Origin of the sequence: Brevibacillus laterosporus (assembly GCF_030489605.1) — a bacterium.
GTDB lineage: Bacteria > Bacillota > Bacilli > Brevibacillales > Brevibacillaceae > Brevibacillus_B > Brevibacillus_B laterosporus_E.
Genome location: NZ_JAUKFY010000011.1, coordinates 1 through 115,343 on the forward strand (window position 1 = coordinate 1; position 115,343 = coordinate 115,343).

Here is a 115,343-nt window from a genome sequence, read left to right on the forward strand (position 1 = left end):
GGATAGAGCGTTTGACTACGAATCAAAAGGTCGGGAGTTCGAATCTCTCAGGGCACGCCATATTACATATATCGGGAAGTAGCTCAGCTTGGTAGAGTACTTGGTTTGGGACCAAGGTGTCGCAGGTTCGAATCCTGTCTTCCCGACATTTTTATTTTGCCGGGGTGGCGGAATAGGCAGACGCAACAGACTTAAAATCTGTCGGGAGTAATCCCGTACCGGTTCAAGTCCGGTCCTCGGCACCAATATAATGTGCGGGTGTAGTTCAATGGTAGAACTCCAGCCTTCCAAGCTGGTCGCGTGGGTTCGATTCCCATCACCCGCTCCATTCCATAAGAAAAGAGTGTCCTTAAAGGACACTCTTTTCTTATATAGTGGACAATTAACCTAACTAATGGCAGATGATCATAGTCAATATCACAAATTTATTGAGTGAAAAATACTGATTACTGTCAAGCTCTTGGATATTAGATCATTGAAATAAAAAGCACATCAATTCCAGCTGTAAAAGAAAGAAGCTGAGATGATGTGCTTTTATAGAATGATTATGCATAAAATAAAGCAGATTATTCATTTTATGCATTGATTTGAGATTATCCATTTTATCTAGTGGTAATGCTAAAAGACTTCCTTATTATTGGGATTACAAAGGTAAGCGAATAAAAAAACGTGTAGATATACGATTCGATTCACAATAAATACTGCCATTATGTTTTTCAATAATGTTTTTGCAGATCGATAATCCGATGCCAGTGTTGTCGTCTTTAGTGGAAAAGAAGGGTTGGAAAAGCTTCTCTACAAGATCCTGAGGTATTTCTTCTCCATTGTTTTCGACCATGATAGTAAGACTATCTGTATGTCTGTATGTAGATACCTGTACATGCTTGTATGCGTTTGAACTAACGGCATCAATAGCATTGTTTAATAAGTGAATGAGTACCTGAGTCAAGCCTTCCTTGTAGCAATATAAATCACAAGGTTCTATTCGCATATTTAATGTAACATTCTCAGCATGCAAACGAGGTGTTATCAGTATTTCCACCTCATGAAGTAGATCAGGCAATGAAACCTTTTTATATATTTCATCTAATATAGGTTTCTTGCAGAAGCTTAGAAATCCTGTAATTTGCCGATGAAAGCTATCAAATTCATGCAAAACGACCTGTACATAATTCTCCAAAACACGGTTTCCATCTGTGCTTTCTAAAATTAATTTAAGAAAGCCTTCTATAGCACAAAGTGGGTTTCTTAACTCGTGAGCCATATTAGATGCAATCTTATCAAGCATTTCTAATTTATCATTGTGCAAATAAGAAATGGTTTCTTCCTTTTCACTTAATTCGTTTTGTACCAAATCCTCATAGTTTTGCACAGCTTGGTATAAGGCTTCATCAATCAATATCTTTAATCTTTTTTCCATTAAGGAGAGCTCTTGAGAAGAAATGAAATGGAGTGATATATTTGCTTGGATTTCACCCATATATACATGGTAGAGTATTTGGAATGTTTTTAAGGTTAAGGATAAAGGAAGCTTTTCAGACCAAAACCAGTTGCCTATTTCATAAGAGGATTCCCGGATGTCTTGTTCGTAAGCATCACGCATAAGTAAGAGTGAGATTAAGTAGCAAGGTTTCTCAGCCAATTCTCTAGGCAATGTTACCCGATAGGGATGAAAGAGATCTTCTAACTTATCTAACCATTTATCCGTAATTGTAGGTACTAGCGTTACTAAAAATTTAGAAATTTGCTCATATGTGAGCAATGTAACATGGACCATTACACCTTCACCCTCCTCCATCCTAATCAAGAATACAATTATTTTCAAGCAAAAAATACCCAATTCGTCATAAAATCGTAAGTCAAATTCCGACAAAAGGGAAAGACTTGCGTAAAATGAAGTCAGGTGGTATAACGTTGGCATGTGAGAGAAATGGAAGGAGAAACTAGAATAAAGAATGGGCAAATGACGTAATGATAGTAATAATAGTAAAAAAAGAAAAGTGCGAGTCAGATTCGACATTGATCTGCGTCACATTGCGTAATGGAGATAACCTCGAATGAAATTGACACTGCTGCTCACACTAGATGGGGAGAAACCATGGAAACAAATACTCTAGTCGCTTTATTTCATATTTTTATTATCGATGTGGTTCTAAGTGGAGACAATGCTGTTGTTATCGGGATGGCCTGTCGTGGGCTTTCGCCGATTGATCGAAAGAAGGCAATTCTGTATGGTACGTTAGGTGCTATCATCTTGCGTGTGTTACTTGCGGTTGTGGCTACTTGGATGCTTGCTATTCCTCTGGTAAAAGCAGTGGGAGGAATTATGCTGCTCTACATCTCTCTTAAATTGTTAGGAGGGGATGAGGACACAAACGAGGTTCAAGTTAGCAAAAACAGTGGACAGGCAATCAAAACGATTATTTTGGCAGATTTTATTATGAGTCTAGATAATGTATTAGCTGTAGGTGGTGCTGCCGGTGGCGATGTTATCTTAGTAGTGATCGGTCTTGCTCTGAGTATTCCCTTATTGATGTTTGGTAGCAATCTAATTGCTAATCTGCTGGATCGTTATCCCATCCTTTTATATGTAGGGACAGGTATTCTGGCTTATACAGCTTCTCATATGTTTTTGGAGGACCCTTTTGTCCACGAGAGAATAGCCTCTCATCTTGTTATTCCCAATCAGGCTATTGCAGGTATTATTGTCATAGTCGTATTATTGCTTGGAAAATGGCGTAGTAACCGAATATAGAAGGTCAGGCTAGGAGTGTTTTTATCCTAGCTTTTTTTTGTGCACAAAGAGTAGTGTATGCTGAGTAACATTAATTTTTCATTTTGAACTACGGGAAATTTTGATCTTTTGTAAGCATAAAAGTAAGGTTTGAAATACCTGAACTAGTAAAAATAGAAAAATAGCCCCAGATCATTGCCTTTAGTCATTTATTCCTGGAAATCGAACATATAAATGGTAGTATCACGGGACAAGTTGAGGCTTACCCAACCTAATAGGGAAACACCTTCGATACTTTTTGAGGGAAATGGTGATACTAACATAGATTTTGCGAAAAAATAGTGGAGAAAGTTGAAAAGGAGGCAGGTTCGTTGAATGTGACTATGCTCACCCTATGGGGAATATGGGATAAGATTTATCACTGTTGCAGAAGACTACATTATATTCAACGAGAGCAGAATATCTTTCGCTATATGATCCTTCCATACAGCGGAGAAAGGCTGGAAACGAAAAACGGCTATGTAATTCAAAAGGGAGACCTGGTTATCCGGCTGCATATCCATAATTATTTGTTAGCTAAACGCAGCAAAGGAATATACAGTGATGTACAAATTGGATTAGCATTAGTTCGTGAAGTCAAAAGGTCTTTGCCTCAATTAGCGAATGTGGTGAAGTCTCATCCTAAGGAGAGAGAGATTAAAGGTATTGTGGGTACAACATTGTTATTTAAAGGCAGCGGACAACTCGGATTTTCTATATCTCCTGTTCCAGACATTTGGTATTTTCGATTTAAACGCTGGTACCTCACTTGGTTAAAAATAGTGATGCATCCAAGTGGAAGAAAGGCACCTACTTCAATGGAGCCACTAACACGTGTATATATGTCAAAGGAAGAATTACTCGACCGATTTTAACCCATAGAGACTTATCAATCATTGTATAGCCATAATTTACTTTTTCTAATTCCTACAAAGATAGCTAAATGTTCATCTAAGAAAACATACCAGGTTGGGGAAAACTGCTAGTTTGAAATGAACGATTTTGTACCATTCTACCTCTTAGAAATGGCTAAATGAAATAACGAAAGCATCTGTTTACCTAAAAGTAAATGACAACATTTTTTAGTAATACTAAAATTTTCATTAAAGAGGAAGTATCGATGGACCAAGAAATTACCAAGCTTTCGGCTAAAAATTGGCAGGAATACAGCTAACGAAATTCACACATAGTAAACTTACAAAGCTGGCGAAACGACGTAACACTCACTTGGAAAAAAGATTATTTATTCCTACAGGTATGGTTAGTAGCATTGAAAATATAAGGGGAGTCTTTGCATTTTGAATGCTGCTAACGAAACGTTGGTAGCCAAAAATTTAGATTGGAGTGACTAGATATGCCAAACAACAACGGATCTAGCAACAACCTTCTGGTACCTCAAGCAAACCTAGCTCTTGACCAATTGAAATTCGAAATCGCTTCTGAATTTGGTGTTCAACTTGGCCCAGACACAACTTCTCGTCAAAACGGTTCTGTTGGTGGAGAGATCACAAAACGTCTTGTAAGCTTTGCTGAGCAACAATTGGCTGGACGTTAATAATTAAATAGCTGGATGAAGAAGGCGCCTAAATGGGCGTCTTTTTTTATAGAAATGTCATGGGATTTTTGATCAGGGGAATGGAAACATTTATGCATTGAAAAAGCTTAGGTATTTAATAGAATGGAAAATGAGGCTTATCAACACGGATTGCCACACTTACTTTTGGAGGTTGATGAATGTTACGGAAAATGGTAATTGCGTGTATGACATGTTTGCTCGGAATGCAAACAGGAGTTATACAGGCAGCAGAAAAAAATGAATCCCAGCAAGAAGCGACTTCTACAAATGAATATGAAACGAATACAGATAGATCTGAAGCATCAAAAGTAAATGATGAGTCTAATAAAATTGGGTCTGAAGATTCTGAACAAGCCTCGCTAAAGGACATTGCTGGTCACTCGGCTGAGAAGGAGATTACTTCTTTATATGATAACAAGGTTATTTCTGCCGCAGATGGACTTTTTCGTCCAGATGAAGAGATTACCATGGCCGAATTGATTGTCCTGATATTGAAGAGTAAACAAATTGAGCCGGCTACTGCTGGAAAAAGTAGCTTTGGTGACGTATCCTTGCAAAATTGGGTGTCTCCCTATGCAGAAACAGCTTTTCGTCTAGGTATCGTTCAGGGAACCGTAGAGAACGAAAGAAGAGTGCTTAATCCCAATGACTTAGTAGAAAGACAGGAATTGATTGCAATTCTAAATAGGGCAAGCGGTAAAAGCGGGGAAGTAAATAATGTAAAATGGTCAACAACCTATCATACATTAAAAAGCTATCCGGACAGCCAAGATGTACCTACATGGAGTCAAAGAGAATATGCATATGCCCTGCAAAATGAAAAAACTCAGGATGCCTTAAATGGAAAGCTGGAGCCTGAAAGAAAGGTAACTCGGGCAGAAGCGGCCAGCCAGGTTTATCACTCCGTATTTTTACCTGATAAACAAGAGGATTCAATAAAAAATACTGCTCCTGTAGAGTTTCCTTATAAACGCGTCCTACAAGTAAAAACTACGGCCTATGACTTCACGAATGGACCCACGAAGGGTTACCTTGGTTGGGACCTACGCGAGGGGATTGTCGCTGTTGATCCTGCTGTAATTCCGCTTGGAACCCACTTATTTATCGAGGGTTACGGATATGCTGTAGCGGCTGACATAGGATCGAAAGTAAAAAAGAATCATATTGATTTGTTCATGACTTCTCCTCAAAAGGCGAGAGATCATGGAATTAAGCAAGCAAAGGTGTATATCTTGAATTAACTGGTCATATTTGCCTCCCAAAACGCTCATACTACAAAAAGCGAAGGGGGGCTTTTTCATGAATTGGTTTTTAGGATTACTAGCTGTACTTTTTCTTCTATTGATCATAATAATGATTACCCCAATAAAAATTTTTCTTCATTATCATCGAAAACAGGAAAATGATGTTTTAATCATACATATCCGAGTTTGGAAATTGATTAAAATCAATTATGAGTTGCCCATGATTAACCTCACCCTCAATAAAAATAACCAGCCTGAAGTAGTAGCTAAAGTAAAGAAGAAGGGCGATGTTGTATCCAATACGGAAAATAAGAAAAGCTTTGATACAGAGGATGTCGATCGATGGGTGCATCGAGTCCATGAATTGATTGAACGTGTTCAGGATCTTTACCCAATCCTATGCCAAGCTCTTCGTCATGTGTATTGTGAAAAATTGCAATGGCAAACCACAATCGGGATAGGCGATGCAGCAGCAACGGGGACTCTGACCGGTGTCATTTTGGGGATTAAAAATATGCTGGCATCAATGCTCTCTTATTACATTTCTTTGCAGGAAATGCCTCGTATTAGCGTAGAGCCTATGTGGAATGCTACTATCATCCGAACCGAACTTTCTTGTGTTCTTTTCTTTCGGGTAGGACACGTTATTGTTGCGTTAGTTCGTATCATAATTAAAATGAAGAAAGGGAGTGCGAGGAAATGGCAGATCACCCCATACAGGGCTTAATGAAGACCACCATGGAAAATTTAAAGCATATGGTGGATGTCAATACCATTATTGGTGATCCGGTTGAAACACCGGATGGCAGCGTTATCTTACCCATTTCTAAAGTAGGCTTTGGTTTTGCTTCTGGGGGTAGTGAATTCAAGATTGCTGGAGACTATCATCCTGATCACAGCCATCCGTTTGGTGGAGGTAGTGGTGGAGGTGTGTCTATTACTCCAGTTGCGTTTTTGGTTGTGGGTAAACAAGGTGTTCGTTCTATCCCACTGGAGAATTCGACCCATTTATACGATCGTATCCTGGATTCGCTTCCGCAAATTGTGGATAAGTTCTCAGGCATGTGTAATAGCAAGAAAAATCAAGGCGAAGAAAGCTGTTCACATACCGGAACATACACACATCCAATGCATGAGGATCTAGGGGATTTGCTTGATAAGCAATAACATGTGGATAGTATCACTGATAAAAAAAGAGCCGTTGAGGAAGTATCCCTCAACAGCTCTTTTTTAACTGCATGATTATTGTTCTAATTCAACTAAAAGATCTCCTACTTCAATACTGTCTCCTTCGTTGACGTGAATAGCTTTAATTGTTCCGTCAGCAGGGGCCTGAAGGGTAGTCTCCATTTTCATTGCTTCACTTACAATTAAATTATGTCCTCGGGAGATGGAATCGCCTGGTTTTACTAATACTTTTAGGATTTTTCCTGGCATAGATGCTCCAATATGGCCTGGATTTTTGCGATCAGCCTTTAAGCGTACGGAGGCTGATACTTGTGCAGATAGATCACGTACTGTAATAATGCGGTTTTGACCGTTTAAATCAAAGTTTACTTTACGTGTTCCATCAGGCAGCACTTCTCCAATATTGTTTAGCTTAATGATCAGGGTTTTTCCTTGTTCAATCGTAACAGAGGTTTCTTCACCTAAACGCAAGCCATAGAAGAAGGTTGATGTTTCTAAATTAGACAGGTCACCATATAGCTTGGAGGTTTGTTCATATTGTAGGAACACTTGTGGATACATGATGTATGATAACACTTCCAGATCATCCACCTTACGTTCCACTTTTTCCTCTACCTCTTGTTTTACTTTGTCAAAATCGATAGGGGAAAGCAATTCACCAGGTCGGCATGTAAATGCTTTTCGTCCCTTTAAAATAATTTTTTGCAGCTTTTCTGGGAACCCATTAGGCGGCTGCCCTAGATAGCCTTGGAAAAATTGAATGACACTGTCTGGGAAATCAATTCTATCTCCTTTTTCATAAATGTTTTCTTCATCCAAATCATTTTGGACCATAAACAGAGCCATATCGCCAACTACTTTGGAAGACGGTGTTACTTTTACAATATCGCCAAACATTTTATTGACAGTGCTGTACATTTTCTTCACTTCGTCCCAGCGACCTTCTAAGCCGACAGCCTTTGCTTGCTGTTCCAAGTTAGAATACTGGCCACCTGGCATTTCATGCTGGTAAACCTCAGCACTGGTGGATTTCATATCGCTGGCAAACCCTTGGTACATCGGACGAACATCTTCCCAGTAGTCGGATAGCTTATTGAAGCCGTCTAGATCAAGCTTTGTATCCCGTTCAGTCCCTTCAAGCAGGGCTACCAGGGCATTGAGGCTTGGCTGAGAGGTAAGACCAGACATTGAGCTTACGGAAGCATCTACAATATCTACCCCTGCTTCAATAGCTTTAACCAGCGTAGCACCGCCGTTACCGGAGCTGTCATGTGTATGCAGATGGATAGGAATGCCGATCTCCTGCTTTAGAGCATGGACAAGCTGATAAGCGGCATATGGTTTTAAGAGTCCTGCCATGTCCTTGATCGCAAGGATGTTAGCTCCTGCTTTTTCAAGCTGTTTGGCCAGCTCTACGTAATAGGATAAAGAGTATTTGGTGCGATTTGGATCAAGAATATCGCCTGTATAGCAAATTGCCGCTTCAGCGACCTTGCCTGATTCGCGTACAGAATCAATGGCCAGCTCCATGCCTGGGAGCCAGTTCAGGCTGTCGAATATACGGAATACATCAATACCATTCTCAGCAGATGCTTTAATAAATGCCTTAACCGCATTGTCTGGGTAATTGGTGTAGCCTACCGCATTTGCTCCGCGCAACAGCATTTGGAATAGGACATTTGGAATTTTTTCGCGTAATAGACGCAAGCGTTCCCATGGTGATTCACTTAAGAAGCGCATGCTGGTATCGAATGTTGCACCGCCCCACATTTCCAAGGAGAATAAATCTCCGCCCAATTTACCCGTTGCTTCGGCAATCGCAAGCATATCGTAGGTACGCACCCTTGTGGCAAATAGGGACTGATGGGCATCACGGAAGGTGGTATCTGTCAGTAAAACCTTATTTTGGGCCTGAATCCATTTAGTTAAGCCTTCAACGCCTTCAAGCTCCAAAATTTGTTTTGTACCGGCTGGATAAGGCTGATCAAACGGTGTTTTTGGCACGCGAGGAGAATGAAACAGCGGCTTCTCCTCCTTTGATAGCCCAGGGTAACCATTAACTGAGATATTTCCAATGTAATTAAGCAATCGTGTACCACGGTCCTGCACACCTGGGAATTTGAATAATTCCGGCTTGGAATCAATAAAGGATGTATTGTAATTACCTGATAAGAAATCAGGATGTGTTACCACGTTTTTCAAGAATGGCAGATTGGTTTTAACACCGCGAATCCGAAACTCTCGCAAGCTACGGAGCATTTTGCGCGAGGCTTGCTCAAATGTATTTGCATAGGTACAAATTTTAACCAGCAGGGAGTCGTAGTATGGTGTAATGACAGCTCCAGGATACCCGTTGTTTCCGTCTAAGCGCACGCCAAATCCTTCGCCAGAACGCCACGCCAGCAATTTTCCGGCATCAGGGATAAAGCCGTTTTCTGGATCTTCTGTTGTAACGCGACATTGGATGGCATAGCCGCTCATTTTAATGTCATTTTGCGAAGTAATGCCTATTTGCGGATCGCTTAAATGTAAGCCCTCTGCTACACGAATTTGGGTTTGCACGATATCAATGCCAGTAATCAGCTCTGTAATCGTATGTTCTACCTGAATCCGTGGGTTTACCTCAATAAAATAGAACTTATTATCCGGTGTAAGTAAGAACTCAACGGTTCCTGCGTTTGAATAACCAGCCGTTTTCATTAAGGTTAGAGCAGCTTGACAGATTTCTTCACGCAGCTCATCAGAGAGTGTTGTACTAGGTGCTACTTCAACGACTTTTTGATGTCTGCGCTGGATAGAACAATCGCGCTCAAATAAGTGGACCAGGTTACCATACTGATCTCCTATGATTTGTACTTCAATATGTTTTGGATTTTCCAGATACCGTTCCAGATAAACCTCTGCATTGCCAAAAGAAGAGTTGGCTTCAGAACGGGCTCTTTCCAAGCCCTCCTGCAATTCCTCAGGTCCTCGAACAATTCGCATGCCTCGACCGCCGCCGCCAGATACCCCTTTAATAATGATAGGGAAACCTGCTTGACGCGAAAACTCCAAGGCTTCATCCAACGATTCAATGGACTCTTCTGTGCCTGGAATGACTGGGATACCAGCTTCAATTGCCAGTTTACGGGCTTCTACTTTATCGCCGAATTTCTTGATTAGATCGGAAGAGGGACCGATGAAAATAATTCCTTCTTCCTTACAACGACGTGCAAACTCTTCATTTTCCGATAAGAAGCCATAACCGGGATGGATAGCATCGATATTGTGTCTTTTCGCAATCTCAATGATTCCCTCGATATCCAGATAAGCTTCAATCGGGCCTTTTCCCTCACCAATTAAGTAAGATTCATCGGCTTTGAATCGGTGAAGTGAAATATTGTCTTGCTCAGAGTAAATGGCAACAGTACGGATTGATAACTCAGTAGCGGCACGGAAAATACGAATGGCAATTTCTCCGCGGTTGGCTACTAGCAGTCTTTTAATTTTTCTCTGCTCCATGATTTTTCTCCCCTATCGTTATGTAAGTGGCAGGTTAACATCTCTATCATGTGCTTTCTTTCCATGATACAGAAAAACACCTGTATTTACATTAATTTTCGTACCATTTTTCTTGCCTTTTCAGCTAATGAGACAAATTCGTGACTTTATCTACAACTATACCCAAAAAAGGGAGTTTTGAACAAAACGGTAAAGAAGTTAATTGTTTGATTTTAACATCATGATCAGAATAACCAAATTAGAGAGGAAACCTACTTTTCTTCTCCTACGAAACATTATAAAATAGGTTAGCGTTGAACGAAAGAATCATAGATTGCACAGTTATGGCAATGTGAATAGGAGAATACATAATATGAAACTAATGATCGTGGTGGTGGTTACCATGTTGATTAGCTGTGTAGAAACAGTCTCTTATGCTGCGAGGCTTTCTGGTGCGCGCACAGGAAAAATTGGCGCTTCTACTTCGCTTTTCAACATATTGGTGTTATTCGCCCGGTTTGCTGTTATGAGTCAGTCCATACTGTTGGCCTCTATGCTTGAAGCTGTTACACGCTTTAAGGATAAAATTCCCCTCATGAACTACGAGCAATTAATCAATGATTTGTTAATAAATTTTCGTATTGTTCTGTTCGGAATGAGTATGGGCATTGTGCTGGGGATGTTTCTGTTGCCTACCGTTACACGCGTGCTGGCCATTGGTACACGTAAATTGGATAAGCATGGCAGTGTCCCTAAAATTTTTCGTAGCGAAGGCATTCTGCGTCTATTTTGGAAAATGCCCTCTCAATTTTGGATTCCATCGTTTCGAAATAATTGGCAGATTATAAAAGAAACCCGCATCGGTGCTAATTTCTTTTGGATGAATGCCGTTATTTTTTCCTTTTATTCCATTGCTATCCTATCATCGCTGTATGCAGGGGTTCTTGTACCTGATCATCGCACGGTGGCAAACCAAATGGCTACGGTCATTAATGGAGTAGGAACCATCTTATTGGTTATTTTTGTTGATCCGATTTGTTCAAAGCTGCTTGATGATGTAGTTAGTGATGCCCGACCTTATAAGGACCTAAAGGTTACGGTTTTTCACCTCGGTGCTGGACGGTTAGTCGGTACGGTAATTGCACAAGTTTTACTATTTCCATTTGCTTACTTAATATCACTGATTGCACCACATATTTAAAAAAGAAGAGAACTGGCATATACATGTAGTCTGTAACGGCGCAATTCCTCTCGAAAAGGTGGGAATGCGCTTTTTTGTTGGTTTTATCTAGGGTGAATTCTGCGGGGGTACAGAGAAAATTCTGATAGACGTGAAAAAAGGCAGTCATCAGGGTAATTTTTAAAGAGTAAATAAATTCCTGCCTATGTTAGATGCTGTAAGACGGATGATAAAATTAAATTGATCTAATCCTGATATGGACGGTGTATTATGCATGAAACGGTTTACCGCTTCTTTTTTTTGTCCAAAATGGGGAGAGGAGGGAATCATATGGACCTGCTAAGAAGAGAGCCAGTGGAGATTTGGAGATTGCTTATTCCACGAAAACAGTGGTTATTTGCTCAAGATACTGATCCCAGTGAATTTATTTTCGGCTATCGAGATAAAGTATACGTGGTTAACGAGGATGGTTCTGTGATTTCACTGCCTAGACCCCTGCATATAGAGCGGATGAGCGTTGTTCAACTACTCGATTTAATGGTAATGGGATCAGGTACATTTGATTACGATGATAATGGTATTTTTGATGTTGGCGGAGTGTTAAAGGATATGGGGTATATGGCGGCCATTGGATCGGAAAAGCACGATTATCAGATAGAGATTGTTAATACTCTTGATCCTGATAAGATGAGTAGCAGCTATGTACTAAAGGGCGTAAGCTTCACTTTTGCCCTCTATCACGCTATTCTGCGATGTCATGAGTTAAATTTGAAAAGTGACGGGTTATTTGAACATGAGGTTAAGGAAATTGTAAAGATTGAACCTGGAAAATATAAAACCAAACGCTATTTACATTAAGAATTACATTTTTAAACGTTTTGATAGTGAAAAGTTTCAAAAAAACATGTATGATAATTGTACTACATAGTTACAAAGTTAGAGGAGGGTTATCTATGTCTGCAATTGAACGTCAAGGTGTCGTTACTTTTAAAGATCAACCAGTTACACTGCTAGGTCCAGAAATTAAAGTGGGAGATGCAGCTCCTGAGTTTTCCGTGCTTGCAAACAACCTAAGCCCAGTAACACTGGCTGATTCCAAAGGGACAATTCGTCTTATTTCTGTAGTGCCATCCTTAGATACAGGTGTTTGTGATCAACAAACTCGCCGTTTTAATGAAGAGGCAGCTAAGCTAGACAATGTGACAATTCTGACCGTTTCTGTTGATTTGCCATTTGCGCAGGCACGTTGGTGCGGAGCGGCTGGTATTGATAAAGTTCAAACAGTATCAGATCATCGTGATCTTTCCTTCGGTTTGGCTTATGGCGTAGTTATTAAGGAACTTCGTTTATTGTCCCGTGCAGTATTCGTTGTAGATTCTAATGATAAGGTTGTTTACGTAGAATATTTGCCGGCAGTAGGCCAGCATCCTAATTACGAAGCAGCAATTGAAGCGGTAAAAGCAGCAAAATAAGGAAAGAGCATGCGCGGTTTCTTTATTCATAAAGGAAATGAAAAGTCCTCTCACATTAGAGAGGGCTTTTTTATGTTTGGAAAAGTTAAGTACAGTAAAAAAATTTAGCATTTAAGAATAAAGCTTTTAAATGGTTTTTTTGCATGAGGAATTGATAACAATTGGTAAAATTATTGACTTTTATAGATGTGCTACCCCATAATATGGATAAAATTGTTTTTATAAAATTTCAATTTATCTCATAATTCATTCAACTACTCGTGCAAAGCAGGTGACGTATGGAGAAAAAGCAGACAGAACCTTTGCTGGAAGTCTCTAACCTAGAAGCTGGCTTCCGCATTAACAATCAATTTTATAATGCGGTGGATGGTGTTTCCTTTTCGGTTGATCCTGGCAAAGTGATTTGTATCGTTGGAGAATCAGGTTGTGGGAAAAGCGTCATGTCGTTATCCATTATGGGATTGCTGCCAAAGGAAACAGGAAGAGTGGCTAATGGAAGCATTCTTTTCCAAAATAAAAATTTGGTGGGACTCACAGCGGATGAATTGAATAAAATACGTGGGAAAGAGCTGGGGATGATCTTTCAGGAGCCTATGACAGCCTTAAATCCCGTGTTTACGATTGGATTCCAAATAGAAGAGGTTTTGTTCAATCATCTGAAAATTTCGAAAGATGAAGCGAGAAATCGTTCCATTGAATTGCTTTCACATGTTGGAATCCCGCGACCGGAAAAACTGGTGGACCAATATCCTCATCAGCTATCGGGAGGAATGAGGCAACGGGTCATGATCGCCATGGCCATTGCATGTCAGCCAAAGCTACTGATTGCCGATGAACCTACTACTGCCTTAGACGTTACGATTCAAGCCCAGATTTTAGAACTATTACGCGACATTCAATCAAAGAGCGGGATGTCTGTCATGCTGATTACGCACGACTTAGGAGTAGTAGCTGAAATGGCAGATGAAGTAATGGTCATGTATGCCGGTAAAATTGTGGAGCAAGGCAGTGTGGACCAAATTTTCTATGAGCCAAAGCACCCATACCTACAGCTCCTGTTGGAATCTATTCCCAAGCTCGATGAAGACAAAGATCGACTGTATTCCATAAAGGGGATAGTGCCGTCACTGGTCAACATGCCAAGGACAGGATGCAGATTTGCTTCCCGATGTCCAATGGTCATGCTAGAGTGTACCGCGGTCTCGCCAGAGCTAGGCGATATTGGTGATTCACATAAAGTACGTTGCCTACTTTACCCTCAAAGCCAACCTAACGAAATTGCGGAGGCGTCGCTATGAACCAAACCACTGCTGATACAAAAAGCAAGATGTTGTTAGAAGTCAAAAACCTTAAAAAATATTATCCCATCACAGGAGGATTATTTAAACGAAAAATTGGGGAAGTGAAGGCAGTAGACGATATTTCCTTTGTCCTAAGAGATGGAGAAACACTTGGACTGGTAGGGGAATCCGGCTGTGGAAAATCGACAGCAGGACGTACCATTTTGCGGTTAACCGAACCGACAGCAGGTAGCATTTACTTTGATAATAAGGACATTACAAGCATGAAAGGCAAACCGCTGTGGGATACCCGCCAACATATGCAGATGGTTTTTCAAGACCCCTATGCTTCCTTAAATCCTAAGATGATGGTGGGACATCTGGTAGCCGAACCAATTCGAAATTACACCAATCAACCGGAAAAAGATATAAAAGCTGAGGTAATGGAACTGCTTGTACGTGTCGGTTTACCAGAAGAGGCTTATTATAAATATCCTCACGAATTCTCTGGTGGTCAAAGGCAACGGGTTGGCATTGCAAGAGCATTAGCACTAAAGCCTAAATTAATATTGGCAGACGAGCCTGTTTCGGCTTTGGATGTATCAGTCCAATCACAGGTCTTGAATCTTTTGCAGGATTTACAAGAGGAATTTAAATTGTCCTATTTGTTTATCGCTCATAACTTAAGCGTTGTTAAGCATATCAGTGATCGGATAGGGGTTATGTATCTCGGTCGGTTGGTTGAAGTAACCGATAAGCACAGCTTGTATAAAGAGCCGTTGCATCCGTACACACAAGCGCTACTATCTACAATTCCTGTACCAGATCCGCGAGCTAGATTCAATCGGGAGCGAATTATTTTACAAGGGGATGTTCCTTCACCGGAGAAGCCGCCTAGTGGCTGTGCGTTTCATCTTCGCTGTCCATACGTGAAGCAGGAGTGCAAAGAGATAAAACCGAGCTTAAAGGAGGTGAGTGAAGGACATCAGGTTGCTTGCCATTTATATTAATCAAGGAACTCTAATCAAAATATAGCAAGGGGGATTATTACATGAAAAAGAAAAATATGATTGTCCTATCAGCTCTTTTAGCTTTATCGATGGGCGTAGTAGGTTGTTCTAAGCCAGCGAATACAACACAAACCAAATCAACTGAGCCAACACAAGCAACTGCTACTGAACAGCAGCCTAAGGATGGCGGAAAAATTGTTTACGCTTATGAAAGTCCGTTTCAAGGCTTATTGGATCGTAGCTTTTATGAAGGAGATGACGACGATCGCATCCTGCGTTTTATGACAGATTCTTTGCTGGATACAGGGGATGATTTAAAGACCTATCCGAAAATCGCTTCTTGGAAAGAAAGCCCCGATCATTTAACCTATACGTTTACCTTTAAAAAGGGTGTAAAATGGCACAATGGTGATGAGTTAACGGTAGAGGACTGGTTATATGCCTTTGAGGTAATCGGGCATAAGGATTATAAAGGCTCACGCTATTCTAATGTAAAAATGATTGCAGGAATGGATGAATACAATAAAGGAACTGCAAAAACCATTTCCGGCGTAAAAATTATTGATCCGTATAATATTGAAATCAAACTGAAAAAGCCGATGGTGAATTTCTTAGATAATATTTGGTCGAATCCAATGCCCAAAAAATATTATGCAGGCATTGCTGTAAAAGACCTCCCAAATTCTCCAAAAGTTCGTCAGCAACCGATCGGACTTGGACCCTTTAAAGTGAAAAAAATTCAACCAGGTGAGTTTGTTGAATTAGAACGCTTTGATGATTACTGGCAAGGCAAACCTCATTTGGATGGGATTATATATAAAATTATTGATGGAAAATTAGCAAATAGCTTGTTGAAAAAAGGCGAAGTTGACATTATGGCAATTCCGCGTTCCCAGGTTAAAGAGATAGAAAAAAATGATAATTTAATATTGAAGGAAGTGGATGAGCTTGCGTATAGCTATATTGGATTTAAGCTAGGTCACTGGGATGAAAAGCAAAGGAAAAATGTAATGGATAATCCGAAATTTGCTGATAAGCGGTTACGTCAAGCAATGGCCTATGCACTGGATCGTAAGGCATTGGCTGAGGCATTTGAAAATGGCAAGGCTGAACCGCTTAACTCACCAATGCCACCTGTAAGCTGGGCGAAGGTTCCGGCTGATCAAATTAATGCGTACGAATATAATCCTGAGAAAGCAAAGCAATTGCTGGACGAGGCAGGATATAAAGATATTAATGGGGACGGATTCCGTGAAGATCCTCAAGGTAAGAAATTCACAATTAATTATGATGCGATGACACGCGATGAGACTGCTGAGCCTCGAGCACAAGCAGTCATGCAATTCTGGAAAGATGTAGGCTTGGATGCAAAACTAAATGGTGGAGCATTAAAAGAATTCAACTTATTTTATCGAACAGTCGAAAAAGATGAGCCAAGTGTTGAGGTGTTCGCCGGAGCTTGGTCTTTAGCGAATGATCCTGATCCAACAGGCTTATGGAAAGCAGATGATCTCTGGAATTTTCCTCGATGGGTAAATCCAGAATCAGATAAATTGATTGAAGAAGGAATCAGTGAAAAAGCTTTTGATGAAAAGTATCGCAAAGAGGTTTATTATAAATGGCAAAAACTGGTTAACGAAGAAGTGCCGATGATTATCATGCACGCCAGAAAGGATATCACTGCAGTCAACAAACGTCTACAAGGTGTTCACATCAACTCCTTTACCAATCAAATAGATACTCATAAATGGTGGGTTACCAACTAAAACAGCTGTAGAACAAGGGGAGTGTACGAATGGTTGCGTTTGCGCTGCGGAGATTTTTAACCATGATTCCAATTCTGATTCTGATCTCCATTGCGGTGTTCACCCTGGCAAAATTAATGCCAGGGGACGCCCTTTCGGGGAAGATTGACCCTAATAATGCCAATCCCGAGTATATAGCCAAAATGCGAGAATCGCTAGGATTTAACGATCCCATTCCTGTTCAATATGGCCGTTGGGTTAGTGGTTTTTTACGGGGAGATTTAGGTGACTCGTTTAATCATAAAATGCCAGTTACTCAACTGATCGGCGAGCGGTTACCGAATACTATTTTTTTAATGAGCATGTCTTTGGTTTTTACTTATATGGGTGCTTTGGTGATGGGGATGATTGCAGCTCGGCGTCGATTTACGTGGATAGATAATATTATTGTGACGATGAATTATATTGGATATGCCATTCCATCGTTCTTTGCAGCTATTGTATGCATATATGTGTTTGCTATTTTATTGGGGTGGGTGCCTGCGAGCGGTTCTATCGGTGTGGATGTCGAGCAGGGAACCTTATCTTACTATTTGAGCAAAGTAGGGCATACGATCCTGCCTGCTGCTGTGCTTGGCCTGTTTAATACAGCCGCCTACACTCAATTTTTGCGCAACGACATTATTGAAGGCAGCGGTAAGGATTATGTACGTACGGCCATGGCAAAGGGTACAGGTGAATCTGCTATTTATAACAAGCATATTTTGCGTAATTCTCTGATCCCGATGGTAACATTTCTAGGACTTGACATCGGTAATCTGCTCGGGGGAGCGGTAATAGTCGAAACCATCTTTACCTATCCTGGACTGGGACAACTCTTTATCAATTCCATTAACAACCGAGATTATTCTGTCGTTATGTCGATCACCATGCTGTTAACCTTTATGGCGTTATTAGGTAATCTGATCGCGGATTGGTTGTACAGTGTTGTTGATCCACGGATACGATTGAAATAGGGAGGAAAGAGATATGGAACCCGTTATTACACCCAACAGTCCAGAAGCTTCTGCTCAGCAGGAGAAACGCCGGGGAACTTCACCATGGGCGATCGGAATGCGCAAATTTGCAAAAAATAAACTAGCAATCGCTAGTATTATTTTCTTAGCAGTGATCTTTTTGATTTGTTTTTCAGCAGATTTTTTAACTCATTACGATCCCATTAAAATTGATATCCGCAATTTGAACCAAGCCCCTAGTTCTGAGCATTGGTTAGGTACAGATAAGGGGGGACGCGATGTTTATACACGGCTTTTATATGGCGGGCAAATTTCGCTGACAATAGGTCTTTCCATTACATTCTTTGTCGTTATCTTCGGTACTCTGATAGGGTCTGTGGCTGGTTATTTTGGCGGATTGGTAGATAATTTACTGATGCGTTTTACGGATTTTATCATTACATTTCCGTTTCTCATATTTGTTATTGTATTGAACTCGGTCTTTACGGCCTCGGGAGTACTAACACTTATTACAGTAGTCAGTGTACTTAGCTGGGGCTCTACTGCGAGGATGGTACGTGGCAAGATTTTAGCGGAAAAAGAGAATGAATATGTGCATAGCGCTATCTCAATTGGATGTACGCCTGCACAGGTTATTATCAAGCATATTTTACCTAATGTTATCTCCACTATCATTGTACAGGGGGTTTATTTGTTGGCTTCCATGATCGTAGTAGAGACAGGACTTAGCTTTTTAGGCTTTGGTGTTCCTTCTAACGTACCGTCTTGGGGGAATATCATGTCAGATGCGGTCTCTCCGGAAGTCATTGAACAACAATGGTGGATTTGGCTGCCAGCAGGAGCTTGTATTACATTGACAATTTTAGCGATTAATTTCGTAGGAGAAGGCCTGAAGGACGCTTTTAATCCAAAATCTCTGCGTTAGCCTAAAATAAAAATTTCTTCGGATGAAGCCTTTCTTACTCTGTTTCTCTCTAGAGGACGCAGAGTGAGAAGGGCTTTTGTGCTATACTAACGGTAATCATTTCTCAGAGCGAGGATACAAATATGAAAGAGCTGTTATTACGTTTTCATGCAAGTGAGCAACAAGCAGGGCGCAGTTTACGGGAGGTCCTACAAAAAGACTATGAGATATCTCGCAAACTGTTGATCCGGGCTAAATTCAGCGGTGAGATACAAATAAATGGAGAACTTGCTTTTGTAACACGAATTGTAGAAGCAGGGGATATTATTACAATCTGGATGGATGAGGAAGAGTCTGAAAACCTTGAGCCTGAGGCAATGGATTTACAGATTCGATATGAGGACGAGGATGTTTTGGTACTAGCAAAGCCTCCTGGAATAGTAGTCCACCCAACCGGCATGCATGTGACAGGAACCTTGGCAAATGGTGTCATCCATTACTGGCAGCAAAAGGGAGAACGCCGTAAATTTCGGCCAGTGAGCCGATTGGATAAGGATACGACTGGGCTAATTATTATTGCTAAAAATCAGTGGGCCCATGACCGGTTCTCACGGATGCAAAAAAATCGAAGCCTAAAAAGACGTTACCAAGCCCTCGTTCATGGATGTGTAACTCCGCAAAGCGGAGTAATCGACGCACCTATTGGGCGCAAAGAGGAATCCATTGTAGAGCGTGAGGTTCGCCCTGATGGACAGCAGGCGGTAACACATTATCAGGTGTTGAAAAGCACAGATGAATTAAGTCATATTCAGCTGCAATTAGAAACAGGACGAACCCATCAGATACGTGTCCATATGAGTTATTTAGGTTATCCATTGCTTGGAGATGATCTATATGGAGGAAGGCGTGAGCTTATTGGCAGACAAGCGTTACATGCCTTTGAGCTACGTTTTCAACATCCGCGTACTGGCGAGGAAATATGTCTAACAGAGCCACTTCCAGAAGATATGCAGAAAATCGTAGAATGTTCAGAATAGTTCTGGTCAAAATGATTCGTTTGCTTTATTATGGAAGAAGGAGTGAAAGGGATCATGACAAATGTGCCCCTGCCTCGTTATACAGACGATGCTTACATTTTAGCCACAGGATTTGCCCAACTGCCTAAGGGAACACCTTTGACGGATACCCAAAAGATGTTTGCCTGTTCTTTAGTGATTGATAGTCGAACAGACCAGGTGGTTGATGCGTCATTTACTTTTTTAATGGGGTTAAATGAAGAATTTATTCGGGGCTTGGTGATCGGTGCATACCTGCCATCAGAATGGGAGAAGCTGCAGGCAACCATTCGTAAGCGTGCTTTGGTACCGACACAAGGAACAGTGCTTCAAGCTCTCCGCTCTGCATTGGATCGATATTTGGAAGGTAAACAGCAGGTTTAAGATACCTTGGTATGGAAAAAGATAGCAGAGTGACACTGGGTGTTTATGGGGAATAATCCTAAGAAGATTTTTCTCGATGAAGTAAACATAAGCCAGTTGTTCATACTGCCATACAATAAGTGACTTGAAAGGAGTATTCCTTTTGGTTTTTTCTTGTGTGGCTTTATGTGCAACTGGTTTTTTTGTTCATGGAAAAAAGGTGGGAGGTGAAGTCATGAAGCTAGTTAGCTATCAACGAAAAAAAGAGATTACAGCGTTAGAAAATCGGGTAGAATGGCGGGCCGGTTTATATGTTGGAAAGGGTGTTATGGATGTAGCCGAGACAGTGGAAGGGGCTCCAGCAACCATGCAGGGCTTATTAAACGAATGGGACAAATGGTACCCCTGTTTACTTGAACAACAGCTAATCGAGCATGAAGATATGATTCCTTTGGAAGAGATACAATTAGGTGCTCCTATTCCTCGCCCGCCCAGCTTTCGAGACTTTTATGCATTTGAACAGCATGTAAAGACGTGCCGAAAGCGCAGAGGCCTTGAAATGGTTCCAGAGTGGTATCAGTTACCTGTCTTTTATTTTTCAAATCCGGCTGCATTTATCGGAACAGAAGCCAATATCACTAAACCAAAGCAAACAAAGTCTCTTGATTACGAGTTAGAGATTGCCTGTGTCATTAGTAAAAAAGGAATAGATATCCCCATAGAAAGGGCAGATGAGTATATCGCCGGCTTTATGATTCTAAATGATTGGAGTGCGCGCGACCTTCAACGCGAGGAAGTGAAAGTGGGACTTGGACCTGCTAAGGCTAAGGATTTTGCAACCTCCACAGGTCCTTGGTTGGTGACCGCTGATGAACTAAGCGATCATATTATTCCCTCCTCAAATGGAAATCGTTATGATCTGCAAATGACAGCAAGAATAAATGGCGAGCAGTACTCGCGCGGGAATTTTGCAGATATCTATTATACATTTGCTCAAATGATTGCGCGTGCTTCCGAAGATTGTTTTTTGTACCCTGGAGATGTTATCGGCTCCGGTACGGTAGGCAGTGGATGCTTATTAGAATTAGGTGGTGGAGAACAGCACAATTGGCTGCAGCCAGGAGATGTTGTTGAATTGGAAATCGATCATCTGGGTATTCTGCGAAATACCATTATAGAAGCATAAGAGGAGGAATGTTTCATGCCATTTTACGTAAAAATGGGCGAAGTGCCACGGAAACGCCATACCAGATTTTTTAAGCCCAATGGTGAGCTGTACCGTGAGCAACTGATGGGCACAAAAGGTTTTTCTGGGATTCAATCCATTTTGTATCATCACAACCCTCCAACACAAGTGACGGAAGTAAAGAAAATTGCTACCATCGATATGCAATATGTGGAGCGCGAGGAGTTACGTCATCAGCACTTTCTGAGCTTCGATGCTCCAAAAGGGGGAGACCCTATAGTAGGACGTCGGTACTTATTGGGAAATGATGATGTGGTAATGGCTGTCTGTTCCCCCACTGAGGAAATGGATTATTATTATCGTAACTCGGAAGGAGACGAGGTCGTCTTCGTTCATAAGGGCGAGGGAGAACTTCAAACCATCTTTGGTACAATTACGTATCGACCGGGCGATTATTTAGTTATCCCGATTGGTACGACTTACCGAATTGTACCATCAACGGAGGATACGCGTTTTCTTGTAATTGAATCTCAAAATGAAATAGTTCCGCCTAAGCGTTATCGAAACGAGCATGGACAATTGTTGGAACATTCTCCGTTTTGTGAGCGGGATATACGTTTGCCGGAACGATTGGATACACATGTGGAGGAAGGGAGCTTTGAAGTTCGAGTCAAACAAAATCATACATTATATAGCTATACATTTGATTTTCATCCGTTTGATGTGGTTGGATGGGATGGCTATTTATTCCCCTATGCGCTGAGTATTCATGATTTTGAACCGATAACGGGCCGCGTGCATCAGCCACCTCCAGTTCATCAGACATTTGCCGGTCAGAATTTTGTGATTTGTTCCTTTGTCCCCCGTTTATACGACTATCATCCTCAGGCTATTCCAGCACCGTATTACCACAGTAACGTAGAGAGCGATGAGGTTCTGTATTATGTGGATGGCAACTTTATGAGTCGAAAAGGTGTGGTAGAAGGTTCCATAACCCTGCATCCCATGGGAATTCCGCATGGACCTCATCCAGGTAAAATCGAGGCAAGCATTGGGAAAAAAGAGACGAAAGAGCTGGCGGTCATGCTGGATACTTTCCGTCCGTTAAAAGCAACAAAGCAGGCGCTCGCAATAGAAGATACGGCTTATATGTATAGCTGGCTACCTGTAAAGAAATAGGGGAAAAAGGAGGCATGGCGTGTGGAGCTACGAATAAGCGAGTTAGAGAGACAGGAAAAATATAAACTATTGATAGGTGGCATCATTCCGCGTCCCATTGCCTGGGTTACGTCGCATAATCCAGAAGGTGTGGTAAATGCAGCACCGTTTAGTTATTTTAATGTTGCTTGCATTGACCCGATGATGATTTCCATAGCGGTTGCGCGAAAACCAGGGCAGGTGATGAAAGATACAGCTCGGAATATCTCGGAAACAAAGGAATTTGTCGTTAACACAGTAGATGTGCATAATGTTGCGTTGGTAAATGAGACCTCAGCCGACTTTCCAGCAGATCAAAGTGAGGTAGAGGCGCTAGGACTTGATCTGACCCCTTCTCAAGCAATCAAAGTACCGAGGTTAGCATTATCTCGAATTCATTTTGAATGCAAGCTACATCAGATTGTTACATTAGGTGAGCCGGCCGCTTCTGATTTAATCATTGGCGAGGTTGTACATGTGCATATAGATGATTCCATGTACTTTAATGGAAAAATTGATGCTGAAAAATTTGCTCCTGTCAGCCGTTTAGCTGGGCATACGTACGCCACGTTAGGTGAATTGTTTGATCATCCTCGACCTGTATACGATCCTAAAAAATATTAATAAACAGGAAAAAGGCACCCTCTATAGTGAGGGTGCCTTTTGTATTATTGCTTGAGTTCAATACCTGCTAGCCATTTTTCTACTATTTCTGGGTGAGCGTCAATCCATTCCTTGGCAGCATCATCAGGCTCCACGCCTTCCTGAATGCGAACCATTACTTGCGCCATATCTTCTGGAGTCCATTTAAACTGGCGCAGGAATTGATAAGCATCTGGTAAATCCTCTTGCAATCCTAATCGGACGATCGTGTGGATTTGTTCGTCTTCTCCAAATGATTTTTTAGGATCGTCAAGATACTTTAATTTCATTTTGGCGAACATCCAATGTGGTGTCCAGCCTGTAACAACAATTGGCTTTTGCTGGCTGTACGCTTTTTGCAGCTCAGTAGCCATTGCCGCGGATGAAGCCTCCATCAGAGTCCAGTCCGTTAGTTGATAATCCTGCAGCATTTTAGTAGCTGCTGACATCAGACCAGCTCCAGGCTCAATCCCGATAATTGTTGTTTTCATAGCATTTTTTATATCAGAACGTCTTAAGTCATCAATAGACGTGATATTCATATATTCTGGAACAACCAAACCAAGTCGTGTACCTTCTAAATTTGCTCCTAGGTCTTCTACATGATCCTTGTTTTTAGCGTAGAAGCTAGCATGCGTTTTAGGCAGCCAAGCAGCAACAAGGGCATCAGCACTCTTGGTCGCAACACCTGTCCACATTGGACCTGCTTCAACCTGTAACATATTAACCTGATAACCTAACTTTTGTTCTAAAACTTGTTTTACTACATGTGTGCTAGCAATTTCAGAATCCCATGCTACATAGGAAAGAGTAATGTTTTTGGCATTGCCGCCACCATTACCAGCAACACCATTTACAATGCTAGAAATAACCAAAATGGCGATTGAGGCTAAAATAAATGGTTTACGATATTTTAGAGCAGGCTTTGCTGATTTCTTCTCTCGTCCTTTAATGAGTGTTTGGGTAAATCGATCCAAAATTATCGCTAGAATAACAACAGCAATCCCTGCTTCAAAGCCTACACCGGTTTTTGTTTGTGTAACGGCACGGTAAACATCCGAACCCAAGCCTTGTGCTCCGATCATGGATGAAATAACAACCATCGATAGCGACAGCATAATAGTTTGGTTAATCCCAGCCATAATGGAAGGGATGGCTAATGGCAATTGCAGCTTGATTAATTTTTGCATAGGTGTAGAACCAAATGCATCTGCTGCCTCTACTAAATCCTCAGGTACTTGTCGAATCCCTAAGTTTGTTAGTCGAATAGTTGGAGGAATCGCAAAGATAACGGAAGCAATTACACCTGGTACCACGCCGAGTGAGAAGAACGTAACCGCTGGCAGCAGATATACGAATGCTGGCATGGTCTGCATGAAATCTAAAATAGGTGTGACGATGCTTTGAGCCGTATTTTTCTTTGCGCACCAAATCCCAATCGGCACCCCAAGAAGAATGGAAATCATGGCCGCTGTTAGGACCTGAGCTAATGTCATCATTGTTTGTGGCCAATAGCCAAGGTTATAGATAAGGAGTAAGCCCAATAAAGAAAAGAGAGCCATTCTCCAGCGTGCTACAAAATAAATGATCAGGGAGAACAACACGATAAAGAGCAGAGCAGGAATATTCATAAATAGCCACTCAAAACCGCTAACCAACCCGCCGATAATAGCACTAATTACTGCAAATAAGGGACCTAAGGAAGCATCAAACCATGCTTCTAATGATTCAATCCATGAACCTAAAGGAATTTTAAACATATTCATTATACTGTTTCACCGCCTTCTGTGTTACCGGAGAGTGCGGCTAGTACGGCTCCGCGGATGATAATTCCCTGCAAGCGATTTCCCTCATCTACGACTGCTACAGGGACTCGGGTAGAGCTTACGATATCAAATAGTTCATTGAGCACTGTATCGGGGGCGACAGTAGGAACCTCTTCCTTTATCAGAATATCCGCTAGCTTTTTCCCCTCTTTAACTGCCTGAACGGCATCATCAGCAGTGATGGCTCCAAGTAAACGTTTATGGGTGTCTACCACATATAAAGTCGATACCCCGCGTTCTTGCATAAATTGCAGGGCAACACGCGGCCCGCGTTCCAAGGTAATAGTTTCAGGGCGTTTCATAACTTGAGTAGCTGTAAGCACCTTGGACAGGTCTACGTCCTCTACAAAGCGTTCTACATATTTATTAGCCGGGTTGGTCAAAATTTCTTCCGGTGTTCCAACCTGGACGACATTTCCATCCTTCATTAAGGCAATACGGTCACCAATCCGTAATGCTTCATCCAAATCATGCGTGATAAAAATAATGGTTTTTTTCATTTTTGTTTGTAATTCTAAGAGCTCATCTTGCATCTCTTTGCGTATCAAAGGATCAAGAGCACTAAACGCTTCGTCCATCAGCAAAACATCGGGATCATTGGCTAAGCCGCGAGCAAGACCGACACGTTGCTGCATACCGCCGCTAAGCTGATCAGGCAAGGAGTATTCCCAGCCTTTTAAACCAACCAATTCAAGAGATTTCATCGCTTTTTTTTGTCTTTCGGCTTTAGGTATTCCCGATACTTCTAAGCCGTACTCTACATTTTCCAAGACTGTACGATGTGGAAAAAGAGCAAATTTTTGGAAAACCATTGTGATATTTTTACGTCGCACTTCCCGAAGATCTTCTTGATTTAAGGATACGATATCCTTTCCATTAATAAACACATGGCCATCTGTCGGCTCAATGAGACGGTTCAATAGTCGCACTAAGGTGGATTTGCCGCTGCCCGACAGCCCCATTATAACGAATATCTCTCCAGCCTCTATTGAAAAAGAAGCTTGATTTACCCCAACAGTCATTTTTGTCTCTTTGAGGATTTTTTCTTTGGTCCAGCCCTCTTTGAGCAGAGGTATTGCTTTTTTTGGATCACGTCCAAATACTTTTGTTAAATTTTTGACTTCAATAATTGGCATGAAGACACTCCCTTCTTCTGGTAATTTCTTCTTTTGCTCCCAGAGAAAACGTTCAATTTCGTAATGAAACGCTCCGGTAAGTGTATGAAAAATGTATGAACATGAGCAAACAGGAAATAACTTGATCAAGTACGTACAGAAAAAACTTTACGCACTTTATGTACAGTATACTCCATTTTTCGTAAAATTTCACCTATACCCAGTCCTTTACTGGGGTATGGTTGCCTTCTACAATAAAATCGATATAATGAATGATGAAGTTTGACCTGTCCTAGGAGGTAAGCAACAATGGATGAATTTGAAGGACTTCCTGAAGAGCTTCAGGTTGCCGTTCAAAAGACGCGCCATCGTATGATTGAAACGGTTGGTAAAAACATGGATTTATTTGGAGTGACCCAATCTGTTGGTCATTTGTATGGCATGATGTACTTTTCGCAAGGTCCAGTTACTCTTGACGAAATGGGCAAGAAAATGGGGATGAGCAAAACCAGTATGAGCACTGGAATGCGCACCCTGATTGATCTGAAAATGGTTAACAAAGTTTGGAGCAAAGGTTCTCGTAAAGATCTTTATGAAACGGAACCAGATTGGCATCAAAATCTGGGTGATTACTTTTCGATACGTTGGCGCAAATCAATGGAAAGCAATGTGCATCATTTGCACAAGTCCCTCAGAGAACTACAAGTTCTGTTAGATAAGTACGGAGACAATCCCCAAGCCTACAATTTAATTAAGGGTGACATGCTTAAAATGCAGCATGCGCTGTCTTACTATAAGTGGTTAGAAAAATTGATCCGTTCCTTTGAAACAGGTGAGATATTTACTTTCATACCTAAAGAAGAATAATACGCCAAAACAAGTGTAGCGCTGAGGGAGTCCTTAGCGTTTTTTGTTTGTGCAAAAAATACTAATTTATTTGTACCCATGTATGGCTTATTAAAACACCCTTACGCACAGTTTTTTCTAAAGCCTGCTGTTATTTTTGATAAGGTGAATTTGAATTATTCGTCAAAATGATTTGTTTTTTCCCAAACAGACCTCCGTAATCGGACACGGATTCAGGTCTAACAACCAGATCATAATCTGTGCCGCTCCCTGAATTAACCGGCATTCCATACGGGGTAAGGTTATTTTGATTTGTTGCTGTTTGTGGATGGCTTTGTAAAAAATAGACGTGCGGATTCGATTTAATGCTAGTTGGTACGCCTTGAATTTGACTTGAATGATTCCTAGTACAACCAGCTATAGACAACAATCCTAACGTACCAATAAGCAATACGGTTATCGTTTTTCTCTTACTCACATTGATCACCTCTTCAATAGCGTGAGCAACCTGATTCTTTTTATGCAAGCCTGTCTCCGCCTGTAGACGGAGGAAAAATCCCACTCCAGCCAGTTTTGAACAAAAGCTGATTTAGATATCCTAGTATTATCAAGAACAGGTATATATATTGAGAGGGGATGCGCCTATTATGAATCGTATCTATCGATCCCAATCTGATAAAAAAATCTTTGGGGTTTGTGGCGGTTTCGCTGCTTATCTAGGAATTGATGCGACATTGCTTCGTTTGGTAACAGCTGTTGTCACCTTTTTTACAGGGGTACCACTCTTGCTGTACTTCTTGCTCGCTTTCATCATGCCGAAGGAGCCCATGTGGGAGCAGGCACGCTATCAGCGTCCACAGCCTGAATTTGCATCAGGATTTTATCAAGAACCTTTCTATGAAAAAGCAACCTATGATAAAGGTTTAGATCAGGAAATGGAACGACTGGAAAAAGCCGCAATGCGTCAAGAAATAAAACGGTTGCGTGCGGAATTAGAAAAATATCAGTCCTGATGACAAAGAAAATGGAAACAATATGCTGTCGTTGCATATGATGTAAGGTGATTCGTTTGATCTTACATAGGGAGGGAAACGATAGTGTATATCGGTGTTTTTGATATGCAAGAGCGCCTGGATCAAACACGAAAAATGCTTCGGGATAAAAAGCATCTGCTTAAAATGCTAGAGGAAGATATTCGTGGTTTAGAAAATGATGTTCAGGTGTTAGAAGAGATGCTGACAACATGTCCATCGGATACAGCCAAATAATGACATGCAAAAGAGGCACAAGAAATTATGTGGCCTCTTTTGGGTTTAAAGAGAAGTATATATTTCATTTAAAGCTGGCAATACATAAGGTTATGGACAGAAGGTTGATTCCTTGGGCAGTTTGGGAGATAATAGTTTCTATACTGTAGGATGAGGTGGAAGGTAATGTCAACGACTGAACTATTGTTAAAGACCCATTTTGAAGGGCGTGTATTGCGAACGTTGCAATCCTATTTCCGTCGCAATAACGACGTTCTTTTAAAAGAAAGTCTAATCGCGACCGGTTTAGAAAAAGAAGACGTTGAACATGTCATGGCGATGATTTATAACAAACATACGGTTAGCGAAATTATGGTAGTTCTCCGTGAACGTAATGCATTTGCTCGTGACCAACAAGCGGAATAAACTCAGAAAAGGAACCAGCGCATCATGGAGCGTGGTTCCTTTCTTTTTTAGTAGAACCCAATAAGAACAAGGCAGGTTGAGCATTTGTATGCAACCAATAGTGGGCAAGGACGTCATATTGGGTAGAAAAGATAACTTGAACTTACTTGCTATGATCTGGCGCGATATATAGAGAAAGGAAAGGGAAGACCTGAATGGATGAATTTATTAATCATTTTGGCGGATATATCTCACAATATGGATACTTTGCTCTATATGGACTATTCTTTTTTGGCTTGATTGGCTTGCCTGTTCCTGAGGAGACGCTTTTGGTGTTTTCGGGGTTTTTGGTATCTAGGGGAGATCTGTATTTTCTACCAACCTTTTTAGTCTGCTATCTCGGCTCCATAAGTGCGATGACAGCAGCTTATTGGATTGGATTTAAATTGGGGCATCCTTTTATAGAAAAATACCTGAAGCGTTTCGAAAAAGGGTATCGAATGTATAAAAAAACGGAGGAATGGTTTCAACGTTTTGGGAAGTGGGCCATTCCCATTGGCTATTTTTTGCCAGGGATTCGTCAATATACCGCTTATTTTGCGGGTATCACAGAGCTGCGCTTTCGTACTTTTGCCATTTTAGCCTATGCAGGAGGAGCATTTTGGACGGCTTTGTTTGTTAGCTTGGGCTTCATCTTAGGTGAGAGCTGGGAGAGAGTCTTTCAATTGGCTATTAAAAAAGTGACCATTTGGATTCTTCTTATCTTTATCGCAGCGGTTCTTGTGGCATATGTGTATCAACGCGTTCGGAAAAAAAGAGCAGGAGGAAAACCAAATGAATGAGGAGCAAATTATACTGATACCGAAAAATCATCAGCGATTTTATGATAAGCTAAGAGAAAAAGTGGAGAAGTTCATTCGTAGCAAAGGTATGCCGGAGGGGGTTACTCCATATATTTTAATGGCTCCTGATCTATTTGTGCTTTTGGCCAGATTGCTGGTGGACAAGCGAGTGGCTACGGGAGCGAAGGCTATAGCAGCGGTTGCCGTTGCTTACTTTATTTCGCCTGTAGATTTAATTCCTGAGGCTTTGACAGGCCCTGTTGGTTATTTAGATGATATAGTGCTGGCTGTATATGCCTTACACAAGATTCTTAGCAGCACGGAGCAGGTCATCGTACAGGAGCATTGGAACGGGAAAGATAACCTGCTACAGGTGATTAGGGATGTTATTTCGAAAGCGGATGAATTAGTAGGGACTCATATCCTGAAGAGGATTGATGCCCTCCTATTCCACAAAACAAAGGGGAATTAGGTATGAAATTTTTGGCTGATTATGTGGAGGGAGAACGCGTAATCGCCTTTTGTCTCGTTAAAAGTAGAGAGATTGGCGTTGCTAGTAACCAGAGCGAATATATGAATCTAGAGATTGGTGACAGATCCGGCAGCTTGCCTGCAAAGATTTGGGATGTTACCGACGAGCTTAAAGAAAATCTTCAAGTAAAATCGATTATTAAAATTGATGCACAGGTACAGATGTATCGCGGTAAAAAGCAATTAGTCATTCAACGTGTACGTCATGCTACTCCTGCGGACGAGGTTTTAATGGAATCGCTAGTCCCCGCTTCCAAATATGCTGTAGATGAATTATGGGGACGGCTGGAGAGTCATATATCAGATATTCAAAGCCCTACGCTGAGAGCGATTATCTCACATCTGATCGGGAAGGAAGACGTGTATGAACGGATGCGCTCTTTTCCGGCGGGTGTTCGAATGCATCATCATTATTATTCAGGCTTATTAGAGCATATAGTCTCTTTATTAGATTTGGGCAAACGCTTGCTGCCGTTATATCCGCAGGTAGACCGTGACGTGCTGCTTGCCACCTGCATCTTGCACGATATTGGCAAGCTGTATGAGTTATCTGATCCGGTAGCTCCAGAATATACCACTCCAGGACAGTTGATTGGGCATTTGGTTATGGGAGTAGAAATGGTGACGAAAGCATGCACAGACTTAGCTATTCCATTGGATGATAGTGAAGTACTGCATCTGAAGCATTGCATTTTAAGTCATCATGGCGATTTGGAAATGGGATGGGGAAGCGCTGTGTCCGGTAAGACGCCTACCGCAGTCATTTTCCACTATCTTGATCAAATTGACAGTAAAATGAACGCGTTAGGCAATACCTTACAGGAGATGACAGAAGAGCAGGAATGGCATTATGCACCTGTGTTAAAGCGGAAGGTGTGGAGAGGCTTTTAAGCAATTCTCCAATTAAGTGCGTCTGTTTATTAAAAAAGCTGAGTGTAGGCTGGTTCCTACCTCAGCTTTTTTGATGACGAACGGATACGGGAGGTTGAAGCAATACCTCCTCTTCTATCCTTCCTGAGCGTAAGCGTAAGATTCTATTTCCTAGCTTGTACGCTTCTGCCTCATCATGTGTGACTAATAAAACGGGAATATTCCAGAGCTGATGCAGGCGAAGCAACTCGTCCTGACACTCTGCTCTTGTTGCAGGATCCAGGGCTGAGAGAGGCTCATCTAAAAGCAATAAAGCTGGTTTGACTGCTAGAGCACGGGCCAATGCTACCCGTTGCTTTTCACCGCCTGAGATATGATTAGGAAAGCTTTTCCACAGATGACGAATCCCGAGCGTTTCGCAGATTTGCTCTAGGAAGGCCTTGTCAACAGCCTGTTTTTTGGAATCAATCCCGTAATAAATATTTTTTTCAACAGTCATGTGAGGAAACAAGGCATAGTCCTGAAAGACATAGCCGATATTTCGTTTTTGAGGAGGAACGCTGCTTACAGGAGTGGATAGTTCCTGTCCGTGTAATGAAATTAGAGCCGCATCCGGTGTAAGCAATCCAGCGATACATTCCAGAATGCTGGTTTTACCTGAACCAGACGGGCCAAATAGAACTACAATTTCGTTATGTACAGTAAATGACACTTCTAATGTGAAATGCGTACGTTGTTTCATGATCTGGACCTGTAGCATGGAAATACCTCATCTACGAAAGTGACTTTTTTAATCTTTAAACTGTGCGTGACGATTTAATGTATGTTTACTCCACCAGTTAAGCCAGAGTATGGTGCTAAAGCCGATGGCAACGATAATAGCTACCCAAAAGGCCGCGATTTCCATGCGTCCACCCTCAACCGCAAAATAGATGGCGATCGGTAGCGTTTCTGTTTTCCCGGGAATATTACCGGCAAGCATGAGTGTTGCTCCGAATTCACCAAGCGCTCTGGCAAAGGAAAGTACAAGTCCAGCCAAAAGCCCGGGCCAGCATAACGGAAACGTGACCGTCCAAAAGACCCTCCAAGCGGAAGCGCCAAGCATAACAGCTGCTTGCTCATAGCGCCGATTCATATTTTGAAAGGCAGCATGGGCGGCTTGATACATCAAGGGAAAGGAGACGACAGCAGAAGCGATCACCGCTCCTACCCAAGTAAATACAATTTGAAATTGAAAAGCCTCCAATAAAAATTTTCCGATTAACCCGTTTTTACCAAACAATAGAAGCAGACCAAAGCCTACTACAGTGGGAGGAAGCACGAGGGGCAATAGAAACAATGCTTCCAGAATGCTTTTGCCAAAAAATTGACGACGCGAAAACCAATAGGCGATAAATAATCCGCTGATAAATACAACAATAGTTGAAATCCCCGCTACCTTTAACGACAGGTAGAGCGGGGAATAAGAGATGTCAGGCATAAACAAGCACCCTCACTTTTAATTTGCTTTGCCCCATATGTAAGCTTGAAAATCGCTTATTTTACAGGATGAAAGCCGTATTTCTCAAAGGCAGCCTTCGAAAAATCAGTGGTTAGGAATGTTAAAAATTCTTGAGCTTCCTTTTGATGCTGTGTAGCTTTTACCAAGGCGGCCGGGTAGACAATAGGGGTATGCCAATCCTGCTTGGCAGTTGCTAGGATTTTGATCTTGTCAGATGTAAGTGCATCGCTTTTATATACGACTCCCAACTCTGCGTTACCGGATTCGACATAGGTCAGAACTTGCCGAACATCTTTTGCATAAACCATGTTCGGCTTCATTTTTTCCCACAGACCTAATTTTGTCAAGGCTTCCTCTGTGTAACGGCCGACTGGGACAGAGCTTGGTTCGCCAATCGCAAATTGCTTACCTGTATCAGGTGTTATTTTCTCAAATGAATCAATGGAGATGGTACTTTCTTTAGGAGCAATTAATACCATTTCATTCGTAACTAATTCGGTTTGGGAATCCTCGATGATCAGGCTTTTCTCCTTTAACGTCTTCATATCCTTGGAACTAGCGGAGATGAAGAGATCGCTTGGAGCTCCCTGTTCAATTTGTTGGGCAAGTTTACCTGATCCACCGAAGTTATAAGTCAATGTAATTTCAGGATGCTTGGTTTCATACTCTTTTTTTACATCTTGTAGCACATCGGTCATGCTTGCTGCAGCAGACACAAAGATTTCTGTTTTGGCTTGCGGAGATTTCGAATCAGCAGCAGGTTGAGTAGCTGATGGAGCGGGAGTAGAACAGCCTACAGTAGCAAGTACTAAGGAGAAGCTGACCAAACTGCTCAGAAAGCTTCTTTTCTTACGTGATGTTAACATGAAAGACTCTCCTTTAATATAAATAGTTATAATTGGTTATATTTAGATATAACTAATTAAGAACATTATAGCTTGGATTACTAGTTATGATAAGATATTTTTACTAGGAAAGATTTAATACTTGAAAAGGAGGCTATCAATGACGCAAAACATCTCCTATACGACTGAAGAGGTTGCTAATATTTTGCGAGTATCCAAGCTGACAGTATATGACCTCATAAAAAAGGGAGAGCTGTCTGCTTATCGTGTTGGTAGACAGATGCGAGTAGATGCAAGCGATCTGGAATCCTACAAGCTAAAAACAAAATCGAAAAAAGCTGCTAACACCACCTCCTTTTCACAAGCGGAAAAACCTATCGCAGCTGATAAACCGTCGTCTGGTGGGATTCAATCCATTATTATTAGTGGACAGGATATGGCACTAGATTTGTTAGCCTCTCAGCTAGAAAACCAAACAGGCAGTATAAGAGCGCTTCGGTCCTACCAAGGAAGCTTGAATAGCTTGGTTTCCCTTTATCGGGGAGAAGCGCAGATTGTGAGTACACATCTATTTGATGGTGACAGCGGGACCTACAATTTGCCTTATGTACAGCGTGTATTAACAGGCCGACCATATCTGATTGTTCATATGATGGCTCGCCAAGCAGGTCTATATGTAGCAAAGGGGAATCCCTTACAGCTACGGACGTGGTCTGATTTACAAAAGTCAGGAGTCAGAATAGTCAATCGAGAGGTTGGTTCGGGAACAAGGGTTTTGTTAGATGAGCAACTGCGTCTTCATCAGATTGATCCAGCTCGACTATCTGGCTATTTTAATCATGTAGAGCATAGTCATCTAGCAGTTGCAACTGCAGTCGCGAGGGGAGCCGCAGATGTAGGGATAGGCATTGAAAAAGCTGCAAGAATCGTAGACGTGGAGTTTATTCCGTTAATTCAAGAGCACTATGATCTAGTTATGCTGGTTACACCACAAAGTCATTATTGGATAAATAGTCTCCTGAAATTGCTGCAAAGTGAGGCTTTTAAACAAGAACTACAGGCTATCGGGGGCTATGATGTAACGCTCACGGGTCAGATCAAGCTGAAGGGGCCTATTCATTCTTGGTGATAAATTACTTTACAAATGATCAAAATCCCGTTATTCTATAGGGTATAAACTTGATAAGAATGTGTTATGGAGGAGCCTGTCATTTGATGGGCTCTTTTTGTCGTTTTTTACATCCAGCTTTTGGATAATATAACAAAATAAACTTCAGGGGAAAGAAAGAGAGGTTATCAAGTGGATAATCAAGCATTACTTGCAATTGCGATTTTTCTCATTACCTACGCTTTTATTATCAGCGAAAAACTGCACCGCACTATTGTTGCGATGGCAGGAGGATTGCTCATGATCCTCACGGGTATCGTTACCCAGGAGGAAGGAATTCATCACATCGACTTTAATACATTAGGTTTATTAATCGGAATGATGATCATCGTGAGCATAACAGCCCAAACGGGTGTGTTCACCTTCGTAGCCATTAAGGCCGCTAAAGCGGTAAAGGGCGATCCGGTTAAAATCCTGATTGCACTAAGCTTAATTACAGCTTTGGCGTCTGCTTTGCTGGATAACGTAACAACCGTTTTACTCATGGTGCCTATCACATTTAGTATTGCACGTCAGTTGAATGTAAACCCGATTCCTTATCTGATTAGTGAGATCATTTGCTCCAATGTAGGAGGGGCCGCAACACTGATTGGTGACCCGCCAAATATCATGATTGGGAGCGCTGTACCGGAATTGACCTTTATGGCTTTCCTTATACACATGGCTCCAGTCATAGCTATTATTTTAGTAGTCGTCATTATTTATTTGTTACTCGTTTATCGAAAAGGATTACAAACAACTCCAGAATTACAGCAAAAACTAATGCTACTAGATGAAAAGCAGGAGCTAACGAATCCTACTTTATTAAAAAAATCATTAACAGTACTTGCCTTAACGATTATTGGCTTCGGCCTGCATGGTGTCTTTCATCTAGAATCAGCCACGATTGCATTAGTAGGCGCGTTCTTGTTACTTCTATTAACAGGAGAGCATTATTTAGAGGAAGCTTTGCTGAAAGTAGAATGGAATACAATTTTCTTCTTTGCAGGATTATTCGTATTGGTATCTGGTCTGGTAAACACAGGTGTTATAGCTTCCCTAGCTGAAAAAGCAATCGAATTTACACAGGGCGATACATTGAAAACATCTATTATCATACTGTGGATGAGTGGAATTGCTTCTGCCTTTGTTGATAACATTCCATTTGTAGCAACAATGATCCCTATGATTAAAGAGATGGGAAGCCTTGGGATTACGAATTTGGAGCCACTATGGTGGAGTCTTGCCCTTGGCGCTTGCTTAGGGGGGAACGGTACGATTATCGGAGCCAGTGCTAACGTAATTGTTGTAGGAATGGCTTCGAAAGAGAAATACCCAATAAGCTTTGGGATGTTTTTCAAGGTTGCTTTCCCGATTACGATTATTACATTGATCATATCTCACTTATATGTCTATCTACGTTATTTCTTCTTTGCTTAATATTATGTAAATATGTTTAAAAAACCATCGAAAGAGGCGAAAGCCTTAGCCGGTGGTTTTTTGCTACTAGTCTTCCTTTATAAGATAATATATGGAACAAAAACATCGATTAGGTAAGGAAGTGGCCGGAGTGTTGCAAGTCACACAAGAGCTCGCGCAGGATATTGTTACTCGGATGATGAAGGTCATTGGTTATAACGTAAATGTAATGGATGAGCGTGGATACATTATTGCCTCTGGAGATAAAAATAGGCTGCATCAGAAACATGAAGGTGCGGTTATTGCCATTGAGCGCCGAGGCCGCTTTGAGGTGTATCCGGAAGATGTAAGGCGACTGGCTGGTGTGCAGGCTGGAACCAATTTAGTTATCCAATTTCAAAGTGAAATAGTGGGCGTGATTGGTATTACCGGTGATCCACGTGAGGTGACGAAGTATGGAGAGCTTGTCAAAATGACAGCAGAGATGTTTCTGGAGCAATCCTACTTACTAGAGCAGGCCAAGCTGGATAAACGATTACGGGAAGATTTTTTGTTGTCCATCATACATGCAGACCATCAGGATAGTTCTTTATGGAAGGAACAGGCAAGGCGGCTGCAAATCGATCTATCCACTAAGAGAGTGGCGGTTATTATTGAATTAGTGGATATCGGGATTTCTGACGATAGTGCCTACACGACCTTACGCCAAATGGTTGGCTTATTGGAGCTGCGTGATACCATTGAAATGATGGCCATTAAGAATTCAAAACAGATTGTTTTAGTAAAGGAATCACGCCATTATCGGGATAAGGAAGCGATTTGTGAAGGTGTTGAGCAAATATTACAATTGCTAAAAAATCAACTCATTGCGCCTATTAAAATATCAGTTGGAAAAGCCTTTTCCGGTGCAGAGGGGCTGCGCTATTGCTATGAGTCTGCTCGGGATACATTACTCGCTGGTAAAGCAATGGCTCCGGAATTAACCGTTTATTATTATGATGATTTTTTAAATGAAACGCTGATGGTCTCCGTACAGGAATCTTGGAAATCAGAAGAGCTGATCAAGGTGTATAAAAATCTCATTACACAGGATAAAAGTGGAGAGCTTCAGCAAACTCTTCACGTTTATATGGAGGAAGAGGGAGAACTGCATCGGATTGCAAAGCGGCTTGTCATTCACCGTAATACGCTTAGATACCGACTGCAACGCATTTATGACATCACAGGTAAGGACCCCAAAAGAATCAGTGACTTCCTATCATTACAATTTGCTATGTGGCTTTATAAGCTTAAAAATAAACAAACATAAAAAAGGAACAAATTCCAATTCTACCAATTGAAAGGAACCTATTGTGCAAATGAACAAAAACTCCCTGTCCGTAAGGCGGGAGTTTTGTTTTCGCGGCTGATGAATCCGCTTACATGAAAGCGCTATGATATAGACGAGAGATAGAAAGCATACAAATAGAGCTGAAGTCAGAAGGAGGAGTCACACATGGATGTTACCGTAAGCGTTTTTGGGGCATTAGCGGCGTTGATTGTAGCCATTGTTCTTATTTTGCGCAAAGTGCCGCCTGCTTATGGAATGATTGCTGGTGCCTTAATTGGTGGTGTCATCGGCGGAGTTACTTTGCCGGATACCGTTACCCTCATGATTGAGGGAACCAAGGGTGTTATACCGGCTGTCTTACGTATCCTTGCAGCAGGTGTTTTGGCTGGGGTACTCATTGAATCGGGAGCAGCATCCACAATCGCTGAGACTATTGTAAAAAAAGTAGGCGAAACAAGAGCGTTGCTAGCTCTTGCCATTGCAACGATGATTTTGACAGCGGTGGGTGTCTTTATTGACGTAGCAGTAATTACCGTAGCTCCGATTGCTTTGGCGATCGCGCAGCGAGCTGATATATCGAAGATGGGTATTTTGCTTGCGATGATTGGAGGGGGGAAAGCTGGTAATATCATGTCGCCTAACCCTAATACTATCGCGGCGGCCGATACATTCCACGTACCATTGACCTCTGTGATGGCAGCAGGAATTATTCCCGCTCTCATTGGAGTGGCTGTGACCTACATGATTGCAAAAAGACTGTCGCAAAAAGGAAGCAAAGTAGCGGCAAACGAAAGCAGTGAAGTTGATAGAAGCCAGCTTCCGAGCTTTGGAACAGCAATTTTAGCACCCCTTACAGCCATTGTTTTACTGGCTTTGCGACCTCTATTTGATATCAATATAGATCCGTTAATTGCTTTGCCTGTGGGGGGACTTGTAGGAGCAATTGCTATGGGACGCCTCAAAAAAGTGAATCAGTACGCAATATATGGGTTGGGTAAGATGTCAGGTGTAGCCATTATGCTGATTGGAACGGGAACACTTGCCGGAATTATCGCCAATTCAGAACTAAAAGGTGTCATTATTTCTGCCTTGACTGCTTCCGGTCTCCCTGCGTACCTGTTGGCACCGATTAGCGGTGCATTAATGTCTTTGGCTACGGCTTCTACAACCGCTGGTACGGTGGTAGCGAGCTCTGTATTTGGTAGTACGATCGTTGAGCTTGGTGTAAGCTCACTAGCGGCGGCAGCAATGATACATGCGGGTGCGACTGTGTTTGATCATATGCCGCACGGAAGCTTTTTCCACGCTACGGGTGGTAGCATTAACATGGCAATGAAAGAACGGCTACGCTTAATTCCTTATGAGACAGTGATTGGTTTTGTACTTGCTATCATTTCTACTCTGTTATTCGGTATTTTTCAAATTATGGTATGAAAATAGCTAGTACAGAACACGAGAGGAGAGACAACGATGAAATTCGTTATTGCACCGGATTCTTTTAAAGAAAGTCTGACGGCTATGCAGGCAGCATTGGCAATTGAAAAAGGAGTAAAAGAAGTCTTCCCTACCGCTGAGTGTGTCCTGATACCGATGGCAGACGGCGGTGAAGGAACGGTTCAATCGCTGGTGGATGCTACGGGTGGAGAGATTGTTACTTGCCAAGTGACGGGCCCAATTGGACAGCCTGTAGAAGCATTCTATGGATTATTAGGCGATAAAAAAACAGCGGTAATTGAAATGGCAGCGGCTTCAGGCCTGCATCTGGTGCCGCGCGAAGAGAGAAATCCGCTTATTACAACTACAAGGGGGACTGGGGAATTAATTCTCCGTGCCTTGGATTCAGGCGTCACACATATCATATTAGGTCTAGGGGGAAGCGCAACGAATGATGGTGGTGCTGGTGTAGCACAGGCGCTAGGTGTAAGGCTGTTAGATCAAAATGGCGAGGAGCTTGGCGACGGCGGCGGAGAGCTTCACAAGCTTGTTGAAATCGACATAAGCTCTCTGGACCCTCGCATCCAGCAGGTAACCTTTGAGGTGGCTTGTGACGTCGATAATCCTTTGACAGGACCAAAGGGAGCTTCTGCCGTATTTGGACCGCAAAAAGGAGCGACGCCTGAACAAGTCGCTCTGCTCGATCAAAATTTAGCCCATTATGCGAAAAAATTAAAAGAATACCTCGGTAAGGATGTTGATAAGATCGAGGGAGCTGGGGCTGCAGGCGGTCTAGGAGCAGGTGTGCTAGCTTTCTTTCAATGTGAATTAAAACGCGGGATTCAAATTGTAATAGAGGCAACGGAGTTAAGTAAACATGTACAGGATGCTGACTTTGTGATCACGGGGGAAGGGCGCGTAGATTTTCAGACCATTCATGGAAAAACTCCGATTGGTGTAGCCAAGACGGCTAAGCTCTACAATGTTCCAGTAATCGGCATTGCGGGTTGTGTGACTGAGGAGAGTAAGATTGTACACGAGCATGGAATTGATCTTTTATTCCCGATTATTCCTCACTTAGCTCCCTTGGAAGAGATTTTGCAAGAAGGAGCCCAAAATATGGAGCGGACGGCGCGCAATGTGGCAATGTCCTTGAAACTAGGTGCAGCGTGGCAGAAGAGTAAATAGAAAAACAAAAAGCCCTTCTTATCAGGAAACTTGCTCAAGTTTCAAGTGATGAAAAGGGCTTTTTATTAGACGATTATTCAATCGTGTGATGTTTTTTGCGCGCAGCTGATTTTTTAGGCGGTATGATGGCACTCTCGATTTTTTCATACAAAAGAATACCTTCATCGATTAAGCCTACTACACGAGGGAATCTTGGAAGGATGCTATGAATAGCATAAGCGCAACTCATTCCAAGCACCATGCCGGACAAAACGTCTGTTGGATAATGCACGCCAATGAACACGCGGGAAAGGGATACACCAACCGCAAGAACCATCCAGAAGCGTTTCCCCTTTGGTTTGATATAGTACCAGTAGGTAGCTGCGATAGCTAGTGCTGCTGTCGCATGGTCGCTTGGAAAAGAAGCATCCGCATCATGCGGTACCAATGGTGTCAGTGGCAGCGTAACGAACGGACGATCACGATAGATGAGATGTCCTAGCACCCAGCTTATTCCCATGGAAATACAACAGACAATGATTGTTTGGATAATCATCCGTTTGTTTTTGCGATTTCCAAAAAACCAATAAACGGGGATGCTCAGATAAAAGAGGTATTCTGCATATTTAGCTAGAAAAATGCTAATCCAGCCGACAACTGAATAGGAACCAGCAAAGGAGCTGAGGGCCTGTACAACAGTAGAATCCAAGGTTATTTCCTCCAGTTCATAAACTCTGACAAAAATTCTTTCCCCATTATATACCGTAAAGGTAGTAAATCCACCACCAATCCTTACTAAAATTAATCTCTATCTAAGATCACAAGCAGAAGAAGCCTTTCCATAGACTATTTACCATTACGTTTAAGGGAGGAAAAAGGTTACGGGGCAAGCAGGTTGTTATGAAAAATGATTGAAACCTAGATAGGATAGGCATGTATGCGATTACAATGATGGCTGGGCTGTTACAAAATCACATTCAGTCATAAAAAAACAATAGTAAATGTAGGATTTTCTGCTTTGATGTAGAATATAGGTTACTATTCCGTCTTGTGGAAAGTCTTTGCAATGCAGAAGGAGAATGTTTCATGAATAGGCCAACATATACCATCGCTAGTTACATCAAGAAGGTTTTTCGGCCAGGGGAGCGTTCACTTCCAAGAACTGATATCATTGCGCGCTTAGAAGAGCAATTACACTTTATGCCAAATGGAAAAAGCGCGGAAGAAACCCTCTCCGAAGCCATGCAGCTTACTGATTCGCCCATAAAGGTTGGCAGAACCGAAGCGATCCTAGAGCTTACATACCAACCACATCAATTATTTGATCAGGCATATCGTTTTGTGAGAAAATCTCATTCTCCCAAAAATTTAGACCAAATGATGCGTGAATTGCGTCAACATACCCATTTTTCCTGGAATCAGATCACCAAATTGCTGATACTGGATAAAGACCCGCGCTTCGTTCAATACGTCGGAGATGAACGCTGGTATCTTGCTGAATGGAAACTGGCTAATGACTCCATTTATGAATTTTTGGTTAGCAAGGAAATCGACAGACTCTCTATCCGCCTTTTGTTCCACATGGTGGAAAATGAGTTGAAGCTGTCTATCAAAGAAAGCATGTTTGTACCGGAATTGGACGGCCGCTTTACAGTTAGTGGCGAAAACATTTACGTAAATGGCCAAGACGATAAAGCAAAAGCTGTACATGAAATGCAAACTGCGCTGGCACAAGTAGCTACGGCAGAGACTGTGATCGAAAACGATCAGCTAGCACTTGACCAAACCGAGCCACAAGCAAAAAATTTAGAGGCCGTACAGGAGGAAAAAATCATGATCACAACGCAAACAAAAAACGTTTTAGCAGAAGTAGAACAGCTATTAAATAAGGCAGTTTCCCTTTTGGATCAGCGTAATGCCGAAATGTCCCAAGAGGTAATTTCTCATTTCCAAGAGAGTAACATGGATGCCATTGAAATTTTGATGAAGGAAAAACATAAAAACGAACAGGTAGTTGCCGACATTAAAAATATTGTGACTACACTTGATCAAGAATAATGAAGGCAGAAGAGTCCATTTGCATGGAAAAGAGATTTTATGTGATCCGTGAGATCATTTTGCAGTATGAGGCTCGCTTAAAGCATATGGAAATGATGGTGGTACAATTTTTTTCCACCAATCAATTAGAAGCCATATCTGAATGTATTGCTGAACGTGAGAGAATTGAGAAGCTGATTAAAAAGCTACAACATTTTGTTGAAAAATGGGAAGCATACACGGATATGAGTATTGATTACTAGGCATTCGGGTAGAATAACTTGCAATCAATTCGGGAAATGCGATATAACTAGAAGGATTGTGGCAATTCCTAGCTGAAGGTTAGCTGGGTCGAAAGGAGAAACAACCCCCCATGTCAGTCGGTAGAAATGAACTGTGTCCATGTGGCAGCGGTAAGAAATATAAAAAGTGCTGTGGTGTTGTGACGGACATTGCTCAGGTACGCATGGCTCGCGAGCAAAAGCTCCGCAAAGAGTTTGCTACTTGGACAGAACGTCTAACGAAATATGTGGTGCAGCATGTCAACGATATAGAAATAAGCAGGGCTAGAGACCGTTTTGCACAAGAAACGGGCCTTACCCTAAAAGAGCTGTTCCAACCACGCTGGATGGACCATTTTATGAATTGGTATGTGTTCGATGTGAAAAACGAGGGTGTTTCTGTCCTTGAAGATTTCATCGCTCAATACGGTAAACGAATGGATCAAGAGATAAAAGAAGGTTTATTACATCTTCAATTAGGTCTTTACGAGATTACATCCGTTACAGAGGATAAGACTGTTGTTACTGATTTGTACACCAATCAGGAGCACAATCTAATCTCTTCCCAATCTGTTGTGCTAAAGCCAGGCCAACTCTTGCTTGCTAGATTAATTCCGCTAGGCTATCGTGATTCTATCTTCTCAGGCAGTCTCATGGTAAGCGCTACGCTTAAAAATGAATTGCTAACGATAGCGAAAAAAATGGAAAGCTCCGGTAGAGAAGCTGTATCACTCGCTCTTTACAAGCGTTTAAATGAACAGGGTGTAAGCTATGAGCAGGAGCCTGAGGAAGAGAGTATGGTTCGCTTTGTTTATGAAGGCGTGCATGCTCCTGAAATCAGACGCTTATTAAAAACACACGGGTCCTTTGAATCCAAAAAGCAAGAGCCTTCTCAAGAGACTTGGGTATATGCTTCGCAAAAGGATGAATTCCTGATTCGCTCTCTAGATAGTGCATTGTTGGAACTTCATGAAATTGCAGCAGAATTGATTTTAGAACAAAAACGACTAACGATTGAAGGCTATAAATCAGGCGTTGAACAGGCAAGCGATGCACTTCAGCTAGGTGCCCCAACTGAAGAAATAGCGATTAATGGATTAAGCTCGACAGGAACAAAGCTGACGAAGGGTACATTATTCATCACAAGTGCGCCTACATTACCGCCTAAAGTATTACAATGGGCAGTTCAGAGTTACTTTACAGAGAAGTGGTTGCAGACGTCTCAGATAGAGCTTCAGGATGTACCACCATTGCTGGTAGCCGCTTCTGATAAACAAGAGTTAAAAAATGTCCTTACTCAAATCTTAGACAAGCTAGAGCATGAGGAAGCGATGGGACAAGGCATTGCGCGCTTTATGAATATTGAAGTGCTAAAGACCAAACTGTCCATGCCGAATCATTTGCATCATATTGCTAATCTGTTGGATCGTCCGTTAATCGAAGGTTTACCGGAGAGTATTTTTACGGTTCGCCCAGAAGTGCTGGCTGACATAGCTTCTTTCGTAGAGGAAATGACAGCAGGAAAATCTGAGCTAACGATGAAAAAATACGATGAGACGATGAACCTGTTCCGCACATTTATTCGTAATGCTTTTGGTCCTACTTTTGATTGGAACGCATTACGTATTCAGCATGTTGCTTATTTCTTAGCGCATGATGTGTTGGAACGTGTTGATACGCCGTCCAAAACTTTAGCGAATAATCTGCTTTCCGTTCTAACAGCGTTCTTCAAATGGCTAGATAAAAAGCATCAGACCTTATTAACTGCTGATATGCTGAACTTAATTAGTCAGCTTAAAGAGGATCTGCCTGAGGCATATCGTATGCGCACGTTGTTATCCAAGGAGGCGAATCATTCTCTACACCAATCCTCTCTGCAACCGCAGGTGGTGCTGGAAGAAATGTTAGCTTATGCCGGGAAGAAACAACCTGAGCATGCCTTGATGCGTCAAAATGGTGAACAACTATCATTTGTAACAGAACAAGAAATAGTGATGAGCGAGGGCTGGAGCATATCTGCTATCGCTGGGCTTGTAGAGGATGGTACACTCCGTCTCTATGGTGCCCCAGAGATTTATCCACCCGCTATTACTGAATTGGTGATAGCTGCTACTAAACAAAAAGCGTAATTCATATTCATCCCGTCTTGCTAGCTGAGTGAGGCGGGATGTTTTGCTTATTGGCCCCTATGAATGGAGAAGCAAGGATACTCACACAATAAAGAGAGCAAGATAAAAGGAGGAGAACAGATGGCAAAGCAAATCAAAGGCAAAAGCGATAAGTATCATATTCGTCATGGCGGAGATGCGCACCATACTGGACAAAATGCAAAGCATGAGAATGAAAGCAAGCCGGTAAAAGGCTTTAGCCAAGCACCCCACGGGATGCAATAGTTCATCTGTTGACTCCAAATCATATCTCGCTGTCTTCACTTTTCCGATCCCCTTTCGTTTCCTATTAGCGAAAGGGGTTTCTGATTTCATAGACATTTTTCTACAAAATCCCACATGCTTGTGATATGATAGAGGATGTAGTTTTTAGCAAAAATAGGTGAAAAGCTCTATTTCACTTCCCGAAATCTCAATTTATAATGATGGGAATTGTGAGACAAGAGGCTTGGGTTGTAAAAGTTAAGTGTAACCTTTCTGAGGTGTTGGCTGTCTTAACAAAGGAACATAGATTGCGAGTGACAAGATTATTTGTCACATAAGGAGACTGATTACATATGCAAGAAACGGTTGCGAACACGAGTAAGCGCACCGCTTCCAAACCGAAGAAACCTAAGAAAAAGAAGACAAAGCTACGCATAATTCTTCTCACCCTGGTAGCCTTATTCATTTTGGGTGGAGGGGCCTATGCCTATTATGTGTACCAGACAATTGATAAAGCTATGGAAAAGGCAACGGAAGACCCTTATCAAGATGTAAACAATGTGTTGCCTGTTGATACGAGCTATAGTTCAAACAAACCTATCTCTGTTGTGCTGTTGGGACGAGATTCGAGGCCGGAGACAGGCTCGGCTAATACCGATGTAATGATTGTAGGGGTTATTGATCCTGATACGAAAAAGGTGACAATGATCTCCATTCCCCGAGATACCCGAGTCAAAATTCCAGGCTACCGCGGATATCATAAGGTGAATGCTGTATTTGCCAACGGAGAGGCTGAGCGCCGTCAGGCGAAAGCAAAGGGGGAAACACCTACTGAAAATGGGATCACCCTAACGAAAAAAACGCTTGAGCAGGTGCTGGGCATTCCGATCAACCACTATGTTGAGGTTGATTTTAATGGATTTAAAGCGGTCGTGGATGCGGTAGGTGGAGTGGAAGTCAACATAGACCGCCGACTTGTATATGACGATCCTACTGATAACACCCATATTAACCTTAATCCGGGGCGGCAGGTGCTGAATGGTAAGAATGCACTTGATTATGTGCGGCATCGTCACGATAATCGCGGTACCAAGTATTATTCCAATGACTTTGAACGAAACCAACGTCAGCAGGAAGTAATTAAGGCGATTATGAATAATATGCTGTCGATTGAAGGCTTTGCTAAATTGCCTAAAGTGATAGAAACAACTGGTGATCATATCCACACTGATTTTAGCAAGGAACAAATACTAGGCATTGCAAATGATTTTAAAAGCTTTAACATGGATAATTTTGTCGTAGTAGACAGTGGGGCCTTTTGGAGCTCAAGTACAAGCTACACATTGCTACCAACGAGCAAAAAAGATGAGATTCGCCAAACCTTACAAGCTGCTATGAGGCTGGACAGCAGCGAGGTGGCTAAAATTGATTACAATGACTCTCCGTTTGATAATCAAGTAGTGGAATTTGTAAATAATTCCAAATCAAAAAAGAAGCAGCAATCAACGAAACCTAAGCAATCCACTAACAAAGTCCAATCGGAAACGAAAGAATCCGATACAATCAAAAATGGGAATGAGCAGCAAGGTAACGAGCAGGACCTGTTAAATGGTCACGGACAAAATGGTGCAAATGATTCTGGAAATAATGGATGGGATAACAATAATGGAAGCTCAGGACAGTCGGAGAGTAATTCACCGCCAGCCGATATTATTGACGCACCTAATTTCCAGCAAAATACCCCAGCTTCTAATCACGAAATGACGCCTCCACCGGTAAATATTACGCCACCATCAGGTGCTAGCTCACCTTCTGTTGGAAGGGGAACACTTCCGGAGAGCCAAGTATCCTAGAAGACTGGCAGCTAGTGAAAAACATTGTTTTTAGGATGCTCATAGCAACAATAATATAGTAGCGTAGCAGGCCAGCTGGAGAACTCCAGCTGGTTTTTTTGCTGATAAGGCAATGTAACTGTGTACAACCTATGCCTGAATCGTATTTATAGGCGAGATACCTTTGAAAAATGTTCACATTCTGGGAAAGTTTAAATAAGATTGTTTCGCTGATGGCTGGCTCTGATGCTTTGAATGAATCAATCATTTCCAAAATAAATTGTTTCAAAGGGATATGAGGTAGTTACCAAAGAGAAAAATCATGATAAAATAAAAGGAACAATCAGAATATTTTTAGGGTTGTATGTTTTGGACGAATGACATTGGCTGTAAGGGAAAGGGGAGATAGGTATGACACTTTTTTTGGTGAATACGGGCCTTGTTCTTTTATTCTTGTATTTTATTAGTCGTCAGAGCGATGATGAAATCCTGTATGATGAAGATTATTTCCTCGAACACCCTTCTGCGTTGGAAGAATATCAACAAATGCCAATTGAATTTCAGAATGCCTTCTTCCGTAAGCATAAGGAGTGGCTAAAAGAAAAGTATATGCTAGGAGATAGCTATCTGCTGGGATACTGTCCAAATAAAGATGTCAGGCGGATATGGCTGTCCGAATTTCTAAATAAAAAGGACTGCCACCCAACACCATGAATAAGTAAAGTAAAGTAAAAGCTATTGCTTTATGAAAGCGGTTTCTTTATGTCTAACTTTACGGCTTCCTCTGATTTCAGTATGATGGATGAAGTGCATCATGAGGAGGAAGAAAACTATGTTAGATATATTGGTGGCAAAAGTAGACGAAGAACTTTCAGCCTACGGTGTAACCACAGAGGTATTACTAAAAACAGAACGCTCGATTTTAGAAGGGGAAGAATACCACGAGGTTGAGATGCGGTTCATGAAGGATGAAGCAAAGGAAGGTGCACCAGTCGCTGTTATTCACTTATTTCCGCTCGAAGAAGCAAAAATGTGCGAAATTGAAGTAGAGGTTACTTATCTTGTAGAGGGACGAGATACCAATGCTTTGTGGCAAGCTGCTAAAGCCATTGTGCCGGAGATCGCCTTTACAAGCAAAAAACGCATGCTATCGCCAGAGCAGGACTCGCAGGTGGAATGGGTTGCCGATTTTCATTTTATGCTTCCGCTCAATCCAATGGATGAGCAGGATGAATGGAAGCCGGTGCTTACAAATATGGCAGCACATGTAGGAAAATTGGTGCGTATTGCTTATTAACCTATAAAGGCAAAAGGCTCTCAATCGAGAGCCTTTTCTTTTACCATAATTCCGGTCTTTTCCTCATAAATTTTAAATAAAGCGGCCATATCCTCCATTGGATATTTTTCGCTAGCTTGCTGATACATTTGTTCAGCCAGCTTATTGATCGGCATGTCCAGCTCGTAAGCTTTTGCTAATTCTCCAGCAATCCGCATGTCTTTGTATAACAATTGATTGCTAAAGCGTGCATCAAAATCACGTTGATGTACCAATGGAACGATCCGATGCAGCATTTTGCTGTCTCCCGTGCTTGCTGACAGCACCTCATACAACTGAGTTGTATCAACCCCTGCTTTGGTAGCCAAAATGAAGGTTTCTGCTAAAGCAGCCGTATGTACGCCAATCAAATAGTTATTCATCAGCTTAGCAATACTGCCATTACCGATTTTTCCCAAGTAAAACAAATTTGTTCCGAGTGCTTCAAATACTGGTTTAGCTCGCTCGTAATCGTTTTCTAATCCGCCACACATGATAGCTAGGGTACCGGCAGTAGCTCCCATCGGACCGCCGCTGATCGGAGCATCCATGTAAGATCCTCCCTTTGCTGTGATAGCGTCGTACACGCGTTGATTTAGTAACGGGCTTATTGTGGAGTGGTCAATCACCAATGTTCCTGTCAGATCAGCGCTTAGAATGCCATTTTCGCCAAAATAAACTTCTTCAATCGTAGAGGGAAGAGGTAAGCAGGTAAGTAAAATATCTACCTTTTCCGCCAGATCCGCAGGGTTTTTAGCTTCAACTGCACCTAGAGAAACAGCCTTATCTATAGGGCCGCGGCTTCTCGAAACAACATGCACAGGAAATCCAGCCTTTAGTAAATTTTGTACCATAGGTAATCCCATCGTACCTAGTCCAATAAATCCAATTGTCTCCAGTGTAATCTCCTCCAATTTTACAGAGCTCATGCTTACTCTTTATTATAACAGGGCAAAACAATCATAGTCAGAAAAAAAGGAATTTTTGAAGTGCGTAGAGAAATGAGTGAACATTCATTCAAAAATAGAAAGTGGGGATATCGGATGCTATCACATATTTTTCAACCAATTCAAATTGCTACACTACAGCTACCTAACCGTGTGATTATGGGGTCTATGCATGTGGGCTTGGAAGCATTAGATCATGGATATGAGCGCCTTACTGCTTTTTATGTAGAACGAGCAAAAGGAGAAGCAGGCTTAATTGTTACGGGAGGGGCCGCAGTGTTGCCAGAAGGAGGTGGCGGAGCAGGCTTTACGAACATTTATGCAGATGAGCATATTCCACCACTGTATAACATGACCCGTGCTGTCCATGAAGCTGGTGGAAGGATTGCGTTACAGCTTTTTCATGCGGGGCGTTATGCTTACAAGGAAATGACGGGACTTGACCCTGTAGCTCCTTCTCCGTTACAAGCACCTATTAATCGGACTGCCCCTATTGAAATGGATGAGGAATTAATTTTACATACCATTCAAGCTTTTGCAGATGCAGCCCGCCGAGCAAAGGAAGCAGGCTTTGATGCAGTTGAAATCATGGGCTCGGAGGGGTACTTAATTAATCAATTTTTGTCGCCTGTGACCAATCAGCGTTCAGATGGATGGGGTGGAGACTTAAAACGGCGTGCGCGATTTGGATTGGAGATAGCCAGGCAGGTTAAGAAAGCGGTTGGTCCAGAGTATCCTGTCCTTTTTCGAATGTCTGGGCTTGATGTTATGCCCAACAGTACGACATTAGAAGAAACTGTTCAATTTGCAGTATGGCTGGAGGAACTAGGCATTGATGCCTTAAATATTGGCATTGGCTGGCACGAGTCCCAAGTGCCCACCATTTCAATGATGGTTCCCCGAGCTTCATATGTTTGGGTAGCAAAGGAAATCAAAGCGGCGGTTGATATTCCAGTTATTGCCAGCAACCGCATAAACGATGTTCGTTTGGCAAATCAAATCATCGCAGAGGGACATAGTGATCTTGTTTCCATGGCTCGGCCTTTTTTGGCAGATCCGTATATTGTAGCCAAGAGCAGAGCAGGTCGTTTTGCTGAGGTTAATACATGCATCGCCTGTAATCAGGCTTGTCTCGACCATATTTTTGAAGGGAAAACAGCTTCTTGTTTAGTTAATCCATTAGCAGGTCGTGAATGGGACATCAGCATTACACCAGCGGAAAAGACCAAAAAGGTGGCAGTTATTGGAGCAGGTCCGGCTGGGCTGGAGGCAGCGCGTGTGCTAGCATTGCGCGGGCATGACGTGTCATTATGGGAGAGAAATAATCGCTTAGGGGGGCAGCTTAATTTTGCCAGTCAGGTTCCTGGGAAGAGTGAATTTAAGGAAACACTCCGCTACTACGAGAATGAGTTACGTAGACTAGGGGTAAAGGTACATCTGGGAGAAGAGGCCACCAGCGATAAGCTTGTCGCTGAAGGGGTAAGTGAAGTCGTCCTTGCTACCGGGGTAATACCACGATCGCCTGAGCTTCCGGGGATGGAGCTGCCGCATGTTGTAAGCTATGCTGATGTCTTTACAGGAAAGGTACCAGTGGGTCAGCAGGTAGTGATCATTGGAGCAGGGGGAATTGCCTGCGATTTATCACATCTACTGGTAACGAACACCACCCTTTCAGCGGAAGCAGGTCAATATTTAGCGGAGTATGGGATCGTGTCAGCGAAATCATATGGTAGCATGCAATATAACAAGCGTTCTATCACGCTTTTGCGTCGAGGTAAACATGTTGGCACGGGATTAGGCAAAACCACTCGCTGGGCCGTTCTAGCGTTGTTAAAGAGACACGGAGTAGTAATGAAAACGGAAATCGAGTACAAAGAAATTTTACCAAGTGGCGTTCGTATTATAGAGAAAGGGCAAGAAGTAATCATTCCGGCGGACACGGTGATAATAGCAGCTGGAAGCACACCGAATCGCATACTTGCGGATTCTTTGCCAGCAGAAATGAAGGTTCATTTGATTGGTGGAGCGAAGGAAGCAGGGGAATTGGATGCGAAACGAGCCATATGGGAGGGCATGAGCGTAGGGAGAGAAGTATAGCGTACCTGCTATACCGTTTCACGTATGACCCAGAACAGGTGTATTTTGCTGTACAAAAAGTAAATTAAGCCATACGTTATTTGATTTTTTGGCGCATACAAATCTGCAATGCTTTGCGTACAACTTAAATAAAGCCTCCCACCCATTTGTATTAATTACTGTGGGTGGAGAGGCTTTTTAGATGATAAGAAGGCCATAAATCCTTCTCCTTTTGGAATGTAAACGCAATAGTCGTCCCCTTCCCAAGTTCACTTGCCACCTGAATTTCTCCTCCATGTGCCAATGCTAATTCTTTGGCAATTGCCATGCCTAATCCCGTTCCCTGAGTCAGACGGTCTGTATTGGTTCCACGATAGTAGCGTTCAAATAATTGTTGGGCAACCTCGGGATTCATTCCTGTACCACCATCGCGAATTGTTAACGTGAAGCCTTCTGGATTTGGATCATCCGTTTTACAAGCTAGTAAACAAATCTCTATAGGTGTACCTGCAGGATTATGCAGGATGGCATTTTCAATCACATTATCAACCATGCGCTGAAAGGCGTACGAGTCTACAGGATAATGAATCGGTTGTAAAGCCGGATGAAAGGTAAGTGCTGCCTCCTGAAATTGAGGATGATTCAAAAAGGAAATAATAGAACGCCGAACAAGCTCATTAATATCTTGAGAGGTAAAAGTAAGCGAATAAGCTCCGTTTTTTAAACGATAGGTCATGCTCAAATCATTTATCAAGGCATCCATGTAAGCAGATTTTTCGCTCATAATTGAGCCGAAATCATGAATTTCCTCCGGTGTCCATTCATAGGTTTTATTCTCCAGCATTTTGGAATAACCCAGTATGGAGGAAAGAGGAGTCTTTAAATCATGCGAGACCCCAGCTATCCATTCCTCGCGAGTTTTTTCTAATTGATTCCGGATTTCGTTGTTACGTTGTAAGCATTCCACGAGATGGTGCATGGAGAGCATAACTTCCTGATAAATGCGGTAGTTGCGTTTATAGTGACCGGACTTGGTGAGACTTTTAGGTAAACCATTTCTGTCTTGGGGCTCCTTATAGGTTCCTTTTGCGATCTGATTCAGCCATTCTAACAAGTGTAGCATAGGCGTGCCAAAACGATGTCCGTACCAAAGAGATAATAATAAAAATACCGTAATAATAGTAATCAGTAGGACAATGATGGTGACCCCAGCAATCTGACCTTCGGAGGAAAGAGAAATCAAGCTTGTAGAAGTATCCGAAGCAGTGACAGGTGCATGGAGAATCCAGGTTTGTTTTGTTTGATCATCATAGGTGGAAAAAAGACGCTCCTGATAGCGTGCTGGATACTGCATCCTCAGAGTTAACTCTTGTACAGAATAGTGGCTCAGGGCATTAGGCGGTTTCAATAAGGAAGCCATTTCTGTTCCGTTTGCGTCAAGGAGTTGAAGCCACATATTGCTTTGAAGCAGGTCCTGCTCCAAGGAGGCGGGAATAGCTACACGGTCTGATTGAAGGGTTGCAGCTTTGCTAATTTGTTTAAGCAGCTCTGCCTCCTTATATTTAACCCCATATAACAGTGTGTAGGTTACGCCATCTTTTGGCTCGATCCAGATGTACAGGGAGTATGGAAACTGCTTTTCCCCGTTCCAAATTGCATGAATTTCTCCAGGCCTATAGTGATTCGGCACATCGGGAGGGGTCAAATAGCTGGAGGTCACCCTTCCATTTTCGTCAATGGTTTGCAGCCAGCCTCCTGACTTTTTCACCTGAGCCAGCATCTCGGGATCAAAAATAATGATTCCGTTCTCTAAGCGTAAGGTGGTTACTAAATTGGATAAACCTGCACGACTAAAATCCCGGCTCATCTCTAGCTCATTGATTTTAGAATGCATAAAGGAAAAAGCCACCGTGACGAAGCCAATCGAGATGAAGGAGGCGACCAATAATAAGGAAATGAATTGAAGAATGAGACGATTTTTCATATTCATACGGGTTTAGCCCCATGCTGAAGTAGCTTGTAACCAAGTCCTCTAATCGTAACTAGATAGATTGGATTACTTGGTGTTGGTTCAATTCGCTCACGAATCCGATGAATATGCACCATTACCGTATTGTCATCAGAAAAGGAGTTGTGCCCCCAGACATGCTCGTAAAGCTGTTGCTTGCTAAAAATCCGATTCGGATTCTGGCATAAAAATAGCAGGAGCTGATAAACCTGAGCGGGGAAATCGACAATCTTATTAGCGACTCTCACTTCCCCAGCTTGTTCATCTAATTGAAAGTGGCCAAAATCATAGACGGTAGTCGGATTTACTGATACGGGTTCTCGTTTCGTTGATGGCAGGTAACGACGTAGATGGGCTTTTATGCGGGCTACCACCTCTAAAGGATGAAAGGGTTTGGTAATGTAATCGTCTGCACCCACTGCAAAGCCGGATAATTTGTCTAAATCGGTATTTTTCGCCGTTAAAAACAGAATGGGAGCATTGGTATACACTCGCAGTAATGGACATATCTCTACGCCGCTTTTTCCAGGTAGCATGACATCCAATAGGATAAGATCGTAGGTTTTATTCTGACAGGCATTCAAGGCATCCTCGGCTGAGGTTGCCACATCTACATGCTCAAATCCTTCTTTCGAAAGAACGGTTCTTAGCATTTTACCGATGGTTAGCTCATCGTCCACCACCAAAAGTTGTGCATGAAGCATGCACCATTCCTCCTTTATGTATATATCTCCTTTCCGGACTGCTTCTATGGTTTATCATACCATGATTTTCTCGGGATTTTAGACACGCGATCTTAACTCAGTCTTAACGAATAAAGAAGAACTGGAAGAAGACAAGTGTACAAAGTAAGTTACTCGTAAGGAAGAGTTTCGAGAGAGATAATGTTCTTCTGATAAGGTTAAAAAAGAAAAATTTCGAGAGGAGTCTATTTATGAAACGATCTATTTACCCGCCTATCCTTTTAGTAGCCGCGCTGGGAGTCAGCCTCACTGCTTGCGGGCAGCAGGTGGTTCATCAGCCTGAGAAAACAGAAGCAGTGCAAAAAAAGGAGACGGGGAGCATCATGCAGCCGATCGAGCCGAAGCAATTAGGTGAGGTATTTTTACACGAGGAGTATGAACGAATCCATGCACAAATGACTAAGGAATTTCAGCAGAAAGTAAGCACAGAGGAATTGAAACAACTCGCCCATCCTTTCCAGGAGGGAATAACAGGCTATACATTACAGGCTGATGTACCAATAGGAAATGGTTATCAGCAATATCTATGGCTGGATCAAAGTGGTACAAAGGGACTAAGTGCTGTATTTGACCAGCAACAAAAAATTATTGGGCTAAAAATTATGCCGCTAAAGGCTTTTCCACAAACGGATCAGGCCTTTACAAAAAACGTCTTCACTCCCCCTGTCAAACAGGATTGGTTTGTCTTTTGGGGAGGGACAAATGAATTATTTAACTATCATTATGAGCAAGAAAATCAGCGCTATGCTTACGATCTGGTTATCATGAAGGATGGCAAGACCTATCAGGGTGACCCGTCTAAGAATGAAAGCTACTATGCTTACGGGCAGGAGGTGAGTGCTGCGGCGGACGGCAAGGTAGTGAAGGCGGAAAATAAAATCCCTGATAACGTACCCGTTGGCACAACGAATAAAAAAGAACTGCTTGGTAACCATGTGATTATAGACCATGGAAATGGCGAGTATAGTGTCACTGCACATTTAAAAACAGGCTCTCTTAAAGTAAAAGTAGGTGATAAGGTAAAACGAGGCGAGGTCATTGGATTGTGCGGAAATTCAGGGAATTCTAGTGAAGCACATATTCATTTTCAAGTTTCTAACTCACCTGATGTTATGAATAATAAGTCCATTCGAATTAAGTGGGAAGGGAATGTGAATCCGATTCGCGGCGAGTACATGAAAAAAGGCTCGTAGATTTTAACAAAGTAAGGGCTGAAGAAAATAACACCGCGTTTTAACGTTGATTGTAAGACAGAAGGAAAACGTAGCAAGAGGCATGAGTAAAAAGCTTCTTGCTACGTTTTTATTTACACAGCTCCTGTATGATTAGCTTCTATTATAAAGGGAGTAAGCGAAGTGATAGACACTGTCTACATTAGAACTTAGCTTCGTTGATCCACTAGCCACTACAAGCGGAATCACATCATAATAGTGAATAAACGAGTAGAGGTAGTGGGTGTTCTGACCGATAGCCGGACCAATTCCGTTCACGGCGATACTAAAGTTTCCGTTGGCATCGGCTGTTCCTGAATAGACCGTATTATTAAGACGTGTCACGACATACACCGTAATGGGAACATTATAGGCAGGGTAGCCATTGGCATCGTATGCTTTTCCATGTACGGTAATATTATTTTTAATTCTCCATTTTTTCCCTTGAGGATAATCGACTAAGCCTTCCACACCTCCATCTGAGTTGATGCTGCTGATTACTACAGAGCTCGCTACTGATTGGTCTTTCACACTTAACGTATAGGGCTGAGAATCACTATAGCCTGATGAAGAGAGAACGCGAATAAAGTAGTCACCTTTAGGGAAAGTAACGAGATACTGTTTGTTTTGATCGAGGTTCAGGAGTACATTTGCTGCTGCATCTAATATATCTGCGCGATAAACGGTACCTGGAATCTGATTTTGCAGGGTGACAGAGAGTGATTTTGGTTCTAGTACGTGGAAGTAGCTCCAATCTTCATCGAATGGATTATCAATCGTTTGGGTATTGGTAAAGGTGGTGGAGTCTTTTTCCTGAGCGAGCCATGCATTGTCATCAGGTTCAGATTTGTCGTAGGTAGTAGAGTGCTTGACTACGAGAGCAAAGGTATTAGCCGTATCAAAGCCTTTAACTGAATTTACGGCTATGTAGTAATATCCTTCAGGGGCGATGCGGGCAACCTGTTCGTTTTTTCCCGCTTGATAGGAGGAGATTGTTTCTTCTTCAAGCTTCATGGTTTGCTCATTTAATTTAAAGAGATGCAGATCATAATTCACGTCAGTGGAGCGAACTGTTTGAAGGAAGACGGTTAATTTTCCAGGCTTAGCATTATAGAAGGCATACCATCTGATCTCGCCTTCCTTATTGATGGTGCCAGAGTGAATGGAGTCGATGGCAATTGGCTTAGCATTACTTGCGTCCGTATTTTCTGCCTCAGCTTCGGCAGCAGCGGGTTTTTTCTTTTTGGGGGTGGAGAGAGAATCATCAATGTCCACTGTTTTTTCTTCAGGATCAAGTAGTTTTTCTGCACCTTCCTCAACAACTAGCTTTTCCCCTAAAGGTTTTCCTAGCTTTTCTGAGCCTAACTCAACTTCTTTAATCTGGGGCTTGTCCGGCTTTTTCTCCTCAATGACTTCCTTGGCAAAGCCTACACTGCTACTAAAAACGGTTGTAAAGAGGATAGCGACAGATAATAACACTTTTTTCACCATTTGAATAATAAACCTCCCTTTGTGATGAAGTTAATAACTTGATTGCTATATTATCAATAAATGTAATAATATTCCATATATTATTTCTTACTTTATTTGAATTTCATATAAAAATGTAATGATGATTTCTTCGAAGAGATTTTATGTTATGTGCGAAAAACGAAAATCTTACGGGTTTCTACTATTACAAACTAGGTAAGATGTGGTAAAACTAGAGGAGAACGGAGGCGAATGAGATGCATTCCATGATTATAAGCAAGATTGAAAGCCAATTAAGCAGCTTTACGCAGGCAGAGAAAAAAGTAGCCAGCTATATTGTGAATCATGCCGAATTAATTCCAACCATGACAACAAAACAAATTTCCAAGCAATCAGGCGCAAGCGAAGCTAGTGTCGTTCGGTTTTGTAAATCAATTGGGATGAGCAGCTTTCAGGCGTTTAAGCTGGCGCTGGTTCGGGACTTAACCCGCTCGGACATGAATATGAGCGACTTCTCCATCATTAAAAAGCAGGACGAGCCCTATGAATTATTTCAAAAAGTCCAGTATCACAATAAGACTGCTATAGAGGAAATATCCACTTCTCTTGACAGACGGGAATTAGAAAAAGCGGTAGATGCTATTTTACAGACGAAGAGTGTCATTTTTTATGGTGTAGGTGGCTCCTCGGTGGTGTCCTTGGATGGTTGTCATAAATTTAGAAAAATTGGCTATTACTCCGAGATGACCACCGATTTTCATATGATGCTTCCTGTAGTGTCCAATATGAAAAAAGGAGGGATACTGATCGCTATTTCGGTAAGCGGCAATACCAAAGAGGTGCTGGAAATCGTACGTTTTGCTAAAAAGAAGCAGGTGACGGTTATCGCTATTACCAATTTAACGAAATCTGCGTTGTATAAAGAAGCTGATATTAAGCTGTGTACGCCAAATATTGAACAGGATTTTCGTGTAGGCAGTTTTGCTTCCAGAATTATGCACTTAACGATTGTGGATGCCTTATATGTCAGTGTGTTTAATCGAATAGGGGAAACGGTTATTGAGAACTTTAATGAAATTCGTGAAGAGGTATTAAGGTCTAGCAGGTAGGAGGGGAGATTAGGTGCGCGGATGCTTGCCTTTATGCTGCATCCTTGCTCTCTTACTACCTATTCTTTTATTTGTATTGAAATGTTGATTCATAAAATAAATAAAATAATTGACGTTTTATTTCAAAGTGGTAAAATGAAAGCGGAAACAAAATAGGAGCAGAAGGTGAGCGCATGCTGGAGAAATTGGTAACAGAGACACGTAATGATAGAACGACGAATTTGGACCAGATGACGATCCTAAACGTGTTGCAAATCATGAATGAGGAAGATCAAAAGGTACCACTTGCCATTGCTGCTGAACTGGAGCAGATTGAAAGAGCCATTCAGCTAGTGATTCGCTCTTTTAAACAAGGCGGGAGACTCATTTATATAGGGGCTGGTACCAGCGGACGATTAGGAATCCTGGATGCAGTGGAATGCCCTCCTACTTTTGGTACAGATTTTGAGATGGTACAAGGATTGATTGCTGGGGGAAAAGAGGCTTTTGTCGTTGCGGTGGAAGGTGCCGAGGATAATGCTGAGCTTGCTAAAAATGATTTGCAAGCTATTGGATTAACAGACAAAGACACCGTTATCGGGATTGCAGCCAGCGGACGTACACCTTATGTTATCGGCGCTCTCCAGTATGCGAGCAGTGCAGGAGCCAGCACAGCCAGTCTTGCTTGTAATAAGGATGCGGAGATTAGTCGTTTTGCTCATGTAGCTATCGAGGTAGTTCCAGGTCCTGAAATTTTGACGGGCTCCACCCGATTAAAGGCGGGAACGGCACAGAAGCTAGTATTAAATATGATTTCCACCTGCTCGATGATAGGCGTTGGCAAAGTGTATAAAAACCTGATGGTGGATGTTCAGCCAACTAATCTAAAGCTAGTGGAACGGTCCAAGCGAATTATTATGCAGGCTACAGAGGTTAGCTACGAGCAGGCTACTGAATTCTATGAAAAGGCCAACAAGAATGTAAAAGCAGCAATCGTGATGATATCAGCTGCATGTGAATATGAAGAGGCGCTGGAACGTTTGCAAAAGTATGAGGGATTTGTTCAGCACGCCCTGCAACAATCATCAGAATAGTATCGCAAGTGAAAATACAACCATTATAAACAAATAGATTCGACAACATGCATAGTGGGGTGTAACACTAAAGACAGATACAAAGCAGGTATCAAAACAGCATTTCGTTAATTGCGCTTGTTTAAAACCTACCTGCTGGTGTCCAAGGGCTTCCCCCGCTCTTGAAAGCTAGTGCTTTATTTTTGTAAAGGTTGCAAAAAAACTTTCATACATGCAAAAGGAGGAATCAATAATGAAGGTATTATTCGTATGTTCCGCAGGGATGTCCAGTGCAATTGTGGTAAACGCTCTCAAAAAAGAGGCAGATAAGCATGGGATAGAAATGGAAGTGAAGGCTGTCAGTACACAAGAATTTGCTGAGGAAGTGAAAAATGGCTGGAATGTAGCCATGGTAGCTCCTCAGGTACGTCATCGTTTTGAACAGTTAAAACAAGAAGCGGATGCAGCAGGAGTGCCGTGCGAACTGATTCCGCCTCAGGGCTACACACCGCTTGGTGGAGCAACATTATTTAAAAAAGTACAGGAAGTAGCAAAGTAAAAAGACACCTAGAACATTTCTTGTAAAGAGGATGTCCGCAGGGAGTAAAGGGGGAAGTCAGACATGGACGCTTTTGTGCAATTTCTAGATAAACACTTGTCAGGTCCTATTGCTCGTATTGCTGAACAACGACATTTACGAGCAATCCGCGACGGGGTTATCTCCGCTTTACCGTTTATTATCGTAGGAAGTTTCTTCTTAATTATCGCTTTCCCGCCGTTGCCGCAGGATTGGGCAATCACAATGTGGGCAAAGGAAAATGCGGGTCAAATTCTTATTCCGTACCGGATGACGATGTTTATCATGTCACTCTACATTTCCTTTGGGATAGGGCATAATCTGGCGAAGAGCTACAATCTTGATCCTTTGGCAGGCTCACAATTAGCAATCATGGCATTTCTCATGACGCTTGCACCTAAAGTGATGGATGGAGTAGGCTTTGTTCTTCCAATGACCAATCTAGGTGGACACGGCTTGTTCGTAGCGATGCTTGCCTCTATTTTTGCTGTAGAGGTGTTGCGCTTCTGTAAACAGCGCAATTTGATGATCAAGCTTCCAGATCAGGTGCCGCCTTCCCTGCTGCGTTCCTTTGAAGCATTGATCCCGGTAGCAGTCGTGCTTCTGATCATGACAATCATTACGGTTGTTTTCAAAATTGATTTACATGGACTTGTTGATAAAATTATTGCACCTTTAGTAAAAGCAGGAGATAGCTTACCTGGTATACTAATTCCAGTTATTTTAATTACTTTCTTCTGGGCGTTTGGTATCCATGGAGTCTCTATTGTAGGTACGATTGCTCGTCCACTATGGGAAGTGTATTTGGCCAAAAATGCGGAGGCAGTAGCCGCTGGTCAAGCGATTCCGCACGTGGCACCTGAAACATTCTTTCAATGGTTTGTTTGGGTTGGGGGATCAGGTGCGACACTTGGTCTTGTCCTATGCATGCTGTTATTCGCCAAATCAAACTATCACAAGACACTGGGAAAAACTGTCATTGTGCCAGGGATCTTCAATATTAATGAACCCGTGATTTTCGGGATGCCGATTGTGTTAAATCCAGTGCTGATTATACCTTTTGTTATCGTTCCTGTTATTACGGCTTCCTTGTCGTACTATGCCACTGTGCTTGGCTTGGTGAATCCGACCTACATCATGGTACCGTGGACACTGCCAGCACCAATTGGAGCTTATCTGGCTACGGGCGGGGATTGGAGAGCCATTATTCTGGTCGTAATGAATATCCTGATTTCCTTTTTGATCTACATTCCATTCTTTAAAATGTATGATAAAAAAGTAGTGGACCAAGAAAGAGAAGCAGAGGAAACAGCGACAATCTAAACATGATGTAAGATAAAGAAAAGGGGGGACGTGGAGCAAAGAGAGCTTATGGCATTCTTTGTCCACGTCTCTTTTGTTGGAGAAGCATACATGGTGAATGAGTAACATTCATTTTGCATATAGGGGAGGAATGGACAATGGAGGAGAGCAACAAGCTTATTAAATTTCGTTGGAAAAGCGCTTTTTTCTTTTTTACATTTCTGGTGGGCTTAAATTTGCTGTTTACCCCGTTTCTGATGTGGTTGGGACTATCCCAGCGAGCTAGTCTATTTCTAGTAAATAGCTTGGCTGGAGGCGCAGGCGTCAGTATCGTTATGCTTTACTTTGAACGTAAATATAAAAGCCGTATGCAGGCTATCACATTTATCATCGGTTCATTAGCAGTTTGTACGGCGGCTAGTTATTATCTCGTGTACTTGTACTAAGCTTGCCATTATTTCCTCAAAAGACTAGAAATCTGCGGACAAGTATAGGAGAAATGGGACAGAGAGGAGAAAGGAAGATGAGTAAAAAAGGGATTAAGATTGTAACAATCGGAGGAGGGTCTAGCTATACTCCGGAGCTGGTGGAAGGCTTTATTAAGAGATACAATGAGATGCCAATCCGTGAATTATGGCTGGTCGATATCCAGGAAGGGCGAGAGAAGCTACACATTGTTGGTGAATTAGCTAAACGCATGGTCCAAAAAGCGGGTGTACCGATGGAGATTCATCTAACATTGGATCGCAGGGAAGCTCTGCGGGACGCCGATTTTGTTACGACACAAATGCGGGTTGGATTACTGGAAGCGCGGATTAAGGATGAACGGATTCCATTAATGCATGGAATGATTGGCCAGGAAACCAATGGAGCAGGTGGATTATTTAAGGGGCTGCGTACGATACCTGTGCTGCTACAAATCGCTGAGGATATGCAAGAGCTATGCCCGAATGCATGGCTGATTAACTTTACCAATCCGGCTGGCATGGTAACAGAAGCTCTATTGCGTTATGGTAAGCATTCTAAGGTCATTGGTATTTGTAACGTACCGATTACCACAAAGATGACGATAGCAAAGATGCTTGATATTGATGTAGGACGACTTCACATTGATTTTGCCGGACTAAACCATCTTGTATATGGACTTCGCGCTACAGCTGATGGGGAGGACGTAACCAAGCAGGTTCTGCATATGTTGGCTGACCCAGAGAAACAATTATCTATGCGCAATATCGCTCCAATGCCTTGGGAGCCAGCCTTCCTGCAAGCATTAGGTGTAATCCCATGCCCATATCATCGGTACTACTATAAGACACAGGATATTTTAGCTGAGGAATTAAAAGCATTTGAATCAGGAACCACGCGAGCAGAGGTGGTAAAACGATTGGAAGACGATCTCTTTGAGCTATACCGGGATGAACAGCTACAAATCAAACCTCCACAGTTGGAAAAACGCGGCGGTGCCTATTATAGTGATGCTGCATGTAGTCTTATCTCCTCTCTGTATAATGGAACAAATGATATTCAGACATTAAATGTTAGAAACAATGGAACCATTCAGGGGATTCCTAATGATTCAGCTATCGAAGTAAATTGCATTGTTACGAAGGAAGGTCCCAAACCAATCACAGTAGGCGAGTTACCTGCAGCTATAAATGGACTGGTTCAACAGATCAAATCGTTTGAGCGGGTAGGTGCAGAGGCGGCGGTGACTGGTTCTTATGAGAAAGCCTTGCTGGCATTGACTATTAATCCTTTAGTGCCAAGTGATGAAAAAGCCAAGGCTGTGCTAGATGATTTGTTAGAGGCACATCGTGATTATCTGCCTCAATTTTATAAAGAGGAGCAAGCTTAATTATGGCTTATGTGATCGGACTTATGTCAGGTACCTCTTTGGACGGCATTGATGTAGCACTGGTCGATATTCAGGGAAAGGGCTATGATTCACAGGTTAAGCTACTTGATTTTATGACGCTTCCATTTACTCAGTCTGTGCGTGACGAAATTATGGACAGCTTGTCACCTGACCGCTCGAACGTTCAGGTCGTTTGCAGCCTTAACTTTAAACTCGGAGAATTATTTGCTGACGCTGTAGAAGCCATTTGTAAACAAAATCAGCTTGATTTTTCCCGTATCGCTGTCATTGGTTCTCATGGTCAAACGATTTATCATCAGCCTCAGTCAGAGGGACCATATGTAGCGTCTACTTTGCAGATCGGTGAGCCTGCCGTAATTGCCTATCGTACCAATACAACCGTCATCTCCAATTTTCGCACCATGGACATGGCTGCAGGAGGACAGGGAGCTCCTCTGGTCCCCTACACCGAGCTGATCATGTACCGGGATCAGGAGAAGTCGCGGCTGTTGCAAAACATTGGTGGGATCGGCAATGTAACCGTCATTCCTAAAGCCGCTCAGTTACAGGATGTGTATGCCTTTGATACAGGCCCTGGTAACATGATTATCGACGAGCTGTGTAGAGTCCTATTCAATACAGCTTATGATCAGGGTGGAAAATGGGCGGCTCAAGGAGTAGTAAATGGGGATTTGCTTACACAATGCATGAGCATCGATTATATGAAACTGCAACCACCTAAATCCACGGGTAGAGAGCTATTTGGTAAGCAGTTTGTTGAGAAAATCATACGTGAAAATACTCATCTATCCCCATACGATTTACTTGCTACCATGACGATGTTTACAGCTAGCTCGATTGCTTATCATTACAAAAATTATATTTTTCCCACTTTGCAGGTGGATGAAGTGATTATTGGGGGTGGCGGCAGCTATAACAAAACGCTACTCTCCATGCTACAACAACAGTTGGGAAATACATGCAGGGTTATCACACAGGAGGATGTCGGATTGTCGTCCGAGGCTAAGGAAGCAGTTGCTTTTGCTTTATTGGCTCACGAAACATTACACCGCCTGCCAAGTAATGTGCCAACTGCAACAGGAGCTCGGGAGCCTGTTATATTGGGGAATGTAACCTATCCTCCTAGAAGCGTGTAAAGAAGAGGAATCATGATATGAATGGGAGTGGATCAGCATGCAAAACGAAATGAACAACGAGATCAATAACAATGAAACGGTCATTTTTGAAATTATTGTCCATAGTGGAAACGCTCGCGGTCTGGCTTTTGAAGCCTTGTCAGCAGCCGAAGAGTATAACTTTGAAAAAGCTGCTGAGCTGATGAAGCAGGCGCAGGAAGAATTAACACTTGCTCACCACACACAAACGGATTTGATTCAGGCTGAATTAAACGGCACACCGGCGGAAAAAACACTGCTAATGATTCATGCACAAGACCATCTTATGACCTCAATGAGTGAGCAAAAGCTGATTGAGCATATGATTCGTATTTTACAAAAAGTAAAAGCAGAAACCTCAAAATAGACAAAGGAGGGTTTGGTATGCATCAGCTAGGTATCTCTATTTACCCGGAACATAGTACAGTCGAGAACGACAAAGCGTATATTGCATTAGCGCATCAATATGGTTTTACGCGGATTTTTACTTGCCTATTGTCTGTTGAAGGGGATGCTGAGACTATTGTGCAGGAATTTAAAGAAACCATTGATTTCGCCAATAGCCTAGGTATGCAAGTCATCGTGGATATAGCGCCGCGTGTTTTTGGTAAACTGGGCATTTCCTATGATGATCTATCCTTTTTCCACCGTCTAGGGGCTTACGGCATCCGGCTTGATATGGGATTTACCGGTCATGAGGAAGCGATGATGACCTATAATCCGTATGGGTTAAAAATTGAATTAAATATGAGCAGTGGAACGAAGTATATCGACAATATTATGACGTACCAGCCTCAAGTAGATAATATACTTGGCTCACATAATTTTTATCCACATCGCTATTCAGGATTGTCATTGAAGCATTTTGAAGCTTGTAGCCGCCAATTTAAAGAAAAAGGAATTCGAACAGCAGCGTTTGTTACCTCGATGGCAGCTACATTTGGTCCATGGCCAGTCACCGAGGGGCTTTGCTCATTGGAAATGCACCGTACGCTTCCTATCGCTACACAGGTAAAGCACCTGTATTCAATGGGGCTAATTGACGATATCATTATTGCAAATGCTTATGCGTCAGAATCAGAGCTGCGTGAAGTAAGCGAAGTGAATCCTCATAAATTAACATTTACGGTCCAGTTACATGACAGCATTACGCCTCTTGAGAAAAAGATTGTATTAGAAGAGCCGCATTTCTACCGCGGGGACGTGTCCGATTACCTAATTCGCTCCACACAATCTCGCGTGAAATACAAGCAGGAGGATTTTCCACCATCAAATACACCTGATATCCGCCGTGGAGATATAGTAATAGAAAATAATCTATATGGGCAGTACAAGGGAGAATTGCAACTCGCTTTGCAGGATATGGAGAATTCAGGGAAAACAAATGTAGTTGGTCGTATTGCGGAAGAAGAAATTTTCTTATTGGATCAATTACAGCCATGGGGAAAATTTGCGTTTGTTGAAAAAGCGTAAATAAGGTGAGTGAAGAAAAGTGGCCTATATCATTGGAGTTGACGGCGGGGGAACGAAAACAATAGCGGTAGCCTACAATTTTCAAGGAGCAGAGCTGGCTAGGGCAGAAAGCGGATACGGCAATGTTCTGGTGCATAGAGAGACAGCTATCGCACATATCATAAAAGCCATTGAACAATGTCAGAGTGCAATCGTGGACGATTGTGAGTGTGCCTATTTATTTTTAGGGCTAGCCGGTATTCAGAGCGGAACACATCGAGAAGTAGTGGAAAATAGTCTACAGGAGCGTTTTGGAATACCTCTCACGATCACAAATGATGCCCGAATTGCTCATGCGGCTTGCTTGCAAGGGCAAGATGGTATTTTAACCATCGCAGGTACGGGAGCGGTAGCGCTTGGAGTACATCGGGGACAAAGCTTAATGACGGGAGGCTGGGGGCATCTATTGGGTGACGAGGGTAGCGGATATTGGATTGGAATGGAAGCTCTGCGTCAATTAATCCTAGAGGAAGAGTGTGGACTTGAACACAGCTTATTAGGACAGAAGCTGGTCGAATATTTGAAAATCCAAAAGACAGCACAGATCAAAGACTTTGTTTATTCTTCTTCAAAGGATAAAATAGCAGCCCTAACCCCCCTAGTTGTGAGTGAAGCGGAAGCTGGTGAACCAAATGCTCAACGAATTCTACAAAAGACGGGAGAGCATTTGGCCCAAATAACGATCCGTTTGTACCATAAATTCAGGTTTGAATCGCCTGTTTCCATTGCTTTAAAGGGCAGTGTCTTGACCAAAGCTGCGATGGTGCAAGAGGCGTTTTACGATGAGATAAAAAAATCGATACCAGACCCCGTATTTGTCATAGACGAGACTTGTTCTTCCAAAGGGGCTTATTATTTGGCCCTGCAAGCGATGAATGAGCAAAAACGGTAGAGCATGGGGGGCAAGGCTGCCGGGTAAGACCGAATATAGACCAAAATCAAGTAAAAAGCATGATAAGCCGGAGTAGTAGACAGGAATTTGTCCTTCTATCGCTCCGTTTTTATTTTCATTGGCCTATTTCAATTCTTACTTGTGTGTAATAGCTGCTCTCCCCTAAATGTTTCCATATTTTGTCTCTCTATAAATTACTCGATGTATTTCATCTGCTAAAGCCAGTAGAATATAAAAAAAATGAAATATTATTGAAATGTTCAGAATTATCCATCATAATGTTTGTATGATAGTTATCACTCCTATCATATGAATCTGGTTATAAGGAGGGTGAAATGATGAAAAAAGTAGTAAAAGTAGAACTCTCGGATAACAAGAATGTAAAGCAAATGAAAGAGTTAATGTGGCGTGTAGTTGTTGATGTTTGCTTGTAATGTATGGCTTTTTTAAAAGTAAAATGAACTTTCAATGTAAAGGAGGGTTTTGCTGTGAAAAAAGTTGTAAAAATTACGGTTAAAAATGAAAAAGTAGCTGAACTGAAAGGGATGGCACATCCAATTATTACCGGAGTTTGTAAGCTTTAATGTGTAAGGCAAGAGCACGTATGACATGACGCGTGCTCTTGTTTTGTTATCGGATCAAGGCATTTCTATCAATTTGAAGAAGGGATAGGATAAAATGAATTCCCCTCACATGCTAGAGCGTTTTGAGGAACTGCGTAAGCTAGCACATCATACGGATGAATGGTTGGAGTCGAAAATAGGATCGGACCTCTGGGTAGATGGAATTAATGTATTTTTGACGATCGAACACGAGGATTTTGTAGAGGGCCTTGAACAGTTTCAACAACAATATACATATGAAGCAGAAGGTGTCACGAATTGCCTTAGACAGCTACAGCTTTATGCACGGCATTCGGTGGCACAGGGTGAATTTGCGTTGTATCAGGCTTTGGCAGTAGGAATGACGTGGTTATCTTTGCAGGAAGAGACGAATGGTCTTCACTTTAATCTACCTGTACAAATTACCAACCATTCTATAGCCCTCCTGCTAAGTCCGACTTACCTAGCAATATGGGCAAATAGCTATAATGCGGGCATTGAACTCTTTTTAGATGAAGATTCCACCTTGCCTACACTGTTTCGTCCTGAGCACGGGAAAATCTATCAGAATGCGGGCTCCTATCTCCGTGGAGAAAATCTCAAGTTTCCATTTCAAAATTATTTTCATGAAATTGCTCATATCCTTTTATTTCATGATGTCTATCAAAGGGTATTGGGATCAGAGGCGGAATGCAGAAGCTACTGGACTCACATCGAGGGATGTATCTATGCTTTAGAAGAGCAGGTACTAAGTGAGCTAATGGAAGTACAGGCAGATTTGCATATTATTGATGATGGATACGGGAATCTGCAGGGCTTTGAAGAATTTGCCGCCTTCCGTATCCAGCTTTATCAAGAAAATGAGGATTCCTCTTTGACAGGTGATACATTGCGGACTTATGTGAAGAGAGGAATGCAATTGGGGGAAGGACATTCTCAGATTCCAGATAACATCGTCAAACAAACGATTTTGTCTACTCATGAGGTACGCGAGCGAGAATTGGAATTATTAGATCCACATTGTTCTTCTTTTGTGAAAGCTCTGCAAGCTCATAGCGATTGGGGAGTGAAAAGCTATGCGCGAAATACTTTACCTGCCTTCAGAGAAACGGTAGAACTGCTTCCTGCTAATCCGTATTGCATGAGAAAGCTGGAAGAATCACTTCTGAAAAAGCCGTGGCCCGACCTGCAAGCTCTACTATCCAGCGATCCGTTCCCGCTTCTGGATTCCAAGCAACGGAAGCGGCATAAGCAACTATGGAAATTAAGAGAATTACTGTCTCGCTTGGCGGAGATTCGCGGATATTTGGAACAGCGCTCTGAACAGCTTTTCGAACAAAATCATCACCAATTATCAATGAGCTATACGAAAATTCAGAAGGCCCTTTTCCCTGTAGCAAAGAAAGTAGCAGGTTGGATAACGGAGTATGAAGCTAATCCGGAATCAGAGCAGCAACACGAACTTCGGTATGAGTCTGTCCAAAAGGAGATCAGCGAAATTCTTCAAATGGTTCAGGAGGAAGAGGGGCAAAATCGTTTACTTTCCTTTTTACATGTGCCATATTCCTATGTTCTAGAACCGAATTAGAGGAGGGGTAGCTGCATATAGTCTGATTCTCTACACGAGAGTCAGATTTTTTGCTGTTTTTACTATGACACTGATCTGGTTTTAACGGACTACATATAAGGGTATAGAGAAGAGAGGGGGGATGACGATGGAATGGGAGTTACTCTTGCGTTTATTTGTGGGGGGCTTATGTGGGGCACTTATCGGATTTGAGCGTAAAAGCAGACAGAAAGCAGCGGGATTGCGTACGCATTTCCTCGTAGCGGTGGGCAGTTCATTGATCATGATTGTTTCTAAATATGCTTTTTTTGATGTTTTGGGGGATTCTGTCAAGCTAGACCCAAGTCGAATTGCAGCCAATGTGGTGAGCGGAATTGGCTTTCTGGGAGCGGGAACTATTTTAGTGCAAAAACAATCGATTCGTGGTTTAACAACAGCAGCAGGCTTGTGGGCAACAGCAGGCATTGGGCTTGCTATTGGTTCAGGTATGTATGGCATCGGATTTTGTGCCACAATCCTCGTATTGATTGGATTGGAAATTCTAGATCGCAGCTTGCAATTGCTATTTCCAAAAACAATGCGTCTCGTGGTTCATTTGCAAGGGCAAAATCACGTACGGGATGTGATTGATAAATTAGTGAATAATGGAGTTAAAATTACGGCCTATCAGGTCGAAATGCATGATGAAGAAGAGAACTCAAAAACAATGCTTGATTTGCAGATTCAGGCACAACTTTCTACAGAAATCAATCACATGCTACTAGAAATCCAAGATATGAGCGGGGTTACATTTGTACGTATGGATAAATAAACCTAGGAATAAAAAAATGCCCGCCGGTCTGCATGTTTTGGGCGGGCAAATACTTGCGGATATCAGACTATCCATGATTTAGTTTACTTGGTTATTCATATTTTCTCAAACGTAATAATTGGATTTTTTGAGAAAGTTATCAATATCCTTTTGTAGGTATGTCACGAGAGGAAGTAAGAAGAAGTGACGCTGGAAAAATATAATAGCAAAAAATTGATAATGAAAAAATGCTCGAAATTAGAGGAAAATGTCGAACGATAAAGAAAAAAATTGGTTAGAAAAAAGAAAAACAAGAATGAATTTTCAGTAAATGAAAACAAGCTTTCCTACAATACCCCCTTCCAAATGATTATGTATAGGAGATCATAAAAAAAACCCTTGCATAAATTTTGGAAATATATACATAAGATAGGGTTTACACTCCTGCAAGTAACAGATTCGATGAGCCAAGTAAGGAGTGATTGTTCATTTATTTCATAAATTTAGCTGTAAATGTAAAGTATTTACAGTGTTTTGCCTATGCTGTCGCTTTATTGGAGTTTTTGTCGAAGCACTTCCTTTTCTAACGATTTCATTGCACAATAAAAATAACTTTAATAGCCCTTTAGGGCGAAGGTGGCGTGGAAATGGGCGAGCACATGATATTATTAGGGAAGCGTCATTTTCTTCATGCACAACAGCAGAATATTCGGGTAAAAGGTTGGAGATTCTGTTTGCCTGCAGGTTGTCGATTCATAGCAACCAGGGATGGCTATCCAGAAAATGACCATGCTATCAGTTTGTTTAAGAAGTCAGAAAAAATAGCACAAATGATCTTGCGCAGATCAAATGGAGAATTTCAATTTATCATGGAAGCAGTATCTAGCGATTATGCAGTAGAAATAATTGGGTTATCAAAAACGGTTGTTTTTCAAGAAAAGTAGGTACAATAGTCTATATGCAACGTAGGCACCCCTCCATCGGGTGCCTTTCTTTTCGTGGATGTTTAACAGATAGGAATAATTCGATGATTGTGTCATAGGTTTTACTTTATCAGGCTTTCCTTACCTACAAAATTTTTCAGGTTTATCCACAAATCAATCTAATCAAGGAAGTTTTCTTTACCAGAAAGCTGTCTTGGTGTAACGTAGAGATAAGAGTTTTGCGTGAGAAATGGGATAGAGGAGGAGTAGCATGAATACACTGCAAATTGGTGATTGTAAACTAACGTGGATGAGAGGTGGAATGACCCAGTTAGACGGTGGAGCGATGTTTGGAGTTGTCCCGAAGGCTTTATGGAGTAAACGCTACCCTTCAAATGAACAGAATCAAATTCCACTTCGTTCTGATCCGATTCTTGTACAAGTCCACGGAAAAAATATACTGATCGAATCGGGAATGGGGAAAAATCGCTTAAATGAGAAGCAAAAACGTAATTTTGGACTGGTTGAAGAATCCGAATTGTCGGAATCCCTTCAAGAAGTCGGTTTACAATTTGAAGACATTGATTTGGTCCTAATGACCCACATGCACTATGATCATGCGAACGGATTAGTAAGTGTGGCAGAGGACGGCAGTCTCTATTCCACATTTACTAATGCTACTATTTTTATCAACGAAATTGAATGGAATGAAATGCGATCTCCTAATATCCGGTCTAAAAACACGTATTGGGAAGACAATTGGCGGCCCATCGAGAAGCAAGTTTGCACGTATGCCGACCAAAAAGAGATTGTTCCAGGCATAAAAATGGTGCATACGGGCGGTCACAGTGATGGACATGCTATTATTTTGGTCGAAAGTAAAGGCGAGAAGGCTTGCCATATGGCAGATATTATGCCTACGCATGCACATCAGAACCCGCTATGGGTCATGGCCTATGATGATTATCCAATGACCTCTATCTATGCTAAGGAAAAATGGTTGAAGGAAATGATAGCTCAACAAGCATGGTTTACGTTTTACCATGATGCCAAGTATCGAGCAGTGAAATGGAATGACCAAGGTGAGATGCTTCAATCCATACCGATCTAATGATCACTAGTTTTTCCCCCTCTAAAAGAATAGAGGCAGGTTTCTAATAGGAAGAATGGCGGTGAAACAACATGCAATTGCATCGTACGCAAAGAGTGTGGTATTGGCTTGATTTTATGCTGGTGCTGATCACTATGTCTCCAATTATTGCGGCGATCGGTTTTTACACCCAAATGCCCGATAAGCTGTTAGTAGCGATGAGGATAGGGAATGAGACCGGATACTATCAGGATAAGCTGCTGTTTCTCCTTATTTTTAGTCTTGTCCAAATCGTTGCTCCCATTTTGTTACGAGCCTTTATTACGATTTCTCGCCAACGTGAGCGACAGACGAGACAGATGGAGATTTGCTTTGATTTATTACGAATAGCTCAAGCAGTAATATTTAGTACAATGTATTGCTTATTGATATTGCAAAATTTATTTATTCCGATAGGCCTTGAAATGTATAGCATGATTATAGTAGGCATTATTTTGTTAGTTTATGGCTATTTATTGCCGTGGATATCGTATTTGCATCCGTTGGGTATGCGTACGTCCTGGACGAAAACGGAACAGGAGGTTTGGGTTCATACTCATCGTAAGCTGTCCGTATTCTGGATGCTGACAGGCGTAGTCTATCTGCTATGTCCGTATTTGCCAGGATGGTTGGGCTTATTGTTAATCGTTTCTTCCGTGTGCCTAACAATTCTGTCTACCTATATTTATTCCTATTTATATTTCCGGCGAGGTAAAGGAAAACAGAACAAGCCATCCCTAGAAGCTTAGGCTTCGAAGGGGATGGCTTTTTTACATCTCGCAACCATTAGGACTGACGTTTATCTAAAGTCAGACGCACAAGCGAAGCGGCTTGAACTAAACCGCCGCCAAAACCGTAAAGAATAGCCGTGTCGTTTTGTTTAATTTGGTCGTTTGATAAAGCCGCATCTAAAGCGAGCGGGATGGTAGCGCAGGAAGTATTTCCGAAATATTCCAAACTGTGCAACGTTCGCTCTAACGGAAATCCGCTTTTTTCGCATATCGACTCAATCATGCGTAAATTAGCGCTGTGTGGCACGAACCAATCTACATCCAATAATGAGAAATTACTTGCCCCAACCAGTTGGTGCATTCCCTGAGGCAATTGAGAGACTACCCACTTATATAATTCCCGACCATTTTGATAGATATTTCCCTTTCCAAGCAGCTCTACATCTCCCATTTGGTTAGAAAGACCTGAACGATATAAATGAATCCCGCCATTACCATTACTGCTCATAAAAGAATGCAGGAAGCTAGGATTCTGTTCATCACGTTCAACAAGCACTGCACCGGCGCCATCCCCAAACAAAACACAGGTATTACGATCGGAGTAATCAGTCACCTTTGATAATGTCTCTCCGGCTACCACAAGTATTTTTTTATGCAGACCACTGCTTATCAGAGAATTAGCTAGATGTAATCCATAGACAAAACCAGCGCATGTGGCATTTATATCAAGCGCTCCCGCAAAACGAATCGATAGCTTAGCCTGTAATTGGCTAGCTACACTTGGAAAAGGATAGTCTGGGGTAGTTGTACATACAAGAATGAAATCAACATCCTCTATTTCTTTATCATATGCTTGCTGCAAATGCTGGACAGCTCGTAGGCAAAGATCGCTTGTAAATTGGTCGGGTTCAGCTATGCGTCGCTCTCGCATGCCAGTTCTTCTAACAATCCATTCATCGCTAGTCTCTACTAATTTTTCTAAATCAAAGTTAGTAAGTCGCTTGTCTGGAACGTACGACCCTATAGCCGTGATGCGGGCTTTAGACGACAAGGCAAGCGACCCAAAATCATGTGAAGTAGAATTGGAAAAAGGTTTCGAGTAAGTCGACATCAATATGACCCCATTTCTTACTTAAATAAAAATCTTTAGTATCTGATATTAGTATCAGATACTAAATAAAGAAAGTCAATAGTTTATCCCCATTACATATTTAGATAATCCTAATCAAATTTTTCATATAGAAGAATAGGGAGCTGTCATTGACTTTTCATTTGAATATTCCTACAATTTGATTTATCCAAAAAAGATAAATATAGATAAAGGGGAGTAAAAGATGAACAGACTACGAGCATACTGGCAAGAATTTCACCCTATAATACACTCCTTACTTATCGGTACGATTTTTGTGCGAGCCGCTAGTTCTATGAGTATGCCATTTTTGGCTATTCATTTATCCAAGACAACTGATCTGAGTCCGGTCATGATTGGAATTACTATTGGGGCTGGGCCTCTGGCATCTACAGTGGGAGGATTTATTGCAGGAACGCTGTCTGATGTATTTGGGCGAAGGAGAATTATGCTGTGGGCATTATATACCTGGGTACTTGTTTTTTTAGGATTTGCGATTGGAAAAAGCGCAATCTTTTTTATTTTGCTTAACATTTTGGCGGGATTTTGCCGTTCCTTTTACGAGCCTGTATCGCAAGCACTCATGGCAGACTTAACAGAGCCGGAGCGACGCTTTCGGGTATTTTCCATGCGTTATCTGGCTATTAACATCGGTGTTTCCGTTGGTCCTCTGCTTGGGGCTTATTTAGCATTACTAGGCGGGGCCCTCCCGTTTATTGTTACGGCCATGATATATTTGCTTTATGTCATCAGCCTGCAATATTTGTTACATAAATTTGGCATAAAACAAATTGAGGGTCAAAAGAAAGAAAAAATTACATTTGCTTCGGCCTGGAATGTGGTACGTCAGGATGTCGCGTTACGCTACTTTATTGTCGGCGGCATTCTGGTTTCCGTGGGCTATTCTCAAATGACTGTGACCCTATCTCAATTCGTTCAGGGAATGTTCGTTGACGGAGCCATCCTATTTTCATATCTGATGAGCTTAAATGCCATCGTGGTAGTTGCTTTGCAGCTTCCTTTATCCAGATGGGCTGAGAAAAAGACCCCGTTGTTTAGTCTTGTAACGGGAACAATCATGTATGCGATAGGTTTGTTCGGCTTCGGGATTTCATCGAATTGGCTGGCTTTTATGCTTTCCATGTGCATCTTTACCATAGGGGAGATTTTAACCTTCCCTGCTTCCACCGTTTTTATTGACTATTTAGCACCTGAGGGGATGAGAGGAACTTATTTTGGCGCCCAAAGCTTTCATAATTTAGGACAATTTTTAGGCCCGGTGCTAGGAGGATATATACTGGGAATATACAATGGAACGATTATGTTTACGGTTATCTCCTGTATCACGCTTTTCAGTATTTTGTTCTATACTTTAGGACGCAATTGTTATACTGCTCGTACAGGTCAAGCTATGACGATGACTCGGTAGGAAAATGAATACAAATAAAAAAACTGTCGGGGAGCAGGAGGCCTCGACAGTTTTTTATGTAAGTAAAATAGTCATCAATCGAATTATTTTATTGCCTGCATAATCCGATCGGCTATGCGCTCATATCCAGCATGATTCGGATGGAAATGGTCCGTGTATAAATAGGCTTTCTCCTTGTTCCAAAATAAGTCGTAGGAGGGGATCACCAACACGTTAGAATAACGGGCCGAGATAGTGGTAGCTTCATTATTCCACTCCTGAACATGGGTACTTGATTCTTGTTTGAACTCTGTATCGCCAAAGGGATTATAGAGAGAGGTATAAAAAATGGGTGCTTCTGGATTTATCGATCGAATTTGTTTTACAATGGCTTCATAATTGATAGTAAGCTGGGTTGAAGCGTCCAATAGTTTTTCAAGGTCAAATTCAAATATACCGCCGCTTTGACGAAACAAATCATTCCCTCCAATCGTAAACAATATGAGGTTGGCCTCGGAAATCAGGCGTTTAACATTCGTTTGTTTCAATTGATTCACTAAATCTCCTGATTCACTGCCGCTGATAGCCAGATTGCTTAGCTGAATGCTTTGATTACGCTCCTTTTCAGCCTTTTGCTTAAAGATTCCAATATAGCCTAATCCGCTTGAATCTCCTAACCCGCGTGTCAAGGAGTCACCCAACGCTACCACTTTTAATGTGCCTCTAGTGGGCAGGATAGCAGGAGGAGGAGCTTCTGGTGTTTGGTCGTCTTTGGGGGTTTGAAGCTCAGATGTGCTTTTATCAGCTAAATGCACTGGCGTAAACGCAAAGCAGAAGCCGGCTAATAAAGCAAAAAAAGATAAGCAAGCCAGTAGCAGAAGCCATTTCGTTAACGGATGTTTTTTAGTGCTTAGCACAGTGAACCTCCTTATCTTTGATGAGGTATTCTTGTTACGCTGTACTTCTATTGTACCATTCCGATTGGTGATCAAACCAGAGAGGCTTCTGTGGGAGAAAAAGCATGAGGAAGCTTTCCTTGTGAAAGAATAAGAAATCCTCTGCTTATAAATATAAAGAGAAAGGTGGGAGACATGTGGCAGACACTGTTCTTTCTGTTGCTCGTTTACAAAAATCAATAAAGAAAAAACGACTGATCCATGATATTACCTTTGATGTGCGAGCAGGGGAGGTTTTTGGTTTTCTTGGACCTAACGGAGCTGGAAAAACAACCACGATTCGCATGTTGGTCGGGCTTACCAAACCTGATGGGGGAGAGATAAAAATTGGTGGATACTCTTTGCAAAACCATTTTTTGAAGGCAATTGATCAGGTCGGATGTATTGTGGAGAACCCTGAATTATACCCCTTTCTAACAGGACAAGAGAACTTAGAAATGCTTGCCCGAATGAGTAAAAAGGTAAGCTCTGAAAGAATTCGTGAAGTTGTAGAGCAGGTGGAGCTGACGGAAGCGATTCACGAACGGGTAAAAACATATTCGTTAGGTATGCGTCAGCGTTTAGGAATTGCACAAGCATTGCTGCATCGTCCCCGCTTACTTATCTTAGATGAACCTACCAACGGATTGGACCCGGCAGGTATTCGTGAATTGAGGCAGTTTATACGCCGCTTAGCGCTAGAAGAGAGGATCAGCGTCTTTATATCCAGTCATATGCTTAGTGAGATTGAGCTTATGTGTGATAGGGTAGCCATTATTAATAAGGGACGAGTTATTTCAGTTGGCCACGTTAAAGAATTAATGGATCAATTTGCGGATCAGGTGAATTGGAAATTTAGAGATAATAATTTGCCGAAAGCTGTTGAGCTGATGCAGGCAAGCCCCTATGTATATGAACTTATGGCTTTGTCAGACGGCAGAGTGAAGTGTCGAATGGATACGGACAAAATTGCTGAGGTTAACCGTTCCCTTATCCATGCAGGAGTAGATGTTATTGGCATTGAAGAAAAGGCTGTTACATTGGAAGACCTTTTCCTTACGCTAACCCAAGATGAATCAGTAGATGAGGAGGGGAAGCATGGTTGATCTGGTATATAACGAGAGCCTAAAGCTAGTCAGACGCAAACGCTTCTATGTGGTGGTCCTCATATTGCTTATTTTGATTCCGTTGTTTACATATGCGCAATATCAATCAGTAGAGGTGGCTCGAGCACAAATTGGTACAGATGACTGGCGTACCATTCTTCAGCAAAAGATAGTAGATACCCAAAATAGATTGGCTTCCACTCGCATCCCTCCCGAATGGAAGGATTTTCTGAAAACCCAATTACAGTTGCAGCAGTACTATTTAGATCATGATATTGATCCTTCAGCACCAGGGGCAGTCACATTTGCACGTGGATTTATGGACCAATCTGTTGGACTGTTTCTACCGATGATTATTGTGATTTTAGCAGTTGATCTCGTATCTTCAGAATTTAGTGAAGGGACAATTAAACTGTTGCTGACAAGGCCGGTCAAACGTTGGAAAATCCTGACGAGTAAATATCTAACACTCCTCTTGTTCACTTCCTTGACCTTACTGTTATCTCTGGTACTAGCGTATCTTATCTCAGGACTCGTCTTTGGTTATGGAGGGTGGACAATGCCTGTTTTAACAGGCTTTAAAGCGACAGGAGAAGTCTTGCAAACCTCACAGGTATTTGTATTGGATCAATGGAAATATATTTTAATGCAATATGGATTAGGCTGGTTCGTTTGTGTAGTGGTGGGTACCATATCGTTGATGATCTCCGTCTTGGTGAGAAGCACAGCTGCTGGCATGGGGATTATGATGGCTGCTCTTATTAGCGGGGCTATTTTAACTCAAATGGCCTCTACGTGGGAACAAGCGAAGTATTTGTTTAATGTAAATTTACAGCTTACGACATATTTAGCGGGAAGCTTGCCACCGATTAAAGGGATGAGCCTGCCCTTTTCTCTTGGAGTATTATCTGTTTGGGGAGTTGCTTCTTTAGTGATTGCGTATGTAGTGTTTACTAGACAAGATGTTACATAATGAAGATATAATCAAAAACCCTCCAGCCATTTTTTTCCTGTGGCTAGAGGGTTCTTTTATTGGTTTTGGCAGACAGCATCAAGCTATGGCCAATTCATGGTTTTTACAGTATCCATTAAATCCTGCAGGCTCATTCCTTTTGCTGTTGCAATTACATAGAGCTGTTGGGTGGATTTCGTGGTAATAAGGTGCACTGCATGCTGCATTGTATTTTTTTCTTGAGAGTCGAAAGTTACCCCAATTGCTTTATCAGTACCGACATAGAAAATTTGCGGAGACCCAGAAAAGGTTCCTGGAATGGACAAAGTACGTTTTGGCGTGTCATTGCGCAGTACTTCTAGCTTAATCTGAGCGTCACCATGTCGATAGATAGATGTTTGAGAAGTAACATGTTTACTTGTTTCTGATTCGTAATGTATAGCAACAGAAGCGAGCTTAAAATCTGCTTTGACTATACCTGCAAGCGGCATATCCGAGGCTTGCTTTGCCTTTTCCAAGGAGGTGAAGCTGGAGAAGGTTTGCGGTTTCTCTTTTTCCTTCTCTGTCTCTTGGCTGAACATTTCGCTTGTTACTTCACCAATTGACTCTACCTCAGATTCGTATACGGACGGGGTTTCAGTCGCTGTTAAGGAATTATTTAGACTTGCTGCGCCCCCTTGATTTTCAGTGGGTGCTACTGCTATGTCATGTAGTTTTTCGGATTGATCAGAGGATGTAGACTCTGAGCCAGAATTTTGATCAGCTTTGTTCTCTGTTGTCCCAGAAGCTGTTACTGTATTCCCCTTGGATGCTGCTTGCATTGGAGATAGCGAGCGTGAAGCGAGCAGAGAAGACGGAGCTGACTTATTATTTTGTTCTTGTTGAACGGCTTGTTTACCATTATCAAGCATAGCGATTGTTGAGTCTGCGGAAGGGGCTTGGGATTTCTTGACCTGAGCTACCGCAGTATCTTTGGCGCTTCTAGCTGGTTTATTGTCTTTGCTCTCTGATGTTCCTTCGGCTTTTTTCAGGCTAGTTGCAGGAACTGCTTGTAATTTTTCTTGTGAGGCAGCTTTTGACTCAGATGCTTGTGCTGCAGTCTCAGGTGATCCGCTCTCGTTGGAAGGATGCTTAGCTTCCATTTGAGGTGTCTCTGCCATGTAGGAGGTTGACCCCTCAGGAATTGGTGCATAAGCTACCTGTGGAGATGGCAATTGCTCCGTACCAGTATTATCAGCGCTACCTGTAAAACCTCCATTTAAAGCTTGAATGCCTACAAGACCCATGACCAGAAGTACACTAGCGGCTCCCAAGACTGGATACGAAAAGAATCGAAAGCGTTTCGCTTTGAACGGCTTGCTGCTCACCTGAATTTCATCAGCTACTGCAAGCGGAATGATCCCCGGCTCTGTTTTTTCAGATTGACTAGAACCTCCATGATGTTGGGGAGAGGCGTATATTTTATTCATAATGCTATCTTCTAGGTCAATGGAAGGTTGTGTAATCTCTTTTAGGAACAGGTTTTCCTCTCTAGATGACCATTCATTCTCTAGCCAAGCCAAGCATTCATCACAGGTTTCTAAATGGGAAAGAGCGATATCGTCGTCAACAGTGTTAGTCCATTTTGCCTTAAATTCCTGGCAATTCATGTACGAGTCCTCCTTCCATTTTCGTTAACACTTTGGCAAATTCTTGCCTTGCTCGTAAATATCGAACCCGTGCTGTAGACTCTGCTACCCCAAGCAGGGAAGCTATTTTATCAAAGGGATATTCGTGCGTACAACGAAGCACAATAACTTCTTTATAGGAGTCAGATAGCTGTTCGAAAGCTTCGGCGATGGTCTTCTGTTGTTCTTTTCGCAAAAGCGATTCTTGTGGTAATTCATTCTGTACTCCTGAAGGGACGAAAGCCAATTGTTCATCCGTATCATGGAACTTCCGGCGCCGGAGAAAGTCAATGGTACGATTCCTTGCTAAAGTATGGAGCCACGTAGATAGTTGACTTTCACCTCGATAGGTGTTCAGCTTTTCGTAAGCTTTGATAAATACCTCTTGTGTCAGGTCTTCAGCGTCTGTCTTGTTGTTTACCATCTTATATATGAAGATATAGATCATATGCTGGTATTTTTGAATAATGTCACGAAAAGCTTCGACGTCCCCTTGCAAAACCTGTTGTACAATTTCACTGTCGGCTTGCATCGAAGTATTGCCTCCCTTCACTTCATCTGACGATACGTTGTTTTCAAACGTTTCAGTTAGTCTTTTTGAATTTTATCCATAAATATTTCCAGTGTTTTTCCATGATCGAACGGTATGGGTAGCCTTAATAAAAAGCTGATGCATGTACAGATTCCATCCCATTCTAACATTTTTTTAAGGAAAAAAACGTTACAAAAACTAGGAAAGGATTGGGACATGTCTTACGCTTTACTCTCCAATATTTTCAGGCTCTTCATCAGATTCGATGATTTGATAGTGATAACCTTGTTCTAATAGAAACATTTGGCGTTTGCTAGCAAATTCCTGTTCACGGGTATCCCGTGACACCAGTGTATAAAAATAGGCTTGGTTGGTTGCCTTAGGACGCAAGATACGACCCAATCGCTGTGCTTCTTCTTGTCTAGAACCAAATGTACCTGAGATTTGAATCGCAACATTGGCATCAGGTAAATCTACAGCAAAGTTGGCCACTTTAGATATTACTAACTGTTTGATTTCTCCACGCTTAAACATCTCATAATAGCGACCGCGGTCTTCCTCAGGTGTTTTACCTGTTATGAGCGGTAGGCCTAGTGAGTTGGCCACCGATTCTAATTGTTTGATGTACTGACCAATTATTAGGATATGATCGTCTTTATGCAGCCTCAGCAACTTTTGCACCCAGTCCACCTTAATCGGATTCTCCGCTGCCAGTCGATATTTCTCACGTGTGCCGGAAAAGGCGTAGGCCTCGCGATAAATAGAAGGAAGTGGCAGTCTGACTTCCTTACAGAGGGCCGTTGCAATCCAGCCCTGAGCTTCTAACGCTTTCCATGGCATTTCGTATTTTTTGGGACCGATCAGGGAAAAGACTTCATCTTCTTTTCCATCCTCACGTACTAGAGTAGCAGTTAGCCCTAACCGCCGTTTGGCTTGAATGCTTGAGGTCATTTTGAAAATGGGAGCAGGGAGCATGTGAACCTCGTCGTAAATGATTAGTCCCCAGTTATGATCCGTAAATAAATTCATATGGGGAAACTCTTCAGAGCCACGCTGTCTCGAAGTCACCATTTGATAGGTGGTAACGGTAACAGGCCGCACCTCTTTTTGTTCACCAGTATATTCGCCTACCATGTCAGCGGTCAGGGTGGTTTTTGTTATGATTTCGTTGATCCACTGTCGGACAGATGTTGTACTTGTTGTTAAGATGAGAGTCGCCGTCTCAAAGCGTGACATGGTACCGATTCCAATGATGGTTTTTCCAGCTCCGCAGGGCAAGCACAAAACACCACTGCCGCCATAAGCAGTACCATTGGCATAAAAGGCATCCACGGCAGCTAGCTGATAATCTCGCAGGGCAAAAGGAGTTCCTGCGCTATCGCAGGAGACAAGCTGCATCGGGCACGGTTCACCCTCCTGATAGCCGGCTAAATCCTGCACAGGATAGCCAAGTTTAATGAGAGCCTGTTTTACTAGTCCGCGTGAGTACGGCTTCAGGATATACAGACTCTCCGAACGTTTTTCTTCTATATAAGGCTGCATAGATTGGTAGCCCATAACTTCTGCCAGAATAAGTGGGTCAGTACTTGTCAGTCCGATTTGATCCTCGTAGGCATGCATCTGGATCAATCCGTATCTCGCAAAGGCTCTTTTAACCTCATCTGCAACAGAAGGGGGTAGTCCATATTTACTGTAGCGGCTGAGTGTTTCAAGGATTTGCTCTGCTTGTAGCTGACTTGCCGCCGCATTCCACAAAGAAAGTGGAGTTAGACGGTAGGTATGTATATATTCTGGGCTTTTGATAAGCTCAGCAAAGCCACTAATCGCTTGTCTTGCTTCATCAAATAAGGGGTTCTCCACTTCAACTAAAATGCTCCGATCGCTTTGTACAATTAGTGGTAAATGGGGTTGAAAAGACACGTTCGTCACCTCATAGCGGTATCAATATTGCCAATGGTACCATATTTGGGGACGAAAGGGAAAAGCAGGGGAAAACTCTCGTTTTTGATTCAAAATCAAGGGCTCAGGTTACAATAGAAGTACCTTTATAGAGATGGGAGGGAAGAATGTGGCATCAAGTAGCATTCTTGGGACAAGCATTAATTTATTGTTTGTTCTATTTCTTGTTTTCCTAAATGGGTTCTTTGTAGCAACCGAATTCGCTCTGGTAAAAATACGTGAATCTCGAATTACTCAGCTTGTAGCAGAAGGAAATGTAAAGGCCAGATTAGTTGATACATTATTACATCAGCTAGATGCTTATTTATCCGCAACTCAATTAGGAATTACGCTTGCTTCTCTGGGATTAGGGTGGATTGGAGAGCCAGCGATTGCGCACTTATTGCATCCCGTTTTTACATATGCAGGGATAACAGAGCCATGGATGAGCTCGATATCCGTTGTAATTGGATTTTTGATCATTACATTCTTACATATCGTATTAGGAGAGCTGGCGCCTAAATCATTAGCTATACAACGTGCTGAACAAGTTTCTCTAATTGTTGCGCGTCCCATGCAGTTGTTTTATAAGGTAATGTTTCCCTTTATTAAGCTGTTAAATGGAGCAGCCTCCAAAATTTTACGTTTGTTTGGTATTGAACCGGTATCTGAGCATGAAGCGGCACATACAGAAGAAGAAATTCGGATTTTAGTCAATGAAAGCCACAAAAGTGGATTAATTGATAACACCGAATTAATGCTGGTAGACAATATCTTTGAATTCTCGGAAACAACAGCTCGCGAAATCATGGTACCGCGAACAGATATGGTTGTTCTCGATATCAGGGACAGCTTTGAGGATAATTTAGATATTGTGAGTACAGGGAGATTTACCCGTTATCCAGTAGTAAATGGGGATAAGGATCATGTGGTTGGAATTTTGCATATTAAAGACATTTTAACCTATGCCTTAAAGGAAATAGAGAAGGAACGCCATTTGAGTGATTTATTACGACCTGTTTTATCTGTGCCAGAGACCATTTCTATCAGTCAATTGTTAACCATGCTACAAAAACAACGAAGTCAAGTCGCCATTTTAATAGATGAATATGGTGGGACTGCTGGATTACTTACACTTGAAGACATTGTAGAGGAAATTGTTGGGGACATTCAGGATGAATTTGATGATGAGCGACCTGAGATCGAGCAATTTAAACAGAAGGAGGAAAGCATCGTATCTTTTGATGGGCGTATGCTGCTTGAAGAAGTAAACGCATATCTCAACATACAGCTAGATACCGCAGAAGTAGATACGATCGCTGGCTGGATTTACACAAAAATTACCCATCCCCCGACCATAGGTATGAAAGTGGTAGAGGAAGGGCATGAATTTGAAGTTGGAGAAGTGAATCATTTACGTATTACTCGTGTCTTTGTTAAAAAATTGATAAAAGATAACAAGGAAGCATAAGCCATCAAGCAGGTCCCTGCATAGGATATCAAATAGACATGATATTCGTGGAGGGGCTTTTGTGTATAAGATTATTTCATTTCCCAAAACGCTTGGTTATAGTATCTGTGCCAAAAAATTAAAAGAAAATCAGTCCATCATGCCCTCAGTTAGGCATTGTGAATCTGTTGGTTGCTTGTTAGTAGCGCAGGATGAATTTGAAAAATTAACTAAATTAATTGGACGTGAAGGATATACCGTATCAAATGAAGTTCAGGTGCGATTGCACAGTAAGGAAAGTAAGAATAATAAGGGTAATAAGGATAATAAGGACGAAATTCCATGGGGGGTAGAGCATATTGGGGCTCCTGGCCTGTGGCATGTCACAAAAGGCAAGGGAATTAAAGTTGCCGTGATTGATACTGGTATTTCACAGTCTCATCCAGATTTGAAGGGACAGATAAAAGGAAAAGTGTCAGTGATAGCTGGGGCGGGACGATTTAATATGGGAGGACACGGTACGCATGTGGCGGGAACGATAGCGGCTGTAGCTAATAATCGGGGGATTGTTGGCATTGCTCCCGAGGTTGATCTTTATGATGTGCAAGCATTTGGAGCGGATGGAACAGCTAATATTAGTGACATCATAGCTGGGATCAATTGGGCTATTGAGCAGAAGGTGGATATTATTAACATGAGCTTTGGAACGAGTGAGGATCATCCTGCTTTCCATCAAGCCTTACGTGTAGCCTCCAGAAATGGAATCGTACTGGTAGCGTCTGCAGGGAATAATGGTGGAGGCCTGGAATATCCTGCTGCCTACCGTGAAGTGATTGCGGTAGGGGCGATTAACCAACAGGCAAAGCTAGCTGAATTTAGCGCGAGAGGTCGAGGAATGAATACAGTTGCCCCTGGTGTTGGTATTAAATCTACCTGGCTCAATAAAGGATATCGTACGTTGGACGGTACTTCTATGGCGGCTGCTCATATTTCGGGACTATATGCTTTACGTCTAGCACAACAACGTACCAGAGCCATGAATCGCTTCAATAAAAGAATGAATTTTCGCTGGAATAACCAAATAAATAAACAAGGAGAAGGACTTGAAAAAAATCAAGTAAAGAATCACGTAAAGAAACATAAAAAGAACCATGACAAGAATCTTGAAAAGGACCATGAAAAGAACCAAGCACATGCCTCCGAGACTAAATCTGCACCCAACCGTCAAAACAGATTCAATCTTCTTTCTTTATTTAAAAGACGCTGACATGCGAATGAAGGGATGGAAAAAGTGAATGCATTATGCGCTTGATTATTATGTAAAAACGGCTCCTTCTTATCAAACAGCAACTTCTATTTTTAAAAATGAGTGGATTAGTATTTTTCCTGCGGAATATCAGGTTGAGGGGGGCTTTGCTCCTTTATTTGAAGATGATCGTGCTATCTGGGCGATTGATAAATTAGGAGGAGTAGCAGGTAAATCGGTATTGGAGTTAGGACCGATGGAGGGGGCACACAGCTATCTGCTGGAAAAAAAGGGGGATGCCGCTAGCATTCTTGGAATTGAAGCCAATACGAAGTGCTTTTTACGTTGCTTGGTAACAAAAGAAGTAACGAATTTGCAACGTGTACGTTACCTATGCGGAGATTTTGTAGAATTTTTAAAACAGACAGATCAGACTTTTGATGTTTGCTTCGCCTCTGGTGTCTTGTACCATATGGTCAATCCGATTATGGTGCTGGGACTAATAAAGGAACGATGTAAGAAGATGTACTTATGGACGCACTATTTTGATGAAAATATCTTACAGCATTCAGTTGATTATCGTCTGCGATTTAGCGGGAGCCAATCTGCTTCAGAATATGGCTTTGCTCACACATTATATCAACATAATTATTTGCAAGCGCTCGATAGCAATCTGTTTATTGGGGGCACGCTCCCCTTTAGCAACTGGCTGAGTAGACAGGATTTACTGGCAGGCTTAAACCATGTTGGTTTCCAGATAGACGCAATCAGCTTTGACGATCCGACCTATCCTAACGGTCCGGCTCTTGCCGTAGTGGCAAGCGTTCGGGAGTAACGAAATGAATGAGCGATTCAAATTGATAACCGGGGGAAACAGCATAACTCGTATGGTAGTAAGGCATCATACGAGAGAGCTTACTTCCTCGGTTTTTTATATGAATGAAAGCAGGAAGGAGAGGTGAAACTTTCCAGTCATTTTGTTACAATTACTAGATCAGATGGTTAAAGGAGATTGGTATCATGCGTATTCTACTTACAAATGACGATGGCATCGAAGCATTAGGCATACGAACCCTTGCGGAAGCCCTTCTTCCTTTACAGGACCTTGAAATTTATGTGGTTGCCCCAAGCGAAGAGAGAAGCGGAGTGGGTCACGGTGTTACATTTCGTGAAGCATTAGCGCCTGCACCGCATGATTTTTATGGATTACCAGTAAAGGCCTGGAGCGTAAACGGCAATCCTGCCGATTGTGTAAAGGCGGCTTATTACCTCTTATTTAAAGATCAGGAGCGTCCCGATCTTGTGTTATCAGGAATTAATGTAGGGGCAAATTTAGGAAAAGATGTTTACTATTCAGGGACATGTAGTGCAGCTCGCGAGGCAGTAATTTTAGGCATCCCGGCAGTTGCGTTGTCCTATGATAATTACCATAACCCGGCAAGTTTTGGAGAAGTGGGAAAGATTATTGAACCTCTGCTAAAGCAATTTATGGAGCAAACGAAGCACAAACAAATGCCTCCGAAAGTGTTTTGGAATGTAAATGTGCCTGATTTGCCTAAAAGCCAGATAAAAGGCATCACTCCCGCTGTGTTAGCGTTTGATTTTTATCACGACGTGTACAGCCCATCAGATTCAGGTTATTTTCTGGGAAGAGAGTATCCCGAACGCTTGGAAAAACAAAGTACAGAAGAGGATTTTCAACTATTAAAAAAAGGATATACGACTGTTACCCCTATTCATATTGATTCCACGGATCGTAAATTATTGGAGCAAATGAAAGAGTGGCCACTTTTAAAAAAATAACCTAAGGGGAGAGTAAAAAATGGCAGAAATGCAGATGCAATCCTTACTTTCTTTCCCTGGACCGTCTCCTGATGCTCAAACATCAGGGGAGGTTCTCTCTACAGATTTTTATGCTTCCCTATATCAAGTTGTTCATGAGGAAGGCTACCCCTGTTTCGGGAGATTAAATGACCGGGGTGTAGCAGAGCTTTATCTGGTGTTTGAAGATATTGATGCTTTTAGTCAAGCAGTGGAGGGACTTAGTACGGTCGAGTTTCGCACGTATAAGGAGCAATTGCTTCTGATCGTATGGACAAAATATGATGAAAGTGCTCCACTAGGATTCCCGCTTTCGTTTCTACCGCATGTACCTGTTGAACGTACTTGGCTTCATGCATTGCTAGAGCAGCCCGATCTGGAGCTGTTTTTTTTAGCAAGGGAACAAGACCTGCTAATTCACATCTTCACGGAAGTACTGACTCTTTCATCTACTGAAAGATTAGATGTTTATCAAATGCTACAGGAACTAGATGAGCGCATTCACACCCCCCTTGTATTAGAAGGAGCAGATGAACAGGAAGGCAGGAATGAGATTATTTCAAAATCTGCACTAGAGTTGCCAGATGATCTATTAATACAACAGGGAGAAGCATATGATTTTCTTTATCAAATTCATCTGCAAAAGCATCAAGATCAAGCAGAGCATATCTTAATGGAGAGCTTGTATCAGGCCCTGCATATGCTAAGTCGGCATCCTGTCAGTCATATTCGAGAAGCGGACCTTCTTGTTTGGGTCTATGGGAATGAGCAAACGTTCTCCATCTATACAAGCCCTTCCTTGCGTTCCATGTACCAGACGCAGCAGGATGATCCGTTTTTGGAATTATTTCGTCGGTTTCCTGCTTTCCAAAGCATTCGGGAAATATCTCCATTAAAAGAAGGTGCGTTTCCGATTTTTCAACGAGAAGCGGGATGCTTTTACCACCTAGAATTAAATCATGAGATGCAAAATAAGCTGGCTCGACTTTTTTCTCATATAGATAAAACAAGCACGAATCCATTTGTCTAAACATACAGAAAACTAGACAGGTTTCAACAAAGGATTAGACAAGCCCAAATGCGAAAAAGAGAAAGATAAAAAGCGATGGGGGTGCAGGTAGTGAATTCTTCCCAGCAAGCTAGTATCGCACTTATTTCTCAATCCTTTCAAGGTCTACAAAAAGAGGTGGAGCAAATCGCTCAAGCCTTATCTCTTCGCACAGAGGGAGGAATACGACTTTCTATGCCAGGAGAGACGTTTGCAAATACCTTTTGTGCTGACTTTACTCTTTGGGATTTGGCCGGCGTCATTACGCTGAAAAGCAAGCCTGGTAGATATGGATTCAATCGTGACAACAGGCAAGATATTCCGTTAATGATGAGGTTTTCATTCTCTTACAATTCGCCTAGGGATGCAGAAACCATTAAACAAAGGATTAACGAATATTTCTCATACGAAGCAGAGGTTCATTGGAATGTCGCTTCGACCGAGCAAACGAAGCAGATGGATTTGGCAATTCATTTCGAGTATCAACCGCAACATGATATTCTAGATGCATATATTCGTTATGTATTGGGCATGATAACGGGACGAAATACGGCTGCCTAATTGTGGCTGGAAAAAGGGCGCTCTATTGAGAGGGTCCTCTTTTTTACGGATAGGAATAAGAAAGGACTGAATCTATTGGTAAAACGCCTGTTTATTGCCTTGCATGTTCCGACCGATGTCATTTCATATATCGAGGCCGCTCAGCAACAGGTGAAGCAGGAGCTTAGAGCTGAGCGATGGCAGCCTTTACATAATTTACATTTAACCTTGCATTTTCTCGGAGATGTGGATGAACAAAAAATTCCGGAGCTTCAGAAGGATATTCAGATTGTTAGTTCCATAATCCAACCTTTTTCCTTGTCTATTGAGCATTTTGGTTCGTTTCCCAAGGGAGGCAAGCCACGAGTATTGTGGCTAGGACTGCAAGGAAATATAGAGTCTTTGCAACAGATGCATCTCCTGTTGGGGAAACGCCTAGATCGTCATGAAGGCCTTCAATATGACAAACGACCATATGAGCCACATGTAACCATAGCCCGCAAGCCAAAGTTATATGAAGAGCTCTCCCTTCCATTAGCAGATTGGTCACACCGTTTTTTACCGCATCCCAAGCCAAGCTGGAAGGTAGAGGGAATTACCTTATTTCAGTCGGAGTTACGCCCGGAAGGAGCTATTCATACTCCGCTATTCACCAGTTTATTAGGCGAAACAACGAACTTATAGAAAAAAACGGCGTTTTGCCGTTCAAATTTTCTCACCATCTGAATAAACTTAATAAAAACAGAAGGTCGCGAATGTGTGCGATCACGATGAGATGTCAGATGCTGAGAAAGCGGTGGAAATTCAAAATGAGTGAGTTTACTACCGGGGTGTTATATCCAAGACGATATGAAAGCAAACTGATCAAACAACTACCCGCCTCAAAGCAACCGTATTTTCATAAGCGGCTAAACGATGAATGGAATGTGTTTTTTCTGGAAGATGAGTGGGTACAGACGGCGGAAACTCTTCAATACCTATTAGATTTATCTAGGCATGGGGTGGCTCTGCTGTGGTTTCATGATGCGGAGGACAGCGGTTGGGGCTTCCGATTGTTTGAGGGCGGCTACGAGGTATCGTCTGCTACGATTAGCTATGTTTTAGATATAGAATTAGCAGAAATGGAAATGAAGCGGAGATATCCAGATATAATAGATCCAGATGATTATATGAAAGAAGAAAAGCTACGCAAAGAGTACGATGAACTAATTGATACAATCATTACCTCACAGATATATCGCCAGGAAGTGCAGAAGGGATTATCTCGCTGTAAGCCACAGTTGTTCCGTTCCTTCTTGTCTCCCAAGCAAATTCAGCAACTCCATTCTTTGTTTGACACAAACATTCTAGTCGAAATCGATTATGAAACGGGTAGCAGTCTACTGTATGATTCAGTGGATTTGTTTAAGGAAATCTTAGGGATTGAAGAAATGATGTGGGTTAATTATTCTTATTTAGCAAGCGGCGGAAGAGATAGCGGGCTGGCATGATGCTGTATAAGAAAATAGGTATGAAGATGATAAACTACCCAGTAAAAAGCAAGGACAGAGGCTTTGCCGAGCAATACATGCAGGCAAGGTCTTTGTTGCGTTCACGTTTAACAATTTCGGCGACTCATTTTGATATGAACAAATGAGCCGCCGATAATCGTTTACGCCTCTGATGTAACAGGCTGAATCCATTGGGCAAAAATAGTTGGAAGATCAAGCAAGAGGAGCAGACGCTCTCCTTCTTGGGCAATTCCTGCTAAATTGGAACCATCCAATCCTGCAACTACCGGTGGGGCCGTTTTTATGGAGGAAGGTGCAATTTTGGCTACTTCTGATACCCCATCCACAACGATACCTGCTTCAAAGCCGTTTATTTTAAGCACGATAAAACGACTATCTTCAGTAAGCTGAATGGATGGCAGTCCAAACAGTTTACGGATTTGCAAGATAGCAAGGATATTCCCGCGCAAATTAATGACACCTTCTACATACTCTGGTGATTTAGGAACCTTTGTAATAGGCATTGGCTTAACAATCTCCAGGACATTCTCCAATGGAAAACCGAATGTTTCACTACCCATGGTAAATAAGATATAAGAAAGGGCCTCGACTTCGCTCTGAGATTGGTTGAGGCCTAGTTGATCTTGATTTAATTCCATGAGACTTCCCCCTTTCTATTTTTCCTTCTAAAAGTATGTTTATTATATCATCTCAGATGAAAACCGGAATTGTTGCTTTTAGAAAAGCACAGTTTTATGAGCGATGTATGATGTTCGATTTCATTAGGATTAAATACTTGTAGGATTGATTAAATAAACAATAATAAATATATATAAACATATTTCAACGTAATGAAAAAGTTGTTTTTCCGGTTTACAAGAAGATTGTCGTGAAATAGCTGAATCGCACGTTTTTGTCCCATTTCAGAAAAGGAAATTACCGAAAAATACATTATTTTCCTAATCTATTAAAATGGCATGCGGTTTTTTTCCAAGCATCAAATCGTTGCGAGACTCTTGCTGAAAAAGATACAACTACCTGTTTTTCGTTGTTTATTATTGTCGAAATATTTAAATATAAATAAAAGTTAATAAAGAATAAGTAAATACCATTTTTTTCAATTACAATATATGTATAATTAAATTATAAGATGATTGAAAAGTTAAAAGTGTTAGTTTTATTCTAGCGCAAAAAAGGAGGGGAGTAACGAGGGAAAATTGTAGCATTTTGTCTATTTTGCAAACAATGAATTGGAAAGCCCCGAACAAACAATCATGAGTGAAGCGTTCAAAATTGATTTAGGAGGGACTACTAGAATGTTTACAAAGAAGAATCTCGTGCGAGGAGAAAGGGAGCAACATTCGCCTGACCAACAAGCCCTTGAGCTAACGAATGCAGAAAAATCTCTTTGGATCGCACATCAGATGAAGCCAGCGTTATGCAATGAACCGCTTGGTGTTAAACTGAAGGGGGAAGTTTCTCTAATCCTCTTGCAGGAAGCTTTAGATCGAATTGTTCAACGGCATCCGGCTTTGCGTATGATCTTTATTTGCCAGGATGGAGAAAATCCACAAAAACTAATTTTGCCTCAAGTGAATGTTCCAATCACTCCGCACGATTCTACAACGATTTCGCCGATAGAGAAAGAAAATATGATTCAGGACACTTTAGAACTTTTACGCATAGAGCCCTTTTCGTTGGAGGAAGGACCATTATTACGCCCTTATTTACTTAAAATAAGTGATGAAGAATATCTATTTTATGTTGTTTTTCACCATATCATTTATGATGGCTGGAGCTCGGGTATTTTCTTGCGGGAACTATCTGCCTTCTATACAGCCTTAAAAAAGGAGGAAGAAATTGCTCAGGACAAGCAGGGAGATACAAGGATTGCCAAGATTATACAAGCCACTGAAACAGGAGCATTAGCTCATCATGAATCCGATACATACTGGACAAATAAGATGCAAGGCTCTATTCCTTACGTGGGATTTTCCTCAGATTATTCACCTGCTAAAGGCATGACCTATCAAGGAGATTACATAAGCTGTATAATTGACCCTGCATTGATGCGGAAGGTTGAAAAATTTTCAACAGACATGCAGATCAGTGTGTATCGTGTTATGCTAACGGCTTATTTTATCCTTTTGCATCAAATGACTATGGAAGAAGATATCGTAGTTGGTATGCCTGTGAATCTGAGACCTAGAAAAGACTTTGAAGACATTTTTGGCTATTATATTAACACTCTTCCTATACGTCTTTCTTTAACTGATGTGCAAGATTATAATCAATTGCTCAAGCGAGTTGATCAAAATGTTAGAGAGGCCTTGCAGCATCAACATTATCGAGGTGAATCTCTGAGAGAAAACGCCGATTCAACTGAAAAAGGAGAGAAACCGTTCGTCTCAACGGTATTTAATATGGTAGGTCTTCCTATCATTGAATTTGAGGGACTTGAAGCAGAGGTAACTTATCAATTTAAACGTACCACTCTTTTTGATATTGTGTGGCGAGTAGTTAAAAGCGAAGAGAAGCAATACATGATAGAGATAGATTTTAATACGGACTTATATCATTCGAATACTATTGAAAACCTACTTCAACGCTATATTTATGCATTAGAAACCTTGCTTCAAAACCCCGAAGCATCACTACATACATTGCCATTTCTTATTGAACAGGATTATGAAATTTATAAGAAAATAAATCGAAATAATTTGGATTTTCCGACTACAAAAACATTGGATCAGCTTATCGATGATCAAGCGTCTCAATTCCCAGACCGCCTAGCAATTACTATGGGAGAGGAAGCTATTACATATAAACAATTGCAGGATCGGAGTAATCAGCTTGCTCATTATCTTCTTCAACATCATCTGAAGAAAAGTGAGCGGGTTGCGTTAGTAATGGATCGTCATATTGATACCATTGTTGCCATGATAGCGATCTTAAAGGCAGGCGGAGCCTATGTTCCTATTGATCCAGATTTTCCTGCCGAGCGTATACAATATATGGTTGCGGATAGTGAAGCAACCCATCTTATTACTAGAAAGAAATGGGCTCATAAGCTTCGGAATGATTTTGGATGCTGTTTATTGTGGGAAGAGATTCCTGCAGATCTCCCTGTTGATTCAGTTGAAGCGTGCCATACCCCCGAGGATATTGCTTATATGATCTATACCTCAGGCTCAACAGGTAATCCAAAAGGTGTATTATTGTCCCATATTGGAGTTGTAAACTTAATTTATTCCTTAAAGAATAAGTATAAATATACAGAAAAAGATGTTTATTTACAGTTTGCTTCCCTTATTTTTGATGCCTCCGTGTGGGAAATTTACTCAAGTCTGGTATGTGGTGGAAGACTTCACCTGCTTTCAGACCTGGATCGAACATCTCCAGAAAATTTTGTTCTGACCGTAAACAGCATCAAAGCAAATTATTGTGTTCTTCCTGTTATTTACTTTAAACAGCTATCGCAACTGCCTGAGGAGACTTTAGAACAATTAGACTCCCTGAAAGCTATTTTTATTGGCGGTGAAACCTTATCCCCGGAAGCAGTACGCATGTGGCAGCGTAAGGTAGGAACGCGGATTCTGATAGCTAATGCTTATGGACCTACGGAGGCTACTGTTTGTAAAACAATCTATGATATTGCAGCAATGTTGCCAGAGGAGAAACAAAGCATTCCAATCGGTAAGCCTTTGGCAAACAGTGAAATCTTTATTTTGAATAAACAAGGCATGCTCTGCCCGATAAATGTCCCAGGAGAAATCATTCTTGGAGGCGTAGGACTAGCAAAGGGGTATTTAAATCAAGCCGATCAAACAAAGGCGGCTTTTGTTTCACTTGCTCTTCCTAACCAACCTGAGAAAAGGTTTTATCGCACCGGGGATATAGGGCGCATTCTACCAGATGGCAACTTGGAATTTATGGGGCGCATGGATCATCAGGTAAAAATTAGAGGCTATCGGATAGAACTAGACGAAATTGAAACCGTATTATTACAACATCCAAAGGTAAAGGATTCTGCCATTGTTGTCTATAAGGATGATCATGATCGTTCTAGATTAGTAGCCTTTTATATGACTGCTGATTCTGTTGGAGACCTACCAGTGGATGAACTAGTAACCTATCTGAATCAAAGGCTACCTGTATACATGGTACCGGAGCATTTCTATACCCTGTCATCAATGCCGCTCTCACCTAGCGGAAAAGTGGATCGTAAGTCATTAGCTCAACAAGCTAAATCACTCATGACCACGGAGAGTAGAATATATATATCACCCAATACGCCTACAGAAAAAGCTGTAATACAAATATGGGCGAAAGTGCTTCAAATAGAAGAGGCCAAAATCAGTATCAATGATGACTTTTTTGCACTAGGAGGTCACTCGTTAATAGCGATTAAGGTGATCAATCAGGTACAAAAGCAATTAGAAGCCAAAATCGAGCTTAAGGATTTATTCCAGTATCGTACGGCAGAACGCTTGGCAGTATTTATTGACGAGCAGGCTACTACAAATCCTGCTGATCAAGTAAGCAAGGATATAGATAGATTGCCGTACGTTATGGAACAAGAGCATTATACCTTGTCGAATGCTCAGAAAAGACTATGGTTCTTGGAAAAATGGAATAATAGTTCAGGCGTGTACCATGTTCCGATAGAGATGAAAATTAAACCAGGCCTTGATCCAGATTTGTTCAGACAGGCTCTAGAAATATTGATCAATCGACATGAGATCCTGCGTACTACATTTGTCGAGTTCCAGGGTGAACCTAGACAGGTTATACACAATTCTTTTGAGTTAGCATTTTATCAAAAGGACTTGTCTCATTTACGAGAAGAACAACAGAAAGCTTTTATCGAAGAAGAGATAAGAAATGATATGAAAGAGCCATTTGACTTGTCTAATGGACCTTTATTTAGAATCTCGTTATATTCGCTTTCGGATGAGCTAAGCCATCTCTATTTAAATTTTCATCACCTCATCACGGATGAATGGAGTATACAGCTACTCCTGCAAGAGTGCATGGAGGTTTATCAGGCTCAAGAGCAAGGGAAGAAACCAAGCTTACAGCCTATTGAGCATCGATATATTGATTATGCAGAATGGCAGGAACAAAAGCTTAAGGAGGGCTATTGGAAAGCGGAAGAGGAATACTGGCTTGAACAACTGAAAGGACCTTTGCCGGTTCTAGAACTGCCTCTGGATTTCATTCGACCTAAGGAACAGACCTTTGAAGGTGAAACCATTGATTTTCCTCTTACTAAAAAGCTCACTCAGCAGTTAAAAGAAGTGGGGAAAGCTGAAAGCGTTACGATGAATATGCTACTATTGTCTGCTTATTTCAAACTATTAAGCCATTTCTCTGGACAAGAGGATATCATTGTGGGAACCCCTATCGCTGGGCGAATACATGAATCGTTAGAGCATATTCAAGGCTTTTTTGTAAACACATTAGCTATTCGGGTGAATTTCCAAGGTGTGGATACCTTGCACCAGCTTATGCAAAAGGTAAAGGAGACCACCTTAGCAGCTTATCATCATCAGGCGTATCCTTTTGATAGTCTGATAGAGCTAATCAATCCTGATCGAATGGAAAATCAAACACCTATCTTTTCAACGATGTTTACCTATGAAAATAATCTAAATTTACAGCAGGGTGACTATCAATTAGAAGTGCTTCCATGCGATATCAATACGAGTAAATTTGATCTTTCGTTAGCCGTATATGAGAAGAATCAACAATTACATCTAGCGTTTGAATATAACAAAGATTTATTTACACAAGATACGATTTCTCGATTTGCTGGTAGCTTGGAGAAAATCCTGGAAGCATTCATCAACCAGCGTCTGTCTGCACCACATCTGCTAGATTTATTGACAGATGAGGAGAAACATCTGTATCAGGAAGTAAACGGTACAAAAGCCGCATTTCCTTTTGAGCAAACGATTCAGGAACGATTTTATGAACAGGCAAGCAAGTATCCTCATAAAATCGCAATTTCAATGGGAGAGCAGTCTCTTACTTATGAAGAGGTAAACCTAGCTTCCAATCAGGTAGCTCATTATTTACGTTTTACCGGGATGAGACCGCAAGAAAAGATAGCTATATTACTTGATAGAAGCATCGAGAGCATTATTGCTTTGCTAGGTATCTTAAAGGCAGGAGGAGCTTATGTTCCGATTGATACAGGCTATCCAAAGGATCGTATTGAATATATCTTAGAAGACAGTCAAACCTCATACATGATTACAAGAGATGCTCACATGAAGGGTTTATCACGTTATACAGGCGTCATCGTGCGCATGGAAGATGTGTATGAGCTTGGACAAACCAATCATGTGGAAACCTTAAGTACTGCAGAGGATATAGCTTACGTCATTTATACATCTGGCTCGACAGGGAAACCAAAGGGCACATTACTGCGCCATCGTGGGGTTCTTAATCTGATTCAGTGGAGGAAGGATCAGTTTCAGGTAAATTGCGAGGATATCTTTGTTCAGTTTGCTTCCTTTAGCTTTGACACCTCTGTTTCTGAGATCTTTTCAGCCTTGTTGCACGGAGCTAGATTGCACATTTTATCTGAAGATGAGAGATATTCTGTCAGTGCCTATGCTCTTGCAGTTCAAAAGGTTAAGGCTACAATCACGGATGTGCCAATCGTATTTTTCCATAACTTAATTGCTTCCCTGAATGATACAGAAGCACAAATGGTAAAAACGTTACGTATGATGATGGTTGGGGGAGAAGCTCTACCTGCTGAATCTGTACGAGCATGGCATAACAGATTTGGTCAGCAGACGTTGATTATCAACGAATACGGCCCGACAGAGGCTACTGTTTCTGCAACGTTTTATCCAATTCATCGGATCGAGCCTGAGCAAAAAAACGTTCCGATTGGAAAGCCGCTTGCCAATACCAAGATTCACATTCTCCATTCTAAAAAAATGCCGTGCCCAATTGGAGCAATTGGTGAGATTTATATCGAGAGTGTTGGACTTTCACCAGGGTATTGGAATCAGGAGAAGAAAAATGAAGAAGTATTTATCTCAAATCCGTTCACTCATGAGTTTGCAGATAGACTATATCGCACAGGTGATTTAGCTAGATGGTTACCTGACGGCAATATCGAATTCGTGGGCAGAAGGGATGATCAAATTAAAATTAGGGGTTACCGTGTAGAATTAGGTGAAATAGAAGAGACGCTTTTACAGCATCCATTGATTCATCAATCTGTTGTGCTGGCAGTAGATTCTGGAGCAGAGAAAGTTCTTGTTTCCTATTACACTACGAATAGTCAACAAGAAATCCAAGCCGGCGAATTAAATTCCTTTTTATCTGGAACACTTCCAGAATATATGCTTCCAAGGCACTATATTCATCTTGAGGAACTACCGTTAACTCCAAATGGTAAAATTGATCGAAAAAGCTTGATGCAGAACTCTCCACATTTCGTGAAAAAAGAAAGAAGCTTTACTAAGCCTGAGACGGAGTTGCAAATAGAAATTGCACAAATTTGGGAGCAGGTATTGGATGTGAAGCCTGTTGGCCTAGGGGATGATTTTTTTGAGCTAGGTGGACACTCCTTAAAAATCATGCCTGTTCTTGTACAATTAAAGCCTAAATATCCGATGATTCGAATTCAGGATTTTTTCAAATTCCGTACAGTAGCAAAGCTTGCTCAGTATTTAGAAGAAAAGCAAGAACAAAGCACATCAAGCGTAGAACAATCTTCAAAAGCTGCCAAACCTGCAACGAATCAGATGCAAAAGAAGAAACGCGAAAAAGTGTCTAACATCACTGTAAATGTACCAAAAGGAGTCTTTCTTACAGGTGCTACTGGTTTCTTGGGTGCCTATATTCTAAAGGAATTGCTTGAAATACCTTCAATTCCTATCCACTGTCTCGTGCGTAAAACAGGCGATGTCTCGATTGAAAGAAAACTAGAGGAAAAAATGGTGTTCTATTTTGGACAAGACGTTCTTTCGCAAATGAAGGGTAGAGTTTTCGCGGTGGAAGGTGATTTAAGCAGCAAAGGCCTAGGGATGGATTCTTTCGTATGGGATCATTTAGCAGGAAAGATTGATTCGGTTATTCACTGTGGAGGAGAGGTAAGACATTATGGAGATCGTGAGCATTTTCATAAAGTGAATCTTGATTCTACAAATGAACTAATTCAACTATCGAAAAAATTAAAAGCGCGGTTCCATTATATTTCCACATTAAGCGTGGTTGGGCACTCTATCCATGATCCAGCAGAATTTATGTTTTATGAAACCGATTTTGACCGTGGTCAAGAGATAGAAAATGTGTATGTGGAAAGTAAGTTTTTATCAGAGAAAAGTGTAAGACAAGCCATGCAAGAGGGATTGGATGCAACCATTTACCGAGTAGGTAATCTGGTTGGGCATTCTGTGACAGGTAAGTTTCAATATAACATTCATGAAAATGCATTTTATCGCTTGCTGAAAGCCATTTTCTTATTACGAGTTGCGCCTTCAATACCTGGCTACATGGATTTAACACCTATTGATTACGGAAGCAAGGCTATTGTACAGCTTTCGTGCCAGCTAGAGACAATCGGTGAGACGCTGCACATATGTAATCCGGCTCAAATTACCTGGGAGGATTTTATCCGTAATATACAACAAGCAGGATATCCGGTTTCTCTCATTCAGGCGGAGGAGTATATTCAGACTCTTTATCAGGGAGATCTTTCTGACGAGCAACAGCAGGCATTGGAGTTGATCCTGCCTTCCTTGGAAGCTAGTGAAGGAATGTCTATTTCGATGCCTGATTGTGCGCTTGCACAAGAATTTTTACAAAATACCCCCGTTGTTTGTCCAAAACCGACAGAACAACTTATAAGAGGTATGATCGAATATGCTGTAGAAGTAAACTTTTTTCCTGCAATACAGGAGACTATCTTAAAGTAACAGTTGCATAGTAAATTTTTACGGTCAATAAAAAGCGTGTAGACCTTTGTATCCGAGGGTGTCTACACGCTAAAGGCTTATCCATTTGTCAAAAAAAGATAAGCCTTTCTTTTTCTCTATAAATAGAGATTAGGTTCCACGGCAAAATCGAAGTCCTCAATATCATAAAATTGAATTGGAATCACATATTCCAGCAAACGATCCTGCCATTCGGTTTGATCAGTAATCAGAGGAACGTCCCATTTCATTGCTGTTAAGATTAATTCTGTTTCAATGGGGTCAAAAAGCTCTCCCCACATGGCGGTATCCTCCGCTTTCACAATTGTAAAGTGAACAGTATCACTATGTTCAAAGGTAACAGTAGACCATGGTGCTACCAATGATTTTTCCATCATTTTACGTCGAAACGGATTGTTGAAATATTGGATCATGTCGCCAATAATTTCCCTTACCCGTTGCTCTTCTTCCGGGTCATGCATGATGGGACTAGAACTTCCGATAAATTCGTCCAGTTCACGGAGAGTAGAGGAAGGGATGAGGTATTCGACAGGCTCGCTTGGCACTAGTAAATTGCCGTATATAGCTAGCATGATGGCTTCAATCACAAACGGTTTCTTCACTTTTGTCTCCTCCTCCTTACTCATCCATCATACTGAAAAGGATGCTTGACAACAAGTGGAGTTACTCGTATGATGACAATATAAAACTTAAAAGAACGCAACTCTCAGTCAAAGGGGAGTAGCTTTTACAGCAAAGTCGTCATTACAGGATGTATATCCTCGGCTTTGTTGGCAACTGACCGTTGTTAGCAAGACCTTTGCCTATGTACAGGATATGTACGTAGGTAAAGGTCTTTTTTGTTGTCAATCATGATGTTTTCATGAAGAACCAGCAAAGAGATCAAAGTAAGGCGTTCAGTAAGATGAGCCCACGGAGGGCAGGGAGGGAAGAGATTATGTTTGAGACAGAATTTATTATTCAGTTATTAATGATCATTGCTATTGACATTTTGCTTGGTGGAGACAATGCAGTAGTCATTGCCATGGCAAGCCGAAACCTGCCGCTGGAGCAAAAGAAAAAGGCGATTTTCTGGGGAACAGGGCTAGCAGTAGTTGTTCGTGTAATTGCAACGATTGCAGCAGCGTATTTGTTACAAATACCATTCTTATTTGTTATCGGAGGTCTTTTGCTGGTTTGGATTTCTTATAATCTATTGGTGGAAGATGGGCATGAAAAGGACATCAAAGCTGGAGATTCGTTAATGGCAGCGATTCGGACGATTGTAATCGCTGATGTAACAATGGGAATTGATAACGTTGTAGCAATTGCTGGTACTGCTCATGGTAATATGGTGCTCATTATTATTGGCTTGCTAATTAGTGTACCAATCATGGTATGGGGAAGCACATTAATCCTCAAGGCGATGGATCGCTATGCATGGATTCCTTATGTAGGGGCAGGAATTCTAGCCTTAGCAGCAGCTAAAATGATTACGCACGAAGCTCATCTACAACCATTCTTCGATGCTAATCCTTGGATAAGCTATCTATTGAAAGGTGTTATTATTGTGGGGGTAATCGTAGCTGGTTACTGGCAACGTAATCGGATGGCGAAAAAAGCCACGGCTAACCAAATTATGCATGAGGAAAAGAGCTCTCATCATGAAGTAAATATCGGATCGTAAAAAGAATGCCGGATCGTAAAAAGTAGCCACGGGAGCAGTCATGCTCCGTGGCTTTTCTATTTTAGAAAAAAGGAGTGTTGTCTAGGCTTTCCAAGCCTGCCATTCACTGCGTAAAATTCCCATTTTGATAGAATCATAATATGCACCACGGACGATTCTTGCTTGTCGTATTCGCCCTTCCTCTTGCATCCCGCATTTTTGGGCTAGACGCATCATCCGTTCGTTGCCTGACCATGTCGAGATTCCTAAACGAACCACATCCATTTCGGTAAACAAATAATCAATCCACGATTGAAAAGCAACGGTTCCGTACCCACCTGACCAATAAGATGAATCATAAATGACAATGCCTATCTCGCACCAATTAGTTGCTTGGTCTACCCAGTAACGACCTACCGTACCTTTTAGCTCGCCATTGATTTCAATCACAAGATTTCTGCGGGGAATAGTAGTGTTTACGAGGAGTAAATCCTCATGATACCGTTTTTCGTATTCCTCTACAGGTACATAGGCAACAGGCTGATAAGGCCCATTCCAATTTTGAAACTCCCGGTCCGCAGCCTCGTAGTTATAGTGCCAGATAAGGGGGATATCCTCTGGTTGAAGATCACGAAGAATAATATTTTGGAGGGCAGGATGTTTTATTTGTACATACATGGTTGTACCTCCTATCCAGCATTCGGAAAAAATATTTTTGCAAAAGTAATAATCTTTTATCATTATAAGATAGAGAGCTAATAGAGGAAAGTCAAAAAAAATACCGGCTTATGCCGGACCTGAACAAAGACAAAGGTCTTTACTCTGAAATTACTCTATGGTTGTTACTGCGAGTAAACCAGCGAAAAGGATTAAGTGACCATCTGCTTTCATAGCGGTTAGAGCGTTGTTTACGACGTGTCAGGCGCTGATGCATAAGATCCATTTCAAACGTCACACGGCGCATTTCTAAACGAAGAGCCTCTTGTTTATCTTCAATTTCAGCGATTTTTTCTAATATAGAAGCCTGCAGCTGTGGCAAAGTGGATAGTTGACTTATTTCTTTTTGGAATTGAAGGAGTGTATCCTGTACGGTTATTTCAACCTCTCGAAGGGCGTTTGTAAGAGGCTGACTAGGTAATGCTTTCGAGCCGCTAACCTGTGTCTCCCCGTTTGCTGCTACTTCATTATCTAAGATTTCAACAGGAAGGATGCCTTCTTCCAGCATGTCCCGCTGAATCTCTTTCAGGGAGCTGTTCCCGGAATCTTTGCGTTTTTTTGCCTCTTGCAGCAGCGTGAATCCATCTGTGCTTATTAAATAATGTCCTTGTGGATTTTTTTGTCTTTGGCTTGCCGGTACAAATAAGTCTAGCCAATTGCGCAAGGTGCGAACATGCAGGTCTAACTTTTCCGCTACTTCTTTAGAAGCCATCCAAGTATGCAGCATTTGCTTCATGTGATCACTCTCCAATCGTAATTCCTTAAAGCAGATTTTAGACATTTGTGACCAGCTAATACAACAGGACAAAGGCAAAGACGTTCTGAATAGATGTCGATTCCATTTTCTACAGGTATTATAGCACCTATTTTTCCCGGAAAAAGACAATCGACAAAGGTTCTAAAAACTAGTGGTCTTTCGGCGAATTTGGACAAGTGTAGGGATGGATGTCTAGCTTTGACAAGAACAGAGGAGCATAACTATCTATCAGTACGCGTAAAATGAATCAGATCAACAGTTTGTCCGATTGTGGATAAGGAAGGCAGGGCATGAAAAAATGTGGCATCCTCCAATATCAATTCTGTTGTTACTGGTTTGCGCTGCTAGTTTGCTTGGTAGCTTTACCATCTGTTTCCGCAAAAAGTGGTCTGAGCAGGCATTATTTGTGATGATTAGCCTAGGAGGCGGCATTTTACTTAGTTTAACCGTTTTGGATCTTCTGCCACATGCAATGGTAGAAGATGCACATCAATTTTTGCCACTGGTATTGGTAGGCTTTATGCTGCTATTCATACTAGAAAGCATTCGACACGACCAAGGAAGGCCACATATGAATAACCTGATCGGCATAAGCTTTGGATTTTTTATGCATGCCTTTTTTGAAGGTTTTTCGATCGCAGCAGGATTGGATAAGGATGCAGGCCTTGCTTTTCCATTACTCATAGCGCTTATTCTGCACCGATTGCCTGATGGAATTACGGTATCCTCGCTATTACTAGCAGCTACAGGAAAACGTGGAATAGCCTTGCTTGGGGGGCTTGGTTTATGTGGGGCTACCATTCTTGGAGCCATGACCTTGCGCTTAGCCGGACAATGGATTTCCGAAGCATGGACGAGTGCGGGACTAGCTTTGTCAGCGGGGGTATTTTTATATGTAGCAGCGAGTCACTTAGTCCCTCTTATACAAAATCGAAATTATCCTAAATTAAGCCTTTATTTTTGTGTATCTATGCTGCTTTACATGGTTTTTTCACTCTTTTTTCATACACATACTCACTAAATGACTAATCAAACTACTAGCGATAACTCGTAGAACAAGCTAATATAAGTTATAATGTTTGGAGTATGTTGGGAAAGAAAGGGGTTTTTACATATGAATTTATTGCAAGGTAAAAATATTTTGGTTATGGGTGTAGCGAATCATCGCAGTATCGCGTGGGGAATTGCCCAATCCTTGTCGAAAGCGGGAGCGAACCTGATTTTCACATATCAAGGAGAGCGATTGAAAAAGAATGTAGAGGATTTGGCTGCAACGTTGGATCAGCCTGAGCAACTATTGTACAACTGCGATGTGACCAAGGATGAAGAGGTAGCTGCATTATTCCAATCTATTAAAGAAAAAGTAGGAGTATTGCATGGCATCGCTCACTGTATCGCATTTGCTAAAGGGGAAGATCTAAGCGGTGAATTCGTTGATACCTCCCGTGACGGATTTGCGTTGGCACATGACATCAGTGCGTATTCTCTGGTAGCCGTAGCTCGCGAAGCTCGTCCGTTAATGACAGAGGGCGGTAGTATTGTTACGTTGACATATCTTGGCGGTGAGCGTGTAGTCTCCAATTACAACGTGATGGGTGTAGCAAAAGCGGCTCTCGATATGAGTGTACGTTATTTGGCAAGTGACCTTGGCAAAGATAACATTCGCGTAAATGCGATCTCTGCTGGTCCAATCCGTACATTAGCTGCAAAAGGGATTAGCGGCTTTAATGCGATCATCAAAGAAATTGAGGAAAAGGCTCCTTTGCGTCGTACGATTGATCAAACAGAAGTAGGCGACACTGCTTTATTCTTAATGAGCCATATGTCTCGTGGTATTACTGGTGAAGTACTGCATGTTGACGCTGGCTACAATATCATCGGTCGATAAGCCATACTACTAAAAGAACCCCCTATGGAGTGCCGCGAAAGTAAAGTTCAGTTCTGCTCTTAGAACGAAAATATTATGCCGGCAAGCATAGGGGGGATTCTTTATCGTACATGGTTCTATTCTGGTTCTTTTTTTCCTCGCCCCATCTCCGAAACAAAGCGGGACATACGTGTTTTTCGACCGAATCTCTCAGTTGGCACACCAATAAATAAATCATGTCTTGCTCGTGTAACAGCTACGTACATAAGACGACGCTCTTCCTCGATAGCGTCCTTGTTTCCTTGGCGTGCTTGATCCATAGCAAAATCATGAGGGATTGCTCCTTCTACCACATCCACTAAGAAGACAGTATCGAACTCTAAGCCCTTTGCTCGATGAATACTTAACATCTGTACGGCATTGTGATTGTTTTGTGGTTGCTTGCGCCATTCAGCTTCCTTTTTTACCATCTCGTCAATATAAATGAGAAAATCTAGAATGCTAGCATGACGTTTGGCTGACACCAATAATTGACGCAATTCATCTGTGGAGCGTTCCCGATCCCGTTCTGGCCGGTCTTTATCACGCTTTTTTACGTAATCACGTAGCTTAAGATCCTCATAAATTGTTTCAAGTGCATGAGCGGGAGTAGCGTTATATAAGCTATGTAGCGTATCTATTACTTTACGCATTTGCGCCCGTTGAAAGGTTTTTAGATGGGTTAATTCGGGAAGCACGGTTAACTGCGAACAATTATTTAAGATTGACTGACTTCGAATATCGTTCCAAATGGTTGGTGAGAGATAAAGCGTAGGCAGTATTTCTCGGAGTGCTGATTCATTTTCACGATCTACCACCAGTCGCAGGTAACCGAGTGCCCAGCGAACCACTTGCTTGGTATAGAAAGGCTCGTCCTCTCGTGTAAAGGAGAACGGAATATCTGCCTCACTCAGACGTTCTAGTAAAGGGCGTGTAGACTCGTAGGTACGAAACAACAGCGCAAATTGGTGAGGCTCAGCTCCATTTTCTATGCGTAGCTTAATTTCATCCACGATCCGGGATGCTTGTTCCTCTTCATCCGCCGGCTGGAAGAGGTAGCAAGAGCCTTCTTCCCGGTGAAAAGACTTTAGTTCTTTTTTCCAGCGAGTGCGATTGTTCCCGATCAGGGAATAGCCAAGACCTACGATAGAAGAACGAGAACGATAGTTTACTTCTAATGAAATGGTCTTTGCATTAGGATAGTCAGCGGTAAAACCAAGAATATAGCGCGGGTCACTTCCTCGAAAGCCATAAATAGACTGATCATCGTCTCCGATTACGCAGAGATTGTTTTCAGGAGCAGCCAGTAACTTTACTGTTTCATATTGAACACGGTTAATATCTTGGAACTCATCAATCATAATGTATCGGATGCGTCCCTGATACAACGACAAGATATGCGGATCGTCTTTTAGCATTTCATAACAGCCAATGAGCATATCATCAAAGTCAAACCAACCATGCTGTTTTTTTAGTTTTTCATAAAGGGGGTATAGCTCCTGTGCTTGCTTTTCTTCCGGACTGTCCACTGACAATAGCTGGGCATCGGAAGTGGTGATATATTCATTTTTCCAACGGCTTATGATACTCAAGACTGCCTCAAAATCCGACTCCTTGACTATCGGATTCTCCATCTGTGCAATAGCGCCCGTTTCACGTAAAAATTTACGCTTTTGCCATTCTTGCTTTAACAAACGTTGCTGATCCCAGCGATCAGGCTGATGAAATAATAGCATTCGGTAAAATAAGCTATGGAAGGTACCAGCAATCAAGGATGATGCCTGATGGGAAGGCAAAGATTTTATTAAACGATGTTTAATTTCTCCGGCTGCTTTGGTAGTAAAGGTGACCACCATGATCGAGCGCGGGTCAATATTCAGCTTTGTAATTAAATGGGCAGTACGTGCAGTCATAACGCGAGTTTTGCCACTGCCAGCACCTGCGAGAATTAATAAGGGCCCCTCGGTACAAGTAACAGCCTGCTCTTGTGCAGGATGCAGGTCCGAATGGTAGCGCTCTTCCAATACCTGTGTGCGTTGTTTGGGTGCAATCAGGGTACGGAAGCTTTTAACAGGTGCTGCGGGCGCTTGTGTCACAGCCGTTGCTGGGGACGTAATGCTGCGTCCTTTAGGTAACCGAAATCCACCGACTATGACATCGTTGGATTGATCGTGATTAGCAGAGGCTTGTACAGATTCCAGACCTGATGCAGACTGTTTGGCTTTAGCTGCACTATTGCTGCTTGTAGCTGCTAATTCTGTAGTGACTAACGCTTGTTGTAAGTAACTATCCAGTTCGTCTAGTGAACAGGGAGCAGTATGTACATGAGTAAAAAATGGCTTACGGCTTATGCCAGCAACAATTTGAACAGGTTGGCCGCAAACAGGGCATGAGAGTTCCCCTTGCTTCGCATACATGCGCCAAGTGGGAATCTTTGCATAGTTGTCTTTGCGTAACAAAAGCAACTCATTATTGTACTTGGCAATATTCAATATATATTCACTCCTATACAAACGGAAATGTCCCTCAATGATAGAGGGACATTCCAGTTATCAGGCTTGCAATAGGATATCGCCAGACGAATCTTCTTGTGCTGGCTCTACTTCAAGCTGTTCAATGGCAATTCTATTTATACGGTGGTTTTCGAATTCTGTAATGGTAAACTTAAAGTTATTATAGAGAACAGACTTCCCAGCCGCGACTTCTTCACTTAATTGGCTGTATACCCAACCTGCAATTGTATCCACATCATCGGAAACCAGCTCGATCGGCAAGATATCATTCAGGTCGGTAAGCAATGTTTTACCAGATACAGATAAAATATTTTCCGCTTTGGTCTCGATCTCAGGACGCTCGAATGCATCAAATTCATCCTGAATTTCGCCTACGATCTCTTCTAGGATATCTTCCATGGTAATGAATCCGGCAGTACCACCATATTCATCAATGACGATCGCGATCTGTGAACGGCGCTTTTGCATCAGTCGCAGAACGTGGCTCACTTCCATGGACTCCGGCACCGTTAAGATAGGACGCAAAAAGTCGTGCAAATTAGCTTTGCCTTCTGTGAGAGCTGCTAGATAGAAGTCTGAAGTATGCACAAAACCAATGATTCTGTCTTTGTCGTTATGAGCGACAGGAAAACGCGTATGGCGTTGATCACGAATCATTTGCAGGTTTTCTTCAAAGGTATTGTCATCATATAAGCAGATCATGTCAATTCGTGGAATCATGATTTCACGTGCAAGACGTTCGGAGAAATCAAAAACATTATCCACAAGCTCCATTTCTTCGACATCAATGTGACCGCTTTTGTGACTTTCATTTACCAACAAACGAATTTCTTCTTCTGTATGGGCTGTCTCATTTTCGGAGACTGGCTGAATGCCCAAACGGCGCAATAAAAAGGTTGCTGCACCATTCAGTACCCAAATGATTGGATAACTGATTTTGTAGAAGAACATGAGCGGAGCTGCAACCAGCAGTGAGGTTGATTCCGCTTTTTGAATGGCGACCGATTTTGGCGCCAATTCTCCAAGAACGATGTGCAAAAAGGTAATAATACCGAATGCAATCGCAATGGAAATGGAGTGTAAAAGAGCCTCAGACGCAATCCAGTGGCCAAGGAGTGGTTTGACAATCAGATTGCCTATCACTGGTTCCCCGACCCAGCCAAGTGCCAAGGATGCGAGTGTAATCCCCAATTGGCAGGCGGATAAATAAGAGTCTAGTTGTTGTGTTACCTTTTGCGCGTAAACGGCGCTTTTGCTACCTTCGTTCACCAATTGGGTTAAGCGCGTTTGACGCACTTTTACCAAGGAAAACTCGGCTGCAACGAAAAATCCGTTTAAAAGAACCAACAGGATAGCTACAAATACTTGGCCTGCTATTAACAGTAGGTTCGACGGATCTATCGGTATACTGTCCAAATGGTTTCTCCACCTTCTAGCTTGTAGAAAGGGAGAACTCACCTCCATCTTTCGTTGAATTTATATATGATGTTGTAGATTATGAACGTTTGGACAAAAGATGACATATTTATATGCCACGGAAAATAGAAAGTTTATATAGTTTACACATTAGTATACCAGCAGGAGAATTGGATAGTCAAAACCAGATATCTCTAATCTTGGCAGGAAAAAGCTCCAAGCATCGCTGTGGCTCCTTTTTTCTGGAAATCATGCATGTATTCATTCATTCTGCCCCATTTTTATGCATGGAGAGCAGATGCTCCAGCTATGGTGAGCAAAAACGTTAGATGCCCGTAGAGTGTGTTGGCATTAGGATTGTGATAACAAAGAACAGAGCAGGATTGACTGATTTAGTCTTGGATATATAACGGCAAAAAGCAAAGAAAGGGTTGGACGAATTGTCACAGCCCTTGTATGGCATTATACAAACATATTCACATGCAGCTCGATTTTGGGCAAGCATGATTGTCAGCGATGCTCTTATTTAAAATTGCTTACGCCGGTTTATAAAGAAGCTATATTCGAACAATAACGGTTAGAACCTATTTACCTAAATATAGGAGCATATGCATACCTGAACCGTGTAAGAAATGAAAGAGGTTGCCTACAGATTTGTAAACAGGAAGATTACCATACAAAATAAGTCTAGCTGGGTTAACTTCGTATGGTTTTCTGGAGATTGGACTGGTCTTTTATCCACATGGAAGGTTCGTATTTCTTTCGTAGAAAACATTTTGTTATTTTACTTTAAAACGGATACATACTTGCTTGATAAAATAGATGTGAAATGTGCTAAAATTCACCCCGCCTATGTAGAGTGAAATTCGTTTATGTTATGATAAAAGAGCTGGTTTAATGCCTTATTGAGCAGTTTGTTGATGAGGTTTGCTTAAATAATCGGCGATTTCAGCCAGTTTGTGTTCCGCTGCCGCCTTTATTGCCCGGGGAATCAAGAGATCTTCTTGGGATGTTCGTAAGGCCGTCTTCATTTTTAAATAGGGAGAACCAATTTTTATCGTTTCCTCTTTTTCACATTCCTTGGGGACAGTATGACGGGTGGGAATCCGCAGATTATAGGTCATGCCTGTTGATGAATCGTAGATGATTGCGTTATAGGTGGGTGAATCTTGGCTTTTGCTCCGATGAAAACCTTGCTCTAAAAGCGTTTTTTCTACATACCATAATGGCTGGATCATACCTACTAAAGTGTTACATTCAAGTTGCACGAAGACTCCCTCCTTGCTTACTTTCCGGTTTATAACTTCAGTTATATGTAAGCGCTCATTTTTTCAGACTGCTTTTTCTATAGATTAAGAGCCATTTAGGTTTTATCTATAGAAGGAAGTAAAATCAAGTTTAAGTTTTCTAAAATTGGGGTGATTAATGATGGAGATTTCATGTGATTTACATACCCATACGTTGGCATCTGATGGAACAACAACACCAGCAGAAAATGTACAGCTCGCTAAAGAGGCAGGCCTCAACGCAGTTGCTATTACAGACCACGATACAATAGCAGGAATAGCAGAAGCGATTCAAAAAGGGATTGAGCTAGGAGTAGAAGTGGTGCCCGGTGTTGAAATTAGTACTGCTCACGAGGGAAAGGACATTCATATCCTTGGCTATTTTATTCCGTTTGAAGACCCAGCCTTCCATGAAGCATTAACGCAGCTGCGTGATGTGCGTCATCTGCGTAATCTGAAATTGATTGCGCGTCTTCAGGAGATTGGAGTAGATATTACGGTAGAGGATGTCTATCGTCGCAAAACCTCTGATGATAAAAATATAGGTCGTCCACACATTGCAGAGGAATTGGTCGTAAAAGGGCTTGCTACATCGATTGATGATGCGTTTCAGAAGTATTTGGGAGAAGGTGGCGCTGCTTATGTAAATGTAGAGCGGATCGAGCCATTAGAAGCAATCAACATGATTAAGAAAGCTGGTGGTGTGGCTGTTATTGCTCATCCTGGCTTATATAAGAACAACGAATTGGTAGAAGAGCTGATTGTGTATGGGCTGGACGGCATCGAGATCAATCACCCTGACAATTCAGAAGAAGATAAGGCAGTGTATGGGCAATTAGCAGAAGAATATGGATTGATTGTGACGGGCGGATCTGATTTTCATGGATACCGTGGAAATCAGACATTCCATGCACCACTGGGGGCCTATGGCACATCTAGTGATGCTGTTTATAAAATGCGAAGACTAGCAGCGTTACGACAACAAAAATAAATCATATAGATGAAAATAAAAACACGCAGGAGAGCAAAGGATTGTCCCGCGTGTTTTTTTGTGCGGATAGTTCACTATCTACTCAACTGTTTCTTCATCATGATATGATCGATGCCGGCATCATCAAAAATTTCACCGTAACCCACATATCCCAATTTCTCATAAAAGGGCTGAGCGTGTAACTGAGCCGAAAGCTTGAGCTCAGAGTATCCTTGCTGGACAGCGATTTTTTCCAGGTGAATCATTAGTTCGCGGCCAAGGCCTGTCCCGCGGGTTTCTTGTTTAACTGCAACACGTTCCATTTTTCCCATTCCTTTTTCAGGAGAACGAAGGCGCCCAGTAGCTACTGGTTCGGTATCTCGATAGGCTATAACGTGTATGGTTGGATCAGAGAGCTGATCGTGCTTATCAATTTCCAGCTCCTCTGGTACCTGCTGTTCTTCTATAAAAACAACACGGCGCACATGCAATGCATCTTGCAATTCTTTGTCTGTGGTTACTTGACGAATTGTATACATCTGACTTTCCTCCAAAATGTAGTAAGAGTAATCTATGGTCTATAGATGATTAGTTGCTGGTAATACACCCGAATCAGTTTATAAAAGCAAACAAGGCCATAACGAGCATGGCCCTGTTTATCCAATCTCGTTTGAAAATAACAAGTTAGGCTAATGGAAAGCTTCTTACAATTGACCATTTACCATCAACTTCTTCTTTTAATAAATGTAGTTCTGTTATTTCAGAAGGAAGATCGAATTTCATCATGCCCAATTGATCGACAACATCCTTTAATTCAGACTCACTTAAATCACGTCCTATGGTCAGATGAGGGATGAAGGCAAACTCTTCCTGATGATCACCGAAGTATCTCATAATGCTGGCATGTAAGCTTTCAACAGCTTCTTTGTTCTGAAAGGATAGAAAAATAACGTTTGTAGTAGGATGGAACGTAGAAGCCCTGTGGAAATTAATAGAAAAAGATGAGGTTGATTTCGCGATGTCTTCCAATTGAGCAGACAAGGTAGCAATCTGCGTATCATCCGCTTCAAATGCCTCTTTTAACCGGATATATGGCTGAACCAAGGCATAGGCAGGGTCGTACCGTTTGCGGTATGAGTTAGCGACTTCTTGCACTTCTTTTGATGGGAAAAGTACGATACTATATTTCATGTGAAACCCTCCTCCTCATATAAAATACCCATTAAACGCTTTTCTCTATTTTAACAGAAAATTCTTTCGGTGTATAATGTTGCAGTTGCCTTGTATATACTTACCTTTTTCAGGAAACCCTACTGGAAAAGGGGGTGATACATATGAAAAGTGCTGTTTTGATGACGTATGCTTTTTTAGGAATTGCGATGCTACTTGTACTGCTCTTTACGATGCTTTGGGCTATTCTTAAAAGCGACAAAACCGTTATTACCAATGGAGCTACCCGCTCTCAATTACGTGACCCGACAGATCCTGCCACTAGAGAATAGAGCTATCATTTGGGCTTATCTATCTTTTTTGCTACGAGTAAAAATAACGAATAATCTGGGGCAGATGGGCTTGCCAATGTTCCCAAGTATGGTCGCCTTCGCTTATTTCTAAGTGAAAGGTGGCCTTTTTTTGTTGCAATAATTCTACAAAGCGTTGGTGTGGAGTAAATAGATCAATCGTTCCGGAGCTTGTAGAGACAGCCGTTTCTTTGATGCCAATCTCCAGATAAAGAGATAATTGCCCAAAGGACTGACTATTTGCCGCTAAGCTATAAAAGGATTCATACAGGGCTCCTGACTGGGAGGCTACATTACCAAATGTATGAGGATAACGGAAAGCGGCCGCTAAGGAAACCGTACCACCTAGTGAATCACCGATCAGTGTCCGTCCACCACTTAATGGCTCTGTAGCAAAATGCTGATCCATATACGGTACTACTTCTTCTGCCATGAAGCGTATATAGGCATCAAATTCCTCGCCATCAGGATGACAGCGTGAGCGTCTTTTTTCCTTTTCAACGGGAATAAACACCACGATGAGATTCTGAATCTCCCTTTTATCCAGCATACGGTCAAGCAAACCCGGCAGGCGTCCCAAGCTCAAGTAATCCCGTCCGTCCTGAGCGTATAAGACTGGATAAGAATACAGCGGTGAATAAAAGGGGGGTGTATAAATAAGCAGCGTTTCCGTGGTGCCCAGATACTGACTAGCGAGAGTCACTTCTGACAAGCTACCTTTTGGAGTCTGAGAAGTAGACATGGGATAACCTCCTTTGCTAGATAATCGTATTTTACTGCATAGAGGAGGGGAACGGCAAAAGGGAAATGGGCTTTAACTTTTAGAAGAGCATGCTGTATGAAGCCTAAAAAGCAGCGATTTGCTTGAAACGGGTAACCAATGGGGGCAAGACGGCCTGATCGAACAGTGCAGAGAGTCGCAACCCACACAGAATGTGATACTATATAAGATGTATTCATTATTTTGCCACTCATGTGTGTAAGGAGGTTGGCTTTATGAAAATCAACAGGGTACACAGTAAACAAGTTAGAGATGCAGCTTTAGCCAGCTTGACAGAACGAGGAGTATCCATTGAGGCTATTGCAGAAATTGTACACGCGATGCAATCGCCCTATTATCCTACTCTGGCCATGGAGGCTTGCATAGAAAGCGTTCAGGCTGTTTTGGAAAAACGTGAAATCCAACACGCCATTTTAGTGGGCATCGAACTGGATAAATTGGCTGAAAAAGGTTTGCTTTCAGAACCTTTGCAATCCATAATCGCAGGTGACGAGGGTCTTTTTGGTTGTGATGAAACATTGGCACTTGGTTCCGTTTTTGGCTATGGCAGTATTGCTGTAACAACGTTTGGGCATCTAGATAAACAAAAAATTGGCATTATTAAACAACTGGATAATAAAACAGAAGGGAAAGTAAATACCTTTCTGGACGACATGGTGTGTAGCATAGCCGCTAACGCATCAAGCCGAATGGCGCACCGCCTGCGTGATGAAGAAGAGACAGAGGCGGCGAGAAACAAAGAAGAATCCGATCAATTGCGAATCAACATTGGAATGGCAGGCCAGCAAGCAGCTTCCGATCAGGCTGGATAAGCTATTACGTATTACTTTTGAAGAGAGTAGAGAGTATAAAATTTCTCCCATGAAGGATAAAAGTAGAAGCACCTGGGCCAGTTTTGGCAGGGTGCTTTTTGTTGTGAGGAGAGTCAGTGCTTCACGCGAATTTGTCAAAAGCAGTGATAGAAGCTGACTTTTCAAAATGTAAATCAAAATAAATATTCAGTTTTCCTCCTTATTATCTAGGGCTAGCTGCTAGTTATAAGTGGGGGCATCTAGCTTAATAGCAGCTACCAATTTTGTCCTTCCACCTTGTTCATGAACGTATACCAATAAAAAAAGTGTCACAATACGACAGGTTTATTTGTTACATCTATTGAAGGGAGGATGAACGTTGGAAAAGGAGGACGTGGAACGATTATTAGAAGAAGTAAAAAATGGTTCGATTGAGAAGTATGGCGTTCTTATCAACCGCTTTCAACAGCAGATCTTTCGCTACTGTTATCATATGCTTGATCATACGCAGGAGGCTGAGGATGCTGTACAAGATGTTTTCCTTAAGGCTTATGAACATCTGGACCAATACACCTATTCACAATCGTTTTCTGCCTGGCTCTATAGAATTGCTTACAATCACTGCGTTAACGTGTTGAAGCGTAAGAAAATGAGACGCTTGCTTCCGTTTCTCTATCATTCGGAGAACGACGGTCGAAATTATGTAGAGGAGAAAATTGAACAAAATTATTTGAGTGAACCGTTGCAAAAGGTATGGAACAAGCTATCGACAGACGAACGAAACATCATGATTTTACGAGTGCTAGAAGAAAAAAGCTATGAAGAGATTTCTGAATTGACCAACAAAAAAACTGCTGCACTGCGTAAGCAATACGAGCGAATTTTGAAAAAGTGCAAGCGCTATTTAAACAGGACAGGAGGGATTATCAATGAAGGACAGAGATCCGTCTAGCGAGATGAAGGAGCTGTTACATTCAAAGAAAGTCCCACATGTCGACGTAACAGAAAAAGTATTGGATGCCATTTACGCGAAACAAAAACAAGCGGAGGTAGTTAAAGTGAAAAAGAAAATCGGATTCTTTCTAGCAGTTGGTTTATTGGTGGGGGCTTCGTCCGTGTTTGCGGCTGTAGAGGCTCTACAGTTGAAAAATGACAAAGGAGAGGTGGCCTATGAAGTTTCTAAATTGCCGAATCAACAGCAGATGTTAGAGAAATTAACTCCAAAGGAGCTTGATTGGCTCGATAAAAAGAAGAAAGAGTTAAAACGCATCAGTGATATTGTAAATAAGGTTCTACAAGGTGTTGAGGAAGGTAAGGCAGTAGCTATTTATACGGTACCTAAGTTTATTGATGAGTCATCAAAAATGACATATATCGAGGGCAAACACCCTAATATAGATGTAGTGGCAAAACCATACGAACTGACCAACCACAAGAATCTGCAGGAAAAGCTGGGCAAACAGCTTATTATGCCTGCGGAGCTTGCAGGTGGGTTCGGCTTCCAGGAAGCATTTGTGCATTTTAAACCAGTGCAGAACTATGATGCTAAGGCGATGAAGGAAGAAGCAGAGAAAAATCATAAAGAATATGTCGTGCATGAAGTTAAAATGAGTGAGGTTCTGGATCAGACCTTTGTACGTTATAAGTCAGCCAAAGGTGAGATTTCGGTGAACGTGCAGAATAGGGAAAATCTGAAAAAAAACGAACCGATCACTGAAGGCGGAGACCACGACCATGCTGAAAAAGTAAAAATTGGGGATAATGAAGCAGCTTATACAACCATGAAAACACCTGATGGCGATATGCATAAACGAATCAGTTGGATCAAAAACGGAACGAGTTTAGGCTATTCGGTGTGGACGTTCTCTAAAGATATTACAAAAGAGGACTTGATAAAAGCTGCAGAGACCCTTCAAACGGCAAAATAAAACGAAAACATCCTGCTTAACCAGTAAAGGTGAAGCAGGATATTTTTTTGCGTAAAGCATGTAAACAGAATGTTTTCTCTATGAAAGAAAAAAGAGATTGTACGAGAAAACATGAATAAAAAATAAAAAGCATGAATTTATGATTAAATATTCAAAAAATAATTGACAACCGCAGATAAAAGGTAGAATATGTAAATTAAGGTGACATTATGAATGAGGAGTGAAAATTAATGCGCATATCTAAGCTGTATCATGCTGTAATTTGTATTACTCTAACTTCTAGTTTACTACTGCCTAGTGCTATGTTTTCTAGCAAAGCCTTAGCCGCCGCCCCTGCCCCTACTCTGCATGACGAGAATCCCCATGGTGCTTTTGGTGATTGGTATACGGGAGCTATTCCGCCTAACGCTTCGCCGGACAAGCCTGTCATTTTATTCGTTCAAGGACTTCACGCTACCTACAAAAAGTTTTATCGAGACGGCGGATTATATGAAGCAGCCTACAACTCGGGGTACCGCACTGCTTTTGTGCAATTAAGAGATGCTGATGGTAATGGCGGCAACATGTATACCAATGGAGAAAAGCTGGCTGAAGTGATTAAAAAAGTAGCCGATTATTACAACGTAAAACAAATCGCAATTGTAGCTCATTCTAAAGGCGGCGTTGATACACAAGCAGCTCTTATCCATTATGGTGCGGCTCCTTATGTTCATACGGTTCATCAGCTTGCTACCCCTAATAAAGGCTCTGAGCTGGCAGACTTAGCCTATTCCTCGTGGTTCTCCTGGCTCGCCGAAATTCTAGGCAAAAAAGATGATGCAGTATACTCCTTACAAACCTCCTACATGGCTAATTTCCGCAAGCAAACAGATAATCATAGGGATATCAGCAAAACCAGAACCTATATGGCAGCAGGTACAGGGGATGATGGCGTATTTACAAAGTATTGGTTTGCCCATGCTGTTTTACCAGGTGAAGACGATGGAGCCGTTACCGTTGATTCCGCTTTTGGCTTACCCTATGGAATTAAAGCCTTTAAGAAAAACATCTCTCATACAGCTATTACCGATGCTAAACACGTATGGTCAGAAGTAGAATCGAATATAAGCAAAAGTGCGAAAGAACTACAACCCAATTTTGCGCCGGAAATAGACAGAGAATATCAATTGAACGAGGAGGAAAACACGCCAGCCTCAATCGTGAGCAATACAATTGTAAGAGGCGGTAAAATTAAAGGAAAAACGCAGGATACCTTCCTATTGGAAAGCGGAGTCAGTCAGATGATGGTAGATGTTATGACAGCGAATGAAAAGACAAAAGTTAAACTGATTAGCCCATCAGGCAAGGAGTATACGCCAAAGAAACTAGGAGACAGTGACTTTGACTTTGATACTGACGTGGATGGGGACGAGTCTCAGGAACTGTTTGCAAGTGCGATCCATCATGGATTTAAAATTGATGATCCGGAAAAAGGGAAATGGAAGCTTGTTGCGTCTGGGAAAAACGACGCCTACTTTATGTTTGCTCAGGTGGAAAGTGAACAA

The 115,343-nt window shown here is 41.9% G+C and carries 104 protein-coding genes, 3 tRNA genes and 1 riboswitch (1 of these 108 running past the window's edge); of the genes, 79 read left to right on the top strand and 28 right to left on the bottom strand.

What is annotated here, in order from left to right; all coding sequences use genetic code 11:
- The first annotated feature begins 72 nt into the window (after positions 1-72).
- The 3 genes from QZ995_RS13255 to QZ995_RS13265 all read left to right on the top strand — a co-directional run bounded on the left by QZ995_RS13255 (position 73) and on the right by QZ995_RS13265 (position 328).
- Positions 73-146 (top strand) — tRNA-Pro (locus QZ995_RS13255).
- A gap of 12 nt (positions 147-158) precedes the next feature.
- Positions 159-245, top strand: a tRNA-Leu gene (locus QZ995_RS13260).
- A gap of 9 nt (positions 246-254) precedes the next feature.
- Positions 255-328: transfer RNA gene (locus QZ995_RS13265), tRNA-Gly, on the top strand.
- 315 nt (positions 329-643) lie between these two features.
- Here the strand turns inward: QZ995_RS13265 and QZ995_RS13270 are convergent.
- Positions 644-1,777 carry a sensor histidine kinase gene (locus QZ995_RS13270; protein ID WP_301807546.1) on the bottom strand — a complete coding sequence of 378 codons (1,134 nt, stop codon included), beginning with the start codon at positions 1,775-1,777 and terminating at the stop codon, positions 644-646.
- 321 nt (positions 1,778-2,098) lie between these two features.
- On the opposite strand from QZ995_RS13270, the gene QZ995_RS13275 reads away from it, so the two are divergent.
- The 6 genes from QZ995_RS13275 to ytfJ all read left to right on the top strand — a co-directional run bounded on the left by QZ995_RS13275 (position 2,099) and on the right by ytfJ (position 6,760).
- Positions 2,099-2,755 carry a TerC family protein gene (locus QZ995_RS13275; protein ID WP_301807549.1) on the top strand — a complete coding sequence of 219 codons (657 nt, stop codon included), beginning with the start codon at positions 2,099-2,101 and terminating at the stop codon, positions 2,753-2,755.
- Between the two features lie 356 nt (positions 2,756-3,111).
- A complete protein-coding gene (locus tag QZ995_RS13280) occupies positions 3,112-3,648 on the top strand; it encodes a YkoP family protein (RefSeq protein WP_301807934.1) in 537 nt (178 codons plus the stop codon).
- A 479-nt stretch (positions 3,649-4,127) separates the two neighbouring features.
- Positions 4,128-4,328, top strand: a complete 201-nt coding sequence (locus QZ995_RS13285; RefSeq protein ID WP_301807552.1) for an alpha/beta-type small acid-soluble spore protein — start codon at positions 4,128-4,130, stop codon at positions 4,326-4,328.
- Positions 4,329-4,507: 179 nt separating this feature from the next.
- Entirely contained in the window at positions 4,508-5,590 is a 1,083-nt protein-coding gene (locus QZ995_RS13290) for a 3D domain-containing protein (RefSeq protein ID WP_301807554.1), read from the top strand.
- Positions 5,591-5,648: 58 nt separating this feature from the next.
- Complete coding sequence (locus QZ995_RS13295) at positions 5,649-6,320, top strand: DUF2953 domain-containing protein (protein WP_301807556.1); 672 nt, start codon at positions 5,649-5,651, stop codon at positions 6,318-6,320.
- Positions 6,293-6,760: a GerW family sporulation protein gene (ytfJ, locus tag QZ995_RS13300; RefSeq protein ID WP_301807557.1), complete on the top strand. Its 468-nt coding sequence runs from the start codon at positions 6,293-6,295 to the stop codon at positions 6,758-6,760. Before QZ995_RS13295 ends, ytfJ begins: the two co-directional genes overlap by 28 nt.
- A 75-nt stretch (positions 6,761-6,835) precedes the next feature.
- Here ytfJ and pyc read toward each other — a convergent pair whose 3' ends face one another.
- Positions 6,836-10,282 (bottom strand): pyruvate carboxylase, encoded by a 3,447-nt coding sequence (gene pyc / locus QZ995_RS13305; RefSeq protein WP_301807558.1) that lies wholly within the window; start codon positions 10,280-10,282, stop codon positions 6,836-6,838.
- A gap of 352 nt (positions 10,283-10,634) precedes the next feature.
- Between pyc and QZ995_RS13310 the strand changes: the two genes are divergently transcribed.
- The 13 genes from QZ995_RS13310 to QZ995_RS13370 all read left to right on the top strand — a co-directional run bounded on the left by QZ995_RS13310 (position 10,635) and on the right by QZ995_RS13370 (position 23,293).
- Positions 10,635-11,462 carry a lipid II flippase family protein gene (locus tag QZ995_RS13310; protein ID WP_301807560.1) on the top strand — a complete coding sequence of 276 codons (828 nt, stop codon included), beginning with the start codon at positions 10,635-10,637 and terminating at the stop codon, positions 11,460-11,462.
- 309 nt (positions 11,463-11,771) lie between these two features.
- Complete coding sequence (locus QZ995_RS13315) at positions 11,772-12,299, top strand: hypothetical protein (protein ID WP_301807562.1); 528 nt, start codon at positions 11,772-11,774, stop codon at positions 12,297-12,299.
- Between the two features lie 95 nt (positions 12,300-12,394).
- Positions 12,395-12,913 (top strand): thiol peroxidase, encoded by a 519-nt coding sequence (gene tpx, locus QZ995_RS13320; protein ID WP_301807564.1) that lies wholly within the window; start codon positions 12,395-12,397, stop codon positions 12,911-12,913.
- A gap of 278 nt (positions 12,914-13,191) precedes the next feature.
- Positions 13,192-14,211, top strand: a complete 1,020-nt coding sequence (locus QZ995_RS13325; RefSeq protein ID WP_301807566.1) for an ABC transporter ATP-binding protein — start codon at positions 13,192-13,194, stop codon at positions 14,209-14,211.
- Positions 14,208-15,203 (top strand): ABC transporter ATP-binding protein, encoded by a 996-nt coding sequence (locus QZ995_RS13330; RefSeq protein WP_301807569.1) that lies wholly within the window; start codon positions 14,208-14,210, stop codon positions 15,201-15,203. The genes QZ995_RS13325 and QZ995_RS13330 overlap by 4 nt, the downstream gene beginning before the upstream one ends.
- Positions 15,204-15,244: 41 nt before the next feature.
- Positions 15,245-16,969 carry an oligopeptide ABC transporter substrate-binding protein gene (gene opp4A / locus QZ995_RS13335; protein WP_301807572.1) on the top strand — a complete coding sequence of 575 codons (1,725 nt, stop codon included), beginning with the start codon at positions 15,245-15,247 and terminating at the stop codon, positions 16,967-16,969.
- Between the two features lie 29 nt (positions 16,970-16,998).
- A complete protein-coding gene (gene opp4B, locus QZ995_RS13340; RefSeq protein WP_301807575.1) occupies positions 16,999-17,964 on the top strand; it encodes an oligopeptide ABC transporter permease in 966 nt (321 codons plus the stop codon).
- A gap of 13 nt (positions 17,965-17,977) precedes the next feature.
- A complete protein-coding gene (gene opp4C / locus QZ995_RS13345) occupies positions 17,978-18,889 on the top strand; it encodes an oligopeptide ABC transporter permease (protein WP_301807577.1) in 912 nt (303 codons plus the stop codon).
- A 122-nt stretch (positions 18,890-19,011) separates the two neighbouring features.
- Positions 19,012-19,905, top strand: a complete 894-nt coding sequence (locus QZ995_RS13350; RefSeq protein ID WP_301807581.1) for an RluA family pseudouridine synthase — start codon at positions 19,012-19,014, stop codon at positions 19,903-19,905.
- A gap of 54 nt (positions 19,906-19,959) precedes the next feature.
- The gene (locus tag QZ995_RS13355; RefSeq protein WP_301807583.1) at positions 19,960-20,307 is read left to right on the top strand and encodes a DUF3870 domain-containing protein; all 348 of its coding nucleotides are present in this window, start codon (positions 19,960-19,962) and stop codon (positions 20,305-20,307) included.
- A gap of 214 nt (positions 20,308-20,521) precedes the next feature.
- On the top strand, positions 20,522-21,472 hold the full coding sequence (locus QZ995_RS13360; protein WP_301807584.1) for a fumarylacetoacetate hydrolase family protein: 951 nt from the start codon (positions 20,522-20,524) through the stop codon (positions 21,470-21,472).
- Between the two features lie 15 nt (positions 21,473-21,487).
- The gene (locus tag QZ995_RS13365) at positions 21,488-22,651 is read left to right on the top strand and encodes a homogentisate 1,2-dioxygenase (protein WP_301807586.1); all 1,164 of its coding nucleotides are present in this window, start codon (positions 21,488-21,490) and stop codon (positions 22,649-22,651) included.
- Between the two features lie 21 nt (positions 22,652-22,672).
- Positions 22,673-23,293, top strand: coding sequence for a flavin reductase family protein (locus QZ995_RS13370; protein ID WP_301807588.1), 621 nt, complete (start codon positions 22,673-22,675; stop codon positions 23,291-23,293).
- 44 nt (positions 23,294-23,337) lie between these two features.
- Here the strand turns inward: QZ995_RS13370 and QZ995_RS13375 are convergent, their stop codons facing one another.
- Entirely contained in the window at positions 23,338-25,077 is a 1,740-nt protein-coding gene (locus QZ995_RS13375; protein WP_301807590.1) for an ABC transporter permease/substrate binding protein, read from the bottom strand.
- Positions 25,077-26,273, bottom strand: a complete 1,197-nt coding sequence (gene proV, locus QZ995_RS13380; RefSeq protein ID WP_301807595.1) for a glycine betaine/L-proline ABC transporter ATP-binding protein ProV — start codon at positions 26,271-26,273, stop codon at positions 25,077-25,079. Before proV ends, QZ995_RS13375 begins: the two co-directional genes overlap by 1 nt.
- Positions 26,274-26,561: 288 nt before the next feature.
- Here proV and QZ995_RS13385 point away from each other — a divergent pair, with 288 nt between their 5' ends.
- Entirely contained in the window at positions 26,562-27,119 is a 558-nt protein-coding gene (locus tag QZ995_RS13385) for a GbsR/MarR family transcriptional regulator (protein WP_301807598.1), read from the top strand.
- A 130-nt stretch (positions 27,120-27,249) separates the two neighbouring features.
- Here the strand turns inward: QZ995_RS13385 and QZ995_RS13390 are convergent, their stop codons facing one another.
- Positions 27,250-27,624 (bottom strand): hypothetical protein, encoded by a 375-nt coding sequence (locus QZ995_RS13390; RefSeq protein ID WP_301807600.1) that lies wholly within the window; start codon positions 27,622-27,624, stop codon positions 27,250-27,252.
- Between the two features lie 121 nt (positions 27,625-27,745).
- On the opposite strand from QZ995_RS13390, the gene QZ995_RS13395 reads away from it, so the two are divergent.
- From QZ995_RS13395 to QZ995_RS13420, 6 genes are all read left to right on the top strand, one after another.
- Positions 27,746-28,111: a PspC domain-containing protein gene (locus QZ995_RS13395; protein WP_301807605.1), complete on the top strand. Its 366-nt coding sequence runs from the start codon at positions 27,746-27,748 to the stop codon at positions 28,109-28,111.
- A gap of 84 nt (positions 28,112-28,195) precedes the next feature.
- Positions 28,196-28,366 (top strand): hypothetical protein, encoded by a 171-nt coding sequence (locus QZ995_RS13400; RefSeq protein WP_301807607.1) that lies wholly within the window; start codon positions 28,196-28,198, stop codon positions 28,364-28,366.
- Between the two features lie 165 nt (positions 28,367-28,531).
- Positions 28,532-28,771 (top strand): hypothetical protein, encoded by a 240-nt coding sequence (locus QZ995_RS13405; RefSeq protein WP_064016077.1) that lies wholly within the window; start codon positions 28,532-28,534, stop codon positions 28,769-28,771.
- 194 nt (positions 28,772-28,965) lie between these two features.
- Positions 28,966-29,592 carry a DedA family protein gene (locus QZ995_RS13410; RefSeq protein WP_301807614.1) on the top strand — a complete coding sequence of 209 codons (627 nt, stop codon included), beginning with the start codon at positions 28,966-28,968 and terminating at the stop codon, positions 29,590-29,592.
- On the top strand, positions 29,585-30,064 hold the full coding sequence (locus tag QZ995_RS13415; RefSeq protein ID WP_301807616.1) for a YkvA family protein: 480 nt from the start codon (positions 29,585-29,587) through the stop codon (positions 30,062-30,064). Before QZ995_RS13410 ends, QZ995_RS13415 begins: the two co-directional genes overlap by 8 nt.
- 2 nt (positions 30,065-30,066) lie before the next feature.
- Complete coding sequence (locus QZ995_RS13420; RefSeq protein WP_301807618.1) at positions 30,067-31,014, top strand: 3'-5' exoribonuclease YhaM family protein; 948 nt, start codon at positions 30,067-30,069, stop codon at positions 31,012-31,014.
- A 61-nt stretch (positions 31,015-31,075) separates the two neighbouring features.
- On the opposite strand, the gene QZ995_RS13425 is transcribed toward QZ995_RS13420, so the two are convergent.
- The 3 genes from QZ995_RS13425 to modA are packed head-to-tail and all read right to left on the bottom strand — an operon-like array spanning position 31,076 to position 33,360.
- Positions 31,076-31,753 carry an ATP-binding cassette domain-containing protein gene (locus QZ995_RS13425; protein ID WP_301807623.1) on the bottom strand — a complete coding sequence of 226 codons (678 nt, stop codon included), beginning with the start codon at positions 31,751-31,753 and terminating at the stop codon, positions 31,076-31,078.
- A gap of 30 nt (positions 31,754-31,783) precedes the next feature.
- Positions 31,784-32,473, bottom strand: coding sequence for a molybdate ABC transporter permease subunit (modB, locus tag QZ995_RS13430; RefSeq protein WP_301807625.1), 690 nt, complete (start codon positions 32,471-32,473; stop codon positions 31,784-31,786).
- Between the two features lie 56 nt (positions 32,474-32,529).
- The gene (gene modA / locus QZ995_RS13435; RefSeq protein ID WP_301807628.1) at positions 32,530-33,360 is read right to left on the bottom strand and encodes a molybdate ABC transporter substrate-binding protein; all 831 of its coding nucleotides are present in this window, start codon (positions 33,358-33,360) and stop codon (positions 32,530-32,532) included.
- Between the two features lie 139 nt (positions 33,361-33,499).
- On the opposite strand from modA, the gene QZ995_RS13440 reads away from it, so the two are divergent.
- The 5 genes from QZ995_RS13440 to QZ995_RS13460 all read left to right on the top strand — a co-directional run bounded on the left by QZ995_RS13440 (position 33,500) and on the right by QZ995_RS13460 (position 39,857).
- Positions 33,500-34,468: a helix-turn-helix transcriptional regulator gene (locus QZ995_RS13440; RefSeq protein ID WP_301807630.1), complete on the top strand. Its 969-nt coding sequence runs from the start codon at positions 33,500-33,502 to the stop codon at positions 34,466-34,468.
- Positions 34,469-34,639: 171 nt separating this feature from the next.
- Positions 34,640-35,926 (top strand): ArsB/NhaD family transporter, encoded by a 1,287-nt coding sequence (locus QZ995_RS13445; protein WP_301807632.1) that lies wholly within the window; start codon positions 34,640-34,642, stop codon positions 35,924-35,926.
- Positions 35,927-36,056: 130 nt separating this feature from the next.
- Complete coding sequence (locus QZ995_RS13450; RefSeq protein WP_301807635.1) at positions 36,057-37,214, top strand: sugar diacid recognition domain-containing protein; 1,158 nt, start codon at positions 36,057-36,059, stop codon at positions 37,212-37,214.
- A gap of 186 nt (positions 37,215-37,400) precedes the next feature.
- Positions 37,401-38,669 carry a GntP family permease gene (locus tag QZ995_RS13455; protein WP_301807638.1) on the top strand — a complete coding sequence of 423 codons (1,269 nt, stop codon included), beginning with the start codon at positions 37,401-37,403 and terminating at the stop codon, positions 38,667-38,669.
- A 36-nt stretch (positions 38,670-38,705) separates the two neighbouring features.
- Positions 38,706-39,857 carry a glycerate kinase gene (locus QZ995_RS13460; protein WP_301807639.1) on the top strand — a complete coding sequence of 384 codons (1,152 nt, stop codon included), beginning with the start codon at positions 38,706-38,708 and terminating at the stop codon, positions 39,855-39,857.
- Positions 39,858-39,930: 73 nt separating this feature from the next.
- On the opposite strand, the gene QZ995_RS13465 is transcribed toward QZ995_RS13460, so the two are convergent.
- The gene (locus tag QZ995_RS13465; RefSeq protein ID WP_301807642.1) at positions 39,931-40,545 is read right to left on the bottom strand and encodes an undecaprenyl-diphosphatase; all 615 of its coding nucleotides are present in this window, start codon (positions 40,543-40,545) and stop codon (positions 39,931-39,933) included.
- A gap of 377 nt (positions 40,546-40,922) precedes the next feature.
- On the opposite strand from QZ995_RS13465, the gene QZ995_RS13470 reads away from it, so the two are divergent.
- The 7 genes from QZ995_RS13470 (at position 40,923) to QZ995_RS13500 (ending at position 47,655) form a co-directional block, all read left to right on the top strand.
- Positions 40,923-41,894 carry a hypothetical protein gene (locus QZ995_RS13470; RefSeq protein ID WP_301807644.1) on the top strand — a complete coding sequence of 324 codons (972 nt, stop codon included), beginning with the start codon at positions 40,923-40,925 and terminating at the stop codon, positions 41,892-41,894.
- 23 nt (positions 41,895-41,917) lie between these two features.
- On the top strand, positions 41,918-42,136 hold the full coding sequence (locus QZ995_RS13475) for a hypothetical protein (RefSeq protein WP_301807646.1): 219 nt from the start codon (positions 41,918-41,920) through the stop codon (positions 42,134-42,136).
- Positions 42,137-42,246: 110 nt separating this feature from the next.
- Positions 42,247-44,283 (top strand): SEC-C domain-containing protein, encoded by a 2,037-nt coding sequence (locus QZ995_RS13480; protein WP_301807649.1) that lies wholly within the window; start codon positions 42,247-42,249, stop codon positions 44,281-44,283.
- 120 nt (positions 44,284-44,403) lie between these two features.
- Positions 44,404-44,547, top strand: a complete 144-nt coding sequence (locus tag QZ995_RS13485) for a hypothetical protein (RefSeq protein WP_003340095.1) — start codon at positions 44,404-44,406, stop codon at positions 44,545-44,547.
- A gap of 332 nt (positions 44,548-44,879) precedes the next feature.
- Entirely contained in the window at positions 44,880-46,379 is a 1,500-nt protein-coding gene (locus QZ995_RS13490) for an LCP family protein (RefSeq protein ID WP_301807657.1), read from the top strand.
- 390 nt (positions 46,380-46,769) lie between these two features.
- Positions 46,770-47,072 carry a hypothetical protein gene (locus tag QZ995_RS13495; protein WP_301807659.1) on the top strand — a complete coding sequence of 101 codons (303 nt, stop codon included), beginning with the start codon at positions 46,770-46,772 and terminating at the stop codon, positions 47,070-47,072.
- 118 nt (positions 47,073-47,190) lie between these two features.
- Entirely contained in the window at positions 47,191-47,655 is a 465-nt protein-coding gene (locus QZ995_RS13500) for a hypothetical protein (RefSeq protein WP_301807661.1), read from the top strand.
- A 20-nt stretch (positions 47,656-47,675) separates the two neighbouring features.
- Here QZ995_RS13500 and QZ995_RS13505 read toward each other — a convergent pair whose 3' ends face one another.
- A complete protein-coding gene (locus tag QZ995_RS13505; RefSeq protein WP_301807663.1) occupies positions 47,676-48,602 on the bottom strand; it encodes an NAD(P)-dependent oxidoreductase in 927 nt (308 codons plus the stop codon).
- Positions 48,603-48,716: 114 nt separating this feature from the next.
- Here QZ995_RS13505 and QZ995_RS13510 point away from each other — a divergent pair, with 114 nt between their 5' ends.
- Positions 48,717-50,717: an FAD-dependent oxidoreductase gene (locus tag QZ995_RS13510; RefSeq protein WP_301807666.1), complete on the top strand. Its 2,001-nt coding sequence runs from the start codon at positions 48,717-48,719 to the stop codon at positions 50,715-50,717.
- A 151-nt stretch (positions 50,718-50,868) separates the two neighbouring features.
- On the opposite strand, the gene QZ995_RS13515 is transcribed toward QZ995_RS13510, so the two are convergent.
- Positions 50,869-52,686 (bottom strand): sensor histidine kinase, encoded by a 1,818-nt coding sequence (locus QZ995_RS13515; RefSeq protein WP_301807669.1) that lies wholly within the window; start codon positions 52,684-52,686, stop codon positions 50,869-50,871.
- Positions 52,683-53,408 (bottom strand): response regulator transcription factor, encoded by a 726-nt coding sequence (locus QZ995_RS13520; RefSeq protein WP_301807671.1) that lies wholly within the window; start codon positions 53,406-53,408, stop codon positions 52,683-52,685. Before QZ995_RS13520 ends, QZ995_RS13515 begins: the two co-directional genes overlap by 4 nt.
- 230 nt (positions 53,409-53,638) lie before the next feature.
- Between QZ995_RS13520 and QZ995_RS13525 the strand changes: the two genes are divergently transcribed.
- A complete protein-coding gene (locus tag QZ995_RS13525) occupies positions 53,639-54,640 on the top strand; it encodes a M23 family metallopeptidase (protein WP_301807672.1) in 1,002 nt (333 codons plus the stop codon).
- Between the two features lie 132 nt (positions 54,641-54,772).
- Here QZ995_RS13525 and QZ995_RS13530 read toward each other — a convergent pair whose 3' ends face one another.
- Entirely contained in the window at positions 54,773-56,149 is a 1,377-nt protein-coding gene (locus tag QZ995_RS13530; protein ID WP_301807675.1) for a peptidase, read from the bottom strand.
- 236 nt (positions 56,150-56,385) lie between these two features.
- On the opposite strand from QZ995_RS13530, the gene QZ995_RS13535 reads away from it, so the two are divergent.
- The 15 genes from QZ995_RS13535 (at position 56,386) to QZ995_RS13605 (ending at position 71,362) form a co-directional block, all read left to right on the top strand.
- On the top strand, positions 56,386-57,237 hold the full coding sequence (locus QZ995_RS13535) for a MurR/RpiR family transcriptional regulator (protein WP_301807677.1): 852 nt from the start codon (positions 56,386-56,388) through the stop codon (positions 57,235-57,237).
- A gap of 173 nt (positions 57,238-57,410) precedes the next feature.
- Positions 57,411-58,310 carry an N-acetylmuramic acid 6-phosphate etherase gene (murQ, locus tag QZ995_RS13540; protein WP_301807681.1) on the top strand — a complete coding sequence of 300 codons (900 nt, stop codon included), beginning with the start codon at positions 57,411-57,413 and terminating at the stop codon, positions 58,308-58,310.
- Positions 58,311-58,542: 232 nt separating this feature from the next.
- Positions 58,543-58,848, top strand: coding sequence for a PTS sugar transporter subunit IIB (locus QZ995_RS13545; protein WP_031412381.1), 306 nt, complete (start codon positions 58,543-58,545; stop codon positions 58,846-58,848).
- 63 nt (positions 58,849-58,911) lie between these two features.
- The gene (locus QZ995_RS13550; protein WP_301807687.1) at positions 58,912-60,189 is read left to right on the top strand and encodes a PTS sugar transporter subunit IIC; all 1,278 of its coding nucleotides are present in this window, start codon (positions 58,912-58,914) and stop codon (positions 60,187-60,189) included.
- A gap of 137 nt (positions 60,190-60,326) precedes the next feature.
- Entirely contained in the window at positions 60,327-60,614 is a 288-nt protein-coding gene (locus tag QZ995_RS13555) for a hypothetical protein (protein ID WP_301807690.1), read from the top strand.
- Positions 60,615-60,691: 77 nt separating this feature from the next.
- Positions 60,692-62,023 carry a 6-phospho-beta-glucosidase gene (locus tag QZ995_RS13560; RefSeq protein WP_301807695.1) on the top strand — a complete coding sequence of 444 codons (1,332 nt, stop codon included), beginning with the start codon at positions 60,692-60,694 and terminating at the stop codon, positions 62,021-62,023.
- Between the two features lie 2 nt (positions 62,024-62,025).
- Entirely contained in the window at positions 62,026-63,180 is a 1,155-nt protein-coding gene (gene anmK / locus QZ995_RS13565) for an anhydro-N-acetylmuramic acid kinase AnmK (protein WP_301807697.1), read from the top strand.
- A 49-nt stretch (positions 63,181-63,229) separates the two neighbouring features.
- The gene (locus QZ995_RS13570) at positions 63,230-63,565 is read left to right on the top strand and encodes a PTS lactose/cellobiose transporter subunit IIA (RefSeq protein ID WP_301807936.1); all 336 of its coding nucleotides are present in this window, start codon (positions 63,230-63,232) and stop codon (positions 63,563-63,565) included.
- 17 nt (positions 63,566-63,582) lie between these two features.
- Complete coding sequence (locus QZ995_RS13575) at positions 63,583-64,671, top strand: DUF871 domain-containing protein (RefSeq protein ID WP_301807700.1); 1,089 nt, start codon at positions 63,583-63,585, stop codon at positions 64,669-64,671.
- 19 nt (positions 64,672-64,690) lie between these two features.
- Positions 64,691-65,602 carry a BadF/BadG/BcrA/BcrD ATPase family protein gene (locus tag QZ995_RS13580; RefSeq protein WP_301807702.1) on the top strand — a complete coding sequence of 304 codons (912 nt, stop codon included), beginning with the start codon at positions 64,691-64,693 and terminating at the stop codon, positions 65,600-65,602.
- Between the two features lie 678 nt (positions 65,603-66,280).
- Positions 66,281-67,792 carry a hypothetical protein gene (locus QZ995_RS13585; RefSeq protein WP_301807704.1) on the top strand — a complete coding sequence of 504 codons (1,512 nt, stop codon included), beginning with the start codon at positions 66,281-66,283 and terminating at the stop codon, positions 67,790-67,792.
- Positions 67,793-67,913: 121 nt separating this feature from the next.
- Positions 67,914-68,582: an MgtC/SapB family protein gene (locus tag QZ995_RS13590; protein WP_366919698.1), complete on the top strand. Its 669-nt coding sequence runs from the start codon at positions 67,914-67,916 to the stop codon at positions 68,580-68,582.
- Positions 68,583-69,208: 626 nt separating this feature from the next.
- Positions 69,209-69,505: a hypothetical protein gene (locus tag QZ995_RS13595; RefSeq protein WP_031412369.1), complete on the top strand. Its 297-nt coding sequence runs from the start codon at positions 69,209-69,211 to the stop codon at positions 69,503-69,505.
- Between the two features lie 250 nt (positions 69,506-69,755).
- On the top strand, positions 69,756-70,595 hold the full coding sequence (locus QZ995_RS13600; protein ID WP_301807712.1) for a YtnP family quorum-quenching lactonase: 840 nt from the start codon (positions 69,756-69,758) through the stop codon (positions 70,593-70,595).
- Between the two features lie 71 nt (positions 70,596-70,666).
- A complete protein-coding gene (locus QZ995_RS13605; RefSeq protein WP_301807714.1) occupies positions 70,667-71,362 on the top strand; it encodes an SdpI family protein in 696 nt (231 codons plus the stop codon).
- A 37-nt stretch (positions 71,363-71,399) separates the two neighbouring features.
- On the opposite strand, the gene QZ995_RS13610 is transcribed toward QZ995_RS13605, so the two are convergent.
- Entirely contained in the window at positions 71,400-72,455 is a 1,056-nt protein-coding gene (locus tag QZ995_RS13610; RefSeq protein WP_301807717.1) for a ketoacyl-ACP synthase III, read from the bottom strand.
- Positions 72,456-72,678: 223 nt separating this feature from the next.
- Between QZ995_RS13610 and QZ995_RS13615 the strand changes: the two genes are divergently transcribed.
- Positions 72,679-73,902 (top strand): MDR family MFS transporter, encoded by a 1,224-nt coding sequence (locus QZ995_RS13615; protein WP_301807720.1) that lies wholly within the window; start codon positions 72,679-72,681, stop codon positions 73,900-73,902.
- An 83-nt stretch (positions 73,903-73,985) separates the two neighbouring features.
- Here QZ995_RS13615 and QZ995_RS13620 read toward each other — a convergent pair whose 3' ends face one another.
- Positions 73,986-74,798, bottom strand: a complete 813-nt coding sequence (locus tag QZ995_RS13620) for a GDSL-type esterase/lipase family protein (protein WP_301807722.1) — start codon at positions 74,796-74,798, stop codon at positions 73,986-73,988.
- 176 nt (positions 74,799-74,974) lie between these two features.
- Here QZ995_RS13620 and QZ995_RS13625 point away from each other — a divergent pair, with 176 nt between their 5' ends.
- Both QZ995_RS13625 and QZ995_RS13630 read left to right on the top strand, forming a co-directional pair.
- On the top strand, positions 74,975-75,922 hold the full coding sequence (locus QZ995_RS13625; protein ID WP_301807725.1) for an ABC transporter ATP-binding protein: 948 nt from the start codon (positions 74,975-74,977) through the stop codon (positions 75,920-75,922).
- Positions 75,915-76,895, top strand: a complete 981-nt coding sequence (locus QZ995_RS13630; protein ID WP_301807728.1) for an ABC transporter permease — start codon at positions 75,915-75,917, stop codon at positions 76,893-76,895. Before QZ995_RS13625 ends, QZ995_RS13630 begins: the two co-directional genes overlap by 8 nt.
- Positions 76,896-76,978: 83 nt before the next feature.
- On the opposite strand, the gene QZ995_RS13635 is transcribed toward QZ995_RS13630, so the two are convergent.
- The 3 genes from QZ995_RS13635 to QZ995_RS13645 form a co-directional block, all read right to left on the bottom strand.
- Positions 76,979-78,523 (bottom strand): hypothetical protein, encoded by a 1,545-nt coding sequence (locus QZ995_RS13635; protein ID WP_301807729.1) that lies wholly within the window; start codon positions 78,521-78,523, stop codon positions 76,979-76,981.
- The gene (locus QZ995_RS13640; protein ID WP_301807732.1) at positions 78,504-79,073 is read right to left on the bottom strand and encodes an RNA polymerase sigma factor; all 570 of its coding nucleotides are present in this window, start codon (positions 79,071-79,073) and stop codon (positions 78,504-78,506) included. Before QZ995_RS13640 ends, QZ995_RS13635 begins: the two co-directional genes overlap by 20 nt.
- 228 nt (positions 79,074-79,301) lie before the next feature.
- The gene (locus QZ995_RS13645) at positions 79,302-80,993 is read right to left on the bottom strand and encodes a DNA repair helicase XPB (RefSeq protein WP_301807735.1); all 1,692 of its coding nucleotides are present in this window, start codon (positions 80,991-80,993) and stop codon (positions 79,302-79,304) included.
- 148 nt (positions 80,994-81,141) lie between these two features.
- Between QZ995_RS13645 and QZ995_RS13650 the strand changes: the two genes are divergently transcribed.
- The 8 genes from QZ995_RS13650 (at position 81,142) to QZ995_RS13685 (ending at position 88,606) form a co-directional block, all read left to right on the top strand.
- Positions 81,142-82,482 carry a hemolysin family protein gene (locus QZ995_RS13650; protein ID WP_301807737.1) on the top strand — a complete coding sequence of 447 codons (1,341 nt, stop codon included), beginning with the start codon at positions 81,142-81,144 and terminating at the stop codon, positions 82,480-82,482.
- 61 nt (positions 82,483-82,543) lie between these two features.
- Positions 82,544-83,728, top strand: a complete 1,185-nt coding sequence (locus QZ995_RS13655; RefSeq protein ID WP_301807740.1) for a S8 family peptidase — start codon at positions 82,544-82,546, stop codon at positions 83,726-83,728.
- 28 nt (positions 83,729-83,756) lie between these two features.
- Positions 83,757-84,542, top strand: a complete 786-nt coding sequence (locus QZ995_RS13660) for a class I SAM-dependent methyltransferase (protein WP_301807742.1) — start codon at positions 83,757-83,759, stop codon at positions 84,540-84,542.
- A 185-nt stretch (positions 84,543-84,727) separates the two neighbouring features.
- Positions 84,728-85,510, top strand: a complete 783-nt coding sequence (gene surE, locus QZ995_RS13665) for a 5'/3'-nucleotidase SurE (RefSeq protein ID WP_301807744.1) — start codon at positions 84,728-84,730, stop codon at positions 85,508-85,510.
- Between the two features lie 19 nt (positions 85,511-85,529).
- Positions 85,530-86,558: a hypothetical protein gene (locus QZ995_RS13670; RefSeq protein WP_301807746.1), complete on the top strand. Its 1,029-nt coding sequence runs from the start codon at positions 85,530-85,532 to the stop codon at positions 86,556-86,558.
- Between the two features lie 90 nt (positions 86,559-86,648).
- Positions 86,649-87,137, top strand: coding sequence for a hypothetical protein (locus QZ995_RS13675; RefSeq protein ID WP_301807748.1), 489 nt, complete (start codon positions 86,649-86,651; stop codon positions 87,135-87,137).
- Positions 87,138-87,212: 75 nt separating this feature from the next.
- Positions 87,213-87,800, top strand: coding sequence for an RNA 2',3'-cyclic phosphodiesterase (gene thpR / locus QZ995_RS13680; protein WP_301807751.1), 588 nt, complete (start codon positions 87,213-87,215; stop codon positions 87,798-87,800).
- A 125-nt stretch (positions 87,801-87,925) separates the two neighbouring features.
- Positions 87,926-88,606: a hypothetical protein gene (locus QZ995_RS13685; RefSeq protein WP_301807753.1), complete on the top strand. Its 681-nt coding sequence runs from the start codon at positions 87,926-87,928 to the stop codon at positions 88,604-88,606.
- A 161-nt stretch (positions 88,607-88,767) separates the two neighbouring features.
- Here QZ995_RS13685 and QZ995_RS13690 read toward each other — a convergent pair whose 3' ends face one another.
- Positions 88,768-89,265: a chemotaxis protein CheW gene (locus tag QZ995_RS13690; RefSeq protein WP_301807756.1), complete on the bottom strand. Its 498-nt coding sequence runs from the start codon at positions 89,263-89,265 to the stop codon at positions 88,768-88,770.
- A 657-nt stretch (positions 89,266-89,922) separates the two neighbouring features.
- On the opposite strand from QZ995_RS13690, the gene QZ995_RS13695 reads away from it, so the two are divergent.
- Positions 89,923-97,551: a non-ribosomal peptide synthetase gene (locus tag QZ995_RS13695; protein WP_301807758.1), complete on the top strand. Its 7,629-nt coding sequence runs from the start codon at positions 89,923-89,925 to the stop codon at positions 97,549-97,551.
- Between the two features lie 116 nt (positions 97,552-97,667).
- Here QZ995_RS13695 and QZ995_RS13700 read toward each other — a convergent pair whose 3' ends face one another.
- The gene (locus tag QZ995_RS13700) at positions 97,668-98,171 is read right to left on the bottom strand and encodes an ADP-heptose synthase (RefSeq protein WP_301807759.1); all 504 of its coding nucleotides are present in this window, start codon (positions 98,169-98,171) and stop codon (positions 97,668-97,670) included.
- 101 nt (positions 98,172-98,272) lie between these two features.
- Positions 98,273-98,429: riboswitch (yybP-ykoY riboswitch) on the top strand.
- A 77-nt stretch (positions 98,430-98,506) separates the two neighbouring features.
- On the opposite strand from QZ995_RS13700, the gene QZ995_RS13705 reads away from it, so the two are divergent.
- Complete coding sequence (locus tag QZ995_RS13705; RefSeq protein ID WP_301807761.1) at positions 98,507-99,235, top strand: TerC family protein; 729 nt, start codon at positions 98,507-98,509, stop codon at positions 99,233-99,235.
- A gap of 81 nt (positions 99,236-99,316) precedes the next feature.
- Here the strand turns inward: QZ995_RS13705 and QZ995_RS13710 are convergent, their stop codons facing one another.
- On the bottom strand, positions 99,317-99,892 hold the full coding sequence (locus tag QZ995_RS13710) for a GNAT family N-acetyltransferase (protein WP_301807762.1): 576 nt from the start codon (positions 99,890-99,892) through the stop codon (positions 99,317-99,319).
- Positions 99,893-100,031: 139 nt separating this feature from the next.
- The gene (locus QZ995_RS13715; protein WP_301807763.1) at positions 100,032-100,667 is read right to left on the bottom strand and encodes a hypothetical protein; all 636 of its coding nucleotides are present in this window, start codon (positions 100,665-100,667) and stop codon (positions 100,032-100,034) included.
- A gap of 319 nt (positions 100,668-100,986) precedes the next feature.
- Between QZ995_RS13715 and QZ995_RS13720 the strand changes: the two genes are divergently transcribed.
- Both QZ995_RS13720 and fabI read left to right on the top strand, forming a co-directional pair.
- The gene (locus QZ995_RS13720) at positions 100,987-101,709 is read left to right on the top strand and encodes a ZIP family metal transporter (protein WP_301807766.1); all 723 of its coding nucleotides are present in this window, start codon (positions 100,987-100,989) and stop codon (positions 101,707-101,709) included.
- Between the two features lie 93 nt (positions 101,710-101,802).
- Entirely contained in the window at positions 101,803-102,576 is a 774-nt protein-coding gene (fabI, locus tag QZ995_RS13725) for an enoyl-ACP reductase FabI (RefSeq protein ID WP_301807768.1), read from the top strand.
- Positions 102,577-102,692: 116 nt separating this feature from the next.
- Here the strand turns inward: fabI and QZ995_RS13730 are convergent, their stop codons facing one another.
- The 3 genes from QZ995_RS13730 to QZ995_RS13740 all read right to left on the bottom strand — a co-directional run bounded on the left by QZ995_RS13730 (position 102,693) and on the right by QZ995_RS13740 (position 107,791).
- A complete protein-coding gene (locus QZ995_RS13730; RefSeq protein ID WP_301807771.1) occupies positions 102,693-105,086 on the bottom strand; it encodes a UvrD-helicase domain-containing protein in 2,394 nt (797 codons plus the stop codon).
- Positions 105,087-105,146: 60 nt separating this feature from the next.
- A complete protein-coding gene (locus QZ995_RS13735) occupies positions 105,147-106,523 on the bottom strand; it encodes a hemolysin family protein (RefSeq protein ID WP_301807774.1) in 1,377 nt (458 codons plus the stop codon).
- 902 nt (positions 106,524-107,425) lie between these two features.
- The gene (locus tag QZ995_RS13740) at positions 107,426-107,791 is read right to left on the bottom strand and encodes a hypothetical protein (RefSeq protein ID WP_301807777.1); all 366 of its coding nucleotides are present in this window, start codon (positions 107,789-107,791) and stop codon (positions 107,426-107,428) included.
- Between the two features lie 157 nt (positions 107,792-107,948).
- Here QZ995_RS13740 and QZ995_RS13745 point away from each other — a divergent pair, with 157 nt between their 5' ends.
- Positions 107,949-108,800: a PHP domain-containing protein gene (locus QZ995_RS13745; protein WP_301807782.1), complete on the top strand. Its 852-nt coding sequence runs from the start codon at positions 107,949-107,951 to the stop codon at positions 108,798-108,800.
- A gap of 74 nt (positions 108,801-108,874) precedes the next feature.
- Here QZ995_RS13745 and QZ995_RS13750 read toward each other — a convergent pair whose 3' ends face one another.
- Together QZ995_RS13750 and QZ995_RS13755 are read right to left on the bottom strand one after the other, a co-directional pair.
- Entirely contained in the window at positions 108,875-109,318 is a 444-nt protein-coding gene (locus QZ995_RS13750) for a GNAT family N-acetyltransferase (protein ID WP_301807784.1), read from the bottom strand.
- Positions 109,319-109,463: 145 nt separating this feature from the next.
- A complete protein-coding gene (locus tag QZ995_RS13755) occupies positions 109,464-109,970 on the bottom strand; it encodes a 2'-5' RNA ligase family protein (RefSeq protein ID WP_301807787.1) in 507 nt (168 codons plus the stop codon).
- Between the two features lie 143 nt (positions 109,971-110,113).
- On the opposite strand from QZ995_RS13755, the gene QZ995_RS13760 reads away from it, so the two are divergent.
- On the top strand, positions 110,114-110,281 hold the full coding sequence (locus tag QZ995_RS13760; RefSeq protein ID WP_301807790.1) for a hypothetical protein: 168 nt from the start codon (positions 110,114-110,116) through the stop codon (positions 110,279-110,281).
- Positions 110,282-110,312: 31 nt separating this feature from the next.
- Here the strand turns inward: QZ995_RS13760 and QZ995_RS13765 are convergent, their stop codons facing one another.
- Positions 110,313-111,041: an alpha/beta hydrolase gene (locus QZ995_RS13765; RefSeq protein ID WP_301807791.1), complete on the bottom strand. Its 729-nt coding sequence runs from the start codon at positions 111,039-111,041 to the stop codon at positions 110,313-110,315.
- Between the two features lie 254 nt (positions 111,042-111,295).
- On the opposite strand from QZ995_RS13765, the gene QZ995_RS13770 reads away from it, so the two are divergent.
- From QZ995_RS13770 to QZ995_RS13785, 4 genes are all read left to right on the top strand, one after another.
- Positions 111,296-111,892 (top strand): phosphatidylglycerophosphatase A family protein, encoded by a 597-nt coding sequence (locus tag QZ995_RS13770; protein ID WP_301807793.1) that lies wholly within the window; start codon positions 111,296-111,298, stop codon positions 111,890-111,892.
- Between the two features lie 358 nt (positions 111,893-112,250).
- A complete protein-coding gene (locus QZ995_RS13775; protein ID WP_301807794.1) occupies positions 112,251-112,823 on the top strand; it encodes an RNA polymerase sigma factor in 573 nt (190 codons plus the stop codon).
- Positions 112,801-113,799 (top strand): hypothetical protein, encoded by a 999-nt coding sequence (locus QZ995_RS13780; RefSeq protein ID WP_301807796.1) that lies wholly within the window; start codon positions 112,801-112,803, stop codon positions 113,797-113,799. The genes QZ995_RS13775 and QZ995_RS13780 overlap by 23 nt, the downstream gene beginning before the upstream one ends.
- Positions 113,800-114,029: 230 nt before the next feature.
- Positions 114,030-115,343: the 5' portion of an esterase/lipase family protein gene (locus QZ995_RS13785; RefSeq protein ID WP_301807798.1), read on the top strand. The gene runs 333 nt beyond the window's last position; 1,314 of the gene's 1,647 nt are visible here — the first part of the coding sequence; its start codon is at positions 114,030-114,032; its stop codon lies off the right edge, out of view.

Coding starts and splice junctions, on each gene's coding strand:
- opp4A (WP_301807572.1), top strand. CDS start 15,245: ATGAAAAAGAAAAATATGATTGTCCTATCAGCTCTTTTAGCTTTATCG.
- QZ995_RS13745 (WP_301807782.1), top strand. CDS start 107,949: ATGATGGAGATTTCATGTGATTTACATACCCATACGTTGGCATCTGAT.
- QZ995_RS13705 (WP_301807761.1), top strand. CDS start 98,507: ATGTTTGAGACAGAATTTATTATTCAGTTATTAATGATCATTGCTATT.
- QZ995_RS13605 (WP_301807714.1), top strand. CDS start 70,667: ATGCAATTGCATCGTACGCAAAGAGTGTGGTATTGGCTTGATTTTATG.
- tpx (WP_301807564.1), top strand. CDS start 12,395: ATGTCTGCAATTGAACGTCAAGGTGTCGTTACTTTTAAAGATCAACCA.
- QZ995_RS13410 (WP_301807614.1), top strand. CDS start 28,966: ATGGATGAATTTATTAATCATTTTGGCGGATATATCTCACAATATGGA.
- opp4C (WP_301807577.1), top strand. CDS start 17,978: ATGGAACCCGTTATTACACCCAACAGTCCAGAAGCTTCTGCTCAGCAG.
- QZ995_RS13595 (WP_031412369.1), top strand. CDS start 69,209: ATGGGCGAGCACATGATATTATTAGGGAAGCGTCATTTTCTTCATGCA.
- QZ995_RS13710 (WP_301807762.1), bottom strand. CDS start 99,892: ATGTATGTACAAATAAAACATCCTGCCCTCCAAAATATTATTCTTCGT.
- QZ995_RS13360 (WP_301807584.1), top strand. CDS start 20,522: ATGAAGCTAGTTAGCTATCAACGAAAAAAAGAGATTACAGCGTTAGAA.
- QZ995_RS13560 (WP_301807695.1), top strand. CDS start 60,692: ATGAGTAAAAAAGGGATTAAGATTGTAACAATCGGAGGAGGGTCTAGC.
- QZ995_RS13630 (WP_301807728.1), top strand. CDS start 75,915: ATGGTTGATCTGGTATATAACGAGAGCCTAAAGCTAGTCAGACGCAAA.
- QZ995_RS13425 (WP_301807623.1), bottom strand. CDS start 31,753: ATGCTACAGGTCCAGATCATGAAACAACGTACGCATTTCACATTAGAA.
- QZ995_RS13750 (WP_301807784.1), bottom strand. CDS start 109,318: ATGTATACAATTCGTCAAGTAACCACAGACAAAGAATTGCAAGATGCA.
- QZ995_RS13270 (WP_301807546.1), bottom strand. CDS start 1,777: ATGGTCCATGTTACATTGCTCACATATGAGCAAATTTCTAAATTTTTA.
- QZ995_RS13275 (WP_301807549.1), top strand. CDS start 2,099: ATGGAAACAAATACTCTAGTCGCTTTATTTCATATTTTTATTATCGAT.
- QZ995_RS13415 (WP_301807616.1), top strand. CDS start 29,585: ATGAATGAGGAGCAAATTATACTGATACCGAAAAATCATCAGCGATTT.
- QZ995_RS13765 (WP_301807791.1), bottom strand. CDS start 111,041: ATGTCTACTTCTCAGACTCCAAAAGGTAGCTTGTCAGAAGTGACTCTC.
- QZ995_RS13640 (WP_301807732.1), bottom strand. CDS start 79,073: ATGCAAGCCGACAGTGAAATTGTACAACAGGTTTTGCAAGGGGACGTC.
- QZ995_RS13475 (WP_301807646.1), top strand. CDS start 41,918: ATGGAAAAGAGATTTTATGTGATCCGTGAGATCATTTTGCAGTATGAG.
- QZ995_RS13615 (WP_301807720.1), top strand. CDS start 72,679: ATGAACAGACTACGAGCATACTGGCAAGAATTTCACCCTATAATACAC.
- QZ995_RS13545 (WP_031412381.1), top strand. CDS start 58,543: ATGAAGGTATTATTCGTATGTTCCGCAGGGATGTCCAGTGCAATTGTG.
- QZ995_RS13285 (WP_301807552.1), top strand. CDS start 4,128: ATGCCAAACAACAACGGATCTAGCAACAACCTTCTGGTACCTCAAGCA.
- QZ995_RS13470 (WP_301807644.1), top strand. CDS start 40,923: ATGAATAGGCCAACATATACCATCGCTAGTTACATCAAGAAGGTTTTT.
- QZ995_RS13590 (WP_366919698.1), top strand. CDS start 67,914: ATGACGATGGAATGGGAGTTACTCTTGCGTTTATTTGTGGGGGGCTTA.
- QZ995_RS13485 (WP_003340095.1), top strand. CDS start 44,404: ATGGCAAAGCAAATCAAAGGCAAAAGCGATAAGTATCATATTCGTCAT.
- QZ995_RS13550 (WP_301807687.1), top strand. CDS start 58,912: ATGGACGCTTTTGTGCAATTTCTAGATAAACACTTGTCAGGTCCTATT.
- QZ995_RS13355 (WP_301807583.1), top strand. CDS start 19,960: ATGACAAATGTGCCCCTGCCTCGTTATACAGACGATGCTTACATTTTA.
- opp4B (WP_301807575.1), top strand. CDS start 16,999: ATGGTTGCGTTTGCGCTGCGGAGATTTTTAACCATGATTCCAATTCTG.
- QZ995_RS13325 (WP_301807566.1), top strand. CDS start 13,192: ATGGAGAAAAAGCAGACAGAACCTTTGCTGGAAGTCTCTAACCTAGAA.
- QZ995_RS13420 (WP_301807618.1), top strand. CDS start 30,067: ATGAAATTTTTGGCTGATTATGTGGAGGGAGAACGCGTAATCGCCTTT.
- QZ995_RS13535 (WP_301807677.1), top strand. CDS start 56,386: ATGCATTCCATGATTATAAGCAAGATTGAAAGCCAATTAAGCAGCTTT.
- pyc (WP_301807558.1), bottom strand. CDS start 10,282: ATGGAGCAGAGAAAAATTAAAAGACTGCTAGTAGCCAACCGCGGAGAA.
- QZ995_RS13600 (WP_301807712.1), top strand. CDS start 69,756: ATGAATACACTGCAAATTGGTGATTGTAAACTAACGTGGATGAGAGGT.
- QZ995_RS13365 (WP_301807586.1), top strand. CDS start 21,488: ATGCCATTTTACGTAAAAATGGGCGAAGTGCCACGGAAACGCCATACC.
- QZ995_RS13760 (WP_301807790.1), top strand. CDS start 110,114: ATGAAAAGTGCTGTTTTGATGACGTATGCTTTTTTAGGAATTGCGATG.
- QZ995_RS13490 (WP_301807657.1), top strand. CDS start 44,880: ATGCAAGAAACGGTTGCGAACACGAGTAAGCGCACCGCTTCCAAACCG.
- QZ995_RS13575 (WP_301807700.1), top strand. CDS start 63,583: ATGCATCAGCTAGGTATCTCTATTTACCCGGAACATAGTACAGTCGAG.
- QZ995_RS13505 (WP_301807663.1), bottom strand. CDS start 48,602: ATGAGCTCTGTAAAATTGGAGGAGATTACACTGGAGACAATTGGATTT.
- ytfJ (WP_301807557.1), top strand. CDS start 6,293: ATGGCAGATCACCCCATACAGGGCTTAATGAAGACCACCATGGAAAAT.
- QZ995_RS13585 (WP_301807704.1), top strand. CDS start 66,281: ATGAATTCCCCTCACATGCTAGAGCGTTTTGAGGAACTGCGTAAGCTA.
- QZ995_RS13290 (WP_301807554.1), top strand. CDS start 4,508: ATGTTACGGAAAATGGTAATTGCGTGTATGACATGTTTGCTCGGAATG.
- QZ995_RS13685 (WP_301807753.1), top strand. CDS start 87,926: ATGAGTGAGTTTACTACCGGGGTGTTATATCCAAGACGATATGAAAGC.
- QZ995_RS13515 (WP_301807669.1), bottom strand. CDS start 52,686: ATGAATATGAAAAATCGTCTCATTCTTCAATTCATTTCCTTATTATTG.
- QZ995_RS13405 (WP_064016077.1), top strand. CDS start 28,532: ATGTCAACGACTGAACTATTGTTAAAGACCCATTTTGAAGGGCGTGTA.
- QZ995_RS13660 (WP_301807742.1), top strand. CDS start 83,757: ATGCATTATGCGCTTGATTATTATGTAAAAACGGCTCCTTCTTATCAA.
- QZ995_RS13295 (WP_301807556.1), top strand. CDS start 5,649: ATGAATTGGTTTTTAGGATTACTAGCTGTACTTTTTCTTCTATTGATC.
- QZ995_RS13570 (WP_301807936.1), top strand. CDS start 63,230: ATGAACAACGAGATCAATAACAATGAAACGGTCATTTTTGAAATTATT.
- QZ995_RS13720 (WP_301807766.1), top strand. CDS start 100,987: ATGTGGCATCCTCCAATATCAATTCTGTTGTTACTGGTTTGCGCTGCT.
- proV (WP_301807595.1), bottom strand. CDS start 26,273: ATGCCAATTATTGAAGTCAAAAATTTAACAAAAGTATTTGGACGTGAT.
- QZ995_RS13715 (WP_301807763.1), bottom strand. CDS start 100,667: ATGAAGCAAATGCTGCATACTTGGATGGCTTCTAAAGAAGTAGCGGAA.
- QZ995_RS13690 (WP_301807756.1), bottom strand. CDS start 89,265: ATGGAATTAAATCAAGATCAACTAGGCCTCAACCAATCTCAGAGCGAA.
- QZ995_RS13755 (WP_301807787.1), bottom strand. CDS start 109,970: ATGAAATATAGTATCGTACTTTTCCCATCAAAAGAAGTGCAAGAAGTC.
- QZ995_RS13525 (WP_301807672.1), top strand. CDS start 53,639: ATGAAACGATCTATTTACCCGCCTATCCTTTTAGTAGCCGCGCTGGGA.
- QZ995_RS13520 (WP_301807671.1), bottom strand. CDS start 53,408: ATGCTTCATGCACAACTTTTGGTGGTGGACGATGAGCTAACCATCGGT.
- QZ995_RS13635 (WP_301807729.1), bottom strand. CDS start 78,523: ATGAATTGCCAGGAATTTAAGGCAAAATGGACTAACACTGTTGACGAC.
- QZ995_RS13330 (WP_301807569.1), top strand. CDS start 14,208: ATGAACCAAACCACTGCTGATACAAAAAGCAAGATGTTGTTAGAAGTC.
- anmK (WP_301807697.1), top strand. CDS start 62,026: ATGGCTTATGTGATCGGACTTATGTCAGGTACCTCTTTGGACGGCATT.
- QZ995_RS13310 (WP_301807560.1), top strand. CDS start 10,635: ATGAAACTAATGATCGTGGTGGTGGTTACCATGTTGATTAGCTGTGTA.
- QZ995_RS13670 (WP_301807746.1), top strand. CDS start 85,530: ATGGCAGAAATGCAGATGCAATCCTTACTTTCTTTCCCTGGACCGTCT.
- QZ995_RS13375 (WP_301807590.1), bottom strand. CDS start 25,077: ATGAATATGTTTAAAATTCCTTTAGGTTCATGGATTGAATCATTAGAA.
- murQ (WP_301807681.1), top strand. CDS start 57,411: ATGCTGGAGAAATTGGTAACAGAGACACGTAATGATAGAACGACGAAT.
- QZ995_RS13530 (WP_301807675.1), bottom strand. CDS start 56,149: ATGGTGAAAAAAGTGTTATTATCTGTCGCTATCCTCTTTACAACCGTT.
- QZ995_RS13555 (WP_301807690.1), top strand. CDS start 60,327: ATGGAGGAGAGCAACAAGCTTATTAAATTTCGTTGGAAAAGCGCTTTT.
- modA (WP_301807628.1), bottom strand. CDS start 33,360: ATGTTAACATCACGTAAGAAAAGAAGCTTTCTGAGCAGTTTGGTCAGC.
- QZ995_RS13780 (WP_301807796.1), top strand. CDS start 112,801: ATGAAGGACAGAGATCCGTCTAGCGAGATGAAGGAGCTGTTACATTCA.
- QZ995_RS13500 (WP_301807661.1), top strand. CDS start 47,191: ATGTTAGATATATTGGTGGCAAAAGTAGACGAAGAACTTTCAGCCTAC.
- QZ995_RS13460 (WP_301807639.1), top strand. CDS start 38,706: ATGAAATTCGTTATTGCACCGGATTCTTTTAAAGAAAGTCTGACGGCT.
- QZ995_RS13610 (WP_301807717.1), bottom strand. CDS start 72,455: ATGTCGACTTACTCGAAACCTTTTTCCAATTCTACTTCACATGATTTT.
- QZ995_RS13480 (WP_301807649.1), top strand. CDS start 42,247: ATGTCAGTCGGTAGAAATGAACTGTGTCCATGTGGCAGCGGTAAGAAA.
- QZ995_RS13695 (WP_301807758.1), top strand. CDS start 89,923: ATGTTTACAAAGAAGAATCTCGTGCGAGGAGAAAGGGAGCAACATTCG.
- QZ995_RS13395 (WP_301807605.1), top strand. CDS start 27,746: ATGAATCGTATCTATCGATCCCAATCTGATAAAAAAATCTTTGGGGTT.
- QZ995_RS13495 (WP_301807659.1), top strand. CDS start 46,770: ATGACACTTTTTTTGGTGAATACGGGCCTTGTTCTTTTATTCTTGTAT.
- surE (WP_301807744.1), top strand. CDS start 84,728: ATGCGTATTCTACTTACAAATGACGATGGCATCGAAGCATTAGGCATA.
- modB (WP_301807625.1), bottom strand. CDS start 32,473: ATGCCTGACATCTCTTATTCCCCGCTCTACCTGTCGTTAAAGGTAGCG.
- QZ995_RS13455 (WP_301807638.1), top strand. CDS start 37,401: ATGGATGTTACCGTAAGCGTTTTTGGGGCATTAGCGGCGTTGATTGTA.
- QZ995_RS13510 (WP_301807666.1), top strand. CDS start 48,717: ATGCTATCACATATTTTTCAACCAATTCAAATTGCTACACTACAGCTA.
- fabI (WP_301807768.1), top strand. CDS start 101,803: ATGAATTTATTGCAAGGTAAAAATATTTTGGTTATGGGTGTAGCGAAT.
- QZ995_RS13315 (WP_301807562.1), top strand. CDS start 11,772: ATGGACCTGCTAAGAAGAGAGCCAGTGGAGATTTGGAGATTGCTTATT.
- QZ995_RS13350 (WP_301807581.1), top strand. CDS start 19,012: ATGAAAGAGCTGTTATTACGTTTTCATGCAAGTGAGCAACAAGCAGGG.
- QZ995_RS13385 (WP_301807598.1), top strand. CDS start 26,562: ATGGATGAATTTGAAGGACTTCCTGAAGAGCTTCAGGTTGCCGTTCAA.
- QZ995_RS13770 (WP_301807793.1), top strand. CDS start 111,296: ATGAAAATCAACAGGGTACACAGTAAACAAGTTAGAGATGCAGCTTTA.
- QZ995_RS13440 (WP_301807630.1), top strand. CDS start 33,500: ATGACGCAAAACATCTCCTATACGACTGAAGAGGTTGCTAATATTTTG.